Raw genomic sequence first — 112,706 nt, 5'->3', positions numbered from 1 at the left:
TCGCCACCTGCGGCAGCGCCTGGTGTACGTCAAAATGGGTGTCATTATGGAAAATGGCGCGCAGCACGCGCTCGGTGGTGTCCGCTTCGGTGGCGCGGTGGAACTTGTTATTCAGGTTCGCGACCGTCAAATGGACTTTGCCATCCAGCGTATCGGCTGACGGCGCGACGGTTGCCGCATTTGCCACCCACATCGAAGAGGCGGAGCTGGCCGCAGAGAGCAGGTATGGCGTCTGGGTGCCCGCTTTTTCAACCACCTGCTCGTCACTGCCGCTGAAACCAAGCTGACGCAGGACGGCCACGTTTGGCCGCTCCTGAGGGGGGATCACCGCCTGCGGAAAACCCGCATCCGAGAGGGCTTTCATTTTCAGCAGCCCCTGCTTCGCCGCCAGTTTCGGGTTAGAGACCTGAAAACGGTGCTTCGTCGAGGCTTCATTACCAAACGACAGGCCAGCATAGTGGTGCGTCAGCCCCACCAGCCCGTCAAAGTTCACTTCACGCGCTTTCATGGCTATCCCCCTGGGTAAAATCCAGACCCGGATTCAGCGTCTCCGGCAGCGTCAGCGCGGGTGTTTCCAGGCTTGCCATTGGCCATGCGCAGTAATCTGCCGCATACCATGCGCTGGCGCGATGGTTGCCCGACGCCCCCACGCCGCCAAACGGGGCGGTGCTCGCTGCGCCGGTAAGCGGTTTGTTCCAGTTCACAATCCCCGCGCGTGCCTCGAGCAGCAGCTGATCAAACTTCTCGCGATGAGGTGAAATCAAACCGCTCGACAAACCGTAGCGGGTGTTATTCGCCATCCTGATGGCACTGTCAAAATCGTCATAGCGCCAGACACACAGTAATGGGCCGAAGACCTCTTCATCCGGCACGTTGCTCGTGCCGCTCATCTCAACAATGCCCGGTGTCAGCAGCGACGTACCTGGCTGAACCTGCTTCGGCTCCAGCAAGGTTTTCGCGCCCCGCGCCACATGAGCCTGCCAGGCTTTCAACACGTTCTCTGCCGCCTGCGCTGAAATCAGCCCGCCGATAAACGGCTGGGGGTCTGCATCCCACTTAGCAGGCATCAGACGTGCGCTCACTTCGACCAGACGTTTCAGGAACGCATCGCCCTGTGCGCCACGCTTCACCAGCAACCGACGGGCACAGGTGCAGCGCTGTCCGGCGGTAATAAAGGCTGACTGGATCGTCAGATGCACAGCGGCATCAATATCGTCGGGATCTTCCACAATCAGCGGATTATTACCGCCCATTTCCAGGGCAAGGATTTTCTCCGGCTGTCCCGCCAGCTGGCGGTGCAGTTGATAGCCCGTACCGGCGCTGCCGGTGAACAGCAGGCCGTCAATGTCATTTAGCGCACTCAGCGCCTGGCCGGTTTCACGCCCGCCCTGCACCAGGTTGAGTACGCCTGGCGGTAAACCCGCCTGCTCCCAGAGTTTCACCACCGCCTCACCGGTTAACGGCGTTAACTCACTCGGTTTGAAAATGACGGTATTGCCCGCCAGCAACGCAGGCACAATATGGCCGTTTGGCAGATGGCCCGGGAAGTTATACGGGCCAAATACCGCGAGCACGCCGTGCGGACGGTGGCGCAGCGTGGCCGCCCCGTCGGGCATTTCAGTGTGTTGTTCACCGGTACGGGTATGGTATGCCTTCACCGAAATGGCGATTTTGTTAATCATCGCCGTCACTTCGGTTGTGGCTTCCCAGCGAGGCTTACTGGTTTCGGAAGCAATAATTCGCGTCAGTTCAGCCTTATTCGCCTCAAGCAGTGCGGCAAATTTTTCAACAATCGTCTGACGCGCGGAGAAAGGCTGTTTCGCCCACGCCGGGAACGCACGACGCGCGGCGTGACAGGCTTGTTCCACCTGCGCGGTGCTGGCATCATTTCCCTTCCAGAGCACCTCTTGCCCCACCGGGTTCGTTTTCACGCGATGTTCGCCCTCGCCCGTCACCCAGTCGCCGTTAATCCATAAAGTCATGCTGTTTTCTCCTCAGGGCAGAGTCGCACCAGGCGCACCGTGTCGCCGGCATTACATTTCAGGGCATCAAGCTGCGCGGCGGTCAGCACCAGACGTTCACATTTCGGATCGGTGCGTATCAGCATGGCGCGGAAATTATCATAATGTTCGTTAGACACCAGGCACGCCGGCCATTCACCCGGCGCAGGCTGGCCTTCAGACACTGTCACCAGGCGGCTTTTACGGATCGCACGCACGCGGTCAATATCGCACTCAAGCGTAGGCCCGCCGTCAAAGATGTCGACGTAATTGCGGTAGCGGAAGCCTTCTTTCTCCAGCACCGCGCGGGCAGGGGCCGTTTGCGGATGCACTTCACCGATCACCGCCTGCGCTTCCGGGCTTAAGAAATGGGTATAAATAGGATGTTTCGGCATCAGCTCGGCGATAAACGCTTTCTGCCCGGTACCGCAGAGATAGTCCGCGCGGCTAAACTCCATTGAAAAGAAGCGTTCGCCCAGGCTTTCCCAGAACGGGGAATAGCCTTTGTCGTCGATCACACCGCGCATCTCAGCAACCACTTTTTCGTTGAAGCGGTCGCGGAACGCCGCCATAAACATAAAGCGCGACTTGGAGAGTAAATAACCGTTGCCCTCCTTGCGCCACGCCGGATCGAGAAACAGCGTGCAGAGCTCGCTGGCACCGGTGTGGTCATTACAGAGAAACAGCGTTGGCAGTGCGTTATAGACGTTCAGCTCTTTCGAGGCGTGAACCATCGTACCAACCCGGTAGTTGTACCACGGGTCATTTAGCCCCACGGCCACTTCGATGGCGCAAATCCCGGCGACTGCGCCCGTTTCAGTATCTTCCAGCACGAACACATAGCCCTGTTCGCTTTTCGGCAACGTCCCTTGCCAGGTTTGCAGGGCGCGCTCAATGCGCGCCGACAGCGTTTTTTCATCGGCAGGAAGCGAGGTCAGCCCGCCTCCTGTCTTACCGGCAAGCAGCATAAGCCCGGCGAGATCGCCGCGCTCAACGGGACGGATGACCATCATGATGACACCCCGGACTTCACATGTTCACAGGCCAGCGCAAAACGATCTAACCCGGTTTTCACCTCTTCTTCACTGACAACCAGCGCAGGGGCAAACCGCACCACGTTGGCACCGGCAATCAGCACCATCACGCCCATTTTTGCTGCTTCCTGTGAAATAAGTTTAGCTTTTCCGGCAAACTCAGGCGTGAGTTCACAGCCAATTAACAGCCCCAGACCACGGATCTCTTTAAACAGGCCGGTTTTGCTGTTGATGGCATTCAGGCGTTCAACAAACCAGTCGTGACGCTGTTTCACGCCGTTCAGCACTTCCGGGGTGTTGATGATATCCAGTACCTGCCCGGCCACGGCGGATGCCAGCGGGTTACCGCCGTAGGTGGTACCGTGAGTACCAACGGTCATCACGCTGGCGAATTTATCCGTTGTCAGCATCGCCCCCACCGGGAAACCGCCGCCCAGCGCTTTAGCGGTAGAGAGAACGTCCGGCGTAACGCCATAGTGCATATAGGCATACAGCTCACCGGTGCGGCCCACGCCCGTCTGCACTTCGTCAAAAATCAGCACTGCGTTATGACGATCGCACAGCTCGCGCAGCCCCTGCAGGAATGCTTTCTGCGCCGGAAGCACACCGCCTTCACCCTGCATTGGCTCGACAATCACCGCACAGGTGGTATCGCTGATAAGCTCGCTGGCCGACGCCAGATCGTTATAAATGCCGTGACGGATATCTGGCGGCAGCGGCGCAAAATCCTGGGAGTAGGACGGTTGACCACCCGCGCTCACGGTAAAGAGCGTGCGGCCGTGGAAAGCATTTTTAAACGCGACAATTCCGCTCTTATGCACGCCAAATTTATCGTGCGCATATTTACGCGCCAGCTTCAGCGCGGCTTCGTTCGCTTCCGCACCCGAGTTACAGAAAAAGACTTTTTCCGCAAAGGTGGCGTCGATCAGTTTTTTCGCCAGACGCAGTGCTGGCTCGTTGGTGTAGCCATTGCCGGTATGCCAGAACTTTGCCGCCTGATCGTTCAGCGCCTGACGCAGTGCCGGGTGCGCATGACCCAGCGCATTGACCGCAATCCCACCCGCAAAGTCGATATACTCTTTGCCCTGCTGATCCCACAGGCGTGAGCCTTCCCCACGTACCGGAATAAAAGCCGCCGGGGCGTAAACCGGCATCATCCATTCATCAAAATTTTCACGCGTAATTGACAGAGACATAGCGACCTCATCCGGTAAATAAAAGGTTGTTTAAATGTTAAATAATTGAGTGTTTGCCCTGTGAATGTAGATTGCAGAGTTCGTGCCAGCCAGCGATAAAAATGCATAAACGGGATGGAGTGACAGAATATCAATAGCTTACGATATGAAATTATTCACTGTTATTGCATAAAAAGTGAATATTTTTACGGTAAGCGGCGCTTTTCCGCATGAAAACAAGAAAGAGTATGCACAGGCCAAATATAATTCTGGAATTGTGATCGCTCGCGAAATTTATTGACTATTTACGCCCTGTAACAGGGCGAGACGCGTCAGAATGGTGCAAATATTGCACCGTTGACATTATCTGTTGCAGTTATTGGTCAATCCCCGTAACAGATGAAAGAAATTCTGCTACCATCCATGCACTATTCACCTTGCATTGGCAGCGACTATGAAATTTGTCTCTTTTAATATCAACGGCCTGCGTGCCCGCCCTCACCAGCTTGAAGCGATTGTTGAGCAACATCAGCCAGATGTGATCGGCCTGCAGGAGACAAAAGTTCACGACGATATGTTCCCCCTCGAAGAGGTGGCAAAACTGGGCTACAACGTCTTTTATCACGGGCAGAAAGGCCACTACGGTGTGGCGCTGCTGACTAAAGAAACGCCGGTTTCCGTACGTCGCGGTTTCCCGGGCGATGACGAAGAAGCCCAGCGCCGCATCATCATGGCCGAAGTGCCTTCTGCACTCGGAAATATCACGGTGATCAACGGCTATTTCCCACAAGGTGAGAGCCGTGACCATGAGACCAAATTCCCGGCTAAAGCCAGGTTTTACCAGGATCTGCAGGATTACCTGACAAGCGAACTGAAGAAAGAGAACCCGGTGCTGATCATGGGCGACATGAATATCAGCCCGAGCGATCTGGATATTGGTATTGGGGAAGAGAACCGTAAACGCTGGCTGCGCACCGGTAAATGCTCTTTCCTGCCGGAAGAACGCGAGTGGATGCAGCGTCTGCTGGGCTGGGGTCTGGTTGACACCTTCCGCACGGCTAACCCGGAAACGCAGGATCGCTTCTCATGGTTCGATTACCGCTCAAAAGGTTTTGATGACAACCGTGGCCTGCGTATAGACCTGCTTCTGGCCAGCTCGCCGCTGGCAGAACGCTGCATTGAAACCGGTATTGATTACGATATCCGCAGCATGGAAAAACCGTCTGACCACGCGCCAGTATGGGCGAAATTCAAACTGTAACCCCGTGTGAACATTCAAAAATTACTCTTCCTGTGCGCCCTTTTGGGCGCATTTATTCTGGCGTTTGTGTTTCTTCCACCAGAGATGCTCTCCCTGGACGCCATCAAAACACACCAGCAAACGTTGCTCGCACAGGTGGCACATTCACCACTGCAAAGCGCCCTGCTCTATTTTGCGGTGTATGTCGCGATTTCGGCACTGTCGATCCCCGGAGCAGCAATCCTGACGCTGCTGGGAGGAGCCCTTTTCAGCCTGTGGGAAGGGACACTGCTGGTCTCGTTTGCCTCTACGCTGGGGGCGACGCTTGCCATGCTCGCCAGCCGCTATCTGCTGTGCGACTGGGTACAACAGCGCTTTGCTGCGCAGATGAAAACGGTCAATGCCGGAATGTCTCGCGACGGCGCGCGCTACCTTTTCGCCCTGCGCCTGATGCCTCTGTTTCCCTTTTTTCTGGTGAACCTGCTGATGGGTCTTACCCGTATTAGCGTGCGACGCTACTGGTGGGTGAGCCAGCTCGCCATGCTGCCCGCAACGGTTGTTTTTCTTAACGCCGGGCGAGAGCTGGGAAAACTGACATCGCTGCGCGATATTCTGTCGCCAGGTCTGGTATTCGCCTTTACACTACTGGGGTTATTGCCCCTGGCCACCCGGTGGCTGTTTTCTCATTGCACCCTTTCTTCGTTTAAAAAGTGAGGCATTATGCGCCGTGTGCGTTTTTGCGCGTTTCTGACAGGTCTGCTGCTGGCTGCCCCTGCATTTGCAGCAGACAGCTGGCAATCCATTCAACAACAAGCTAAAGGCCAGACCGTCTGGTTTAACGCCTGGGGTGGCGATCAGGCGGTAAACCGCTACCTGGACTGGGTCAGCGGCGAGATGAAAACGCACTACGCCATAAACCTCAAAATTGTCCACCTGGCCGATGCCGCCGATGCCGTAAAACGCATTCAGACAGAGCATGATGCAGGACGAAACCACGACGGTTCAGTCGACTTGCTTTGGGTCAACGGGGAAAATTTCCGCACGCTGAAAGAGGCGAATCTGTTGCAAACCCAGTGGGCACAGACCCTGCCGAACTGGCGGTACGTCGATACCCACAAACCGGTCACGGAAGATTTTGCCATCGCGACCGATGGCGCGGAATCTCCGTGGGGCGGCGCTCAGCTCACCTTTATCGCCCGCAAGGGAAGCATGTCAACGCCGCCGGATAATCCTCAGGCCTTGCTGGCCTGGGCGCAGCAACATCCGGGTAAAGTGAGCTACCCTCGCCCACCGGATTTTACCGGCACTGCGTTTCTGGAACAGTTACTCCTGAACCTCACCACCCAGCCTGAGGCGCTAAAACGCGCACCTGATAACACATTTGCGCAAGTGACAGCCCCACTCTGGGACTACCTCGACAAACTGCACCCGCTGCTGTGGCGCGAAGGGAAAGACTTCCCCCCTTCGCCTGCACGCATGGATACCCTGCTTGCCGCTGGAAACCTGGATCTGTCACTGACGTTTAACCCCGCACATGTGCAGCAAAAAGTGGTCAGCGGCGAGTTGCCTGCCGACAGCTACAGTTTCGGTTTTCGTGGCGGGATGATCGGTAACGTCCATTTTGTTGCCATTCCGGCCAATGCCAGTGCGAGCGCAGGTGCGAAAGTGGTCGCCAATTTCCTGCTTTCACCGCAGGCGCAGATCCGCAAAGCCAATCCGGCCATCTGGGGTGACCCAACCGTACTCGATCCCAAAACGCTGCCCGCCGTCGAGGCCAGGCAACTTAGCACACATGCACCGGAAGGTTTACCGGTTGTTCTGCCGGAACCGCATGCCACCTGGGTTAACGCGCTGGAGCAGGAATGGTTTCGTCGTTACGGCACCCACTAAGCGTGCTCGTCTGGCTGGCGATGGCGGTCATTTATATACCGCTACTCCCCGCCGGAGCCATGCTGGTAACACCGGCATTGTCGCAGGCGAACTGGCAGTCGCTGGCTGACGATCCGCAGTTACCCCAGGCGCTCGCCGCCACGCTGGTGTCCGCGATAATTGCCACTCTGGGCGCACTCGTTATCGCCCTGTTTTTTATCACCGCGCTATGGCCTGGTGAACGCTGGCGTCGCCTGTGCAGCCATTTGCCCTGGTTACTGGCCGTTCCCCATGTTGCTTTCGCCACCAGCGTCTTGCTGACGTTTGCGGAGGGCGGCCTGTTTTATCAGGTCTGTACATTCTGCTCACCGCAGCTCGATCGTTACGGTATCGGGTTAGGGCTGACGCTTGCCGTCAAGGAGGGGGCTTTCGTGTTGTGGGCGATTTACGCCGTATTGCCTGAAACACGGCTGGCACAGCAAAATGTGGTTTTGCAGACTCTGGGCTACGGCCGCATTCAGAGGCTGTGCTGGCTGGTGCTTCCCACCATCGCCCCTGCGCTGGGTGCGGTCATGCTGGCAGTGCTCGCCTGGTCGCTTTCTGTTGTGGATATGGCCATTATCCTCGGGCCGGGAAATCCCCCCACGCTGGCGGTGCTGGCCTGGCAGTGGCTCAGCCAGGGAGATGCGCAGCAGCAGGCCAAAGGTATGCTGTTGTGTCTGGTTTTGCTCACACTCCTGGCCCTGCTGGCGGCGCTGGGTTATGGCGTCTGGAAAGCCTGGCGGCGTACGCTACCCGGTCTTTCCGGGATCCGCCACAGTTCAGCCCTCGTGGTGCCTGAAAAGACGCTGTCCTGGCTGCTCCCGGGTTGTGGGATCCTCTGTGCCATCGTGCTGCTCTTCCTGGCAAGGCATGAGGATGTCGCCCGTTCCTTCATCGCCACCAGCCTCGCGTTTGGTCTGCTCTCCAGCCTGCTGGCCCTTGCGCTGATCGTTATCTGGCTCGAATGGGGGCCACAGCGCGGTGCGCAGTGGGTCTGGCTGCCGCTCGCACTGCCTGCACTGCCGCTAGTCTCCGGGCAATATGTTGTCGCATTAACGCTTGGCATTGACGGGCACTTCACCGCCGTACTCTGGAGCCACCTGCTGTGGGTTGTACCGTGGATGTTGCTGGTACTGCAACCGGCATGGCGCAGGCTCGATCCCCGGCTGATCCTCACCGCCAGAACGTTGGGCTGGCGGCGCGCGAAGATCTTCTGGTTGCTGAAATGCCCCTTACTGGTACGCCCGGCGCTGCTGGCCTTTGCAACCGGATTTTCCGTCAGTATGGCGCAATACATGCCCACGCTCTGGCTGGGTGCGGGGCGGTTTGCCACACTGAACACCGAAACCGTGGCGCTCAGTAGCGGGGGCAGCATCCCGGTTCTGGCTCAGCGTGCGCTGGGGCTATTGCTCGTAACGGGTATCATTTTTGGCATTGCTGCGCTGTTGTCCCGGCTTGCGGGCCGTTACCGACGAGGATTACGTTAATGCTGAAGGTAAAAGATCTCACCATTGAGCCGCTGTTCCGGCAGGTCAATTTTTGTGTGCCACGCGGGGAAATTGTGACCCTGATGGGGCCTTCCGGCAGCGGAAAATCTACCCTTTTTTCCTGGATGGTCGGGGCGCTGTCTGCCGACTTTCAGGCGCATGGCGAACTGTGGATTGACGATCGGCGCTGCGATGGTCTCCCCGTGGAACAGCGCGGCTTAGGTATTCTCTTTCAGGACGCCCTGCTGTTCGATCATTTCAGCGTCGGGCAGAACCTGATGCTCGCCCTCCCGCCGCAGATTGCCGGGCGCTTTCGCCGGGAAACGGTGGAACAGGCGTTATACTCTGCCGGGCTGGCAAACCACTATGCCAGCGATCCTGCGACGCTTTCCGGCGGGGAGCGCGCCCGGGTAAGCCTGCTGCGCGCCCTGCTTGCAGAGCCGCAGGCGTTATTGCTGGATGAACCCTTCAGCCGTCTGGATAAAGCGCTACGCGCGTCGTTTCGGGAATGGGTGTTTGAGGCAGTGCGCGCACGCCCTGTTCCGGTGGTGCTGGTTACCCATGACGACGAAGATATTCCGCCAGGTGGAGAGATGATTGAGCTTTCTCGCTGGCAATAATGTGCTAACGCAATGTTTTCTGTCTCAGGAGAGACGACAATGCCCGCCTCACTCACTGACGTCAGGTTTTTCGATGAAACGTGTTTCTCAACTGACCGCGCTGGCCATGCTCTGCGGCCTCGCCTCTTTTTCCTCTCTGGCGGCTGATATGCCCCATTCCCTTACGCTGGCTCAACTCCAGGAACAGCACGGTGCGACGATAGACACCCGTGCCAGTGCGTTTTATAACGGCTGGCCGCAAACGCTCAACGGGACATCCGGGCATGAGCCAGCCGCGCTCAACCTTTCCGCCTCATGGCTTGCCGCAATGAGCGATGACCAGATTAGCGCCTGGGCAAAGCAGCATCAGCTTACACCTGCAATGACGATCGCCCTCTACGGCAGCGAAGCCGATAATCAGGCCGTTAAATCACGTCTGGAAAAAGCCGGGTATGCCCACGTTTCGGTTCTCAGCGATGCGCTGCAAACCCCTGCGCGTTTACAGCGCCTGCCGCACTTTGAGCAACTCGTCTACCCGCAGTGGCTCCATCAGTTACAGCAAGGTAAACCGGTGAATGCCGCTCCGGCTGGCGACTGGAAAGTCATTGAAGCCGCCTGGGGGGCACCAAAGTTCTACCTGCTGAACCACATTCCCGGCGCAGACTATATCGATACCAATGAAGTAGAAAGCGAGCCGCTGTGGAATAAAGTCTCCGACGACAAGCTGAAAGCGATGCTGGCGAAGCACGGTATCCGTCATGACACCACCGTCATTTTGTATGGTCGTGACGTCTATGCCGCCGCCCGTGTGGCGCAGATCATGCTCTACGCCGGAGTGAAAGATGTCCGCATTCTCGATGGCGGCTGGAAAGCATGGTCAGACGCAAGCCTGCCGGTTGAACGCGGCACGCCAGGAAACGTGAAACCCGCCCCTGATTTTGGTGCGCCGATCCCTGGACAGCCGCAGTTGATGGTGGATATGGAACAGGCTCGTGGGATGCTGCATCGCCAGGATGCCTCACTGGTCAGCATCCGCTCATGGCCGGAATTCATTGGTGAAACCAGCGGCTATAGCTACATCAAGCCAAAAGGAGAGATTGCCGGTGCCCGCTGGGGTCACGCGGGCAGCGATGCCACCCACATGGAAGATTTCCATAACCCGGATGGCACCATGCGCAGTGCCGACGATATTGCCGCCATGTGGAAAACGTGGAACATTCTGCCGGAGCAGCACGTTGCGTTCTACTGTGGTACCGGCTGGCGTGCGTCAGAAACCTTTATGTACGCGCGTGCAATGGGCTGGAAAAACGTCGCCGTCTATGACGGTGGCTGGTACGAATGGAGCAGTCACCCGCAAAACCCGGTCTCCACCGGTGAACGCGGGCCAGACAGTTCTCACTGACGGGTAAGTGACTTCAGCGTCACATAACCGCTCCAGATGCGCGTTGTGGTGGTCAGCCAGCACAACGCGCCAAATAGCCACGCAAACAGCGTGAAGTGTGCCGGAAACAGACAGCACAACACAAACAGCGCGATCGTCTCCGTCCCCTCCGTTAACCCGCCGATGTAATAAAACGACTTGTGCGCATAGCCCGGGTTATCAATATTGTGCTTCGCGGCCAGCGCGGCAAAGGCCAGAAAGCTGCTGCCGGTACCGATAAACGCGCACAACAGCCAGGCGGCGGCCAGCGCATTCTCCGCAGGAGCGGCCAGAGCAAAACCAAACGGCACCAGGGCATAGAACAGAAAATCGAGCGCGATATCAAGAAATCCTCCGGCGTCCGTTAACCCTCTGCGTCGCGCCAGCGCACCGTCCAGACCATCCAGCACACGGTTCAACACAATGGCCGCCAGCGCAGCCGGATACCAGCCAAGCGCCAGAAACGGCAGCGCCAGCACGCCGATGATAAACCCGGTGAGCGTGAGTTTATCGGGTGAAATCGCGGGTTTGTCCAGTAAGGCTGCCAGCCGGTTAAGCATGGGTTTCACGCGCGGATGCAGATGTCGGTCAAGCATGTGGTTTCTCATTAAACGTGGCGCACAACCCCTGAGCAGGAATGTCCAGAGCGGCATTAAAGCGGGCGGAAAGGTTCTGAAACGCAATCAACGCCGTCATTTCGGTAATGGCTTCATCGGTGAAATGGCGCTTAATCTCCATTTTGACCGTTGCATCCACCTGTGGCGGTGTGGCGGTGACGGCCTCGGCATACGCCAGCGCAGCCCGCTCCTCCTCACTGAATAACCCGGAATCACGCCAGCCACTGACGGCCTGCACCTTATCCAGCGCCCCTGAGCGCTCGGCAAGGCGCAAGCTGTTGGCATCAATACAGAATGCACAGTGACAAATCTGCGATACCCGGGTCATCAGCAGCGAGCGTAGCACCGGCGTGAGGCGCGCATTACGCCGCTCCAGGAAACCAACGAACAGCGCCACCAGCCAGAAAAGACGCGGCATACGTCCCCACCAGCGCGTGGGATTAAGCACTGCACCAAAGTGTTTTTTCTGCATAACGGCAATCGGCTTTAAACTGGCCGGGAGGGTTTTAAGGGGGGCTACCCAGGTGGATGTCTCTTTCACTTGCTTCTCCTGATGACTGGACTCCTGGAAAGGGCAAGATACTATGTTGTTTTTCATTATCACTTATTGACGACCATGCTGAAAACACTCGATGTCGTTGCGGCAATCATCGAAAAAGACGACAAAATTTTACTGGCACAGCGCCCTGAGCATGCCGATCAACCCGGTATGTGGGAATTTCCGGGTGGAAAAGTCGAAGCGGGAGAAACTCAGCCCGACGCGCTCAGACGCGAGCTACAGGAGGAGCTGGGCATCTGCGCCCGGCCTGAGCGCTACGTCGCAAGCCACCAGCGGGAAGTGTCGCAGCGGCTTATTCATCTGCACGCCTGGCTCGTACCCACGTTTAGCGGAGAGCTGACGGCGCACTACCACCGTGCGCTGGTGTGGTGTACGCCCGAAGAGGCGTTTACCTACGACTTAGCCCCGGCGGATATTCCGCTGCTGGAAGCGTTTATTCTTTTACGCGACGCCAGACCAGCGGATTAGTGCTAATGGCATGTTCATCGCGCTGGCACTGTAACAAGACGCCGTCCGCTTTTACCACGGCACCTTCCGAATAGTTCTGATCCTGATAAATACAGCACTGGTTGCAGGGCTGTGTATTTTGCCCGCCGGAGCTAAACACCTCCGGCGGCACATTCACTTCCACACCCGGTCGAATGCGGTCAGCCTGAGCGCCTGCAGTAAACATCAAACATAACGCGGTCATCACGTAACGGTTCATAGAGTTATCTTCCTGTTGTCTCCTGATAATGAATATAACGGTAAACCGGGGCGGAACCTTTAATTTATCTCGTCATCGCTTTTTGTTATGACACAAGCCGTGAGATGAATTTCCCTTTCGGCACACATTTTTGCTTGCTTCACAAAGCAGTACGGGTGGTATAGTCAAAAAAACAACACAAATCGCATAAACAACATCCCAACATAATTATAAGAGGTTCTTATATCTATGGATCAGACACGCTCTCTGGAAAGTTTCCTTACTCACGTTCAACAGCGCGATCCGCATCAAAGCGAGTTTGCGCAGGCCGTTCGTGAAGTCATGACCACCCTGTGGCCTTTTCTTGAAGAAAACCCGCGTTATCGTCAAATGTCACTCCTTGAGCGCCTGGTTGAGCCTGAACGCGTGATCCAGTTCCGCGTGGCATGGGTAGACGATAGCAACCAGGTACAGGTAAACCGCGCGTGGCGCGTGCAGTTTAACTCCGCCATTGGTCCGTTTAAGGGCGGTATGCGTTTTCACCCTTCCGTGAACCTGTCGATCCTGAAATTCCTCGGTTTTGAGCAGACGTTTAAAAATGCGCTCACTACCCTGCCAATGGGCGGCGGTAAAGGCGGCAGCGACTTCGATCCGAAAGGGAAAAGTGAAGGCGAAGTCATGCGCTTCTGCCAGGCGCTGGTCACCGAACTGTATCGCCACCTCGGGCCGGACACCGATGTCCCTGCAGGGGATATCGGCGTTGGCGGTCGTGAAGTGGGCTTTATGGCCGGGATGATGAAAAAACTCTCCAACAACAGCGCCTGCGTCTTTACTGGCAAAGGGCTTTCCTTCGGCGGGAGCCTGATTCGCCCGGAAGCGACGGGTTATGGTCTGGTTTATTTCACTGAAGCCATGCTCAAACGTCACGGATTAGGTTTCGAAGGAATGCGCGTGGCGGTGTCAGGTTCCGGCAATGTGGCGCAATACGCCATTGAGAAAGCGATGCAGTTTGGCGCGCGCGTGGTCACCGCCTCTGACTCCAGCGGCACGGTAGTGGACGAAGCAGGCTTTACGGTGGAGAAACTGGCACGTCTGTGCGAAATCAAAGCCAGCCGGGATGGTCGCGTCGCAGATTATGCCCGCGAGTTCGGGCTGACTTATCTGGAAGGCAAACAGCCGTGGTCGGTACCGGTAGATATCGCCCTGCCGTGCGCCACCCAGAACGAACTGAACGTGGACGCTGCCCGAACCCTTATTGCCAACGGCGTGAAGGCGGTGGCGGAAGGCGCAAACATGCCGACGACCATTGAAGCAACCGATCTGTTCCTGGAAGCAGGCGTGCTATTTGCACCGGGTAAAGCGGCAAATGCAGGCGGCGTGGCAACATCGGGGCTGGAGATGGCGCAAAACGCCGCGCGTCTTGGCTGGAAGGCGGAGAAAGTGGATGCACGCCTGCACCATATCATGCTGGATATTCACCATTCCTGCGTGGAGTATGGCGGTGAAGCGTCGCAGACCAACTATGTACTCGGTGCGAATATCGCCGGGTTCGTGAAGGTGGCAGATGCCATGATTGGGCAAGGGGTGATTTAGAGTAATGGCCGTGCGGCCGGGTGCCCTCACCCACAGGGCTGAGGGTTCCCCACAAATTACAGGTTGGCACAGAATCTCCCTCTCCCTTGAGGGAGAGGGAGAAAACCGGGCGGATCAGGCCGCGCTCTTTTTCTTTTTGAACGGTTTCTTCGCACCGCCACCCGGTGCAACCATCCCTCTGAACTGCTTCACCGGCGTACTGCGCGCCTGGTTAATCAGCTCATACAACGTTCCCACCAGCGGCTGCATAAAGTCCTGATAGCGGCACTGTTTTTCACTGATTTGCGTCAGCACCGATTCCCAGTGCGCCGTCATGTCCGGCCTTGCGGCCAGTTCTGGCAGCGAGTGAATTAATGCCCGGCCCGGCTCCGTCGAGTGGATATAGCGCCCTTTTTTCTCCAGAAAACCGCGCTTAAACAGTAATTCGATGATCCCCGCACGCGTCGCTTCGGTGCCCAGCCCGTCCGTTGCACGCAGGATCTTCTTCAGATCTTTATCCTGCACAAAACGGGCGATCCCGGTCATGGCCGAGAGCAGCGTCGCATCGGTGAAATGGCGCGGCGGCTGGGTCTGACGCTCCACCACTTCACCTTTTTCACACAGCAGTTCGTCATCTTTGGCAACCACCGGCAACGGTGTACCGTCGTTCTCTTCGTCACGCTCTTTGTTGCCAAGCAGTGTGCGCCAGCCCGCTTCTGCGAGGAAACGTGCTTTGGCGACAAACTTGCCCTTAGCGATTTCCAGCTCAATGACACACTTGCGGAACACTGCATCGGGGCAGAACTGCATCAGATACTGACGGGCAACGAGGTTGTAAACCTTTGATTCGTTCTCGGTCAGGTTGACGTTGCTGGTGCGCGCCGTCGGGATGATGGCATGGTGGGCATCCACCTTTTTATCGTCCCAGCAGCGGTTATGGGTGTCAGGGTTTACGGCAGGCTGCGGCAGCAGATCCGGCGCGTGTACGCCGATGGCGTTCATTACCGCGTGGCGTCCGGCAAAATGCTCTTCCGGCAGATAACGGCTATCCGAACGCGGATAGGTAATCAGCTTATGGGTTTCATAGAGCTTCTGGCAAATGTCCAGCACGTTCTGCGCACTCAGACCAAAGCGTTTGGCGGCCTCAATCTGCAACGCGGAAAGGGAAAACGGCAGCGGTGCGGGTTCTGATTCCCGTTTATCGTTATAGCTGGTGACAATAGCGGGCTGGCCGGTGATCCGGTTGACCACGTGCTCCGCCAGCGGGCGGTGCAGCAGTCGCCCCTCTTCATCCTGGTACGATTCACAGGCATCGCTCGGCTGCCAGACGGCGGTAAAGCGTTCGCCTTTTAGCGTGACGATATGCGCTTTAACTTCGAAGAAATCTTTGGCGACGAAATTCTCAATCTCTTCGTCACGACGCACCACCAGCCCCAGTACCGGGGTCTGTACGCGCCCAACGGAGAGCACACCCTGATACCCCGCATTGCGCCCCAGAATAGTGTAGGCACGGGTCATGTTGATGCCGTACAGCCAGTCAGCCCTGGCACGCGCCAGCGCGGAGACGCACAGCGGGATAAACTCGCTGTTGGCGCGCAGGCGGGAAATTGCGCGCTCGACGGCCTGCGGATTGAGGTCGTTAATCAGACAGCGCTGAACCTGCTGGCGCTTTTCAGGTGCCAGTTCCAGATAATCCAGCACTTCATCAACCAACAACTGCCCTTCTCTGTCCGGGTCACCCGCGTGGATGACTTCCGACGCCTCATGCAGGAAGCGCTTAATGACGTTGAGCTGTTTGGTGACGGAGGGCCGGGGCTGCAAGCGCCACTTTTCCGGCACGATGGGCAAATCGTTCAGGTTCCAGCGGGCATAGCGGCTGTCATAGACATCCGGCTGTGCCTGCTCAAGCAGGTGACCAATACACCAGGTGACCACCTGCCCGTTACCGCATTCGATAAAGCCGTCACCCTTGCGATGCGGTTTAGGCAGTACATCGGCGATAGCACGGGCCAGGCTTGGCTTTTCGGCAATAAACAACCGCATCGAATTAACGGATCTCAATCATCGGGCGACCACCGCGTGCGGTTACCAGCTCACCGATGGCCGTCAGGGTGATGCCGAATTCAGCGGCAGTCGCCTGAACCTCTGCTTCTGACTCTGGCGTTACTGCCAGCAGCAGACCGCCGGAGGTTTGCGGGTCACAAAGCAGGTTGCGCCACGCTTCCGGCATATCGCCCATCAGGTGACCATAGCTGGCAAAGTTACGCTGGGTGCCACCCGGTACCGCGCCCTGGGTAATGTACTCTTCCACACCAGGCAGTTTTGGCACGTCCTGATACCAGACCTGCGCCTGCACGCCAGCCCCCTGACATACCTCGCTCAGGTGGCCCAGCAGACCAAAGCCAGTCACGTCGGTCATCGCCTTCACGCCGTCAATATTGGCGAAAGCGGCTCCGGCCAGGTTCATCTGGCACATCACCTCTGTCGCCAGACCAACGTGTTCTGGCTTGAGCAGCGATTTCTTTTCTGCGGTGGTGAGGACACCAATGCCCAGCGGCTTGGTGAGGAACAGTTTGCAGCCTGCCTGGGCGGTGCTGTTACGCTTCACTCGCTCGGTTGGCACGATGCCCGTCACGGCCAGGCCGAAGATCGGTTCCGGCGCATCGATAGAGTGACCACCAGCCAGTGCAATCCCCGCCTGCTGGCAGGCAAAGCGGCCGCCTTCAATCACGTCGCGGGCAATTTCCGGTGGAATGGTGTTGATCGGCCAGCCCAGAATGGCAATCGCCATGATTGGCTTGCCACCCATCGCGAAAATATCGCTGATGGCGTTAGTCGCCGCAATGCGCCCGAAATCAAACGGGTTGTCGACAATCGGCATAAAGAAGTCAGTGGTACTGATAATGCTGGTGCCGTTACCTAAGTCATAAACCGCTGCATCGTCACGCGTTTCATTACCGACAAGCAGGTTCGGGTCGACAAACTTCGCCTGTTCACTGTGCAGGATGGTTTCCAGCACTTTCGGGGAAATTTTACAACCGCAACCGGCTCCGTGGCTGTATTGCGTTAAACGAATGGTTTGCTCGCTCATGGACATCTCCTGTCATTGCAATCGCGCTATGGTAGCGCTCATTCCATAAAGAGGTAAGTATGACTGTCTGAATTCTGCGGCAGATGCTCAGAATCCAGACAGTTTAGCGCGCGTTATCAGAAACGGCTGACGAAAGGGGTAATATCCGGCACATTTATCGTGCTGGAGGCTTTAAGCTGAGGGGTGCCAAGATAGAGGAAACCGACGATTTTGTCGTGTTCACCGCAAGAGAAGCCATCGCGAACAACCGGGCTTTCGGTCAGCGCGCCTGTACGCCAGATACCGTTAAAGCCCTGTGCAACAGCGGCCATTTGCATCGCCATTACCGCACAGCCTGCGGACATCTCCTGTTCCCAGACCGGTACTTTGTGTTCAGCCTGACACTTTGCCACCACAGCAATGATCATCGGCGCACGAAATGGCGCGCTGCGGGCTTTCTCAATGCCCTTCTCATCCTGACCCGCGGCAACCGCACCTTCCGCCAGCAAGTGACTGAAGCGATCGCGGCCTTCGCCTTCAATAATAAAGAAATGCCACGGCTGAAGCGTGCCATGATCCGGTGCGCGCATACCGGCACGCACAATGTTTTCCAGCTGCTCGCCCGCAGGTGCAGGATCGACCAGACGTGAAGCGCTACGGCGGTTAACAAGCAGTGTAAGAGCGTCCATTAATTAACTCCTGTCTTGAAATTTGCTCACAAAATTAACACGACGGCAGATTTTGTTACAGCGCGGCAGGCGATTCCTGCTGACAAGTGACGGTTGGGTCATTACGATAACCCCACATTACCGTCCAGTGGCGACGGAAACAGTCATTTTCTGGTTAGGGAGAATACATGCGAACCCTTTGGCGAATCTTTGCCGGTTTCTTTAAATGGACGTGGCGGTTGCTCAACTTCGTTCGTGAACTGGTGATGAATTTGTTTTTCATCTTCCTGGTTCTGGTTTGCGCAGGTCTCTGGATGCACCTCAGCAGCACAAACCAGGCGCAGCATTCGACGCGCGGGGCTCTGTTACTCGATATTACCGGGGTCATCGTCGATAAGCCGTCCACCAGCAATCGTCTGGGGGTGATTGGCCGCCAGCTGTTTGGTGCAACCTCAGACCGCCTGCAGGAAAACTCCCTGTTCGATATCGTCGATACCATTCGTCAGGCAAAAGATGACCGTAACATTACGGGTATCGTGCTGGATCTGAAAAATTTTGCCGGGGGTGACCAGCCTTCAATGCAGTACATTGGTAAAGCGCTGCGCGAATTCCGCGACAGCGGTAAACCGGTGATTGCGGTAGGTGATAGCTACAGCCAGGGTCAATATTATCTGGCCAGCTTTGCCAATAAAATCTGGCTTTCCCCACAGGGTGAAGTCGATCTGCATGGTTTTGCGACGAACGGGCTTTACTATAAATCCCTGCTCGACAAGCTGAAAGTCACCACCCACGTTTTCCGCGTCGGTACCTATAAATCCGCCGTTGAACCGTTTATCCGTGATGATATGTCCCCTGCCGCCCGTGAAGCAGACAGCCGCTGGATTGGTGAGCTGTGGCAGAACTATCTGGGCACGGTCGCTGCTAACCGTCAAATCACCGCTGAACAGGTCTTCCCAGGTGCACAGGGCATGCTGGATGGCCTGCGCAAGGTTGACGGTGATACGGCGAAATATGCCCTCGATAACAAACTGGTCGATGCGCTGGGTTCGAGTGCAGATATCGAGAAATCCCTGACGAAACAGTTTGGCTGGAGCAAAGAGGATAAAAATTACAGCGCCATCAGCATGTACGATTACACGACGAAAAAACCGGATAACAGTGGTGACAGCGTCGCGGTGGTTATTGCTAATGGAGCCATCATGGACGGTCAGGAGACACCAGGGAACGTTGGCGGTGATACCACCGCATCGCAAATCCGTGATGCCCGCCTTGATCCGAAAGTGAAAGCGATTGTCCTGCGCGTGAACAGCCCTGGTGGCAGCGTCAGCGCCTCCGAGGTGATCCGTGCAGAGCTAGCCGCCGCGCGCGCCGCAGGTAAGCCGGTGGTCGTGTCGATGGGCGGAATGGCTGCATCCGGGGGGTACTGGATCTCTACCCCTGCAAACTACATTGTGGCGAACCCAAGTACCCTGACCGGCTCGATTGGTATCTTCGGGGTGATCAACACCGTGGAAAACAGCCTTGATTACCTGGGCGTGCATACCGATGGCGTTTCCACCTCACCGCTGGCCGATATCTCTGTGACGAAATCTCTGCCACCGGAAGTGTCGGAAATGATGCAGCTCAGTATCGAGAACGGCTATAAGCGCTTCATCACGCTGGTTGCGGACTCCCGTAAAAAAACGCCGCAACAGATCGATGAAATTGCTCAGGGTCACGTCTGGACCGGGCAGGATGCGAAGAACAACGGTCTGGTGGACAGCCTGGGTGACTTTGATGACGCGGTGAAGAAAGCCGCCGAACTGGCGAAACTCAAGCAGTGGCATGTGGACTATTACCAGGATGAACCGTCGTTCTTTGACCTGGTGATAGACAGCATGTCCGGCTCTGCTCGCGCCATGTTGCCGGAGGCACTGCAGGCCTATCTGCCTGCGCCTGTCGCCACGGCGGCAAAAGCGATAAAAGCGGAAAGTGACAAGCTCGCCGCGTTTAACGACCCGCAAAACCGTTACGCGTTTTGTCTGACCTGCGGCTCCGTCCGTTAAAATCCGTCCCCTCTTCCCGTGAAGAGGGGATTTTTTTCTTTGAAGCACAAGAACTCACTATCATGCAGAAGAAATCGATTTATGTCGCGTATACCGGCGGTACCATCGGTATGCAGCGTTCTGAGAATGGTTATATTCCTGTCTCCGGCCACCTGCAGCGTCAGCTTGCGCTGATGCCTGAATTCCATCGTCAGGAAATGCCTGACTTTACGATCCACGAATATGAGCCGCTGATGGACTCCTCCGACATGACGCCAGAAGACTGGCAGCATATCGCGGATGATATTAAAGCCCATTATGACCAGTACGACGGTTTCGTTATCCTGCACGGCACCGACACGATGGCGTTTACCGCCTCAGCGCTCTCGTTCATGCTGGAAAATCTGAGTAAACCCGTCATCGTGACTGGCTCACAAATTCCGCTGGCAGAGCTGCGCTCTGATGGGCAGATCAATCTGCTTAACTCCCTGTATGTGGCCGCGAATTACCCGATTAACGAAGTGTCGCTGTTCTTCAACAATCGTCTGTATCGCGGTAACCGTACCACCAAAGCCCACGCCGATGGTTTTGACGCCTTTGCCTCGCCAAACCTCCAGCCACTGCTGGAAGCGGGGATCCATATTCGTCGTCTGGGCACACCTCCTGCACCAAACAGTGCAGGCGAGCTGATTGTTCACCCGATCACCCCGCAGCCAATTGGTGTCGTGACGATTTACCCGGGGATCTCTGCCGATGTCGTACGTAACTTCCTGCGCCAGCCGGTAAAAGCGCTGATCCTGCGCTCCTACGGTGTGGGCAATGCCCCGCAGAACGGTGAATTCCTGAAAGAGCTGCAGGAAGCAAGCGAACGTGGGATCGTGGTGGTTAACCTGACCCAGTGTATGTCGGGCAAGGTTAATATGGGCGGTTATGCCACCGGTAACGCGCTGGCACATGCGGGTGTTATCAGCGGCTTCGATATGACCGTCGAGGCAACGCTGACTAAACTTCATTATTTACTGAGTCAGAACCTGGACATCCAGTCCATTCGCAGCGCAATGATGCAAAACCTGCGCGGTGAACTGACCCCGGACGAATAAGGAGACCTCATGAAGCAACGCGCTCTGTTACTGGTCGATTTGCAAAATGATTTCTGTGCAGGCGGCGCGCTGGCCGTGGCGGAAGGCGATAGCACCATTGATGTGGCTAATTCGCTAATCGCCTGGTGTAAAACGCGTGGTGACGCCGTTGTGGCAAGCCAGGACTGGCACCCCGCCAGCCACGGTAGCTTTGCCAGCCAGCACGGCGTTAAACCCTACAGCCAGGGGGAGCTCGATGGTCTGGCGCAAACCTTCTGGCCCGATCACTGCATACAGCAGACCGAAGGCGCAGAGCTGCATCCGCTGCTGAATCAGAAGGCCATTGACGCGGTGTTTCACAAGGGGGAAAACCCGGCTATCGACAGCTACAGCGCGTTTTTTGATAACGGACATCGTCAAAAAACGGCGCTGGACGCGTGGTTACGCCATCACGAAATCACCGAACTGATTGTGCTGGGGCTGGCAACGGACTATTGCGTGAAATTCACCGTGCTGGATGCACTTCAGCTTGGTTACAACGTAAATGTCATCACCGACGGCTGCCGTGGTGTGAATATTCACCCCCAGGACAGTGCTCAGGCGTTTATGGATATGGCCGCAGAGGGTGCGACACTGTATACGCTGGAAGACTGGCTGGAGACACAACCGTAAGCCTTTTCGCCGGGGGCAGCAACGCCTGCCCCGGTAAAACCCTCCCCCCTCGATCTCCCATAAAGTGAACTCCCTCGCATCACCAGCGAAGCGGCAATGCTATTCTTTTCTGGCTGTTTTTTTGGCCACGCCTTTTCCGTGGCGTGGTTAATTTTATTAAGTCAAAGAGGAAGTTATATGAAACGTTTGCCATTGCTGGCAGCATTACCCTTGCTTTGCGCGTCAGTTGCCTCCGCCAGCTCCATGATGTCTGTGGGCTACTTTAACGGAGGTGGCGATGTCACTGCGGGGCCTGGTGGTGACATCAATAAACTCGACGTTCGCCAGATTACCCACCTGAACTACTCATTTGGTCTGGTCTATAACAATGAGAAAGACGAAACCAACGCCGCGCTGAAAGATCCGGCAAAACTGCATCAAATCTGGCTATCGCCAAAAGTCACGTCCGACCTCGCGTTAATCCCTGCCCTGCGTAAACAAAATCCGAACCTCAAAGTGCTGCTTTCCGTTGGTGGCTGGGGGGCACGTGGTTTCTCCGGTGCAGCGGCCAGCAAAGAGACGCGCGCGGTGTTTATCCGCTCTGCGCAGGAGATCGTCGATAAATACGGCCTGGACGGAATCGATCTCGACTGGGAGTATCCGGTGAATGGCGCATGGGGGCTTGTCGCAAGCCAGCCTGCCGATCGGGATAATTTCACCGCACTGCTGAAGGAGATGCGCGATGCATTCGGGCATAAAAAGCTGGTCACCATTGCGGTGGGGGCAAATGCGGAAAGTCCGAAAAGCTGGGTGGATGTAAAGGCGATCGCCCCGCTGCTCGACTATATCAACCTGATGACCTACGACATGGCCTACGGTACCCAGTACTTCAACGCCAACCTGTATGACTCCAGCGCCTGGCCAACGGTCGCCGCCGCCGATAAATACAGTGTCGACTTTGTGGTTAACAACTACCTGGCCGCCGGGCTGAAGCCACAGCAGATGAACCTTGGGATCGGTTTCTATGGCCGCGTCCCGAAACGCTCCGTGGAGCCAGGGGTTGACTGGTCGAAACCGGATGCGCAAAAAAATCCAGTGACGCAGCCCTACTTCGGCCCTCAGGAGACAGGTTTGTTCAAATCACTCGGCTATGACCTGACCAAAGATACCTACGTGAAGTACAACGATATCGTGAAGAAGCTACTGAACGATCCGCAGAAGCGCTTTACCGAACACTGGGACGATCAGGCGAAAGTGCCGTGGTTGTCGGTGAATTCCGCAGACGGTAAGGCGTTGTTTGCCCTTTCCTACGAAAACCCACGTTCCGTTGCCATCAAAGCGGACTATATCAAGGAGAAAGGTCTCGCCGGGGCGATGTTCTGGGAGTACGGCGCGGATGACGAAAACCAGCTAGCGAAACAGCTGGCAGAATCGCTGGGGATTAAACACTAGAGCATATTGTGCCGGGTAGCGACTGCGCTTACCCGGCCTACTCACGCGACCGCTATTTGAAGGTCACAATTGGCTTTGGCGTAATACCAAAATCTTCTTTTAGCTCGCGCTTACTCTTCATCACCATCTGACCTTGAGTGTCGATAGTCATGTGCTGGGCATCCGTGTTGTGACGGGCCTGCCACAGCATCACCAGTTGCAGGCTGTTCTCTTTTTGCTCCGGGGTGAGTGCCACGCCATCCGGCCATTTTCCCAGTTCAACCGCCGTCACCAGACGCTGATAAATCTCCGGTGTCATACCGCTAACCATGTCATCAATATTCATGATTTCTCCCTTTCAAAGGAATAATTTGCTGAATCGTTTTTTCAGCCTTTGGTCTGATCGCCATTTTCATCATCAGTGAAGCTCATTGATGCTGAATTCACGCAGAAACGCTCCCCTGTTGGCTGTGGGCCATCCGGGAATACATGCCCGAGATGCGCGTCACAGTTACCACAGCGGATTTCAGTGCGCTGCATACCGTGCGACATGTCACTCAGATAGCGGATCGCGTCATCGCTCACCGGCTCATAAAAGCTCGGCCAGCCACAGCCAGAATCATACTTTGTCTGCGAATTGAACAGCGGTGCATCACACACCAGACAGTGATAGACGCCGTCTCGCTTATTGTGCAGCAAACGCCCGGTAAATGGCGGTTCAGTACCGTGATTCTGCGTCACATAAAACTGCATTTCTGTGAGGTTTTTTTTCAGATCGTCGGGGTTACGTTGGTTCGACATATACTTACATCTCGCAGTAGAAACAGACAACTTTCGCCCAGATTCTAACAAAACATTAACACCACCGCGTGCACTTTTGTTCTAAACTTATGTGTCGCGAAAAGGCGGTCAGGCAATTGTGATCTGCTTCACATTTTTATCCTGAGAGGCCTTTAAAATTCCGGGCGCAGCCCCCATGTGGTTGCTAGCTCAAAGGGAAAGTGAGGCGAGTCAGTCGCACAAACGTTAGTCACAGGATTGATTTGTCGCAATGATTGACACGATTCCGCTTGACGCTGCGTAAGGTTTTTGTAATTTTACAGGCAACCTTTTATTCACTAACAAATAGCTGGTGGAATATATGACTATCAAAGTAGGTATCAACGGTTTTGGCCGTATTGGCCGTATTGTTTTCCGTGCTGCTCAGAAACGTTCTGACATCGAAATCGTTGGTATCAACGATCTCCTGGACGCTGAATACATGGCGTACATGCTGAAGTACGACTCAACTCACGGTCGTTTCGACGGCACCGTTGAAGTGAAAGACGGCCACCTGGTTGTTAACGGCAAAACCATCCGCGTTACTGCTGAAAAAGACCCAGCTAACCTGAAATGGAACGAAATCGGTGTTGACGTTGTTGCTGAAGCAACCGGTATCTTCCTGACCGACGAAACTGCACGTAAACACATCACTGCGGGTGCGAAGAAAGTTGTTCTGACTGGTCCTTCCAAAGACAACACCCCAATGTTCGTTCGTGGTGCAAACTTCGAAACTTACGCTGGCCAGGACATCGTTTCTAACGCATCCTGCACCACCAACTGCCTGGCACCGCTGGCTAAAGTTATCAACGACAACTTCGGCATCATCGAAGGTCTGATGACTACCGTTCACGCGACCACCGCTACTCAGAAAACCGTTGACGGCCCGTCTCACAAAGACTGGCGTGGCGGCCGTGGCGCGGCTCAGAACATCATCCCATCCTCTACCGGTGCTGCTAAAGCAGTAGGTAAAGTACTGCCAGAACTGAATGGCAAACTGACTGGTATGGCGTTCCGCGTTCCAACTCCTAACGTATCCGTTGTTGACCTGACCGTTCGTCTGGAAAAAGCTGCTTCTTATGAAGAAATTAAGAAAGCAATCAAAGCTGCTTCCGAAGGCGCAATGAAAGGCGTTCTGGGCTACACCGAAGACGACGTTGTTTCTACCGATTTCAACGGCGAAATCTGCACTTCCGTGTTCGATGCTAAAGCTGGTATCGCACTGAACGACAACTTCGTTAAACTGGTTTCCTGGTACGACAACGAAACCGGCTACTCTAACAAAGTACTGGACCTGATCGCTCACATCTCCAAATAAGTTGAGATGAGATTCTGATCCAAAAAGGCGACTTCGGTCGCCTTTTTTATTTTCTAAGACAGAGGATTGCTTAATGATTAATAAAATTTTTGCACTTCCGGTAGTCGAACAACTTACCCCTGTGCTCTCCCTCCGTCAGATTGACGGTGCCGACATTGTCGTCGTTGACCATCCACGCGTAAAAGCCTCCGTGGCCCTGAATGGCGCTCACCTGCTCTCATGGAAACCAGAAGGTGAAAAGGAAGGTCTGTGGTTGAGTAATGCCACCTCCTTCAAAAAAGGCGCAGCAATCCGCGGTGGTGTACCGATCTGCTGGCCGTGGTTCGGCCCGGCAGCACAACAGGGTCTGCCTGCTCACGGGTTTGCCCGTAACCAGCAGTGGACGCTGAAAGCACATAATGAAGACGATCACAACGTGGTGCTGACCTTCGAGCTTCAGGCCAATGATGACACCCGTAAACTCTGGCCGCACGATTTCACCCTGTATGCCCGCTTCAAGCTGGGCAAGACCTGTGAAATTGAACTGGAAGCGCACGGTGAGTTTGAAACCACGTCTGCCCTGCACACCTATTTCAACGTGGGTGATATCAACGCGGTAAAAGTGAGCGGTCTTGGTGATACCTTTATCGACAAAGTGGATAACGCAAAAGAAGGGAAACTGAGCGACGGCGTACAGACCTTCCCTGACCGCACCGACCGCGTTTATCTGCACCCGGAAGCGTGCAGCGTGATCCACGACAGTGCCCTGAACCGTGGTATCGAAGTGGTTCACCATCACCACAGCAACGTGGTGGGCTGGAACCCTGGCCCTGCGCTCTCCATCAGCATGGCTGACGTCCCAGATGACGGTTACAAGACGTTTGTCTGTGTGGAAACCGCGTGTGTCAGTACACCGCAGAAAGCGAGCGCTGAGAAGCCGTCTCGCTTAGGACAGACGATTAGCATTGTTAAACGCTGATCGCATTTCCCTCTCCCGTTTTGGGTGGGAGGAAAAGAACTGCGCAACCAGGCACCAACATAAAGCAAACGGGGCGTAAACGCCCCGTTATGATGCACGGATTGCACTACAAGAGTGCGCAATCAGAATTTGTAGGTCACACCCACTGAGAAGATCCCCGACCAGGACTTATCGACCATCGGGCTATCTTTTACTTCATCACTCACGCGAACATAACGACCTGTGCCGTATACGCTCCAGTCGGTGAGGAAGTTGTAGCTTGCGGTCAACTCCAGGTACGGATCCCAGCTATCATCGGCGCTATAGCTTTTCAGACCACTGCGGCGGGATTCGTTTTTAGACACGCCATAATAGTAGTCGTTGTAGTTCTCACTGCTGTACTGCACACCGATACCTGGCGTCAGGGTCACCGCACCATTGGTATAGCGATAGAGCCAGGCCAGATCCCAGATAAAACCGTTGCTGTTATCCAGAGTATCGCCCGCCAGCGCGGTACGCAGGAAGCCATACTGGGTGTTATGAACGTAAGAGAGCCCTGCCATCATCGAGCTTTTACGCTTGTCGAGCTGGCGAAGCGCGTGGTTATCACTGTCACCTGGCTTGAAGTGCATCGGATCGTAATAGGCCATGATGGAGAGCTTATCGGCCGTATCGTTCCACAGATAATAGCCGCCACCCAGACCGCGGAACCAGAAGTTATCGCCTTCATAGGTGACAACCGGAACGGCATAGACATCACGGTCATACTGTTTGTACGGGCTGTTAATGACGCCAACACCCGCACCAGCAGTCCACTGACTCTCCGCCTGTGCGGTGCTCATTGCGGTAGCGGCAAGTACGCCCAATGCCAGAAGTTTGAGTTTGGTCACAATCCATTCTTTCCTGTAGTCAAATAATCAGCGGGTGAAGTGTAACCGCCATTTCCGTACATCCCAAAACTTTTTGCCCACTAATGTCTTTGCTTAACCTGTTATTTTTAACTTTTCAGATGACAGGCCGCTTTCATTTATGTGACCACTGAATAAAAAACGTACTTTCACGCTATAACGGCAGTGGAAATTTTTGGATGAGTTATTGATATGTCATTGAAATTAGAATTTATCTGCATGCAAGTTTTGCAAATGCCATCTACGCTTTAATTTAAGAAGAGTTTTTCTGGACACCTGCGGTTCTTAGCGCCAGACCTGGCACACAGGTTGCTGCTCTGGCAGTGAGGTGCGAGAAATTCTCTTCCGGGAGCCTCCACTACTCATACGAACGGCTCTTAATCCTGTGCTAAAAAAACGAAAGGACGGCATGCCATGAATATATTCGATCACTATCGCCAGCGCTATGAAGCTGCCAAGGACGAAGAGTTCACACTGCAGGAGTTTCTTACCATTTGTCGGCAAGATCGCAGTGCCTATGCCAATGCGGCAGAAAGGCTATTAATGGCTATTGGTGAGCCAAACATGGTTGATACTGCCCTGGAGCCACGGCTCTCCCGTCTCTTTTCGAATCGGGTCGTCGCCCGATACCCGGCATTTGAAGAGTTCTATGGTATGGAAGATGCCATTGAACAGATTGTCGCCTATCTGAAGCACGCCGCCCAGGGTCTGGAAGAGAAGAAACAGATCCTCTATTTACTGGGGCCTGTAGGTGGGGGTAAATCATCGCTGGCTGAACGACTGAAATCATTGATGCAGCGTGTGCCCATCTATGTGCTGAGTGCAAACGGTGAGCGCAGCCCGGTGAATGACCACCCGCTGTGCCTGTTTAATCCGCAGGAAGATGCGCAGATTCTGGATAAAGAGTTTGGTATCCCACACCGCTATCTCGGCACCATCATGTCGCCGTGGGCCGCGAAACGTCTGTATGAATTTGGTGGGGATATCACCAAATTCCGCGTCGTCAAAGTGTGGCCGTCCATCCTGGAACAGATCGCCATCGCCAAAACAGAGCCGGGTGATGAGAACAACCAGGATATTTCGGCCCTGGTCGGTAAAGTCGATATCCGTAAGCTGGAACACTTCGCGCAAAACGACCCGGATGCCTACGGCTATTCCGGTGCGCTGTGCCGGGCGAACCAGGGGATTATGGAATTCGTTGAGATGTTTAAAGCACCGATTAAAGTGCTGCATCCGCTGCTGACCGCGACCCAGGAAGGGAACTACAACGGGACAGAAGGTATTTCCGCCCTGCCGTTTAACGGGATTATCCTCGCCCACTCGAACGAATCGGAATGGGTTCAGTTCCGTAACAACAAAAATAACGAGGCCTTCCTTGACCGTGTATACATTGTCAAAGTGCCTTATTGCCTGCGGATCTCCGAAGAGATCAAAATTTACGAGAAGCTGCTTAACCATAGTGAGCTGGTGCATGCGCCTTGCGCCCCGGGCACGCTGGAAACACTGTCGCGCTTCTCCATTCTGTCGCGCCTGAAAGAGCCGGAAAACTCCAGCATCTACTCAAAAATGCGCGTGTATGACGGTGAAAGCCTGAAAGATACCGACCCGAAAGCGAAGTCTTACCAGGAGTACCGCGACTACGCCGGTGTTGACGAGGGGATGAACGGTCTGTCCACGCGTTTCGCGTTTAAGATCCTCTCCCGGGTCTTTAACTTCGACCATGCGGAAGTGGCGGCTAACCCGGTTCACCTGTTCTATGTACTGGAACAGCAGATCGAACGTGAACAGTTCCCACAAGAGCTGGCTGAACGTTACCTTGAGTTCCTGAAAGGCTATCTGATCCCGAAATATGCCGAGTTTATTGGCAAAGAGATCCAGACCGCCTACCTGGAATCCTATTCGGAATACGGACAGAACATTTTCGACCGTTACGTCACGTATGCTGACTTCTGGATCCAGGATCAGGAGTACCGCGACCCGGATACCGGCCAGCTGTTTGACCGCGAATCCCTGAACGCTGAACTGGAGAAAATTGAGAAGCCTGCCGGGATCAGCAACCCGAAAGACTTCCGTAATGAGATTGTGAACTTCGTGCTGCGCGCCAGAGCACACAACAGTGGACGGAACCCGAACTGGACGAGCTACGAAAAACTGCGCACGGTTATTGAGAAGAAAATGTTCTCCAATACCGAAGAGCTGTTGCCGGTCATTTCGTTTAACGCCAAAACCTCAACCGACGAGCAGAAAAAGCACGACGATTTTGTCGACCGTATGATGGAGAAAGGCTATACCCGCAAACAGGTTCGCCTGCTCTGCGAATGGTATCTGCGTGTACGTAAATCGTCTTAACACAAGTGCCCGGTAGCGCTAGCGCTACCGGGCCGACAAAAATGTCCGGCACTTACGGACACTGCTCGTTGGCAAATGCAGTACGGGGGGTATATGACCTGGTTTATTGACCGGCGTCTTAACGGCAAAAACAAGAGCACGGTGAATCGCCAGCGCTTCTTGCGTCGTTATAAAGCGCAAATTAAACAGTCGATCTCCGAAGCCATCAACAAACGCTCGGTGACCGACGTCGACAGCGGCGAATCTGTCTCCATCCCCACAGATGACATCAGCGAACCGATGTTTCATCAGGGGCGTGGCGGCCTGCGCCATCGCGTACACCCAGGTAATGACCACTTCGTTCAGAACGACAGAATCGAGCGTCCACAAGGCGGTGGCGGTGGTTCAGGAAGCGGTCAGGGACAGGCCAGCCAGGACGGTGAAGGTCAGGATGAGTTTGTCTTCCAGATCTCAAAAGATGAATATCTCGACCTGCTCTTTGAAGATCTGGCGCTGCCAAATCTGAAAAAGAACCAGCACCGTCAGCTTAACGAGTACAAAACCCACCGTGCGGGTTATACCGCGAACGGTGTACCTGCCAATATCAGCGTTGTGCGTTCGCTACAAAACTCACTGGCTCGACGCACAGCAATGACGGCAGGTAAACGGCGTGAACTGCGCGAGCTGGAAAGCAGTCTGAAAGTCGTGGAAAACACCGAGCCGGCACAACTGCTGGAAGAGGAGCGCCTGCGTAAAGAGATTGCCGAGCTACGGGCGAAGATCGATCGGGTACCTTTTATCGACACCTTCGACCTGCGCTATAAGAACTACGAAAAACGTCCTGAGCCATCCAGCCAGGCGGTGATGTTCTGCCTGATGGACGTTTCGGGTTCGATGGATCAGGCCACCAAGGACATGGCGAAGCGTTTTTATATTCTGCTCTACCTGTTCCTGAGCAGAACCTATAAGAACGTGGAAGTGGTCTACATTCGCCACCATACTCAGGCAAAAGAGGTCGATGAGCATGAGTTCTTCTACTCGCAAGAGACCGGTGGCACCATCGTGTCGAGCGCCCTGAAGCTGATGGATGAAGTGGTCAAAGATCGCTACGACCCGGCGCAATGGAATATCTACGCTGCGCAGGCATCCGATGGCGATAACTGGGCGGACGACTCGCCGTTGTGTCACGAAATTCTGGCGAAGAAAATTCTGCCAGTAGTACGTTACTACAGCTACATCGAGATTACGCGGCGTGCGCATCAGACGCTGTGGCGCGAATATGAACATCTGCAATCCATGTTCGATAACTTTGCGATGCAGCACATTCGCGACCAGGATGATATCTATCCGGTGTTCCGTGAGCTGTTCCATAAACAGGGTTCGACAACAACAAGTTAATCAATATAAATCAGCCAGTTAAGATACTTTTACTGGCTGATTTATCATTCATTTATTTCTTCATTTTTGCCCTGTTTTTCATTAAATCCGTTTTAATTTTTGGGAATGTTTTTTGTAGGTTGCAATTGCAATACCTTTCAGGACTTGCACTTTTTTCAAGCTAATTTCATACCCGTCGTATTCTTAAGAAAGAAATATGTTTGCCGCCATCGAACCGCTGAGCCCATTTACGCGATAAATTTCAACACGAACACCGGGTCTTAACGATTGGTCTTCGCTGTTATTTAATCCGGAGATATCTAGAAAAACATCTTTTTGGCCAATTGCCATTTCTTGATATCGGGTTCCCGGTATCGGCTCACATTAACACTGACCCTCAGGGGGTGTTGTAACGCAAAAAAGGTTATTCATTTTCAATAAAAAATTCGGCGGACAACCCTATCCTTCTGTTCTGATTGAGTATGGGACCTCTATGCGCATAGCCACTTTATTACTTTTCATGGTATTGACAACTTACAATGTCACTTACTATACGGTATTGATACACAAGGATATTTACAGCCTGGCATGGGCACCAAACGTGTTTTTGATCAGCTGGCTACTGCTCTTAGCAGAATCTAAACATTCTCTTAAGTCCAGGCTAGTAAGCGCATTTTCAGTCTGCATCATCGCCCTCCCAGGAGGAAACCTCTTCTTTTCATGGATATTTACTCGCACCTTATCAGGAATTGATGGTTACCTTGTTAATGACATTTTATTTGTCACTATAAGTTTTGGCACGCTCCTTATTCTTAAGAATCTCAATCAAGACTCATTAACTAGCGTAAAGACCCATACGCAATATCTGTTGACCTATATTAAGTTAATTTCAGCCGGTATCTCGGTTACATTTTTGAGTGCAATTCCCGCCGGAGTCATTGGCCAGCTATCAGGAAAAGAGTTACAACAGCTATTCCTGGGAGGACTATTGGCATTTTTCTTGTATGGTGTTCCTGTCTTTTTTTCGTGGATGAACCGCTTTAATTTTCATTTGCGTTTGTATCAGGGACAAGCCATTCTTTCAACACTAATGGTTTTAAGTGTATTTATTTTACCCGATATCAGTACCAATACCTTCAACTGGTTCCTGTGGGGAGGTATGTTTTTGACCCTTCTCTGGCGTTCAGCATGGTGTCAGGTTATTGTTTTTGGTCTGTGGGGCCCGTTAATCACACAGGAATTCGCACTTAAAGATAAATCACTAACGGATTACGGTTCGATGCTGTTAGTTATTATATCGACCCAGATTCTATGGCTATTGTTCTTGCATGGTGATTTATTATACGAGAGTCTAAAAAGGAAAATAGAGAAACAAGATAAGGCACTGAATACTGACCCCCTTACTGATTGTTTAAACCGCCGTGGTTTTTTTAACATGTGCAACGCCTTGTTGCAGAAGGGGCAAGAGTTAAGTATAGGAATACTGGACATTAATCGATTTAAAGCGATTAATGATAGTCTGGGACATGAAGCGGGTGACGTAGTCCTCCAGATTGTAGCGAACAGACTGGCCGGGTGTATGGGAGGAAAGGAACGAATATCACGCATAGGAGGAGATGAATTTGCATTTGTAGTATCCGGCAGCGAAGCGTTAATGCGTCAAAAATGTCAACTTTTTTTCTCCCAACTTAGTGAACGTCCAATCATTATTTCAGGTCAGATCCTTTATATTGGAGTCTCTTTGGGATATAGCTGCTCACCTCGTGATGGTATATTACCTGAACATTTACTTCATCGCGCGGATATTGCTATGTACATAGCGAAGCGTCAGAGGTTGCAGGAAAGCGTAACTTATGAACCGTCAATGAATATTACAACAACGGAGGTTTCTGGCACAGCATTTTCCCCCATATCCCGGCAAGTGTAATACCTGAGTGCTACGCTTTTTTCCAGCCCGTTTATAATGTACAAGAAAAACGGATGCACTCAAACACTTATACGACATTCTCAGATAAGCACAAGCGAACTTGTAACCTGGGCTGAACAAAGTGGAAGACTTGATCAGATGTTTGAGCATATGTTGACACTGTCACTCCCGGTTATCAGGAAGTTAGCCCTTCCCGTATCCCTGAATGTTTCACCAACACCTGGGATGGCTTATGTTCAATGGTTGAAAAAGAAAATAAAGATATTTTCAACCATATTAAAGGGAAGGCTGCAGTAGAAACAGTCATGCTATTGCACACTGTCATTTTCAATGTGAAATCGATGTAATATACGGTGAGCAATTGGGGCCAAAACAACACCCAATGTAGTCATAAAAACCAGACTGGTAAACATACCATATATAGCAAAAAATATTTTTCCTGATATACCCTGCGGTACAATGTAAGGACCAATTCCATTGGCTATAAATGCACTATTCAATGCTGCATCATGCCATTTTATGCTATTATCAAAAATCATATGTCCAACAGTTCCTATTATCAACGTAATGATAATCAAGAGACTTGCAATGCCAAAATGTGACAGCATGCGTTTTAAAAATGCACAAAATGGGATTAATGGCATATCTTTCGACTCATACATTTTATAAATCTCCTTAGACTGCATAGAAAAAATACAACCACCAAAAAAAACAATAAGCCACTTAACAATCAGTAACTTAAGAAACTACAGTGCGGACATTATCGAACAATAATGGTCATTTTATCGCCCCAAATCATGCCCCCAGCACGATTTTGCCCCCCAAATTTTCTTTCACTGTAGCCCTTACATCTTCCAAATTCAATTTGATTACTTATCCATTGACCATATCTCCGATCCTATCGACTGTATACACACAGTAAAAAGGGATTGTTTTATGGCAAATAAAAAAGAATCGAATGCAGGCGCGATACCGGAGTTAACTCACTTTGCGATAAGTTACTGCGCGCGAGTGAAATAGAGATGTGCTACTGTAGACATCTGATGTCATTTGCTACAGGTCATTCACGCATGTCTGAAGAAATAAAAGGCACTACCACCCACCGGCAATTAATTTCGCTGTTATCTGACCAGGGGGCAAAATACCGCGTTGTGGAGCACGAGGCCGTAGGGAAATGCGAGGCGGTGAGTGAAATTCGCGGTACCGATCTGGGGCAAGGTGCAAAAGCACTGGTGTGCAAAGTGAAGGGAAATGGCGTAAAAAAACACGTTCTGGCGATCCTCGCCGCCGATCAACAGGCCGAGTTAAACCAGCTTGCCAGCCATTTCGGTGGGCTCAAAGCCTCTCTCGCAAGCCCGGCTGAAGTTGATACCCTGACCGCCTGCGTCTTTGGTGCTATTCCACCGTTTAGCTTCCACCCCGATCTCACGCTGGTTGCCGACCCGCTGCTGTTTGAGCGCTTTGACGAAATTGCGTTTAACGCCGGTCTGCTGGAAAAATCCGTCATTATGGACACCCAGGATTATCTGCGTATTGCTCGTCCTGAACTGGTGATGTTCCGTAAAGGGTAGCGCTGATGGCTGGCGCGACTGTCAGCCGTTTTTTTCCAGAAAAAGAATCGATGCCACGAGAATAACGGCAATAGCGAAAAACGATGAGGAGATAATCAGCGTTTCAACAAACATTTGATCGTTCATGATGTAACCCCTTTTGCCCCGTTTAGCCTTTTTTACCCCCGCATAATGACAGTGAAATGACAGCTTCAGGTCAGCCAGATGAATATTGCTGGCGTTGACGGGCCACTAAAAATGTCGCCGACTCATGCATGAACAGATGAGTCGGGTGCTCAGGTACCCCCCCAAAAAATAGCGTTTTTTTTATAAAAATCTGTTTGCTTGCGCGTAAAGTAGGTAGGCTTACTTTTTTTGGCAAGGACTCCTCATGCTTGACCCGACTCTGCTCATCCTTCTGGCACTGGCCGCACTCGGCTTTATCAGCCATAACACCACCGTCGCCATCTCTATTCTGGTGCTCATCATTGTGCGCGTGACCCCGTTAAACAACCTCTTCCCGTGGATAGAAAAACAAGGCCTCACCATCGGGATTATTATTTTGACCATTGGGGTAATGGCCCCTATTGCCAGCGGAACCCTCCCGGCCTCGACGCTGCTGCACTCGTTCGTGAACTGGAAATCACTGATCGCTATCGCAGTGGGTATTTTTGTATCGTGGCTGGGCGGACGCGGCGTCACGCTGATGAGCAGCCAGCCCTCGCTGGTGGCTGGCCTGCTGGTGGGAACCGTGCTCGGCGTGGCGCTTTTTCGCGGCGTGCCGGTTGGCCCGCTGATTGCCGCCGGGCTGGTCTCGCTGTTTATTGGGAAGTCGTAGTCAGGCTGGTGATATAGCGCGCTGGCGTCTGCCCTAACCCTTTCTTAAACATGGTGATAAACGCGGTGGTAGAGTCATACCCCAGTGACTGTGCCACCTGTTGTACTGACTTCCCGCCAATCAATAGCTGCAGGGCCACAATCAGCTGCAGCTGGTGTCGCCAGCGACGAAAGCTTAGCCCCGTCTCTTTCACCACCAGCCGCGCCAGATTGCGTTCGCTCATGGCAAAATGACTCGCCCACTGTCCCAGCGTCTGCCACGCAGCAGGCTCTTCTGCCATCTTCTCGCTCATCAGCCGAATTTTGGGATGAGGAGAGACAGGCAACTGTAAATGCTCCTGGCGCTGCAGCGGCAATTCATCAAAAAGGACATCGACCAGGCGTGATGTGGCGGCAAGTGGCAATTGCTCACGCGATTTATCTGCCAGAGACAAAATGAGCTCTCGCACCAGCGGCGATATTTTCAGCGTACAGCAACGTTCGGGCAAACCGACAGCACCGGGTTCAATAAACAAAAAGCAAAGCTGCGCACCCGGCGTGGCTTTATTGCTGTGTGGCATCTGCCCCGGGATCCACACCGCATACTGTGGCGGCACCATCAGCATGGCATTTTCCACTTCGCAGGTGATTGCACCACCCAGCGCCAGAATCAGCTGACCTTTGCGGTGCTGATGCCGGGGTATGTGCTGTTCTTGCGCCACTACGCGGATGCGAAACGCTACTGCCGCATCGTGCTGGCTATCGGGGTCGTAGCCATCCAGTCCCAGACCGATCATCAGGTTGTCCGATATTAGCGATAAACTGTCATTTTAGCCTGATTTCAACCGCTGTAAAAATCGGTATCGTGTGCGCTCGCTTGAACGTAAGAGAACACAATGACTACTGCTATTCGAACTTCAGGGAAGCAAGGCGCGTTGCTGATTGCAGGCATCCTGATGATTGCCACTACGCTGCGCGTAACTTTTACCGGAGCGGCCCCGCTGCTCGACACCATCCGTCAGGATTATGGCTTAAGTACCGCGCAAACCGGTCTGCTCACGACTCTGCCTCTGCTGGCTTTCGCACTTATCTCCCCGCTCGCTGCGGGTGTGGCCCGACGTATTGGCATGGAGCGTAGCCTGTTTATCGCCCTGCTGCTGATTTGCGTCGGGATTGGTATTCGTTCCCTGCCTTCTGCAACCCTTCTGTTCACGGGTACGGCGACGATCGGCTGCGGCATTGCGCTGGGAAATGTTCTGCTACCCGGGTTAATCAAACGAGACTTCCCGGGACAGGTCGCCAGACTTACAGGGGCGTACTCCCTGACGATGGGCGCATCTGCCGCGTTAGGCTCGGCGCTGATTGTTCCGCTGGCGCTGGGCTCTGCTGGCTGGCACGGTGCATTGCTGATGCTGATGGCCTTTCCGCTGGCAGCATTACTGCTCTGGCTACCACAGTGGCGTCAGACCCCTGTCGCCACGCTGACTGGCGCGGGTGCGCTACACAATCGCGCCATCTGGCGCTCTGCGCTTGCCTGGCAGGTGACGCTCTTTCTGGGCCTTAACTCGCTGATTTACTATGTCATCATCGGCTGGCTACCGGCTATTTTGCTCAGCCACGGCTACAGCGAAACACAGGCAGGCTCCATGCACGGCCTGTTGCAGCTGGCTACTGCCGTACCGGGCCTCGCCGTTCCGCTGCTCCTCCACCGGCTGAAAGATCAGCGGGGGATCGCCGGCGCTATGGCCCTGATGTGTGCAGCCAGTGCCGCGGGATTTTGGTTTGTGCCTGACATGGCCGTGGTGTGGACGCTGGTGTTTGGTTTTGGGTCCGGGGCAACCATGATCCTCGGCCTGACGTTTATCGGTCTGCGCGCCAGCTCAGCTCATCAGGCTGCGGCACTGTCCGGTATGGCGCAGTCAATTGGTTATCTGCTGGCCGCCTGCGGGCCGCCGCTGATGGGGAAAATTCACGATACGGCCGGAGACTGGCGGATACCGCTTATAGCCTGTGCGCTGGCCTCCGTGGCGATGGCCGTTTGCGGCGTGCTTGCCGGGCGTAATCGGGAGATCACGCCCCGCTAAACACAATGGCAGACCCGGCGGTCTGCCTTTTTTATCCGCGCGCCGCGCGCAGCATCGCCTGCGCCAGCACCACAGGACGACCATCCAGCGCAGCACGCTCGTGCTGGAATAGTGTGATCACAAAGAACGGATGCGTAACCAGTTCTGCCGCGCGGACTTCTCCCTGCTCGTCCCAGCCTGTTACACGCATATCGCCCTTTTCAAGCTCCTGCGCAAATTCCGGTGACACGCCATAGTTGCAGTGATATCCCTCTTCAATTTCCGGCTTGCCATAGGCTTTCGCAATAAGTGTATTGCTGCGCAGTTCAATCGAATCGGTTTTTTCCACCAGCGAGCAGGTCAGCGGTGCGATAACCATCGTGCCTTCGGTGTCCGTTTCAGCATGTGCCGCATCGCTCCATCCCAGCACATTACGGGCGTACTCAATCAACGCATGCTGAAACCCGCCGCACGTGCCAAGGAAAGGAATGCTGTTTTCACGCGCATAACGTGCAGCAATAAATGCCGCCTCGGGGTTCTTGTACGGGCTTGCCGGAACCAGCCAGATTGCGTCGTAACCGACCAGATCTTCGGGGCTGGTCAGTTCCGTCGTGGCGAGCCAGTCGTAATCAGCGGTGAGTTCAAGTACAGCAGCAGCATCGTCAATGGCGAGTGGGATGGCCTGGTGCGCAATGACATTGGGGTTGTAATCGCCAACCAGCGCAATACGCAGCGTGGTTTTAACCGGAAGGTGTTCCATGAGGGGGTCCTTATGCCAGAGTATTATCAGATAACATAAGGAACCTCAGACTACCGATCTTTTGCAATTATCACAATACCTTAAATTGGGAGGGTAAAGACAAAGTGATATAGTTAACGTGCTGAACGTATCGCCTGAGTTGAGGAGAAAACATGATTCAATGCAAACGCGTATATGAACAGGCCAGCCCTGAGGACGGTTACCGGGTTCTGGTCGACAGGCTGTGGCCACGTGGGGTGAAAAAAACCGATCTCATGTTCGACGAATGGTGTAAAACCCTGACGCCGTCCAGCGAGCTGCGTAAAGCCTTTCACAGCGACATGATTGATTTTACCGCCTTCAGCAAAGCCTATCAGGACGAACTGGCACAACATCAGGATGAGGGGTTGCGCCTGGCGCAGCGGGCAAACAAACAGACCGTAACGCTACTTTACGGCGCGAAAGATACCGAACAAAATCACGCCCTGGTGTTAGCCGACTGGCTGCGCCAGCTGTAATCAACTGATCATCAGCTCGTCAAGCGTTTGCGGTGCGTCATCCGGGGTGAGCGGCATCAGATGCTCTGCGCGAACAAATGCAAAGCCCTGTTGATTATCAAACGCGTAGACATCTCCCGTCACCAGCCACAATGCGCGGTCTGCCGTGGCGGGAAGTTGCGTCATTACGCCATTAACAGGGTTAACAAAACGCAGGCCAGGCTGGCACAGACCAAACAACTCCACAGATTTACCAATATTGCGACGGCCAGATGCCGTGCGGGCACCCACAATCATGGCCAGGCTACCCGGTTTAAGCTGAAACATACTTCTCTCGCGGTAAGTGCGCCAGTTACTGGCTAAGAAAAATCCTAAAGAGAAGTGTATCCCAATCACAGTACCCCTGTCACCTGGCGGGCTGAGGGTGATCGCGACGGTAGAGATCCCATTCATCAATCACTTCTCCCCCCGGTAATTTGCACTCAGTACGAACGCCCTGCGGACTTTGAACGGGGATCTGCACTCCCCCCTTCTCCAGACAGTAGACTGAAGCCGGGTTCGCCATGCCTATAATCTGCGGGGGTTTCGGGGCATCGGGGGGCGTTTTCGCCGTGGTACATGCGGTTAGTGGTAATGCCAGTGCCAGTAACAGATATCTCATCTTGTTGATCCTTTTAGAATTCCTGAAACGTAAAGGTAACGAGTCGACGATGAATTCTCCATTATTTCTTCATCTTAACTGCACTTTTCAACACTATAGTGCGCTTGTTCTCGTTATGACCAGAGAACATCATTCCGTAATCAAGATGTCTTTGCCCCGGTCTCAACAACGGGGCTTTTTTTTCTCCCCGCGTTTTCTTCCTGAATATAATCAAATTTTTATATTCATCAACAGCACATTACGCGCCGCTGGTCTCGCGATATATCAGAAAAAAGCAAAACCCGCTTTCTCACCAGGAATTAACCTCGTACACTCTACGGTATGGTGTAAACCCAAAACAGGTGATGGCATGAGAATAGGAATCCTCTTCCCGGTCGTTATTTTTATAACGGCGGTTGTTTTTTTGACATGGTTTTTTGTCGGTGGTTACGCGGCACCTGGGGCATAGATGAGAAAAACAACCCTCATTATGTTGCTTGTGGCTATCGTGGCGGTTGCTGGTACACAGTTTGGCTGGTGGTAACCCTGCGAAGTAAAAAGGCCGCCATCAGGCAGCCTTTTTCAACATATGGCAAACTTAGCTTTTGAGTTTTCTGTAGATAAACAGAACAACCAGCGCACCAATCACCGCAACGGCAAAGCTGCCGAAGTTGAACCCATCGACCTTGCCAAAACCGAGTTGCGTACTGATCCAGCCGCCGACTACCGCGCCAACAATCCCCAGTACTACGGTGATGATAAACCCACCGCCATCTTTGCCTGGCATGATCCACTTCGCAAGGATCCCCGCAATCAGCCCAAAGATAATCCAGGATATAATTCCCATAGCTTTCCTCTCTGTATGGTTTTTGTCATTAAATCAACGACACGGACAAGGATAGCACAGGATGAGCGAAAGGAAATTTGCGACAGGCATCACAGATTAGACTACCCTGCCTACGGGCCTGACATTCATCTCTGATGATCCATCCTGACCTCCTCCCGGGGCTTAGACAATATCACCTTAATAAACTCGATGTAGGAGACCGGTTTCCCAAAATAATACCCCTGCAGCAAAGTGATCGCATTACGGTTGAGGTAATCCCGTTGTTCCTTCGTTTCAACCCCCTCGGCAACAATGTGTAAAGAGAGCTTTTTAGCCAGCTCAATAACACAGTCCAGCAGTATCGTTGAGTCTTTCTGCTCTGATACCCGGTTCACAAAGCTCTTATCAATTTTGATGTAATCAATGGCTAGCGCGTGAAGGCAGGATAGTCCGGAGTAGCCAGTACCAAAATCATCCAGGGCAATCACGAAGCCGGCTTGATGTAATGCATTAAGGTTTTCCACCAGGTGGGGATGTTCAAGCAACGGTTCTCGCTCGGTCACTTCGAGAACCAGTTTGACTTTTTTGCCATTGAACCCTTTTTCAAAAGCAGAGCAGTCGCTAATAAAGGACGGCGCATTAATATGCCTGGCGCTGATGTTTATCCCAATATGAAATCCATCCGGTAATTTAGGTAAAAGTGGCTTTAACTGACTAACCACTTTTGCCATCAGCCCTTTGGTCAGAGGAATAATTAAACCGCTACGCTCCGCAATCGGAATAAAAACATCTGGCGGAATAAAGCCAGATTTAGGGTGTTTCCATCTTGCCAGTACTTCAACACCATACAGTCCTCCGGTATCGCCATTCACGATTGGCTGGTAATAAGGAATAATTTCCCCTCTCAGAATGGCCTTACGCAGATCGTCTTCAAATGTGGTGCTTTTTCCCCTGTACCGACGAATAAGAATCCCCCCGGCGACGGACAGCACGAAGATCAATAACACCAGGCTCCACCCCTGCTGCATCAGGCGCGACATACTAAAGAAAGCAGGAGTCTGCCATGCCATGCTGAAAGGGAAATGCGCTGATTGCGTCAGCGTGGCCGACCCCGTCGCCGGTGGATATGCACTTACGTCACCCTGGCGGGTAAGCATACGTTTACCGACGACCAGCGCCAGGCCTGCACTATCCGAAGCCCCCGCGATAACATCACGCAAATGTGCGTCGCTGACACTGACGATAACCCGCCCTTCAGGGATCGGCACCTGGAAAATGAGCACTGGCACCCCATTCACGAGCTGGTTGCCAGCTAGCAGCATCAGTTTTTCAGTGGGTAATGCTTCAGGATGAACAATCAATACCCCATTCCCCGGGAGAGAAGTGCAGATGATTTTATCCTGTTGCTGGATCATGATGGCGCGCAGATGGGGTTTTAGCGCAGCTTCCGTTCCCAATTCTTGCTGTCCGGTGCTGGAGCACCCTTCTGCCGCAACATCCTTCGCTTTTTTTGCCGCGCTCACGGCTTCAGCGAGAATATCATCTATTTTCAGGGTGCTGGTACTGGCGGTCCCGGCATTGTTCAACGTCGCCATATTCCACAGCTGCCAGTTGATGATCAGCATTCCGGCCAGAAAAAGCAGTAAGGCACTTAAGAAGGGAACCATAACGTTGCGCACGATTTTTCCTTAAAAGAAAAAACAAGCATTTAAGTCATGTTGAATTAGAAATTCAGACTAACTCAGCGCCATTTACCTTGATAAATAAAGCTTAGCTGAGATTTATCTTAAAAACCTGGTACTCCGGTACTAACCGTGAGCCGTAATGTGAAATTCGCGGCGCGCTTGTCAGACTGGAGGAACTTACCTACCGTTATTATCAGGCTTGTACCTTCATCTGTCTGTGTTAGGATCGATGAAAACAGGGATCAGAGGAACAACAGGAAAATGAAGAAGATCATTGCCGTTGCTATCGTTTCAACGCTTCTGGTCATCCTGTCTCTTTATGTGGTTAATGCTGTTATCGTTGGGCAGCAGAAGAACAAACAGTTTGAAATCTCCCACACGCTTTTGCATTATTCCGAAGAGGTATCTCAAAGTGTGGCGGGCACACTCAAAAGTATTACCACACAGGGATGCGATGAAACCAGTATTGATAGCTACAGAAAAATAAAACTCAGTAACCTCTATTTTGGTGATGTTGGCTTTATTAAAAATGGGAAAATAGTCTGCACCGCCTTTTGGGGGAAACTGGAAACGCCTGTCGCACTTCCCGCTGCGCTACATAAAACACCAAATGGTTTTGTTTTAGCACAATTTCATCTGAAGGGCTTTTTCACAGGCAATGCGGCAATCTATAACAACGTGATTATTTTCACTTCCCGGTATGTTTACGATAAATTTTCCCCGATTACGGCAAACTATTCACTCACCGCCACCACAAAAGATTTCGACAGGACATTTTTCTCCATCGACCCTGAAAAAAAACAGAACTGGCTGCATTCAAGATTGTTTACGTTAGACATGACCCTATGCAGTACCAAATGGGATTTGTGTGTCATTGTAAAACATCATGATGCGGGGCTGGCTTCGTTATCAATCGTGGTATTTGTTCTTCTCTCAGCAATTCTGTATTTCATCTGGATATCGCTTACGCTGTTCTTCATTCGCCTCCATGAAGACCGTTTCTCGCTGGAGCGGGCGCTGGTCAATGCGGTGACGGCAAAGACCTTCAGCGTCAACTATCAGCCTGTTGTACGCATCCACGATAAAAAAATTGTAGGTGTTGAAGTTCTGTCGAGATGGCGTGATTATAACCACGCAGAAGTCTCTCCTGAACTCTTCATCCCGTTAATTACAAAGCTGGGCATGTATAAAAAATACTATATCAATATTATTGAAAAATCCTTGTCAGAAGTCGCATCGCTTGCCGTTGAAAACCAGATGATGATTTCATTAAACGTTGGCAGAACGGAGATCGAAGATAAACAGTTTATCCACGTTTTGCGCCGTGAATGCTCGCTTAATAACATTCCCTTGTCATTGATTAAAGTCGAGCTATCTGAGAAAGCAGTGGCCAGCGCGGATATTCTCGAAGAGTTCTGCCTGGAGCTAAAATCTATTGGTGTCAAAATATCAATAGATGATTTTGGTGTCCAGAACTCTAATCTGGCCAGGCTTTCGAACCTGGAATACGATGAAATCAAAATCGATAAATCACTGGTCGATGGTATCAGTGAACACTATAAACAGGACATCTTCGTCATTTTTAGTGATGCTCTTGTCAAACTGAATAAAACACTTGTTTTTGAAGGTGTGGAGAATGAAATACAATACAATTTTATCGCCAACAGATACCCCAATGCCCTGATTCAGGGCTGGTATTTTTCAAAATCGCTGACCTGCAGTGAGCTGGCGCAGCAGCTCGAAGGTTCTGCCCGTTGACCTCACGGTCACCGGGCTGCCATTGACGATATATTGTCCGATGGTAACGTATGTATGAATGGCTGCATTTTTTTAATGCAGACCGTTTCCATTTTTCTTCCAGGAAAATACAGTCGTCACAATCAGAGTGTAGATTGCTCTGAAACAGTCTCTTATATGGTCAAAAACGTGAAAATTTCTTTAGTGCTGCCCCTGATACTCTTTTTCCTGGTCTTTGTTTTCGCCCTGTTCATGGATAACCCCTCATCACATGCACTGCGGAAAAAATGCATGTGGTCTGATAACGTGATGTTGAGCTGTATGGCAAAACATCAGAACAAAGGGTTCTGAGGCAGATAACGCGGCGTATTCCGGGTTACTCGTTACCCCACTGGTTCAGGAAGTTCGCAATATCATCAATGCGACGCACAGGGATCCCTGCTTCATCAGCCATCTCTTGCTGCGCGTTTTCACTGATTTCCTCGTTATTCATTAAACGGGTGATCAGCAGCTGGAAATAGTACGCCAGAGGATCGCGCTCTGGTTCACTCACCGGCTCTGCGGCTTCCGTCGAATACTCATCAACGATGTCATAAAATTTAAGCGGGATTTCGTTGTTCATCAGTGGTCTCTTGTCTGCGCTTTAGTGGGTAACGTGCCCAGTATATCTGGATGGTCACCCTGAACCAAAATTTTGAGGCCGCTCGTGGTGAACCATCAACGGCTCAGCAGCGCTATCAATGCCGCCAGGGCCGGAATAGCCTGAACATACAGTATCTTCCGACTGGCCGTCATTGCGCCAAACACTCCGGCGATAAGCACACAAGCCAGGAAGAAGACGGTTACCTGAATACCATTTTCCCCAAGCCAGAGTCCCCAAAGTAAACCCGCAGCCAGAAAACCGTTGTACAGACCTTGATTAGCAGCCAGCACCCGGGTTTCACGTGCAAAATCAGCACTGAGATTAAATGCCTTGCGGCCCGTTTTTGTGTTCCACAGGAACATTTCCAGAACAAGAATGTAGATATGTATTAAAGCAACAACGGTAACAAGGGTAGTGGCTAACACGGCAGTCCTTAATGAATGAGGAAGAATGAAATGGAGTATAGGTATTCAGACGAAACAAGACGCAAAAACATTTCACGAGGCAATGGGTTAAAACCGTTCAAAATACATCGACACACGGTTGACCAACCTTGTTAAGGGCATTTATCAGCCGCGACCGGAGCTCAGCCAATGCCTTTTCTTTCTCTTCAAGCTGTTCAAGCTTGCGGTGAAGAGAGTATCCACGCCTGGGCACTCAAAATGATTCAAAACCGCGGAGCCAAACCATACTTCGGGGTTTTGATATTTGAGGCCCAGACCTTAATATCGTTTTGCAGTAGCAGAGTGAAATCGGAATTCAGGTGGTGCACCATATCATTGACGCTGTCAGCATCATTCACGGCAAAATGTTCAATCCTGTTTTGCCCTATCGTAATACATCGATACGTCGCAGGCACATCTTTGCCATTTACATTCAACGTTTGCTCACCCTCTCCGCAACTCCCTTCAGATATATAGGAAACCAGCATATTTGCTGAACGACGACCCGACTGAGAGAAACTTAACATGACAGGCATCCCTTCAGAAGTTTGCGTCATATCATAGAGAACGGCGTTTTTTGCATACCAGGTATTGTATTCCCGCTCCTGGAATGCTGAATGTGAAGACGTAGAGAAAACCACCAGCGCAGCGAGTGTAATAGATTGAATATTCATAGGATGTTGTCTTTATTTGTTGTTGTACTCATTATTCAGATCGTGCTAAAAACAGCAACCACTTAAGATTATTCCTACTACTATTGGCAGTTCTGAAGTAACCTACGCTCCTCTCTAATACCCTCACATCACGAATATAAAAAGAATAAAAAAGTCATATTTTGCATTAATTTAAGGAATTTATTTCATGGAAAAAATAAAGATTAGCAATAACATCTCGATTTTTTATCAATTTTCGAGATCATCCTCTGTTTATCTTGCCAGTTTGTTTGATGCGAACACAGGGGACTATATCTCGTCGGTGATGTCGAACAACAAAGAGTCGCTGATTAAACAAGTTGAGGCCTATGCGCAGCTTGATGAAAACGAACAAGCTCAGCTACGGAAGCTCATTATTTAATGGGTAGAGTGTTGACTTCTTTCACCGATTCATTTGGCAGCAGATATTTTAATGTATTTATTCTTATCCATTAACTCTGCCCTATATTGGATAACGAATGACATAAACCCGGAACGGGTTGATTGAATTTTGGGGCGTGATCTTTTATAGCATAAAAAAACGGGAGCCTTACGGCTCCCGTTCTCATTTAACCCAGAATCTGGATTACATATTCGCGATAATCGCGTCGCCAAACTCTGAACATTTCAGCAGCTTAGCGCCTTCCATCAGACGTTCGAAGTCATAGGTCACGGTCTTGGCAGCAATTGCGCCTTCCATGCCTTTGACGATCAGGTCTGCGGCTTCGAACCATTCCATATGACGCAGCATCATCTCTGCGGACAGGATGATAGAACCCGGGTTCACTTTGTCCTGGCCTGCATATTTTGGTGCAGTACCGTGGGTCGCTTCGAACAGTGCACACTCGTCACCGATGTTCGCGCCTGGGGCAATACCGATACCACCAACCTGTGCAGCCAGAGCATCGGAGATGTAGTCACCGTTCAGGTTCATACAGGCGATCACGTCGTATTCAGCAGGACGCAGCAGGATCTGCTGCAGGAACGCATCGGCGATCACATCTTTAATGATGATCTCTTTACCGGTGTTAGGGTTCTTGATCTTCTGCCACGGGCCACCGTCGATCAGCTCACCACCAAACTCTTCCGTCGCCAGCTGGTAACCCCAGTCTTTGAACGCGCCTTCGGTGAACTTCATGATGTTGCCTTTGTGAACCAGGGTCACAGAGTCACGGTCGTTGGTGATAGCATATTCGATTGCCGCACGTACCAGACGTTTGGTGCCTTCTTCGGAGCACGGCTTGATGCCGATACCGCAATGCTCAGGGAAGCGAATTTTCTTCACGCCCATCTCTTCGCGCAGGAATTTAATCACTTTTTCTGCATCAGCAGAGTCTGCTTTCCATTCGATACCCGCGTAGATGTCTTCTGCGTTTTCGCGGAAGATAACCATGTCGGTCAGTTCAGGGTGCTTAACCGGGCTTGGGGTGCCCTGGTAGTAACGAACCGGACGCAGACACACGTACAGATCCAGCTCCTGACGCAGCGCCACGTTCAGGGAACGAATACCGCCGCCAACTGGCGTGGTCAGAGGGCCTTTAATAGCAACACGGTAGTCGCGAATCAGGTCCAGCGTTTCAGCTGGCAGCCAAACGTCCTGGCCATAAACTTGAGTAGATTTTTCACCGGTGTAAATTTCCATCCAGGAAATTTTACGCTCGCCTTTGTAGGCTTTCTCAACAGCGGCATCAACCACTTTCAGCATTGCCGGGGTAACGTCTACACCGATACCGTCACCTTCAATGAACGGGATAATCGGGTTGTGAGGAACGTTAATCTTGCCGTTTTGCAGGGTGATCTTTTTACCTTCCGCCGGAACAACTACTTTGCTTTCCATTAACCTCTCCTTCGAGCGCTTCTGGTTGTTACTGATCTTATGTTAATAAATTGTAATGAGCCTTTCGATAGTACCTGATTGTCCGACGCCATGAAAGGTCTTCGTTATTAGGCTATAATGCGGCAATTGATAGAGCCTGAAAATACCATGAAGAAAACTTCTTTTAGAAATCACCGGGTTGAGCGATTCAGCTCGCGACAAGCTACCAAAAGATCGCCGGAAAACCAGCAAAAGCGGGTTATTTTGTTCAATAAACCCTACGATGTTTTGCCGCAGTTTACCGATGAAGCCGGGCGCAGCACGCTGAAGGATTACATTCCTGTTCAGGGAGTATACGCAGCCGGCCGTCTGGATCGGGACAGCGAAGGGCTACTGGTGTTAACGAACGATGGCGCGTTACAGGCGAAGCTCACCCAGCCAGGCAAACGCACCGGGAAAATCTACTTCGTACAGGTTGAAGGCGAACCTGATGAGGAGACACTGGCGAAATTACGTCATGGCGTAACCTTAAACGATGGTCCAACCTTACCTGCAGGTATCGAACGCGTTAGCGAGCCTGAATGGCTATGGCCGCGCAATCCCCCTATTCGCGAGCGCAAATCGATTCCGACAAGCTGGCTCAAAATTACCCTTTACGAAGGCCGCAACCGTCAGGTTCGCCGGATGACCGCACACGTGGGCTTCCCCACTCTGCGGCTTATCCGCTATGCCACGGGCAGCTACACGCTGGATACCCTGGCTAACGGCGAATGGCGAGACGTTGCCCTTTAAGGAGTCACTATGTTTAAACCTCATGTCACCGTCGCCTGCGTGGTTCACGCGCAGGGTAAATTCCTGGTTGTGGAAGAGAGCATCAACGGTAAGGCGCTGTGGAACCAACCAGCCGGACATCTCGAAGAGAACGAAACGCTGCTGCAGGCCGCCACGCGCGAGCTGTGGGAAGAGACGGGTATCCACGCCCGGCCTCAACACTTCATTCGCCTGCACCAGTGGATTGCACCTGACCATACCCCCTTCCTGCGCTTTTTATTTGCCGTCGAGCTTAGCGAAACGTGCGCCACTGAGCCGCAGGATAACGATATCGATCGCTGCCTGTGGGTCACTGCCGAAGAGATCCTGAATGCGCCAAACCTGCGCTCGCCGCTGGTTGCCGAAAGCATCCGCTGCTGGCAGTCTGCCGGTCGCTTACCGCTTGATGTCATCGGAGAATTTAACTGGCCGTTTACAGAGGGTGTCAATGGTGGGGGGGCGTGATAGAATACGCCGCCTTGAAGTTCAATGTCGTGAGTATTCCATGTCAGATAACAGCCAGAAAAAAGTAATCGTCGGCATGTCCGGCGGTGTCGATTCCTCCGTTTCCGCCTACCTGTTGCAACAACAGGGTTATAAGGTTGAGGGCCTGTTCATGAAGAACTGGGAGGAAGATGATGGCGAGGAATACTGTACTGCCGCAGCGGATCTCGCCGATGCGCAGGCCGTGTGCGATAAGCTCGGTATTGAACTGCACACCGTTAACTTTGCCGCAGAATACTGGGACAACGTCTTCGAGCTTTTCCTCGAAGAGTACAAAGCAGGCCGTACTCCGAACCCGGATATTCTGTGCAACAAAGAGATCAAATTTAAAGCCTTCCTGGAATTCGCCGCTGAAGATCTGGGTGCAGATTACATTGCGACCGGTCACTACGTGCGTCGTGCAGATGTGAATGGCAAAAGCCAGCTACTGCGAGGTCTGGACGGCAACAAAGATCAGAGTTACTTCCTCTATACGCTGAGCCACGAACAGATTGCCCAGAGCCTGTTCCCGGTTGGCGAGCTGGAAAAGCCAGAGGTGCGTAAAATCGCCGAAGCGTTGGATCTGATCACCGCGAAGAAAAAAGACTCCACCGGTATCTGCTTTATCGGCGAGCGCAAATTCCGCGAATTCCTTGGTCGCTACCTGCCTGCACAGCCAGGTAAAATTGTCACCGTGGATGGCGACGAAATTGGTCAGCATCAGGGGCTGATGTACCACACCCTCGGCCAGCGCAAAGGTCTGGGCATTGGTGGTACCAAAGAAGGTAGCGAAGATCCGTGGTACGTTGTCGACAAAGATGTCGAAAACAATATTCTGATTGTCGCGCAGGGTCATGACCACCCGCGTCTGATGTCCGTTGGGCTAATTGCGCAACAGCTGCACTGGGTCGATCGCGAACCGGTAAAAGGCACCCTGCGCTGCACGGTAAAAACACGCTACCGTCAGACGGATATCCCCTGCACCGTCACCGCACTGGATGACGATCGCATTGAAGTGCATTTCGACGAGCCGGTTGCCGCCGTCACCCCGGGTCAGTCCGCTGTCTTCTACAGTGGCGAAGTCTGCCTGGGTGGTGGGATCATTGAACAGCGCCTGCCGCTGCCTGCTGTTTAACACGATTGCACACATAAAGGAGAGCGTGTGGCGAAGAACTATTATGACATCACCCTGGCGCTGGCGGGAATTTGCCAGTCTGCCCGTCTGGTGCAACAGCTGGCGCATCAGGGTCATTGCGACGCTGACGCGCTGCACGTTTCACTCAACAGCGTTATCGACCTCAACCCTGGCTCGACTCTGGGTGTCTTCGGTGGGAGTGAAACCAATCTTCGCCTCGGTCTTGAAACGTTGCTTGGCGTGCTCAACGCCAGTAGCCGTCAGGGGTTAAACGCGGAGCTGACCCGCTACACGTTAAGCCTGATGGTGCTGGAGCGTAAGCTGAGCGCAGCGAAAGGCGCGCTGGATACGCTCGGTGACCGCATTGCCGGTCTGCAGCGTCAGCTCGACCATTTTGATCTACAGTCCGAAACGCTGCTGAGCGCAATGGCCGGTATTTATGTAGATGTAATTAGCCCGTTGGGGCCGCGTATTCAGGTTACCGGTTCCCCTGCCGTGCTGCAAAGTCCACAGGTCCAGGCGAAGGTTCGCGCCTCGCTGCTGGCAGGCATTCGCGCCGCAGTCCTGTGGCATCAGGTTGGCGGTGGCCGCCTGCAGTTAATGTTTTCTCGTAATCGCCTGACGACTCAGGCAAAACAAATTCTTGCTCATTGTTAACCTCCCGGAGTTGCGAATTATGGAATTATCCTCACTGACCGCCGTATCCCCTGTCGATGGACGCTACGGCGATAAAGTCAGCGCGCTGCGCGAGATCTTCAGCGAATATGGCCTGCTGAAGTTCCGTGTACAGGTAGAAGTACGCTGGCTGCAAAAGCTGGCCGCCCAGGCAGCAATCAAGGAAGTTCCTGCTTTTGACGCCCAGGCAAACGATTACCTTGATAAAATCGTTGCTGACTTTAATGAAGAAGATGCGGCACGCATTAAGACTATCGAGCGCACCACCAACCACGACGTGAAAGCGGTTGAATACTTCCTGAAAGAGAAAGTCGCGAGCGTTCCTGCGCTGCACGCGGTATCTGAATTCATTCACTTCGCCTGTACTTCAGAAGATATCAACAACCTGTCTCATGCGCTGATGCTCTCTACCGCGCGCAAAGACGTGGTGCTGCCATACTGGCGTAAAATCATTGATGCGGTGAAAGCATTGTCCGTGGAATACCGCGACATCCCTCTGCTTTCCCGTACTCACGGCCAGCCAGCGACCCCATCCACGATGGGTAAAGAGATGGCGAACGTGGCGTACCGTATGGAACGTCAGTATCGTCAGCTGGAGCAGGTTGAAATTCTGGGTAAAATCAACGGCGCGGTCGGTAACTATAACGCCCACATCGCCGCGTACCCGGAAGTGGACTGGCACCAGTTCAGCGAAGAGTTCGTGACCTCTCTGGGCATTCAGTGGAACCCTTACACCACCCAGATTGAGCCGCACGACTATATCGCAGAGCTGTTTGACTGCGTTGCACGCTTCAACACCATTCTGATCGACTTCGATCGTGACGTGTGGGGTTACATCGCGCTGAACCACTTCAAACAGAAAACCATCGCCGGTGAAATCGGCTCTTCTACCATGCCGCATAAAGTGAACCCAATTGACTTCGAAAACTCCGAAGGCAACCTGGGTCTGGCGAACGCCGTGCTGCAGCATATGGCGAGCAAACTGCCGGTTTCCCGCTGGCAGCGCGACCTGACCGACTCCACCGTACTGCGTAACCTGGGCGTTGGCATTGGTTATGCGCTGATCGCGTACCAATCCACCCTGAAAGGTGTGAGCAAACTGGAAGTGAACCGTGACCGTCTGCTGGACGAACTGGATCACAACTGGGAAGTTCTGGCAGAGCCGATCCAGACCGTAATGCGTCGTTATGGCATCGAAAAACCGTACGAAAAACTGAAAGAGCTGACCCGCGGTAAGCGCGTTGACGCCGAAGGCATGAAACAGTTTATCGACGGTCTCGAACTGCCAGAAGAAGAGAAAACGCGCCTGAAAGCGATGACGCCAGCAAACTACATTGGCCGCGCAATGACGATGGTCGACGAGCTGAAGTAATTCCCCTCCCCCCTTTCCGCCCGGAAAGGGGGTTGCTTTTCCCCGGTTTACTCAATGTTTATCCCCACAACAACATAATCAGCGTTAAACTGTATGGTAATAAACGCAGCCTATTGAAATACAATGTCTTACTTATATATCAGCCACTTAGAATAATTCTGATTCGGACATTATCGGACAATAACGGCCATTTTAGCGCCCCAAATCATGCCCCCAACACAAATTTGCCCCCAAATCCGCCCCCAAAATATACTCTTTTGCGTAGCTCCTTCAAGTTTCGCAACGTCCTACTTTACCGCCTCACTTAAACACATAATCATACCCCTGTTTCAAAATCATAAAGTTTCGATGCGCACCTGTTTTTTCCCCCAGCCCTATACTTTCAGTCTAACATCTGACTGGAGTTTTCTATGTGTGGTCGTTTTGCACAAGCTCAACCCCGTGAAGAATATCTGTCATACCTAGCCGACGAAGCTGATAGAGACATCGCATATGACCCAGAGCCAATTGGCCGTTACAACGTCGCGCCCGGAACCAAAGTTTTATTGTTGAGCGAACACGACGAATAACTGTGTAAGTATCCCGGTAAAACGACCCATTCACTTTTAGAGATCTTCCGACATACTGATTATGTCCCCTGAGGAGGTCGCTATGCGCAAGATCCGATTCACTGAACACCAGATCATCGCCGTGCTGAAGTCCGTCGAAGCCGGACGAACCGTCAAAGATGTGTGCCGGGAGGCCGCGATATCCGAAGCCAGCTATTACAACTGGAAGGCGAAATATGGCGGGATGGAAGCGGCCGATATTAAAAAAATCAAAGATCTGGAAGATGAGAATCGAAGGCTTAAACAGATGTTTGCTGATCTTAGCCTTGAGTGCCGGGCACTTAAAGACGTCATCGAAAAAAAGCTTTAAAACCAGCGATAAAGCGTGAACTCGTCAGCTATCTGACGGCGCAATTTGCCATGAGTTTACGCCAGGCCTGCAGGACGTTATCGCTGAGCAGGACAGTGTATTTTTATCGGCCCGATACCCGGCGTGATGAACCGGTGATCCATGCACTGACTGAACTGGCTGAACGCTATCCGCGCTACGGTTTTAAGAAGCTGTTCCAGCTGCTGCGCAGGCAGGGCAATACCTGGAACCATAAGCGCGTTCACCGGATTTACTGCCTGCTGAAACTGAATTTTCGTCGCAAGGGAAAACAGCGGCTGCCAGTGCGTAATCCAGCACCACTGGCGACGCCGCAAGCGCTAAACCAGAGCTGGTCCATCGATTTTATGCATGACGCGCTGCTTTGCGGCAGACGCTTCCGGACCTTCAATGTGGTGGATGATTTTAACCGTGAAGCACTGGCGATAGAAATCGACCTGAATATCCCGGCTCAGCGAGTCATCCGGGTGTTGGACAGGATCGTAGCAAATCGCGGCTACCCGCTGAAGATGCGGATGGACAACGGGCCAGAACTGGTCTCACTGGCGCTGGCACAATGGGCCGAAGAACATGGCGTGCAGCTCGAATTTATCAAGCCGGGTAAACCAACACAGAATGCTTTTATCGAACGGTTCAACCGGCTTTGTTGAATAAATCGAACTTTTGCTGAGTTGAAGGATCAGATCACGTATCTTCCCGACAACGCAGACCGTTCCGTGGCAAAGCAAAAGTTCAAAATCACCAACTGGCCCACCTACAATAAAGCCCTCATCAACCGTGGCTCCATAACTTTCTGGCTGGATGATGAAGCTATTCAGGCCTGGTATGAGTCAGCAACACCTTCTTCACGAGGCAGACCTCAGCGCTATTCTGACCTTGCCATCACGACTGTGCTGGTCATTAAACGCGTATTCAGGCTGACCCTGCGCGCTGCGCAGGGCTTTATTGATTCCATTTTTTCTCTGATGAACGTTCCGCTACGCTGCCCGGATTACAGCTGTGTCAGCAGGCGGGCAAAGTCGGTTAATGTCAGTTTCAAAACGCCCACCCGGGGTGAAATCGCACACCTGGTAATTGATTCCACCGGGCTGAAGGTCTTCGGTGAAGGCGAGTGGAAAGTCAAAAAGCATGGCCAGGAACGCCGCCGTATCTGGCGTAAGCTGCATCTCGCCGTTGACAGTAAAACACATGAAATCATCTGCGCTGACCTGTCGCTGAACAACGTTACGGACTCAGAGGCCTTCCCCGGGTTAATCCGGCAAACCCACCGGAAAATCAGGTCAGCCGCCGCCGATGGCGCTTACGATACCCGGCTATGTCACGATGAACTGCGGCGTAAGAAAATCAGCGCGCTTATCCCTCCCCGAAAAGGTGCGGGTTACTGGCCCGGTGAATATGCAGACCGTAACCGTGCAGTGGCTAATCAGCGAATGACCGGGAGTAATGCGCGGTGGAAATGGACAACAGATTACAACCGTCGCTCGATAGCGGAAACGGCGATGTACCGGGTAAAACAGCTGTTCGGGGGTTCACTGACGCTGCGTGACTACGATGGTCAGGTTGCAGAGGCTATGGCCCTGGTACGAGCGCTGAACAAAATGACGAAAGCAGGTATGCCTGAAAGCGTGCGTATTGCCTGAAAACACAACCCGCTACGGGGGAGACTTACCCGAAATCTGATTTATTCAACAAAGCCGCTCCCCACTTACTACCCACCAGCATTTTTGATTAATCGCCACAAAACCAGTATTGACGCGGGTTAGAGCGTTTTTACCCACTTTGTCTGTGTATATAGGCGTAAAGTGGGGAAAACTGAGGCACTTCCCCACCCCTCCCCACATACTACCCACTTACATACCCACTTCCCGTAATGACTGTACAGTTAACACATCACCGTTCTGAATAATCAATCCATCTTCTATCAACTTTTGAACCCAGCGGCTAAAGTGCTTAGTGTCGATACCAATCGTTTTCATATCGTCACGTATAACCGATCTTGTGCATGGCTCCCCTCTGGCTGTTCGACTGCGTACTGCTTGCCATAATGCCTGGTGGTTATCGCTAAGACGTGACACGCTTGCCAATTCAGGCTCAACCTCTTTAGCATCTCTCGGCTGATCATTTACCACCAGAGAGCACACAAGCTCACCGTCTTCATCTGTGTATAGCTCTGACGTTCTCAGGTCATATGCCTTACGCTCTGGCTCCTCAGCGTCTTTCATCTTGGTACAGGTCAGAATAAGCGCCTTTCCATCCCCTTCACGCTTAACGTTAAACTCGGTATCAAGCGCAGCACGGAAAGCACTAGAACCTCGAGCACCTTTACCCTCATCCTTCCCTGAGTGGTGGACTACCAACACTGTTGCCCCCGTTTTCTGTTTGATAACGTCACAACCCTCAATAAAGGCCCCCATATCACGAGCGTCGTTCTCGTCGTTACCACCAAAACAACGGGCCAGCGTATCGATCACCACCATGCGAACCGGTACGCCACATTCGGCTTCAATCTGCCTGGCAGCAAGAAGTACTTCGGTAACCTCTGACTCACGCACAGGGAACACCGGGCGATTGACCAGCCAGAGGTTGTCTGCCTGTATGCCATGCACCTGCTCCCATGCCCGTATACGCCGGGGAACACCCACGCCCCCCTCACCGACAACATACAGAACTGCGCCGGGAGTGACCTTTTTACCCGCCCATGAAAGGCCAGCGGCGATATGACAGGCCCACGAAACCGCGAGAAAACTCTTATACGAACCGCTGGGGCCGTAAATGCTGCACAGTGACTGTGATGGCAGGAAGTGTTTAAGGATATAGTCCTGGCGGACATTAAAGCCCTCTGAACCCCGAGTGAGCAGTAACTTTGTCCTGAACTTTGCACCAGCATCAGAGAATACCCGGTGGATGCGCTGGACATCAGACAGCAAGGCATTCATTTCCTCTTCGCCTATTTCCTCCACCAGCAGAGAACGCCGTGCAGCAACCATTTGTTTGCGGTCTGTATCGAGATACCCGGCATCACAAAGCTCCTCATACGGCATTGCTGCTATCCGGTTGAGTCGAGCCACCAGCTTCCCGTAGCGGGTGGTAGGGTCTTTATGCTGATGGAGGGCTTTATCCAAATCGCTACGGCTGTATTGTTTACCATGCGCCCACAAGTAAGAGCAGGTGAACAGGGCATCCGATACAGTTTCAACGGCAGTCAGTTGTGCAGTCATTTTGGAATGCCCCCACTCATCTGGAATTTGCCGATCAGGGGATGGAACCAGTACGCGGAGCCATATTTGCGCTTAGCACTTCGCAGCACCAGCCGCGCCGCTTCCCTGAACTTTTCATCAGGTGCAACGAACCCGCCAGATTTCAGCTTAACCAGCATTACACCCGTGTTTTTCGCCAGCTCCTCGGCTTTTTTAGTAGAGATACCGTATTCAGCAGCTAGCGTAGCTACTGGCGTCATACCCGGCGGAATTTCTCCCCCCTGACAGTCGGCGAGTGACTTAACCTGAGCCTCAAGATGCAAAATCTTCTCTACCAGCAGATCCACGCGTTTTTCCAGTTCGTTGAATTTGACGTTGCTAATCATGGTCGAACCTCCGAACAATTTTCAAAACGCTCGCGTTCTGCTTTCAGGAAGCTATTCACATTCGTGGCCAGTGACTCAAACAGCTGACCTATTGCGGTAATCTCATAGTCTTCCATTGCATTGGGATAACAGACGAGCATTGAGGCTACAATTTTCGCTTGTTCTGCACTCAGCGAGGCAACGCGTAATTCTTCTTCATGCTCTTCCAAGTTTTTAAGATCCCCGATATACAGCAGTTTTGACTTAGACATATCGAGCCTCCAGTGGAAGATTGATTTCCCCCCCCATGATTGACCAGAGAGTTGCTCGATTTGCATCAGTCCAGGTAAACGAGTAAGGACTTTCAGTGCGGATTTTTGCGGCAAAGGTAAGATGCCACTCAGGAAAGGTTGCTCGCGCATCCTCTTCCGAATCTGCATCACATCGCAGAACTACTGGTGAACATTCAGGATGTAGTTCTGGGGTGGCCAGGAATAGCCATGTGAATTTGGGGTGAGTTTGGGTATGCTGTGTTCCAGCCATAGTCGTTACTCCAGTTAACGGTTTGGTTAGAGGCCCGATAGTGTTGGCGCACTATTGGGCTTCGTTTATTTCATGGTTGCAGAAAGTCGTTACGGTACGTACCATGAGTCTTTAGCCTAACCTAGTGGTACGTACCGATGCAAGACAAAAATACAAAAGCAGCTTTTGAACGCTCTGGTAGCACCAAAAAAAATATTCGTTTTGAAGACGAATTACTCAATCAAATAGTTAATGCTGCAGGGCCAGGAAATTTTAGTTCCTGGGTAAAAGAAGCCTGCCGAGAGAAGTTGAAAAACTCCAGAGCAGGTCAAAAATAAATTAATAACATTACTTACATAAAATTCATGGCAGCGAGATATGCTGCCATAATTAACCATCTAGAATTCAAAAAGTTCGCTAAATGGCTTAGAGTACGAACTCCGCACAATGATCTTATTGTTTTTCTTTACATCATTTGTATAAAAAGTATTAACGCCAGTTATATTAAGAAGATCAATAACTTCTTGATGTGGATGCCAATCTATACCTTTCCCTTTGAAATTATCATGACTAACAATTGCAAATATCGGATTAATGAACCCCAATGTTACAGAATCTAAATTTTCCTTGGAACCATGATGCGGCACTTTCAACACCTCTGCTTTCAGATAGTTTTTATATTTACCATTCATGATTCGCGAAAATGCTTCCGTGTCAGCATCACCGGTAAAAAGCCATCCCAGGTCATGGTTAAAACAATTATATTTAAATACTATGCTTGTGTGATTTGATAATAGTTCCAGATGTTTTCTCACCTTACTTTTTATATTACTTGCTTTTGCGCCAAATACAAAAGAGGACATCGTAGTAAAAAATTTAAGCACAAATTTCCTTGCCTGTTCTCGGTATATTTCCCGATCAACATCCGGTGTAACCTCAGGGGAGTAATCAATCACTTCTCTAATATCAACATCAAAGCCAAGTTCATTTAATCTAGTTATAACAGATTCAATATCGTTGGTTTGGTTAACCGAACCATCACCCATAAGACCTTCATAAACTTGATCTGTATTTTTAGGTGGATTTAAAACTTTAAAGTTATCACACCCCGTCTGATAAACATTATCTCCTTCACCTAAAAAAGATAATTTAACACTCTTAAACGAAGGAAGCGACAAACTACTATAAGCAGCAAATTTTTGCTTAAGGATTTTATTTATCTGTAGTATTTCAGGGAGGTACCAAGGAATAAATACCTCATCAACATTACATTTAGGGTTTAAAAGAATATCCTTGAGCCCTCCCATATGATCTCTATGAGAGTGGGTTATTAAAATTGAAAAATGCTTAGATTTTAATGAAGAAGACAGCCTCCTATGCATATTGAATTTCGCACATCCTGTATCCACCAGTAATGGCATCACCTTACTAAAGCATTCTTTGTTATTAATTAAAAACGAATCGCCTTGTTTAACATTATAAACCGTAATATTCATACTACACCTTTGCATTCATATTATTGCCATTCCCCTCTTATCCATGCCTGAACTTCAGAGAGGCGATACGCCACAGCAGTAGAACCGATTTTGATTCGTTTTGGAAACTTCCCTTCCTTCTCCAGTTTCCAGCGCGTACTGTTCGCCAAGGTAGTTAGCTCCCGACATTCTTTCTCACGGATCATACGATCGATGTTAGGAATGTACTCGAGACTCTTTTTATCAACAACTGCCATTTTTTTCATGTTAACCAACCTTTTGTTTGAGGATTGTCACTTTTGACTCAACGCCTGAGATGTTATTGAGGTATGTCGTCCAGAGATCTAACGCGTCCAGTTTCTTCGCCATAAATTTACTTCGGTTATAAATGCCCGCCACACCAGGTAATGCATGGCCTAACAGCTGCTCCACGACATGAAACTCAACGCCCAAATCACTAAGATGGGTTGAAAGCGTTCGCCTGAGGTCATGTAGAGACCATTGCATTTCGTGGCCCAGCCGCTTACCAATTTTTCCACCAATTTTGCTTACGCTTTCCCTGATACGCAGACTACCCAGCACATAGCCTGAATGCTTTGTTTCCTCGTAGACATCCGTTATCCACTGCCTCAGGACTTCGGGTACTGGCCTTACAATTTCCACTCCAGTTTTTGAATGTTCTTTTGGTACGGACCATACCCAGTTTTTTCGATCCCATTCCTTCCATTCTGATAACCGGGCCTCACTCATGCGGCATCCGAAAACCGTGCAAAGAACAAACATTTTCCTGGCGTATTCGGACATCAACTTGATATCAGGTTCAACAAAGATAGCTTTCCAGAGCTGCCCTAACTCGATCTCATCAAGAACCCGATCACGCTTACCTGCCGCCTGGCCAACATCAGTCATGCGCAAGTCCTTTAGTGCATCGCAGGTTGCGTACTGGCGAACCCGGCAAAAACGAAGTGCCAGTTTTGTGTCAGAAAATACATAAGCGGCCATAACAGGTGCATTTCGTTTAATCCGGTCAAAACAGTCGAGCCATTCATAAAGATGAGTGTCATTTACAGGCAGATGCCCGATAAAGGGAAAAACATGTTTTCGAAAACGGCCCAGAGTTACAGCATGGGTTTTGCGACGAATCTTGCAGTAATTTTCGTACCAGTAACAGAGAGCGTCCTGGACAGTAACCGGCCTAAGACGCTCCTCGGACTGAATCTTTATCTGTATGCGTGGATCTCGTTTCTCTGCAAGCCACGCCCGGCACTCATCCCGCTTCTCCCTGGCTTGTTTTAGCGACATATCCGGATACTTACCTAGCGTTAACCAAACCGGGGCAGTCAGACCACCAGCTAACCTGTAGAAGAAAACAAAACTCACCCCCCCCCTTCTTACTCACACGAACGGAAAGCCCCTTCCCATCCGCTACAGTGATCTGCTTTTCTCTGGATTTTCCCAGGTATCCCTTAAGCGCCTTGTCGCTCAATTTGTTCTCACCAGCCATTTTTTGCCCCCAAAAAGCAATACAAGCTGCAATACAGAAGTGATTGCAACGCACAGAAAACGAGGAAAACCCAGTGAAAGCGCCAGAAAAACTTAACCATAATAATCAAACAATTAAGTGCAAAAACCAGCAACTACACGAAAGCCTCAGAAAGCCATGCTAAGTGCTTTGGTTTCACATACCCCGGTGTGAATTCCGATGTGCTGCCGCCACGGGAGCGGATTACTTTGCCTGAGACAATTGGCGAGACGTACAGCGCCATATTGACCATACCAGGAATTTGCGACAGGTAGACCTTCTCTGTATTGAAGGGATAGGTTTCGCGGAAAAAGATGCGCATGAAGAGCGGATCGAATTTGAATTTCTTCTCATTGACCGCCAGCAGCTGAGCAGTGGTATAAACGGACATAGATTTTTCCCGTAAAAAAAGCCGCATATGCGGCTTTTATGAATGATGATGGTTGTAAAAACGTGGATTAAACGATGCTGATAGCTGTGCCGGCGAACGCGTTACGCTTGATATTTTCGTCGGTAACCGCTGATGGCCAGAGCACATCTTCAAGGCGGAAAGAACCCGATTTATAAAATGCCAGCTCTGCACTGTTCTGGTCTGCGGCAACAGCCAGAATGCCCACGGCTGTGCCGGCGTGAGTGCCGTCCCAGATGGTCAGCTTGCCGGAGGTGGCATCCAGCATGATCGGCGTCATTGCTGGCGTAGATGCCGTCAGTTCGCCAGGACCATACGCGGTGTGCGCCGGGTCGCTGTTACCGAGCGGCTGGTTATGTGTGAAAACTTCAGTAATTGCCATGATAGCCTCTTAAACGGGGGTATTTAACAAATCGTCGCCAGCTTCAGCTGATACGCTGCCTGCTGACAACGCGCCAGGTGCAGTTTCCATCAGACGATCCAGAGCGGTATCGGTGCGCGCCTGAGCGCTTTGCGGGGCAGCAGCCAGAATGCGCTGTGCGCTCTCAACCGTCATTCCCGGCGTTTCAGCCAGTGCGCGCGCCTGGGATTCTCGTCCTTTCGCCTCTTCACAGTTCAGGATCCCCATAATGCGACCATTCTCTGCAGCGACGGCTGCTGAGACCTGAGCACTCACATCTTCAGGGGCTGTAGCGGTCGCCGTTACCACTTCAACTGTGGTGACTTGCCCGGTCGATGCGGTAGTCTGGGCAGGCTGAGTTTCAGTCGTTGTTGCTGATGGCTGAGTGGTAGCAGCGGATGCCGTGGTTTTAGTCATATTCCCTCCGGGGGTCATCATTTTTCGTTTGTTAAGTGCATCGCGCATGACATTCAGCGCGTCAGTGTTGTTAACAAGTTCATCCGCCAGCCCGTTATCCACGGACTCCTGGCCGGAGAATACAGCCGCTTCGGTGTCCAGCACGGCCTGCACGGACATGCCGGTATAAGCGGATACCTTTTCGGCAAACATCAGACGGGTGGCATCAATACGCGTCTGAAAATCAGCGCGAACGTCTGCCGGTAGCTTTGCGTAAGGGTTGCCGTCAACCTTGTGATCGCCGCTATAAATCAGCGTTACCTCAACGCCGTTAGTTTTTAGAGCGGCACCATAGTTGCTGTGCGCCATCATGACGCCAATGGATCCGGTTCTGGCCGTTTGCGTCACAAGCCGTCGCGATGCCGAGCTGGCAATAAGCTGCCCTGCACTGCAGTTCATGTCATTTGCCAGCGCCCAGATGGGTTTGATATCGCGCATACGGGCAATAATGTCGGCACAGTCAAACGCCCCGGACACCATTCCGCCCGGCGTATCCATATCAAGCAGAATACCGTCGACACCGGGGTCACTGATCGCCTGCTGCAGGCGAGCAATGATTCCGTTGTAGCCTGTCATGCCGGAATAGGGCTGCAGCGATCGGGTTTTACTGACCAGCGTGCCGGAAACAGGCAGCACCGCGATGCCGTTCGTCACCTGATAACTACGTGATGGCTGGGGGGTCATGTCTTCATCGTCGCCAAACAGCGCCAGCGGTTCAGCAATCTGCTCAGCACCAAGCGTTATGCCAGACATCGTATCTGTCAGGCGTGTAATACCCATCTGACCTGCCAGCGCGCAAAAGAAAACCCGCGCATAGGCGGGTTCAATCATCAACGGCTCATTAAAGGCCATGCTGGCAATATGCGGGAGATTACGCAGCTCGTGCGCCATCTTGCTCCTCCTCGTTTGATTTTTTTACACCTGCCTCAAAAGCGGCAGCTGCCCATGCCGGTGGTTTCAGACCCGCAGCACGACGCTCCATTGTCTCCCGGACCTGCTGGGCAAAAATCTCCTGATAATCTTCACCGCGTTTAGCACACTCTTTCTCATACGTGCTGAGGCCCGCTTCGATGAGCATGACGGCTTCCTGCACCTCTTTCAGCCCGTCAATTGCCATTCGGCCTGAGCCGATCCAGTTGGCATTGCCCCAGGCCGTTCTCGCTTCCGGGAAGCTGAATCGGGCTTTTGAAGGAAGGATGACCACGCGACGTACAATGGCCTCTTCAAGCCAGCACAGAAACATCTGGCAGGCCTGTCTGGATGCCACAAACTTTCGACGCCCCATGAAGTACGCCCAGGACTCATTAGCGCTTGCACGCGCAGTCGAGTAACTCATCTGAGAATAGTTTCGTGAAAGCTGCTCATACGACACGCCCAACCCTGCGGAAATATAACGCAGCAGGGATTGTTCGAACGTTGAATAGCCGTTGTCGGTATCCTGCGCTGACTGAAGGTTCAGGGAATCCCCTGGCATCAGGTGTGGGACTTTTGCGCCACCGAGGCGAACCGGTGCGGCGGAGTAATATGATGCCATTTCACCCAACCAGCCCGTCAGTTTGCTTTGTTGCTCTTTATTGTCAGCGCCAAGAATAAAGTCCATCGCCGTCTGGGTATCCAGTTCACTCTCGATGGTGGCTGCATACATAGCTTTCACTATCGCGCTCTGGAGCTGGGTATTTTGCAGCGTATCGAGCATTTTCATCTGCTCCATCACGCTGTAAAACACATTCGCCCCCCGGGTTTGACCATCCTCCAGTGGTTCAAAAACATGGATAAAAGAGGGTCTTCCCCCTGGCAGTTCCCGTGGTATATAGGTCCAGTTTTGTGCCATCCATCCCGGATAGCCGTCGTCACTGACGTAATACCCCAGCGCAGCACCACTATCATTGATTTTTACGCCGGCACGACAGCTACGGGAATCACCGATATTGTTTGGATTACTGATGCGTTTCGGACTGACCATTTTGAACTGGGTCCGGAAAAGCCGCGTTGAATCACTGTCCCATGTCGCCTGCATGCATAATTCGCCGTTAAACGCATGCATGGCAACACCTTCACGGATCATCATCGTAAACGTTCGCTTGCGCTCGGCATCAATCCCACAAAAATCATCCTCGGCATACTCATTCCAGGCAGCTTCCACATCCCGCGAGAACGCTCGTGAATCCTCCTCATTAATGCCAAGATAACGCCAGCTCGGTCGGTAACTGAGTCTGAAAAAAGACCCGACAATATGATCCTGATGAAGCTGAACGGCGTTTGCCGCATAGCCATTATTTCGTACCAGATCGTCAGCCCGTGCATTACCGCAAGAAAAGTTGGGCAGAAGCGCCGCATCTGCGCTTTCACTTGGCGGGTTCCATGCCCGTAACTGTCCACCAAAACCTCCACCTCCGCCATGATATCCGGCGTATTCCCGAAGGGATGTTTTACCGTCAGGCCCCACTAATGATGGTATTTTCATACATAAAACCCTGCCGGCCCCCGGCGTCGTGAAGTGGTACCGACCTGAGATTCAAGATCAGCAATGTACTTTTTAAGTTCGCTGACTGAGGTAGCCGTAAATTCTACCCTCCGACCGTCTTTTTGTACTGTTGCCACGCGCTTTCCCATCATAAGGTCATGCAGCGCAGTACGTGCAGCCTCCAGGTCAGCCTGTGTCGCCATTATTCATCTCCCGCTAATGCCCTGGCGTAATCCGCCAGAGTTTTGTTATTTTTACGACCACTGTCCTCTTCCATCAGACTGACCAGAAGAGAATCCAGATTGAGTTGCCAGCGGGAGATACTTATCCGCAGAGCCGCCAGTGCATAGACAAAGCAGTCAAGCGCCTCATTTCGGCGCTTTTTGCTGTCCCAGACGATTTTTTTCTTACCGTCTACCCACTTCTCAACCTGCTCTTCAGCAGTCAGTTGCTGAGCCTCGGCTAAATCGTAGATTTCAGGGTTATTCGGGAAGTGAACCGCACCCGCAAGGGGTTCATTACCTTCAGCCACCAGCGTGAAACGGTTATAAATCTGCTCTTTCGCAGTATCAGTACCCACTTCCGTCAGATAAACGCCGTTCTTGTTACGCTTACGAGGCATGTTCGCCACCGGCTTTCCATAAACCGATGCACCTTTGATGGGGATGACGGGGAATAGTCCGTGCTTTTTGGAACGGTTGTAGACGATAGTCGGATCAATACCGCCGATATCCCAACAGATACGGGAAATGAGCATTTCCACGCCATTCAGCCTTGAATAGGTTTTATTGATCGCATCGTCTACCCTGAGAAGCGTCGCTTCATCATCATGGCGGCCCATAATGATGATTTTGTCGATAAGCCAGCTTTCCTCACCCGGCCCCCAGCCCCAGACACGCATTTCATAACGGTCAAGCTGTGAGTCGATCCCTGCCGTAAGGTAGACCACCCGTTCTGGTAATGCAGCGCCGAAATGTTCTTTACGTTCGGCCATGACTTCCGCATCCGGCCGATCACCAATTTTCGGCTCCCAGGTCTCGCCAAGTGTGGTATTCACAAAGGTTTTACGCTTGCCGGTATCCCCTTTGGTTTTGCTCCAGTCTTTGACGATTTGTACCCAGGTAGTGAATGGACTATATGCTGTCCAGATATGAAAGGTGACGCTATCCGGGGGTTCAATTTCAGTACCGGATGATGAGAACCAGTTCAGCCCGTCCCGTGTCCAGATGCCCGTTTCTTCGCAAATATAACGGGCCTCAGAAAAATCAAGCTCCTGCTGCTTAATTACACAGGCATTATGCTCACAGAGGTAAAATACGCTGGCAGGATCCCCAGGCGTCCACTTAAACCCGAACGGGGTCTCTTTATCACCAAATTTCAGGTACTGCTCTTCCCCACAATGTGGGCAGGGAACGTGGAACCGCAAAAAGTGCTGAGATTCCTTCGCAGCACGCTCAATCTGGCAGGTTCCTCTGACTTTTGGTGTTGATCCGCGAATAGACTTGGGCCAGACAGACCCTTCAATGCGCTTATCTCCAAGAAATGTCGGGGATCCCTCTTTCTCTATATCTTCATCAAAAGCCGCCAGCTCGTCATAGCCCGCCACATCGACGGATTTCTCGCGGTAGTTTTTCGCAGCCTTTCCACCGAGGCACCAGAATCCGCGCCCATTAGAGAAACGCTTCATACTGAGCGTGTTGTCACGGTGCTTTTTGCCATACCAGGGAGCAAGGGATAGCAGCGTTGGAATATCACGGATTGTGGGTTCGACATGAGACTTCATGAAGTTTTCAGCATCGCCGTCAGTTGGTAACCAGATAAGGGAGTTGCGCTGTTTATGTTGAATGAAATACGCATACACCCCGAGCAGCATTTTTGAATAACCAACGCGGGCAGACTTCACGACATTCACTTCCCGGATATAATCGTTGCCCATCGCGTTCATTATTGCCCGCTGAAATGGCAGAGTTTCCCAGCGGCCTTCCTGGTAGGCAGACTCTTTCGGGAGATAGTAATTATCGTCTGCCCATTCAACAGCTGTTTGCGGCTCTGGCCGGTACAACGAACGGAGCCCCGCGCTAGCAGAGTGCCGCAGCCCCTTAACCTGACTGTTCGATATATTCACTCAGCAACCCCGGTATCATTTCATCCAGCGCAGCTGCTTTGTTCATGGCCTTAATGATGTCCTTCTTGAGGAAATCAATATGTCGGTTCTCCAGCTCCGGGAACCGCCGCTGGACCGACAGAGGGATCCCATCGAGAATACTGGCAATTTCTCCGGCTATCCGCGACAGCACGAACGTGCAGAATGCGGTCTCCACCACTTCAGCGGACTCTTTTGCATTTTTAAGTTCCTGAGCGTCGGCCTGTGCCCGGGTCAGGCGATGACGTTCATATTCAATCGTTCCGGGATGAAGGTCTGACTCTGAAGCAATGCGCAGATCCTCAACCTCTTTCCGCAGTTTTTCATTCTCAATCGCCGCATCACGGGCACTGTACCATTCGATCGTGGCGGCAGAATCGTAGAGAACCTCATTCCCCTTACCGCCTCCTCGAGCAACGGGCATTCCCTGATCCTGCCAGTTCTGAATAGTGCGAACACTGACACCGAAAATCTCGGATAGCCGTTTTTTGTTAACTTCCATTGCTCACTCCGGGCGAAAAACAGAGAAAGGAAACGATAAATGGAAAATTACCGTTTTTAAGGCCTAACCGTTTCCTTTCTTTTGAGGGGGTGTTTCAAGTAAAAACAGAGAGATAACAGGAAGAAGAACGGAAACGGCAAAAACCAGAAAATTTTCATAAATAGCAAGAATCTGCGCGGACGCCGCCCCGTGGCAGGCCACCCCGCCGGGAGGACCCATCAAATAACATTGATTATCATTAGTATTTGATTAGGAGTGTTATGTGAAGCGTGCATAAAAAAGCCACCAGCGAATGCCAGTGGCTCAGGATATGATGTTCGGCTATTGACTGGTTCAGGATATAAAGTCGTCACTCCCCAGTTTGTGGGAGCCATACCGCGCTTCATAGCCATCGCCCAACATCCCTGCTTTTGTCTCTGCAACGTCTTTCGTCGCATAAACACCTGCAAGGTGCCAAGGGGCATTACGAACTACACCCCAGCCTTTAACCCAACCGTCATTATCAATATCAGGTTTCAATCCTTCTGCAACAAACATATATGCCTCCTTTGGGTACCCAGAGGCATACTATTCAAAGCAGGCAACAAAATAAATATTAGCTCTCAAGGCTTGCGGTAATACTTAGATAATGAAGGTCTGGCCGGCTGTGTTCAATAACAATATCGCCCGTCCCTTTCTCCACAACATAGCTTCGACTATAAGAGGAAGAGCACTTGCCCGACACTGTATCTTCAACCAGCACCATCCCTGACTGAATAGCCCTAAAAGTTACTTCCGTTCCGTAAACAATTCCATCTTTCCACTCCTCAAGGCGCTTCAGCGTTACAGTTAGCTTTGCCATAATCCCTCCCATGTTGAGCATTATCACAGGCACTCAGTGAATGCCTGCTGTAATGCCCATGGTGATGACAACAAAAAAAACCGCCCTGAGGCGGTTACATTCAGCAGTTCAGAATATTATCGATGAATGACAAACAATGATTTACATCGAGGACAGAGCAAGGGCTGTTCCTGGCGTACCTTTGTTGTCGGATGATTAGAGTTATGTCCGCATATCGGACAAGTCACTGTTGTTTTGGTCGCTGCTTCAACACGTTTAAGTGCATAATCGAAGAATGACATAATATACCCCCTCTAAGAATAAGGGTTATCATACCACGATCGGTTACTTTTTAACCGGAAAGACCTTCATCAAAGCACTAAATCACTTAGCCCATAAACAGCTCGCAGCATCAAAATAATCGCAATAAAAATCAATTCAGTGAACACTTTTTTGAAAATTAAAGCCCACTATTGCGAGCTTCCGTTTTGTTTTTGGCAGTTCGCCTGCCGCGCTTTGTTATGCGCCAGGATGTCTTTCTGCGTCTGACCGTTCATAACGTCGATGTCGTGATCAGTCAGGTAGATTGATTTTACCCAGTCACATCATCGATAACCACCATCAGTGCACCGGCAGGTGCATGCTTCTGATGCTGTTCCAGCGCGCACTAGAACGTCGGTCCGGTTTGGGTTGTGATTACAATCCGTGACGCTGAAGCGCAGACAGGCACAAACGGGACACCATCAATAGTGACCTGCATATAAACTCCGTAACTTAATACCTTTACAATAGAGCAGCCTATGGTAAAGGAAATAAAAAAACCGCCCGAAGGCGGTTGGGAGGAGTTAATCGTTATGTGTGTAGCTTTTCAGCATTATTGACTGAAAATCATCCAGCGACATTTCGTCTATATACTTACCTGTAATGATGATTTTCATTCGCCCCATCACATCCAACCCGCCAATGATACGAATTTCGGCTGGATACTTCGTACTGCTCCTGATGTAATCAATAAGGCTATTTATGAACTCTTCCTTACCATACACCGCGAAGCAGGGCGTTCCACTGTGCATAGTCTCCAACCTTCCCTCAAGCATTGTGTTGCTCCACAGGAAATAGGTAACGTTGAGTCTATGTCGTAAAGTAAAATAAGCCTACTGTTATTAGGTCATTTCAGTCCTGCGGTTTAGCTCAATTCATGCTTCTAATCCTTAATCGAGATAGAAATCGTCATTCAGACGACGACGGTTCGCGCTGCTGGCGTTGTGTGGGCAGGTGTTAGAATTGTGACCAGTTGCGCCGCAGTAACTACAGCGCAGATTTACCCGGCGAGCGCTGCCACTCCATGTATGGGGGCAATTATCACGGGTATGTAAACCAGAACCGCAGAAAGAACATCGCGTGTAACTCATCGGCTCACCTTCTGGCAGTTCGCCTACCACGCTTTGTTATGCGCCAGAATGTCTTTCTTCGTCTGGCGGTCCATAACATCAATGTCGTGATCAGTAAGGTAGATTGGTTTACCCTGTCGCCCCATCCCCTCTATCGTTACTGCACCGAGCATAACGAAACCGTCTGCCAGCTCAGGCTAACGTCGAGCCATCTTGCCCGTGAAGGTTTCACCTGTTTGGGTGGTTAACGTGATTTGGTAGATGTCGGACATTGTGTTGCCTTTTGGTTACACCATTACGATGGGTCTGCCCACAGTCATGTCACTAGATGATTATGTTTCAACCTGTCTGCCATATTGAATGGCGGGGTTCGGTTTTTATTGGCACATGAAGTTTATTTCTTTAACTTGCTGTTCGGGGTAATGAAAGCAGTGTGAGGGCACTGCAAGATACTTCACCCTTAAACAGGTTCACTTTACAAACTACCGAGGAACAAGAATGGCTATTAAACTTATTGGAAATAAATCATATGGAAACGCTGGCGATGGAATAAGAATCCAAGTGAGTGGTGACGTTGAAGTGACGCTTGAAGATAACGTCACGCACGACAATGGTGGCCAAGGGCTACACATCATCGAAAATTTAACTCCATTGTACGAAGCAGGAATCAACGCTTCGACACCTTTTGAAGAAATTCAAAAGGCCCATGAAGAACTGCTTAAGTCAAAACCGACCTCAGATCAGCAAATAATAAAGATTTTAGAGGAAATTGGATTCTCTAAATGGATTCAGCATGGCGCTAACATCGCAACGATAGGCTCGCTGATCCTCCAGATATTCTCAAAGTAGTCATTTAAGGCATTGATGATTGATGTACTCCTGTAACCCATCAATCATCTTGTCGCTTATTTCGATTCGCTCTCTGAGGGTGAAATAATCCCGTTGAGAGGAGTCAGTAAGTCTGGGGCTGGTTGCATCATCCACGCTGGCGGTGCCGGTGGTTTTACGCACGCCTGGACAGGTAGCTGAGACGCGCAGCCGTTTAGCGCCAGAATCGACATCCCGACGCAGATCGCTAATGGTGTTTTTCGCATCAGCCAGCTCCTTCGTGTATTTTGCATCCAGATCCGCAACATCTTGCTGCCTAGCCTGCATGTCGGTGATTGTGGCATTGGCCACGCTGAGATTCTTTGTGGCTTTATCACGCTGGTCTTTGTAGGTGATGGCGTTGTCGCGATAGCGATTAACCTGCCACGACAGCACAGCAATTACAGCCAGGATGACAGTAGGCAGCCAAAACTTTTTCACCAATGAGATGATAACCGCGTTCATGATGCAGGCTCGTTAACTTTACCGCCGGCAGCCTTGAACTTAGCAATCAGCGCATCGGCTTTATGTTCGAACTGGCCATAACCCGCACCGGGAAGAGAAGCCCAAATATTGCTGCAGCGGTCTATAGCCTGCCGGATGTCTCCGCAGTCGATTAATGGTAGCGCGCCACGCTCTTTAATTTGCTGAAGGGCTACGGCGTCCTGGTTGGCTGGTGAGAAGTCTTTTAGCCCAAGCTGCGTACGGTATGCATCCCACCATTTGGACAACAGTTGGTAGCGGCCTGCAGCTGTTGATTTCAGTGTCGGGTTCAGCGTAACCAGTTTTCTGGGATGGTCAGAGTAGTCAGTAAACAGGGAACCACCGACAATAACATCGTATCCGTGGTTATTAGTCTTCTGCCTGCTGTTGTCGGTGCCTTCAGACCAGGCCAGCATGTCGAGAAATGCTTTTCGCTGTGGGTTAGTTTCTTGCATTTTTCATCCCCGTAATTCTTTCCCAGAAAAAGCTGAGCGCCACGCTACCCATCGTTCCGGACATACCAGCCACGACAAGTACGTAATAGATGCTCAGGCCTGACTCTATGCTGATCAGTCCACCGATCAATCCGGCAAAACCAGAAACGGCAACCTGGGCGAATGCAGCAACCCAACTCCATGCAGTTTTATTTGTTTTGGTATCGATGATGTACTTAACGAATCCGCCATAGATAGACATGGCAGCAATAAGAACCCATACGAGCAACCCATATGAGCCAGGGTCTTTGTTAGGCATACGCATATCTCTCACCTCGCGTAGTTAGCGGGTGCTGTGTGTTTAAAAGGGGTCAGGCCCTCGGGACGATTTAACAAGTAGGCGTGTCGATGATGGTTCCCGGAGCCTGAAATAAGAAACCCGGCGACAGGCCGGGAAGATAAGGGTGTAGCAATATCGGCACTGCAATCGAAGGAGCCCATTTTCATGGGGCTAAATGAAGACAATCTCTCTTCAGCAGGGTTGTTTAATGCATAAAAATAATTAACCATTTACATAGTTGCAAAGTGTTACTACTTAAATTAAATTACCGCCACTTTTTTTGTGGATATAAAACAGATAAGCGGACAAGCATTAAAATCATTCGTGCGGAGAGGATTGGTGTCGTTCTCCGTACTTTTTTTGAAGTGTAATAATTTGGTGAAATGATTTTGAATGAGCGCTGAGCCCAAAGGTCAGTATTTTCACACAGCAATTTTGCGAAAAGCAGCGCCCATTCAAAATGCGGGTGCTTTTCAGTCACTCCGGGAACCCCATCATTGCAGACCGAAAAGCTTTAACTGGAGCGGGCAGCGGGAATCGAACCCGCATCATCAGCTTGGAAGGCTGAGGTAATAGCCATTATACGATGCCCGCATATGGTGCCGACTACCGGAATCGAACTGGTGACCTACTGATTACAAGTCAGTTGCTCTACCTACTGAGCTAAGTCGGCATTGGTCCGCCACCGGGGCCTCGAACCTCGTACTACAACATTACGTTGTTGCTCTTCCCGATGAGCTAGTGGCGGACTGGTGGTCCTTGTTGGGTTTGAACCAACGACCGGGCGATTATGAGTCGCACGCTCTAACCACTGAGCTAAAGGGCCGGTAGCGGGATGATACATAAGTCAAACTAACCACGCAATATACATGGTTTCTTATTTGTATCATGGTCTTATTGAGATCGACGATATGACAGGGGTACTGGTGCAATGCACCTTCGCGAATACCCCTGTCGTATCGCCGGATAACAAAAAACCCCGACAGGCGGGGTTTAGAGTTTTTTCAAATTGTCGCTTTACATCGCTGCCATCGTGGCGCAGCTCTGCCAAGCCTGAAAAGATTATCTGATTTTCTGGCCCGTTTTCAACATCATTCAAATTAAATAGCACTTTTTGCTAAATCAATTTTGATCATGAACTTTCTTTCAGGCTGTTCCGCGCTGACAAAAAAACCTTCGCCCTGAAGATTTCCAGACACCAGCGCACCCGCTTTCTGGCCTCAGAATCAGTTAGCCACGGAGCCAGGCTTTGCAGTTCTCTGGTGATGTCTGATATTTTTTTCCTGGTGGTGTAATACTGTCGGCCAACGATGTAAACCGGATCCTTCAAATCGAACGCCTGCAGCACTACGCACTCCATAAATTCAGCGTCATCACTGCTAATAGCCTCGTCAATAATGCTGGCCGGCGGTTCAGGCCAAAGAATTGCGCGCGCCCGTTTCATTGCCAGCTCACCACGAAATCCTTCTTCTCTCGCCTGGTTCAATGCTGCAGTAAACCGCTCAAGCGCTTTATCTGACCAGTTCTTTCCTCTGATTACGTTCCAGCAGGAGTGCCCGCATGGTTTCGCCGGTGCTGTGCCACCGCGGACGCATTCCCCCCACACCGTAAGCAGTGATTTTATCCAACCGGACTGAACATCATTCAGGAGAATACTTTTTCCCAGCCAGCTCTTCCGTGGTGCCATTGCGGTTTTTCCAAGCCCTTCAAAATACTGGCGTTTCTGGCGTGGTGTCATTTCATGTCCTCGATAATTATCATTCCAGTTTCACCCCATAGTTTTGATGTCCGGGCGTCCCAAATGTGGGAATCATCCTCAAACAAAGCGTCCAGCAGCGATTTTGTTAAGTTGTCCAGATCGGGTTTGGTCTGATGCGGTTGGCCGTTCATTGCTGCGCGCTTTTTCTTGCTCCAGCTCTGCGGCATAGGCAAAACAAAAGTGATATGAGCGCCGCTCTCAGGCACACGAATATCGTGCAGGCGGGCTTCATCGCAAAACATGCGGTAGCGCATCACTGGCGGCCGCTGCTTCCATTTATCAGCACGAGTCATGCGGGGTTTGCCGATGGGGGTAATGACATATTTAGCCATGCAGCGCCCCCTGAATGCGTGAACCAATCCAGCGCATGACCGGTACCGCCATGCTGTTGCCGATCGCCTTATAGCGCGGACCATCTGGACAGTCTGATAATTTTTTTTCGCGCCACTGAGTAAGGGTGTAATTATCCGTAAACCCCATCTGCCTTTCATTCTCAAGCGGCATCAAGTGCCTGATTCGGCGATCTGGCGTAACAATGTAAGTTTCTCTGTCGTCGAGAGAGCCCGCTCCTCTGGCAGTAAGACAAACAGGCACGGGCGTCTTTCTTGTCGGGGGATTAACCCTGCGCAGGCCGTCGCACTCAAATAGTATTTTGGCGGGATCGATATCGGTTCGAGCACTTGCGACAACGAAGACACGGCGGCGTCGTTGGGCCACTCCGAAAAATTGAGCGTCGAGCACTCGCCAGGCAATAACTCTTTCTGGTCCCAGCACATAACCAGCGTTTGCCCATCGCTTCCCTGGTGATTCCAGCGCGCAGCTTTCGCCGGCAAGCCCTGCAAGAAAACATCCGAAAGCGTTATCTTTGCTGCTGAACACGCCGGGTACGTTTTCCCAGACGACGATAACGGGTGATTTTCCCTGTTCTCTTCGTTTTTCATCAATCGCGTTTACCAGTTCCACAAAAGCCAAAGTTAACTGGCCGCGTTCGTCAGCCAGCCCATTACGTAAACCCGCAACGCTGAACGCCTGGCAAGGGGTTCCCCCCGCCAGCACATCGGGCGCTTCTATTTTTCCAGCACGAATTGCCGGGGCGAGTTTTGTCATATCCCCCAGATTAGTGATGTCCGGCCAGCGATACGCCAGGACGGCAGATGGGAATTTTTCTATCTCTGCAAACCATGCTGGCTGCCAACCCAGACAATGCCATGCCACGCTGGCGGCCTCGATGCCGCTGCAGACCGAACCGTAGCGAATTGGATTACGCATCGGCTGGTTCTCCCAGCAGATAGAGCACCTGCTCCAGCAGCTGCAACTCGGTACCGAAGTTTTTCTCCCATTGCTTACGGCCAGCATGAATCGCCACACCATAACCGCCGTTGCGATGGTGTGGATGGCAAAGGGGAATTGATTTTCGATGGTCAGCACGCAGCCCTACACCCTGCCCTGTCCGGATATGGTGAATTTCGGCTGGCGTTTCGCCCAGATTCAGATTCCTGCACACGATACAGCCCAGTCCGGCCACGCGTGAAAGATGGATGCGATCTGCTTTTTTCATGCTGGGTCACCAGCATAAGCAGAAACACCGCGCACGAACGGGCGGTGTGAATGATTTTGGGTAATGCTCTGCGCCATTTTGATTCCTCAGGTTGGCGCAGTAATCAGTGGGTGTTCAGCCCGTTTGATTATTATAAATCAACACTTACGGCTTGAGAACCTTAAGTGCTTCTGGCAGGGAATTAAGGTTGATTATCCGCTCATCATCGCTGAGGATCCGCGCGGAAATTCTATTTCCTTCCCGGCGTATCAGCGTGCGTAAAGCATTATTGGTGACGACGTAGTCAGTTATTTCGCCATCGGACAGATTTAAAACAAGCAATCCGTCTTTTGTTAAACCCGCGGCAAATTCATTTAATTTCATGGGCACATCCCTAAATATGGTTTCCCCTCCCGGGGGCGGTCCTTTATCTCCCTGCGCACTGATTCAATTAAAGGCTCCGCTAACCAGACGTCTTATAGGTTAGACAGAGCAATTCGGCGAAATTGTTCTGTCTAACCGATCGGCTTTAGACCTAGGAATCAGATCAGGTCTTTTAAATCACAGGCCGATTGTCAGTATCGGTCACTCGATTCAGGAGGTGCGTTACCACTCCCATTACGTTTGCATCATCCAGCGCATCCCCCTCAATAGCTTCTCCATCCTGAGTGATCAGCGCTTTGCCCTGGACTTTTGCAAAGTCCAGACTGCCGCAGAACGAGACCAGGACTGTGTCACCCACTTCCGGCTTTCTGGCGACGTTTATGATCGCGTAACCGGCGGATGTTTCGATGGTGCGGCAGTTGCCGTCATAGCCGCAAAGGCTGGTGATAGTTAGCGTCTGCTCTGCGTAGTCTGCTGCTGGCGATGGAAAACCCATGATAACCACCCCTGATAATTAACTGTATATTTATACAGTACACTCAGGAGTGAGATTGATCAACGGCTTAACAGCACGAATTGTTAAAGAGTTTTAAGTTATTGGACATAAAAAAACCCGCCGAAGCGGGTTTTGTATTATGATTTTTTACGCTGCTTTCTTAGAAGAGCAATTGCAAAGTGGAATAGGAAAAGGTCTTCCCTTCTTTGCATGACGCACCACTCCATCAACACAGACAGTGTAGCGGAAGATGATTTCGCATGAATTTCCACATTTGCGACAGGTTCCCATAGCCATAGCAATGTTTTCCCTGCATACCTGTAAACCCATACAGATTGCAATTGGCCAGGAGAACAACTACACTTCGCTCGTCAAAGGTATGTGTAGTTATTGGATTGCCTCCATACACTACGGAATGTGTTAGCGCACTTCCGCCCCGAAAAGCCCTGTTAGCGCAGGGCTTTTTACATATAAAAATCGAGAGACATCTGGCTCGTTCGGACCCCAATGGTTTCCAGCACAATCTCAGCGAAAGTATCGGCCTGCCATTCAGCATCTTCTGCACGAGTGGGTTCCTTGCTGGAAAAATGAAGCACTGGTTTATGCCCAAGTAGTAAATGTCCAAGTTCATGAAAAATTACCGCAAGAGCATGCTCTTCCCCCAAACAAGCATTTTCGTAAATCTTGTTTGGTACTGTGATTGTTAGAGACGCAGGGTCACAATGGCCGATGGTTAGATCATAGGTTAAAGATTCCCACTGCTTGTCGTCCATAACGCTCAGAGTGATTCCGTAACTTGACAGTTTTTCGAAAAGGTCATCGTATCGCTTTCGTTTACGCTTGGTGGCCGATATCCCAAATGCGTTACAAAAGTTAATCGCCTTATAGGCTATTTCTTCTTCCTGCATAGGGGATACACGGTTGCCTCTCATCTGATACATAATTAAACCTCATTATTGTTTATCTTTTGTAACAGTTCAGCGAAGCTCTTAAGTTGCTCTGGTGTGAATTGCGACTTGGCAAATCCAGCCACAAGCATCTGCTGCTGTTGTGAAAGCCCATCAATTGGAACGACTTCATTAGCAACAGCTGCAAGCTCTTCTAAACCTTCAAGTTGAACCCCTTTTGAACTGAAATAGGAGTCAATTTTTTTTACCCACTTTTGTGGGATTTTTTTACTGCCGGTTTCTAAACCACTCAAAAAAGCAGGGGTGGTTTCCAACTCCTGAGACATGGTTAACAGCGTGCTACCAGTATCTATCCTCGCTTTTCTGACGGCCTTACCGAATTCAGTGAGTGCCATAGTTAATTCCTCAGTATGTGTGGATGACAGGTCATAACCTGTAGGTTACTTCATTGCAATAATGAGAAGGTTAGCGGTCACATGAAAAAAAATCAACCTTTTTGGTAAATTTTTTATCAGTAACACAGAAAGCATTCAACCGTTGAGTTTAACTGATCATAAAACGCTCAACGTTTGTTAGCAACAGTGGGTTGTTCATTGCTCAATGCCCTTCACACACGCATTGGTTGTAAATGGGGAAAAATTAAGGCTGGTTGCCAATGCTCAAGTGATCTATGTTCAGGATATGTTAAGCATTTTGAAAAAAACATACAGTTTTTCAGATAATTTCCTATATCTTATTTCTTGCCCCCTGTTCATAGGAATTTTCGGTAGCCCTGAGAGCCCGAAAAGGAGATAAAATGGAAAATCATGACGTTTATATTTATACCGGCGATATTCATCGGGATGGTTACCAAGACCTTACTAATGGAATAAAGAAACGAAAAACTAAACACGGCCTTCGAAAAAATGTTATCTTCTGCGTCGCCACGTACGGTGGGGACCCTAATGCGGGATACCGAATAGGCAGAGCATTGCAACACAACTATGATAAGGTAACCTTGTTAGTGGTTGGTCCTTGCAAAAGTGCTGGCACATTGATTGCTATAGCTGCCGATAAGCTTGTTATTGGAGACATGGGTGAGCTCGGCCCACTTGACATACAGCTCAAAAAAAATGATGAGATTGGGGAGATGAGCTCAGGCTTAGCGATCATGACAGCTTTGGATGCGCTAAAAGATCGCTCTATTTCAGCGTTTAACTCGCATCTAGTTAAGATAAGATACGAAAATCAGATAAGTACTAAGATGTCTGCTGATATTGCGACTAGACTTACTGAAGCTCTTGTATCGCCTATGGCTGCTCAGATTGATCCAATCAAGTTGGGTGAGCACCAAAGGGCTATGAGTATTGCCATCACCTATGGGCAACGACTGACAGCTAAGTCGAACAGCCTCAAAGAAGGTGCATTGGTCAAATTGATAGCTTCTTATCCATCACATGGTTTTGTGATCGATCGTAAAGAAGCGAAGGAACTATTCAAATGCGTAGAGAGTCCTAGCGGTCTAACCGAAATGCTCTACGAATTATTTTGCGATAAAATTCATGATGGTGACATAGCTACTTATGGGAAACCAAGAGTAGTAGATTTTACCCATGATCCAGATGATAAAGGGGAAGATACCGATGCCAAAGAATCTGCAGCCGGAAATGGAAATACTCAACAAGATGTTGGAAAACCAGATCCAGGAAAGTCAAGATCTGGCAAGAGAAGCAGAGCAAAACCTAAACGCGATCAAGCGCCAGTTGGAGCCATACCAATTCAACAACCTGATGGACAACAACCTGAAGCGTGAGCTATTTGCCCTCTAAACGTATCCCTCAACCCGGCGATTAGCCGGGTTTTCTATATCTTTCAGTCGCTTTCAATCAGGTAAGCTTCAATACATCTAGCCCGCCAAGTTGTCGCAATTTCAGACAGCTCATTTTTTAGCCTGCCTTTGATGATAACTGTTCCGATATGGGTTTAAAGCTTGCCTATGCTACCACCTAACTATTTCAAATTGTTTCAGGTCAAAATCGATGATTGCGCGTTGGACGCGGAAAATGCCGCAACGACCCTGACGAACTTGGCCGCCCTGTTCTACAACGGTGCGGAGTTATTTGTCAGCGGTTGTGCGGTGCAGGTCGAACATCGCAACGATATCCTTCGTCGTGATGCGGCCCTGCTCTTTCACCAGTTCGATAATCCGGTTAATCATCACAGTGCGCTCTTCATGAGTTTTTGGTCGTGGCATCGTTGAGTCCCCTCACAAGCTCTTTCCATTTTTCCTGAAGCAACTGCCGGGCCGCTGCCTCACCACTAGGCGGGAACGAAAATCCCGCGCGGATGCCAGGGCAACCGTTCGAACAGCGGACCTCTGCCGACCCCCAGTTCATTCCCCGGCTGCGGACCCTCACTGACGGCGGCATTCCGCATTTCGGACACTTAGGTAAACTACTCATCGCTAATTCCTGCCAAGAGGTGCTTATGGCGGCGCAGCTCCCGAACGGCACCCTGAAGACGCTGCAGGTTTGACAGCTTCGCTTTTGTCCGGCGGATTTCACTGGAGATATAACGGGATGACGGAATAATCAGGTCATCCGGACGGGAAGCAAATGCCGGGATAGTCTCAATAATTTCTGCAGTTGTTTTTTCTGGCTGCGCAGCTTCGGCTGTAACGTCTGCGGCCTCACCGGCTACAGGCAGAGACCATGTCACGCCCTTCCCCTTCCCATTTTTGATAACCACGCCCTGGCGCTCAAAAGACAGCATTACTGAGACCATGCCGCGGGCATTACGATTTACAGCTGCAGCCAGCGCCGCGGTGGTCATAGCGCCGCTCTTTCCAAGCAACTGGCAGATAGCCACAGCATCAACCGGTGCTGGTTCATCACCTTTCAGGCGGGGAGCCTGATGTGCTGGCGCCGCTGCCTGCGGTTTGGTCGGCTGCTTGGCCTGCTCTTTCACGGTACCGAGAGACCATGCCCCATCGTAAAAATCACATAAACCCTGTTCTTTCTGCTCGCGCAGCATGTTCAGCGCTTCAACGGGCTCGATATCCAGACGGGCAGCAACCTCGCGATATGTCGCTTTTTTCATGGCTTTCAGTGCATCAAGTACGGTTTCCATAAATTTTCTCCTGTTCACATACGTTTTGATTTGGCTGCCTCTGCCTGCGCTTTAAGTAACTGCGCGGGGGTCGGCCCTGGCGCATGGCGTGGTGCGGCAATTTGTTTTCTAACCGGCGGGATTTGATGTCCGTCCGCCACATGTTTTTCCCACTTAGCCAGCTGCATAGCGGCCAGTGCTTCCAGTTCGCCCTGAGTCATTTGCCGCTCTACACCGGTGCGGCGCATTTCGGTGCAAATCTGATACAAAACCGGATGGCGCCATGGAAACTGTTCAGAGCTGTCATAGCGGTAAGACTCGTTACGCCAGCGCCTGTATTCCACCATCACGTCGGCAGTTCTCAGCCCCAGAGCATTACCACCGGTGTCCACCACCAGCGTTACGAATTCAGCAAGGTCTGGCGGCCAAGAATTTCCCGCTTTACAGCGCGCAACCATGGCATTACAAACGCTCGTCGTCTGGGCGCTGGTCAAACTCCCAATCTGCGCAATCCATAGGCCCGACGGGGCCGAGCCGTTTTTGGTCTCCCAGCGAGTGGAGTAAATTTCCAGCATGAGCTCCCAGAATTTCCACGCCTTCTCCTCGAGCTCGTAATTGTTCTGCACGTGCTGCACGCGCTCGTTGTACAGCGGCGTTAGCTGTGGAGTTTGGGTCCAGTCCTGCATGAGAATTACCTCGCGGTTTTGTTGGCTTTGTGTTCTGCAGGTGGAGAGCAAATTTTTGCTCCCACTGCGTCTGGTTGAATGCCTTGCCCTCAGGGATCCAGTAATCAACAAAGCAGGCATGGGCGGCACGTAAGTCTTCGGGAGTCAGGTTCGTAGGGACGGGGCGACCCCAGAGGTTTGCCTGCCTGCGAAAGTCAGCAGATGGTTTCCACTCCTTGCTCATAGGAAATTTCCCCAGCAACTGTGAGGCTGGGAAAAAAGTCCCTGCCTGACCAGGGTATTCCGGAACAGGTCGTTCACTCGGTGATCCAACCAGTTCCCCTCGTGCGTTATGTGTGGGGTTTAGATCTTTAGATTCCTCTGGGGGATTCCGTATCCCGTTTTTGGGATCGTTTGATGGAAAAAACGGGATCGTTTGGTTGTTTTTAACAGCTCCGTTTTTGGGTTCCTTTCCAATAACAGACCCGTTTTCGGTATTCTTTGAACAATCCCGTTTTTGGTAATGTTCCCGTTTTTGGGTGCGTTCGGCATCGATGATGCTTTCTTCCACTCCAATGAGTTTGTACACAGGAATCTGCTTAGTACGTCCACGGCGCTCCCCAGTATCCTGGATGAACCCCATAGCAATCAGATGCTGCAGGCTTGCCTGGACTGTCTTTTTATCCAGCTCGGTAGCCTCAGACAACGCGGCTATTGACGGATAAGTGGTAAGATCTGAACCGCACATGTCAGCGAGCCAGGTCAGTACCGACTTTGCAGACGATCTCCCGGTTTTAACCTTTTTAGCCCAGCGCATGGCATCAAGACTCACTTTTCACCTCGGTAAACTTCAGAATAAATTCACGGCGCCCTGTTTCACTGACGCCCGTGCTCCCTTCCCGGCGATATGACACTCGGAGCTGGGATGCACGTAAAACTGTCACCATGCGCCCACGTTCATCGCGGTATTGCTTCCCTGGAATGATTTCACCGCGGCGATCTACCGGCTCCTGAGCGGGCCGGTTCTTCATCGAGTTTTTCATGCGCTCAGCCAGAGCGTTGGCTAATTCCTGAGAAGTACGCATAGTTGCCTCCAGACCGTTAAGCCGCGCGATGGCAGTTCATTATTTGGACTTTCACGCCAGCCAGCTGCGCCAGTGCATCGATCGCTTCCAGAGTCTCTCGCCTGATTACCGGTTGCGGTTTGCCGGTGAATACCGCGTTGGTGGCTTCGATACACTCTTTGTTAACCCTGGCAGCCCGGTAGAGCATGCAGTCCTTCTGCTCCAGCTCGTTATCAATGGCGGTGCGGATGGCATAGCTCAGCGCTTGCGCCTGCTTGAGATAATTCGGCGTATCGTTACGGAACGCGCGCTGGATAATCTGCTTGTTGTTGTGCAGCCGGCGGGCGTACTCTTCAGGATCCGTTACGTTATCCAGCGGCTGAAGCAGATCACCGAAGTGATGCGGGGTTATCAGCTGCGTGACCGTCTTCCAGCCCTTTTCCTGTGCCCATGACTCCAGCTCACATGCCAGTTTTTTGATTTCCATCAGTCAGTATCCTCCTGAGCTGTTGTGTTATTTTTTGGCTTGTAATCAGGCCAAATTTCAGCCCAATCGCTTGGACGCATGTCAGAACGAGAAACCTTTCCATCAGTAAAGGTTTCTATAACGATGCATCGACTTGGCGAAATAGCAGCCCGCCCCGTTGCAAGTTGGGAGAGGTAAGATTTCGATATCCCAAGGTGTTGCTCCAGCGCCTTACGGATCTTTGGCCCACCGTCTTTCAAAAAGTCATTGAGTTGCATAATTGCTCCTGTGTGTTGAGTTGTAAGTTTATAAACTACTAAACATTAATGTCAAGTTTTTGCTTGTTTAGAAATTACTAATCAAAATGACTGCATGGACACAAAAGAAATCAGGCGTAAGCGCCTAGCGGCATGGTTTTCCAACAGAACCCTGCCGGAGAAAGAGAAGAGCTACCTTTCACAGCTGATCAACGGCAAAGCGTCGTTCGGCGAGAGAGCTGCGCGCCGTATTGAACGAGATTACGGCATGGCTCCTGGTTATCTTGATGAAGAACCTATGGGTGAAGAGATAAGATCCCCTCGCCCATTTGACGCGCGCCATGAAGAATTGCTAGACCTTTTCGACAGCCTTGCTGAATGGGAAAAAGAGCAGCACATGGTAAACCTCAGGGCCCAAGTTAACTCCATAGACAATGAGCTCAAGGAAAGGCTGAAAGGCAAGAGCAAACAAGAAATCCTTCAGATGCTAAAAGACCTCGAAATAGACTAACTCCCCTAAAGACCGCCTGTTGCGGTCTTTTTTTTCTCCAAATTCAATCACATCCAATTTTTCACGCCTTTTTGTTTACTATTAACTTTACATATTAGTTTATTTGCCTATAAACTTAGACCAACAAAACACGCAGTAATCAGTAAACGTTCCGCCTACCCGGCGATAAGGGTGATTAGCCAAGCAAAGCAGCAAACAGGGGTTCGAGATGGAAAAAGCATACGAAGAGTATTTCAACAGTCTGGCGGAGGGTGAAGAAGCACTGAGCTTTGCCGAGTTCGTCCAGGCAGTTTCTTGAATGTGGCGTAAGCCAAAGGCTTGAAGGCGGTTTTCTCAGGTTGCGCGCTAAAGCATAGCGGGGAGAGCCAGGGGCGGAGAGCAAACCCCTCGATGCAGGACTTGAAATACCTGCACAGACCAATAAGTCGACTGGCAGCGTAACTGCCCTTTACATCTGCCCTGGCGAGGTGGTGCCGCCGGACCAGGGCAGATGAATCGCCCACAACATGTAAGCGCATTCCTCTTTTCACTGATGGGGATCGGTTTGTTAACTGGCGGAATGCGCTTCCAGTTGTGGGCAATCGCACCATGAGGCTGTGTTTAGTTCTTGGTGGTATATGCGTTTCCCGTGGTCCATGCATATACCACCCTTTTTAAAGCTGGTTTCATAGTGGAGTGTTCATATATGGATAAGACCCAATTAACTCCGGAACAACAAATTGCCTGGGCACAGGGAAAACTCGTCACTTCAGTATTTCTTCGAGATATTGCCGGATGTCATGCCGCATGGAAAGTATTACGGAAATACAGAAATTTCGTTGTGCATCGCCAACCTCATCAGGAATGGCGAAATAGCTTAAAAGTAATTTAATTTTACCAACTTAAAATCCATGCCTTAAACGGCAGGAATTTTCACACCCTGAACAATGGAGTTCGAAATGAAAGCAAGCGTTACAACTGTTGAACTAAATATTGCTGTCGTAAATAAAGAAATTGCCACTTTTAATATTAACGGTGCCATTTCAGGTGTGGTGCATTTGCCATCCTCAGGCCCTGTTACCGTTGTGCTTGACGGTGGCTACGTGCTCGGTGAGTTTCATTGCCCGGTTTGCGCTGTAAAGCACATTGGCTTGCTGTCTGTGAACTTCGCAGAAGCGCAGAACGCTTGTGGCATGTCTTATTACGATCACAAACGCCAACAACTTAACTGATATGGATGACATCATTTGTCATTGCGCTGTTTGCTGCCACGAATATAAAAAATCGGAAATGCATGAAAGGAAAACAGACATATACCCCTTTAAGCGCACGATTTATTTATGTGAGCAATGCAATGAAAAAAGAGAAAGACGTAACGCGTTAAAAAATATTAAGCGTGTTACTCGCAAAACATTTCGTTCAAATTCATTTTCCAAATATTAATCGAGGTCCTTATGTCTGTTGAATTGAAAGTTTTTGGCGGTGCTTATTTCCCAAAAGATAAAGCATTGAAAAAACATCCAGATTTAAAGCCACTTGCTACTGCAGTAAACTCTGCCACAAAAGCAATTGCTGAAGCCGTTATTTTCGGCAAGCTGGCAGCAGAACACCCAGAACACATTGATGATTTCTTCAAAGTAAAGATCTGGGAACACCGCGAAGGTTTGCCGTGCCCTGAGCTTGATGTGTTCTCACCTGATTTTTTCGACACTGTGGCTATCTGGAATGTGAATACAGGTGAACCAGCAGCGGCACCACAGCCTGAATATGAAGAAAAGACGGAATGGGACGACAACAAGGCAGTGGAAGAAATTAAAACTGTTGCACGGCTCGACCAGGCATCCCGCGCAGCATGTCTGGCACTGTTCGGCCCGGTCCCTGGAATCACTACGGCGCAGTACGGCCAGATCGTAGACCTGATTAACGATGATGCAAGCAGTTTTACCCGAGAACTGGCAGATGCACTGGCGAAAGAGACCCGCGCGCTGGCGCTGGCGCCGGAACGGCAGGAGCAGCTGCTCGCATGGGTACGTGAGAATACAAAAGATTCTGCACAGTGGCCGGATATCAAAAAGCAGATCGCTAAATGGATCGATACGCCGATTGAAAAGCGACCTCAGTCTGTTAGCACTGCCACCGAAGAAAACCGCACAGACACTGGCTCCACTCTGGGTGGAGGAAACAAGACAGACCGCAGCCCGGATCTGGTACACAACCTCTCTACGCTCAAGATAGAGGTTGCTGTTGCAATTCTGGGCATGTACGACGAGATCGACATTTACTGGATCCCGAACAGATTATTGATTCCGGCGAAAGCCATGGCCGAAGCAGAACAGGATCCCCGCTTTACTGCATGGTGGAAAAAACTGCGCGGTACCCCCGGTATTTTGGATTATTCCCGTGCAGCCATCATCGCCTTGATTAAATCAGCTCCGGAAGAACTTTGGATAGATCCTGTCGCATTGCGCGAGTACATCAATCGCGAGTTAGTTGAATGTAACCACGCGCACCCAGATCAGAAAACGGTTGATATGGCTTGTCGTCCAAAATCTCGCGCCAACCATGAGGGAAACGAACATGATGAAGCCAAACCGCCTGTACCTGGCGAAACTCAGCCACCAGCAGTTTGCCCTGCCAAAGCTGCGCAGCTCGACAAAGAACTCAATGAGGCATTCGCTCAGACCTCTGCGCCAGTGCAGCAGCCCACGGACCAGCCGAAAGTGGAGAACCTGGGAGGAGGCGTCTTTTCTGTCGATGCACTGATAAATACCGCCCCCTCAAATGAAGTCGAAAAACAGGAAGTGCCACCAGCGCTAAGTGTTCGCGAGATTGAAATTGCCCATGCATTAAACGAGCTGATGTCCGGGCTCACAAACATCGGTGACCAGGATGATATCGAAAATCTCATCACCACCACGGGTAAAGACATCGAGCATATTTTCCCGTTACTGATTGCAGATATCACCACGACTGAATTCTGTCTGTCGCCTGATTTCAGTGATGAAGAAGTACAGGACGTTGCTACTACGATTCTTGAACAGTGGTCTGACGATATCAGCGTTCGTCAGAAAATAGCTCTTGATGCGATCGTGGAATACCGACGTCCGGAACCACCAAAATCTGTCGTGCTCGATCCGCCGGCAGTTACTGCAAAGCCGAAAGCAGAGCCCGAACCAGCACCTGAAACAAACGCTCCGCTTTCTTCTGTTACCTACCTGCAGCAGCTGACCATTGCAGCGCTGCAGGGCTTATGTTCCAACCCGGCATATTGCAATCAGTATGACGAATTACCGGCTATGGCCGCCGGGCTTGCACACAGCGTTATCAACCATCAGGAAGGCTCCTGTGCGTCTGATTAACCGTAGCAAGGGAGACAGCATCGGCGGACCAGCATGCGCCGCCGCGCTCAAATGTCATCTTGAGAAATATGGCGAGCATGGCCGCAGTGACAAACAGACTTTTTACACCATCAAGCTCCAAGGGAGAAAAATTACGGTCGAGGTTGTTAACAGGCCACGCAGCTATGTGGCCACGGCAATGACCAGGGCCAGACATCTGCAATGCCTCCCTGGGCTTGGTCGGTGATTTTTGACAATCAATATACTATCTACCGCTGCGGTATCGTGGCGGCGTCATGGAGTTAAGCATGGCGCAAATCATTTTCGATGAAGAGTGGATGGTGGCGGGAAAGCTAACTGAGAAAACGGGGCTGGATGACAGGCAAATAAAAGCTTATCGCCTCGGATGCTGGATTGAAGGGGTTCATTTTAAGCGAGTACCCGCGGTACCCGGTGGAGAAAGCAAACGCGCTTTGGTCTGGTACAACTTTCCGCTGATTAATAGATTTATTCAGGAAGCATGATGAACTTTCCAACCGGCGTTGAACTTCATAACGGAAAAATCAGGATCACGTTTACCTATCACGGCATTCGCTGCCGCGAAGTTCTCCGTGGCTGGGTGGTTAACAGCAGTAACATCAAGAAGGCAGGAAACCTTCGCGCCGTCATCGTGAGTGAGATCCAGTTCGGCCAGTTCGACTACGCGGCGCGGTTCCCTGAATCAAAGGCTCTTAAAAAATTCTCATCAATAAAGCGGATCACGACATTTAAAGAGCTGAGCGATTTTTTCATTGATACAAAGGCACTGGAGGTGTCAGGGGCTACGCTGCATTCACTCACATCTGCCGTTAACACACTGAAACGTGTTGTGGGAGAAAATACTCCCCTGGCTGATATTCAGCACGCCGATATTCTGAATTACCGCAAAGAGCTGCTGACCGGCAGCGTATTAAACCCTTCAATGCCTAACCTGGTTAAAAAGGGACGCGCGCCCTCAACAGTCAATAAACAGATGGCGGTTTTATCAGAAATGCTGAAGCTTGCGAATCGAAGTCAGTTTATATTACACGCTCCTTATGAGGGCGTATCCCGGCTCAAGCTATCTAAGGCAGACCCCGATCCGCTTCTACTTCATGAGTACCAGGCACTGATTGCCGCCCTTCCCCGAAAACTGGCTTTGATCATCATTGTAGCCGTCCACACGGGAATGAGGCCCGGCGAGATCTGTGCCCTGGCGTGGGAGGATATCGATCTGAGAAAAGGTGAAATTCACGTATCAAGAAGCCTGACGAACAAGCGGGTGTTTGTGCCGCCGAAAACAGATGCTGGTATACGAACGATCACCCTGCTTAAGCCTGCACATGATGCGCTGCTGGAGCAGTTCGACATCACAGGCAATAACCCAAGGCAGCAGATCATTTTCCATCACCGGGAAATCGGCAAAACAGAGCCACAAAATCTGCGTTTTGTGTTTTCTCCTGAAAAGAAATCGTCAGTGAATGAGAGCTTTTTTTCGAAAAACTCGATTTCGTATGGATGGAAACGGGGCACTAAACTTTCGGGAATACGTGAGAGAAATCCTTATCAGTCCCGACACACATACGCATGCTGGACGCTTATGGCCGGTGCTAACCCTTCCTTTATCGCCAGCCAGATGGGCCATGAGGATGCGCGTATGGTGTACGAGGTGTATTCGAAGTGGATCGGAGATATGAACCAGGATCAGGTCAACATGCTGAACAATCAGATGCCGACAGCTTTGCCCCCAGGACGCCCCCAAGGTATTGGGAACATTAAAAAAGTCATTTAATTTCATGGCGCTGGTTTCAAACTACATAATCAGCGTTAAACTATTCATACCATTCATATAGGGAGAAAAGATGATGCGCGTACTGGTTGTTGAGGATAACGCATTGCTACGACATCACCTGAAGGTTCAGCTTCAGGAGATGGGACATCAGGTAGACGATGCCGAAGATGCAAAAGAAGCCGACTATTATCTCAATGAACACATACCGGATATCGCCATCGTCGACTTAGGGTTACCTGATGAAGATGGCCTGTCGTTGATTCGTCGCTGGCGCAACCATGACGTCTCTCTTCCGGTGCTGGTGTTGACCGCCCGTGAAGGCTGGCAGGACAAAGTTGAAGTGCTGAGCGCGGGTGCGGATGATTACGTCACCAAACCATTCCACATTGAAGAGGTGGCCGCACGCATGCAGGCACTGTTGCGCCGCAACAGCGGGCTGGCTTCACAGGTTATCTCCATCCCACCTTTCCAGGTTGACCTCTCCCGTCGAGAGTTCTCGATTAACGATGAAGCAATCAAACTGACGGCGTTCGAATACACCATCATGGAAACGCTGATCCGCAACAGCGGTAAAGTGGTGAGCAAAGACTCCCTGATGCTCCAGCTTTACCCGGATGCCGAGCTGCGTGAAAGTCACACTATTGATGTGCTGATGGGTCGCCTGCGTAAGAAAATCCAGGCGCAGTATCCACAGGATGTGATCACGACCGTGCGTGGTCAGGGTTACCTGTTTGAATTACGCTAAATGAAACGGATTTTTCGCCACATTCTGCCCCTTTCGCTGCGGGTTCGCTTTTTACTGGCGACGGCCGCCGTTGTGCTGGTGCTGTCTCTCTCTTATGGCATGGTGGCACTGGTTGGCTACAGCGTCAGTTTTGATAAAACGACCTTTCGCCTGCTGCGTGGTGAAAGCAACCTGTTTTATACCCTGGCGAAGTGGGAAAATAACCACATCACCGTCGATATGCCGGAAAACCTGAACCAGCAAAGTCCGACGCTGGCGCTTATCTACGATGAAAAGGGAACGCTACTCTGGACACAGCGTAACGTTCCGTGGCTGGTAAAAAGCATCCAACCGGAATGGCTCAAAACCAACGGATTCCATGAAATTGAAGCCGATCTCAACACCACCAGTACACTGATACGTGAGGATCGCTCTCTCCAGCAAAAACTGAATGAGATCCGCGCTGATAACGCCGACATGGAGATGACGCACTCCGTCGCGATCAACATATACCCGGCGACGATGGGCATGCCACAGTTGACTATCGTGGTGGTCGATACCATACCGGTCGAGCTTAAACGTTCTTACATGGTCTGGAACTGGTTCGTGTACGTTCTGGCCGCTAACCTGCTGCTGGTGATCCCGCTATTGTGGGTCGCAGCGTGGTGGAGTTTGCGTCCGATTGAATCGCTGGCGAAAGAGGTTCGCGAGCTGGAGGAACATCACCGCGAGAAGCTCAATCCGGAAACAACGCGCGAACTGACCAGTCTGGTACGTAACCTTAACCGTCTGCTGAAAAGCGAGCGCGAGCGCTATGATAAGTACCGCACTACCCTTACCGACCTTACTCACAGCCTGAAAACGCCCCTTGCAGTGATGCAAAGCACCCTGCGTTCAATGCGCAGTTCAAAGCTTAGCGTCGACGATGCAGAGCCGGTGATGCTGGAGCAAATCAGCCGTATCTCACAGCAAATTGGCTATTATCTGCACCGTGCCAGTATGCGTTCCGGTAGTGCCCTGTTAAGCCGTGAACTACATCCGGTGGCACCTTTACTGGATAGCCTCACCTCTGCACTCAATAAGGTTTACCAGCGTAAAGGGGTGAATATCAGTCTCGATATCTCGCCGGAAATCAGCTTTGTCGGTGAAAAAAATGATTTCATGGAAGTGATGGGTAATCTGCTCGACAACGCCTGTAAATACTGTCTGGAGTTTGTGGAAGTCACCGCGCGTCAGACGGATAACGAGTTACATATTATCGTTGAGGATGATGGCCCCGGTATTCCGCACAACAAACGTGATGTCGTGTTCGATCGCGGTCAGCGCGCGGATACGTTGCGCCCCGGCCAGGGCGTTGGGTTATCCGTCGCCCGTGAGATTGTCGATCAATACGACGGTAACATAGACGCCGGTGAAAGCTTGCTGGGCGGAGCCAGAATGGAGGTCATTTTTGGTCGTCAGCAGCCCACATCGAACGATAGTTAACCCATTATGTGAAAAATGCGAGGATCTCGCACCCAGGCTCCTGAGCTTCCGTTATAATCCGACTCAGTAAGAGCCTGCGGAATAAAAAAGATGGATTATCACTTAACACTTAACTGGCCCGACTTTATTGAACGTTACTGGCAGAAACGCCCGGTCGTTCTGAAACGCGGATTCAGCAATTTTGTCGACCCTATCTCCCCTGATGAGCTGGCGGGTCTGGCAATGGAAAATGAAGTGGACAGCCGCCTGGTCAGCCACCAGGACGGGAAGTGGCAGGTCAGCCACGGTCCTTTCGAAAGCTACGATCACTTGGGTGAAAACAACTGGTCTTTACTGGTTCAGGCGGTCAACCACTGGCACGAACCAACCGCTGCCTTGATGCGCCCATTCCGCGCCCTGCCTGACTGGCGAATGGACGATCTGATGATCTCCTTCTCCGTGCCTGGCGGTGGCGTTGGCCCGCATCTGGATCAGTATGACGTGTTTATCATTCAGGGTACCGGACGCCGCCGCTGGCGCGTGGGTGAAAAAGTGCCGATGAAACAACACTGCCCGCATCCTGACCTGCTTCAGGTTGATCCGTTTGAAGGCATTATCGACGAAGAGCTGGAGCCGGGTGATATTCTCTATATTCCACCAGGCTTCCCGCATGAAGGCTATTCGCTGGAAAATTCCCTGAACTATTCTGTCGGGTTCCGCGCACCAAGCGGGCGAGAGATGATCAGTGGCTTTGCCGACTACGTTCTGCAACGCGAGCTGGGCAGCCATCGTTACAGCGATCCGGATGTGCCTGCCCGCGAGCACCCGGCAGACATTCTGCCAGAGGAGCTGGATAAGCTGCGCGGCATGATGCTGGATCTGATCAACGAACCTGAGCATTTCAGACAGTGGTTTGGTGAATTTGTCAGCCAGTCGCGCCACGAGCTGGACGTCGCGCCACCAGAGCCACCGTATCAGGCCGATGAGATTTATGATGCACTGCAGCAGGGCGATAAACTGATTCGTCTGGGCGGGTTACGCGTACTGCGTATTGGTGAGGACGTCTTCGTCAACGGCGAGAAGCTTGATTCTCCGCACCGTCCGGCGCTGGATGCCATCGCCAGCCATCTGACGTTGACTGCCGATATCTTTGGTGATGCGCTGGAAGATCCGTCATTCCTCGCCATGTTAGCCGCACTGGTGAACAGCGGGTACTGGTTCTTCGAGGACTAAATCACCTGATCTTGCCCGGTGGCGCTACGCCACCGGGCGTTTTATCATCGATTCGCCGTCAACTCTGCGATCCGCACGATCACCTTCACCGCTTTTTCCATCCCCTCCAGCGTCACGAACTCATGCTTGCCGTGGTAGTTATAACCGCCGGTAAACAGGTTCGGGCATGGCAGCCCCATAAACGACAGCTGCGAACCATCGGTGCCGCCGCGAATGGGTTTCAGTAACGGTTCGATGTCGCAATCCCGCATCGCCTGCTGTGCGATATCGAGGATATGCGGGTGCTCCATCACTTTATCGCGCATATTGTAATAGCTGTCTTCGATAATCAGCTCAATGTAGCAATCCGGGTGCAGCCCCTTGCCGACCTTCTTCGCAATTTCCATCATCTTGCGCTTGCGCGCCTCAAAGGCTTTGCGATCAAAATCGCGCACGATGTAGTGCATCTGCGCACTGTCCACCGTGCCCTTGATGCTGGTCAGATGATAGAAACCTTCGTACCCTTCAGTCAGCTCCGGGCTCTCTTCTGCTGGCACTTCCGCATGAATGCGGGAAGCCAGCGACAGCGCGTTCACCATCACCCCTTTTGCAGAACCGGGATGGACATTGTTTCCCACAATCTTGATGGTAACCGACGCCGCGTTGAAGTTTTCATACTCCAGCTCCCCCACACCGCCACCGTCAACGGTATAGGCCCACTTCGCATCAAAGGCTTCAACGTCGAAGTGCTTCGCGCCCTTGCCTACCTCTTCATCCGGCGTAAACGCCACACGAATGTCACCATGCGGAATATTTTTGCCTTTTAGCACCGCCAGTGCGGTCATGATCTCGGCAATACCCGCTTTATCATCAGCCCCCAGCAACGTTTTACCATCGGTGGTGATCAGCGTCTGGCCAAGCAACTGGTGCAGAACCGGGAACATCACCGGTGACAGCACTTCATCACCAATCCCCAGGGCAATGTCTCCACCGCGATAATTTTCAACAATCTGTGGGTTCACATGCTTACCGCTAAAATCCGGTGAGGTGTCAACATGAGAGATAAAGCCGATCGCCGGGATATCCCCGGAGACATTTGCCGGCAGCGTTCCCATCACAGTGCCTTTCTCGCTTAGCGTGACGTTGACCAGCCCTTGTGCTTCAAGCTGCTCTTTGAGCAGGTTTAATAACTTCCACTGGCCTTCGGTGCTCGGCACCTGTCGGACACCCGGTTTAGATTGGGTATCCAGCGAAACGTACTGTAAAAAACGCTCAAGTAATTTATCCATGCAGTCACCCTCACTTTTCGTGACAACATTATCAATAACCATCAAAACGCAAATATTGCGTCAGGTCACTTTTATCCCGCAAACGAGAACTTTTTACGTTTATATCTTTATGCGTTAATAAATGTAGCTTATAGATCAGTGACAAGGATTGGCGATTGCAGGGGATTGCCGTAGAATGTCCGCCCTCATTACGCGTCACCAGGGTGGTTACGGTTACACACAAACCCCGCTTCAGTCTGCTGCCTGAGGCGTTTATATGGGACAGCACAAAAATTGAATACACAACGCCGTTCACGTTCACCGCTGGTGCAACTGGAACGAATTTGTAAAAGTTTTGATGGTAAAGCAGTGATCTCCGATCTCAGCCTGACCATCAATGATGGTGAGTTTCTCACGCTACTTGGCCCTTCTGGCTGCGGTAAGACAACTGTACTGCGCCTTATCGCCGGGCTGGAAAACGTTGATAACGGCCTTATCCATCTTGAAAACCAGGACATTACCCAGGTTCCCGCCGAAAATCGCCACGTTAATACCGTCTTTCAAAGTTATGCGTTGTTCCCGCACATGACCGTGTTTGAGAACGTAGCGTTTGGCCTGCGGATGCAAAAAACACCGGCAAAAGACATTCCCGCGCGCGTTACCGAAGCACTGCGTATGGTTCAGCTGGAGGAGTTTGCTCAGCGTAACCCCCACCAGCTTTCCGGCGGCCAGCAACAGCGTGTGGCCATCGCGCGTGCAGTGGTCAATAAACCGCGCTTGCTGCTGCTGGATGAATCGCTTTCCGCACTGGATTACAAACTGCGCAAGCAGATGCAGAACGAACTGAAAGCCTTACAGCGCAAACTGGGTATCACCTTTGTCTTTGTCACCCACGATCAAGAAGAAGCGCTGACCATGTCAGACCGCATCGTCGTGATGCGTGACGGCAAAATCGAGCAGGACGGTACCCCTCGCGAAATCTATGAAGAGCCGAAAAACCTGTTTGTGGCGAGCTTCATTGGCGAAATCAATATCTTCAATGCTACAGTCATTGAACGTCTGGATGAAGAGCGCGTTCGAGCCCGTGTCGAAGGCCACGAGTGCAATATCACCGTTAACTTTGCCGTTGAAAAGGGGCAAAAGCTCAACGTTCTGCTGCGCCCGGAAGACCTGCGTGTTGATGAAATTCACGGCAGTGACGATGCCGACGGTCTTATCGGCTATATCCGCGAGCGGAACTATAAGGGGATGACGCTGGAGTCCGTCGTCGAACTGGAAAACGGTAAGATGGTTCTCGTCAGCGAATTCTTTAACGAAGATGACCCGGACTTTGACCACTCTCTTGATCAAAAAATGGTCATCAACTGGGTAGAAAGCTGGGAGGTTGTACTGGCTGATGAAGAACACAAGTAAATTCCAGAATGTGGTGATTGCCACTATCGTCGGTTGGCTTGTGTTGTTCGTCTTTTTACCCAACCTGATGATCATCGCGACCAGCTTCCTGACCCGCGACGATACCCGTTTCGTTCAGTTGGTCTTTACGCTGGAGAACTACTCGCGCCTGCTCGACCCGCTCTATTTTGACGTGCTCCTGCACTCGCTCAGTATGGCGCTGATAGCCACCGTTGCCTGTCTGGTGCTGGGTTATCCTTTCGCGTGGTTCCTCGCGCGTCTGCCAAAAAAGATACGCCCACTGCTGTTATTTTTACTGATTGTGCCTTTCTGGACCAACTCGTTAATCCGCATCTACGGCCTGAAAATCTTCCTCAGCACGAAGGGATATCTGAACGAGTTCCTGCTGTGGCTGGGGGTGATTGATACACCAATCCGCATCATGTTCACCCCGGGAGCGGTGATTATCGGTCTGGTCTATATTCTGCTGCCGTTTATGGTGATGCCGCTCTACTCCAGCATCGAAAAACTCGATAAGCCGCTGCTGGAAGCAGCGAAAGATCTGGGTGCCAGTAAATTGCAGACCTTTATTCGTATCGTGATCCCGCTGACCATGCCCGGCATTATCGCCGGTTGTCTGCTGGTGATGCTGCCCGCAATGGGTTTGTTCTACGTTTCTGACCTGATGGGCGGGGCAAAAAACCTGCTCATCGGTAACGTGATTAAGAGCCAGTTCCTGAACATCCGTGACTGGCCATTTGGCTCCGCCACCAGCATTACGCTGACGGTGGTGATGGGTCTGATGCTGCTGGTGTACTGGCGAGCCTCGCGCTTGCTGAACAAAAGGGTGGAACTCGAATGATCGGCCGACTGCTTCGCGGCGGTTTTATGGCCGCCATTTATGCATATCTCTATATCCCGATTATCATTTTGATCGTGAACTCGTTTAACAGCTCACGCTTTGGGATCAACTGGCAAGGGTTTACCACCAACTGGTACAGCCTGCTGATGAACAATGATAGCCTGCTGCAGGCCGCTCAACACTCGCTGACGATGGCGATTTTCTCCGCCACCTTTGCCACGCTGATCGGCTCACTCACCGCCGTGGCGTTGTATCGCTATCAATTTCGTGGCAAGCCGTTCGTCAGCGGCATGCTGTTTGTCGTGATGATGTCACCCGATATTGTGATGGCGATTTCCCTGCTGGTGCTATTTATGCTGCTGGGCGTACAGCTGGGATTCTGGTCGCTGCTGTTTTCCCACATCACGTTCTGCCTGCCGTTTGTCGTGGTAACCGTTTTCGCACGCCTGAAAGGGTTCGACGTGCGAATGCTGGAGGCGGCGAAAGATCTGGGGGCCAGCGAGATGACCATCCTGCGTAAAATCATCCTGCCGCTGGCGATGCCTGCGGTGGCTGCCGGGTGGTTGCTCAGCTTTACCCTGTCGATGGATGACGTCGTGGTCTCCTCTTTCGTGACCGGGCCAGGCTATGAGATTCTGCCACTGAAGATCTATTCAATGGTCAAAGTTGGCGTTTCGCCCGAGGTGAACGCGCTGGCGACGATTCTGCTGGTGTTATCGCTGGTTATGGTGGTTGCCAGCCAGGTTATTGCGCGTGACAAAACAAAATCTCTGGGGACTTTAAAATGAAAAAAATGCTTGCCGCTGCAGCACTGGTGCTCGGTATGGGTACTGCGCATGCTGATGACAGCAAAACGCTCTATTTCTACAACTGGACTGAGTATGTGCCGCCAGGCCTGCTGGAACAGTTCACAAAAGAGACGGGTATCAAGGTTATCTATTCCACCTACGAGTCGAATGAAACCATGTACGCCAAGCTCAAAACCTACAAAAACGGCGCGTATGATCTGGTGGTTCCCTCAACCTATTTCGTCGATAAAATGCGCAAAGAGGGCATGATCCAGAAGATCGACAAAACGAAGCTGACTAACTTCAGCAACCTCGATCCGGAGATGCTCAATAAACCGTTTGATCCGAATAATGACTACTCTATTCCGTATATCTGGGGCGCGACGGCTATTGGCATCAACAGTGACGCCATCGACCCTAAAACCGTCACCCGTTGGGCCGATCTGTGGAAACCGGAATACAAAAGTAGCCTGCTGCTCACTGACGACGCCCGCGAAGTGTTCCAGATTGCACTGCGTAAGCTGGGTTACTCTGGCAACACCACGGATCCAAAAGAAATTGAAGCGGCCTATTATGAGCTGAAAAAGCTGATGCCTAACGTGGCAGCGTTTAACTCCGATAACCCGGCAAACCCGTATATGGAAGGCGAAGTGAACCTGGGTATGGTGTGGAACGGCTCCGCGTATGTTGCACGCCAGGCCGGTACACCGCTGGAAGTCGTCTGGCCGAAAGAAGGTGGGATCTTCTGGATGGACAGCCTCTCTATTCCGTCAAATGCGAAAAATGTAGAGGGTGCGCTGAAGCTGATTAACTTCCTTCTGCGCCCGGATGTGGCGAAACAGGTTGCCGAGACTATTGGCTACCCAACGCCAAACCTGGCCGCGCGTAAGCTGCTCAGCCCGGCGGTCGCGAACGATAAATCGCTTTACCCGGATGCACAAATCATCAGTAAAGGGGAGTGGCAGAACGACGTCGGTGATGCCAGTCGTCTTTACGAAGAGTATTACCAGAAGTTAAAAGCGGGCCGCTAAGCCGTGTCGCACACGTCCTCACGTCGCACAGGCGGCGTGAGGACCGATTAACTGGCTGCATTCTCCCCTGCCCAGATCGTTGCCACTCGCATGGCCCCGACAACATCCTCATCCGACAGACCCAACACGTTACACATTCTGGTCGCCTCATCCCACTCCTGCTGTTCATAGTAGCGGCAAAGCGTAACGATGTCGGCTAACAGCCCTTCCTGATGGCACAACGCATTGCTCACACTCTGTGGCACGGCAATTTGCTTCATTAACTCAGTCATCGGCAGTTCAAGGATAGTATCGAGCAACGAGAACAGGCCGCACAGGAACGCATTTTCAGCCTGCGTCGGCTCCCCCATTTTCTCGGTGATCAGTTCACAAAATTTCCCTCGCATCATACTCAGAGGGTAAAGCTCGTTAACGGTATCATTACCCGCGCTGGCCAGCACCACGACCGCAACAAATCTTCTGAGCTGGTTCTCACCGAGATACCTAAGCACTTCACTTAGCGTTAACTTACTAAAATTACAGGCACTACAGTATTTAAATGCAGTATGTTTCATATACCGCATGATTTTATAGGACAAAGTGAGGTCTGTTTTAATCAGCGACTCGATAATCCGGAAATCGGGTTTGTTGCGTCCTATTTCCATCTGCAGACGAAAAATTGCGAGCTGGTTTTGCGATAACCGCTTATATTTTATGATCTCCGGGCGGCAGAAAAAGTAACCCTGAAACAGAGAAAAACCTGCATCGCGGTATTTTTTGAATTCCTCTTTAGTCTCAACTTTTTCAGCGAGATACTTAATATGTCCGGTCAGCTTTTTACGCTGTTGCAAATAATTTTCAATTTGCTCTAAGGTATTATTTCTGACATCGAATTTCAGTATGGAAATATAGGGTAAAAAAACATCCCATTCAGGTGCAAGGGTGAAATCATCCAGCGCAAAGCGATATCCGTGGGCATTCATCTCTTTCACGGCCTGCAATAATTCGTCTCCCGGGACAGCATCCTCGAGGATCTCAACAACCACGTTATCTTTATCCAGCGCTTCTCCGCTGCGATCGATTACCATTCGGGAAGGGAAATTGATAAACGATGTGTGTGTCCCAGCAATCTGCTGAGACGGGACACATAAAAACTGGTCAGAAATCATCCTGGATGTTGCATATTCCGCCGACACATCCGGAAAACGGTTTGTCATCCCATCCCTGAAAAGCAGCTCATACGCCACTGTATTCATATCCGTGTTAAAAATGGGTTGTCTCGCGATAAATGCGTACATATCCCATCCTCCTCATCGTTTTTATATTTATTAGCATCTTCTTTTTACACGAGTATAACGAGCATTATCGAGCGCTATTTTGATTTATTGCACAAAACATTAGCAACCACACTAATCAAAAGGAATTGCATTCTCAAAATTTAAATTAAATTTATCCCGCACTCTACAGAAAAATGGAGATATATCCGATAAATGATCTGTACATGCCCGGTATGTGCGACATTCCTGGAGAAAAGAGTGAAGAACGCTATGATCCAAAAACGAAAATTAAGTGTCAAAACATTGATGCTGTTATCTATTTTTATCACCGTGACGGTAGGCTTTACGGCAACGATCGGTTTTATGATGTGGCAATGGATGGCTCAGCAAGAGGTTCTGGCCAAAAAGCACATCCAGCAAATTGCGCAAGTTCAGTCTTTACAGGTCAGTAAGCAGATGGATTCAGCCCTGACAGCCGCCCGGGATATCGGCAACAGCGCCCTTGCGTTGCGTGACGCGGGAATGGCTGACCGACAGGGGTTAAACCAGCTGCTCACGCATTATCTCACCGCGCACGGCAATTTTTTGTCCATGTCGATGGCGTTTGAACCCAACGCCTTCGATGGCAAAGATGCCACTTTTGCCGGTCAGAGCGGTGAAGATCCGGCAGGACGTTACGCCCGCTACGTCGACCGCGATACCACGGGAAAACCCGCGTTACACCTGCTGACTGATATAGAAACGCCGGGCAGCGGTGATTACTATCTGTTGCCGAAGCAGCGACAAAAAGACGTCATCATCGAGCCCTATATTTACCCCTACAACGGCGTTGACGTGATGCTCACGTCGATTGCTGCACCCATCATGCACGATGGTCAGTTCCTGGGGTCAGTAACATCCGACTTCTCACTGGCCACGCTGCAGACGATGATCGGTGCGATTAAACCCTGGAACAACACAGGCTATGCCCTGCTCCTCTCAGCAGGCAACACCGTGGTTTCCAGCCCGGATAAACGGGCCGTGGGTAAGCCTTATGCAGGTAAAATTGCCGGTAACGACGTCATCCGCGTTCCCGATCCTCTTCTGAAGGAAGAGGTGTTTATTACCTGGCAATCCATCACTATCGGCAACAGTGAAACGCCGTGGAAGCTGGCCATCGTCACACCGGTCAGCGAAGTGATGGCCGAGGCAAGGCAGTTTTTGCTGAAAGCCATCATCCTGATGGTGTTAAGTATCGTGGTGGTTAGCCTGGTGATGGCACAGATCTTTACCCGCAAAGTTGACCGCCCGGTTGGTGGTGAGCCGGCTGATGCCGCCGGTATTGCGCTGGCCGTTGCACGGGGTGATTTAAATAACGTTATCCCGGTTCGGGCTGGCGATACCCGCAGCATTTTCTACGCCCTGCATACCATGCAGATGCAGCTCAGACGCATCGTCGACAACATCAACGAGGCCAGTCACACTGTCCACGGCGGCACCAGCGAAATTTCGGCGGGTAACCTTGATCTGGCCTCGCGTACCGAAGAACAGGCGGCGGCGATTGTTGAGACAGCAGCCAGCATGGAAGAAATTTCAGCCACGGTGAAAAATAACGCCGACAATGCCCACAAGGCGACACGTCTGACCGACCATGCGGCCACGATCGCCGGTCGGGGTGAAACGCTGGTGAACGAGGTCGTGGACGTGATTGCCGAAATAGACGAGAGCGCCCGTAAAATCGGCGAGATCAACAGTATTGTGGACGGTATTGCCTTCCAGACCAATATTCTGGCACTGAACGCTGCCGTGGAAGCAGCCCGGGCGGGCGAACAGGGACGCGGGTTTGCCGTGGTGGCTGGTGAAGTCCGCAATCTTGCCCAGCGGAGCGCCAACGCGGCCAAAGAGATCTCACATCTGATTGCGGAGTCGTCGAGCCGCGTCAGCAAAGGCGTTGAACTGGTTAATGAAACCGGTGGCATGATGAAGCAGGTCATCGAGGCCGTGTCGCATGTGCACCTGGTGATTAACGAAATTGTTCAGGCGCTGGACGAGCAGAACCGGGGGATTAGTCAGGTCAGCACCGCCGTCAATCAGATGGACAGCACCACTCAGCAGAATGCGTCACTGGTGCAGCAGATTTCAGCCGCAGCACTGTCGCTGGACGAGCAGGCGAAATCACTGGAGAAAACGCTGGCATTCTTTAATTCATAACGACAAAGGCACCCGGTAAAACGGGTGCCTTTTTACGGTTACAGCCCTTTCAGCAGCTTATCGACAAATTCCGGTACCACTTGACTTGCCAGGCCATAGTGCTTCTCTTCAAACTCGCTCCCAACCTGGCTCGGCTCAAGATTAAGTTCTACCGTGTGAGCACCATGTAGCCGCGCTTCGTGTACAAAACCTGCTGCCGGATAGACATGGCCTGAGGTGCCAATAGCAATAAACACGTCCGCCATTGCCAGCGCACTGTAGATATCATCCATCCCCAGCGGCATTTCACCAAACCAGACCACGTGTGGGCGCAGGCGCGAAGGGAACTGACAGCAATGGCACCGGTCTTCCTCCAGCACATCCTCCTTCCAGTCCAGCACCTGACCGCTCCAGGCGCAGCGCACCTTCAGCAGTTCACCGTGCATATGGATGATGTTCCGGTTACCCGCTCGCTCATGCAGGTTGTCGATATTCTGCGTGATCAGCAGAAAACGATCCCCCAGCGCCTCTTCCAGTTGCGCAAGTGCCAGATGCGCCGCATTCGGCGCAACCTCCGGTTGCTGAAGCTGACGACGACGGGCGTTATAAAACGCCTGCACCAGTTCCGGATCGCGGGCGAAGCCTTCCGGCGTCGCCACATCCTCGACACGATGCTCTTCCCACAGCCCATCCGTCGCACGGAAGGTACGAATACCAGATTCGGCAGAGATCCCCGCACCGGTCAGGACCACCACTCTGGGTTTATCCATCGCTTCCGGCATCATTCTGTCCCTGAAAAAAATCCGCTGGCGCAAGCGCTCACGTAAGCGGCGTTTATTTTTGCGAAAACGGCTGAGTCGACCTAACCGACGCGACAGCATAGTAACCTCGTAAACTAATCGGTGAGATGAAGGAATGCGGCTCCGCGCATGCCTCCTGCGTCCCCGTGCCGCGCGCGTTCAATACGCGGCACGTGGGCGACCGGCAATAAATGTCGGGGCAAACGCCCGGACAACTGTTCCGTAATCGCTGTAAAGTTTGAAAGCCCACCCCCAATCACCAGCAGATCCGGGTCGACAATAGTCAGAATATTCCCCAGACACACCGCCAGCAAATCAAGATAGCGTTCGACGTGTTCACGCGCCTGCGCATCCCCTTGCTCCCACAAGGTAATGATTTGGATGGCTTCAAGTTTCTGATGATAGAAGTGTTCATAAAGCCATGCAAACCCACGGCCTGAAAGATAGTTTTCAATGCAGCCGCGCTGACCACAGCCGCAGCGCGTCAGCGGGAAATCGCGCCCCACCACCTCCAGCGCATCCACCGGCAGGCGGATATGGCCGAATTCACCCGTGATGTAACTGTGCCCGGTAATCGGTTTACCGTTGATGACGATCCCGCCTCCGACGCCCGTACCGAGGATCAGCCCCATCACCAGCGGATATTGGCGGAACTCGTCGTCCCAGGCTTCCGAGAGAGCAAAACAGTTGGCATCGTTATCTAAACGCACGTCGCGTTCAAGGAGAACAGAGAGATCGGCGCGCAGCGGTTTACCGCTGGCCGCAGGAACGTTGGCGGCATACAGCGTGCCATCCTCCGTTTCGGGCATTCCCGGAATACCAATGCCGACGCTGCCTTTTACACCAAAACGAGCGTCGGCTTGCGCCACCAGCGCGGCAATGGCCGTTAAAAATTCATCGTAGCTTTCACGCGGGGTGGGAACACGAGTTTCCCACTGCAGTTTGAGGTTTTCATCAAACACGCCCAGCGCAATTTTAGTGCCGCCAATATCAAATCCATAATACATAATGCATTCCTCTTTTGATTCAGCGGCCATACACTTCATCCTTCAAACTGCCTCTGCGTTGGCTTCGTCTGTTCACCCCAGTCACCTACTTAAGTAAGCTTCTGGGGATTCTCAGACTTGCCGCCTTGATCCAGCTTGAATGATTTTGTGTATAAGACAATGAATCATGACGTAATTACTGGCCACTTAATACCCTCGCCGGATCAATTCGGCTTGCGCGACGCGCCGGATACCAGCTTGCCAGCAGACTCAGTAAAAGTGCTGTAACCAGCACATAAATAACGTCCAGCCAGTGCAATTCAGACGGCAGGAAGTCAATAAAATAGATATCACCTGACAGGAACTGGTGGCCAATTAGCTTTTCAATCCCGTTAATGATTGGCGTCAGCTGAAGTGAAACCACCACGCCAATCACCACACCGCACAGGCTGCCAAACAGCCCCGCCAGCAAACCGTACCAGACAAAGATGGCGCGAATAAGACCGTCTTTTGCCCCCAAGGTACGCAGCACAGCAATGTCACCGCTCTTGTCTTTGACCGCCATCACCAGCGTCGAGACGATATTAAAACACGCCACACCAATCACCAGCACCATCGCCAGGTACATAATGGCGCGGATCATCTGGATATCGCGGTACATATACCCGTAAGTGCCAATCCAGCTCTTGATGTAGACATAGTTGTTGGTCACACCACCTGCATCGCGCACCAGTTTGTTGGCGTTAAAGACGTCGTTAACCTTAATGGCAATCCCCGTCACGCTGTCGCCCATGTCCAGGTACTGACGCGCATCGTCCATCGGTACCATCGCGAAACTGTGATCGAGCTGGCCGCTCAGTTGAAGAATACCGGTCACGTGCAGACGCACGCGTTTAGGCTGCTGCAGTTTATGGTCGGCGCTGGCGTTCGGGATCATGATGGATACCCAGTCGCCCTGCTTCACCTTGAGCGCATCGGCCACGCCTTTGCCCATGATGATTTGCTGCTCACCGGCCTTAAAACTGGACCACGCGCCATTCTGTACATATTTCGGCAACGCGCTCAGTCGCTCTTCCTGCACCGGGTTTACCCCTTTTACCTGAATGGCGCGCAGGTTAACGCCGCTTTCCACCAGCCCGGTAAAGTTAATATAGGGCGCAGCCGCAGCAATACCCGGCACTTTCTCTACTTTGCTGAGCGCATCGCTCCAGTTTGTCCACGGCTGGTTAACCGGTTCAATTTCACCGTGCGGTACTACCGCCAGAATGCGATTGTTCAGCTCACGCTCAAAACCGTTCATGGCGCTTAAGCCCACAATCAGCACCGCCACGCCAAGCGCAATCCCGATGGTGGAAATGACCGAAATGAGCGACACCATACCGCCGCGACGGCGGCCACGGCTAAAACGCAACCCGATAAGTAACGATAACGGTGAAGCCATTACTCCGCTCCCATCAGGGTCAGTTCAGCATTCAGATGACCATCACGCATTTCAAGCTGGCGTCCCATACGTTTTGCCAGCTGCAGATCGTGGGTCACGACCAGAAACGCGGTCCCCTGGGAGGCATTCAGTTCACCCAGAAGCTGGAAAATACTGTCCGCATTGCGCGCATCCAGGTTCCCCGTCGGTTCGTCTGCCAGTACCAGGCGTGGGTTATTGACCAGCGCACGGGCAATTGCCACACGCTGACGCTCGCCGCCGGACAGCTCGGACGGACGGTGATTACCGCGATGCCCCAACCCCACGGCTTTCAGCATCTCGCTGGCACGGGTGTTAATTTCTGCGGGTTTCTTCCTGCCAATCAGCAGTGGCATCGCCACGTTTTCCAGCGCAGTGAAATCCGGCAGCAGGTGGTGGAACTGGTAGATAAAGCCCAGCTCACGGTTACGCAGTTCCGCTTTTGCCGCAGAAGACATTTTGCTCATCGGCTGGCCGGAGAAAATCACATCACCTGCCGTTGGGGTATCCAGCCCACCCAGCAGGTGCAACAGGGTACTTTTGCCGGAGCCAGAGCTCCCCACAATCGCCATCATCTCGCCTTCGCCTACGCTGAAGCTCACATTGTGCAGCACGTCGGTCTGCACAGCGCCTTCCTGATAGCGTTTGGACAGGTTGTCGCATTGCAACAGGATCTTATTCATAACGTAAAGCCTCAGCGGGTTGAGTGGCGGCAGCGCGCCAGGAAGGATAAAGCGTAGAAAGCAGCGCAATGGCCATCGCAGCCAGCGCAATACCGATCACCTGCAGCGGTTCGATAGCCACTGGCAGTGCCGCACCATCAAGCAACGCACCGATGATTGGCATTAAGTTGTTAAGCTGGCTGGCAAGCAGCGCCCCCAGCACCGCACCAAGCAGCGCACCGATAATCCCGGCGCTGGCTCCCTGCACTATAAACACGGCCATGATCTGGCGCGGCGTCAGCCCCTGGGTTTGCAGAATGGCGACTTCGCCCTGCTTTTCCATCACCATCAGCCCCAGCGAGGTGATGATGTTAAACGCCGCCACCGCCACAATGAGACTCAACAGCAGCCCCATCATGTTCTTTTCCATGCGCACGGCCTGGAACAGCTCGCCCTTACGCTCGCGCCAGTCCTGCCATTTTGTCCCGTCCGGTAATTTTTGCTGGCTGAGGGTATCGACCTTCAGCGGCGCATCAAGCCACAGACGCCAGCCGCTGATGTTCCCTGCGGGGTAACGCATCAGGCGAGAAGCATCCTGAATGTTAACCAGCATCTGATAACCATCGACTTCGCTGTTGGCGGCAAACGTACCAATCACGTTGAACAGACGCTGGCTCGGCAGACGTCCCATCGGTGTAAACTGGCTCGCAGACGGCACCATCACGCGCAGCTGGTCGCCACGGTTGACGCCGAGCTGCCCGGCAAGCTGCTCACCAAGGATCACGTTATATTTACCGGCTTCCAGGTCAGTCTGTTTAACGTTGACCAGGTACGGCGTCAGCGGATCGTTTTGCGCCGGGTCAATACCCAGCATCACGCCTACTGCCACGCTACGTGCGCTTTGCAGCACGACATCGCCCGTCGTGAGCGGAGCCACGCGCGTGACGCCCTGTAACTTCGCCGCGCTTTCCGGCAGCTGTTGCGGATTAATAGAACCGTTAGTTGATGAGAGAACGGCCTGCGGCATTAGCCCCAGGATGTTGTTTTGCAGCTCGCGCTCAAAGCCATTCATGACGGACAGTACCGTCACTAAAGCCATCACGCCAAGCGTAATGCCAATAGTCGAAAGCCAGGAGACAAAGCGACCGAAACGGTCCGCGGCGCGCCCACGCATGTAACGTAAGCCTATAAAGAGTGCGACAGGTTGGTACATGAAATCCGTCTGTTTGCTGATAGCAGACCCACGAGTATATAAGCGAATCCGTTAAGCGTAAATGACTGAAACCGTAAGCTTTGGTAATCATTATTCCTAAAAATTCAGATAAATCATTGGGCTACTCTTTTAACCTCCCTACAGAAGCCCTCACCTTTTCCGAAAAACGTCCCGATACAGACTGTTACTGATGACCTCCCTCACCTCCTGGGGACGAATCCCTCCCGTGCGGTTCCAGTTTGCTTATGCAAAACGATCGAGGATAATAAAGACATTGCGTATCAGTGATATGCCCCAATACTGTTGGTATATCCATAAGAGACTCTGACATAGCCATGGCTGAACACTATCGTTATTCCTTGCCCGTCAAAGCGGGCGACCAGCGCCAGCTGGGCGAACTCACGGGCGCGGCGTGTGCCACGCTGGTGGCAGAAATCGCTGAGCGCCATCCTGGCCCGGTGGTGCTGGTTGCCCCGGACATGCAAAATGCCCTGCGTCTGCACGACGAAATTCGGCAGTTCACCGATAACCTGGTGTCCAGCCTGGCCGACTGGGAAACGCTGCCCTATGACAGCTTCTCCCCGCATCAGGAGATCATCTCCTCACGTCTGTCGACACTTTATCAATTACCGACCATGCAGCGCGGCGTATTAATCGTCCCGGTGAACACGCTGATGCAGCGCGTTTGCCCACACAGTTATCTGCATGGCCATGCCCTGGTGATGAAAAAAGGCCAGCGCCTGTCGCGCGATGCCCTGCGCGCGCAGCTGGATAGCGCTGGTTATCGCCACGTCGATCAGGTGATGGAGCACGGTGAATACGCCACGCGCGGCGCGCTGCTGGATCTCTATCCGATGGGTAGCGACCAGCCTTATCGCCTGGATTTCTTCGATGATGAAATCGACAGCCTGCGCGTGTTCGATGCTGACACCCAGCGTACGCTGGAAGAAGTGGACTCCATTAACTTGCTGCCCGCCCATGAATTCCCGACGGACAAAACCGCCATCGAGCTGTTCCGCAGCCAGTGGCGTGACAAGTTTGATGTGAAGCGTGACGCCGAACATATTTATCAGCAGGTCAGCAAAGGCACGCTGCCGGCGGGGATCGAATACTGGCAGCCGTTGTTCTTTAACGAACCACTGCCCGCACTGTTTAGCTACTTCCCGGCAAACACGCTGATTGTGAATACCGGTGATGTCGACGCCAGTGCCAGTCGTTTTGAAAGTGAAACGCGCGCCCGCTTTGAAAGTCGGGGCGTGGATCCGATGCGTCCGCTACTGCCGCCGGAAACGCTGTGGCTACGCACTGATGAGCTAAACGCCGAGCTGAAGCGCTGGCCGCGTATGCAGCTCAAAACGGAATCGCTTGCCGACAAAGCGGCCAATACTAATCTGGCGTTCCAGAAATTGCCCGAGCTGGCCGTTCAGGCGCAGCAAAAATCACCGCTGGATAATCTGCGCAAGTTCCTCGAATCCTTTACCGGGCCGGTGGTCTTCTCGGTTGAGAGTGAAGGACGCCGGGAAGCCCTGGGTGAACTGCTCGGGCGGATTAAAGTTGCGCCGAAGCGCATTCTGCGGCTGAGCGAAGCCAGCGGTAATGGGCGTTACCTGATGATCGGTGCCGCCGAGCACGGGTTTATCGATACGCTCAACAACCTGGCGCTGATTTGCGAAAGCGACCTGCTGGGGGAACGCGTGGCGCGTCGCCGTCAGGACAGCCGTCGCACCATCAACCCGGACACGCTGATCCGCAACCTGGCGGAGCTGCACACGGGCCAGCCGATTGTTCACCTCGAACACGGCGTTGGGCGCTATCAGGGGATGACCACGCTTGAAGCGGGTGGCATCAAAGGCGAGTACCTGATGCTGACCTACGCTAACGACGCCAAACTCTATGTCCCGGTATCTTCCCTGCACCTGATCAGCCGCTACGCCGGTGGCGCAGAGGACAATGCACCGCTGCACAAACTGGGCGGTGATGCCTGGGCGCGAGCGCGTCAGAAGGCCGCCGAAAAAGTGCGCGATGTGGCGGCAGAACTGCTGGATATCTACGCCCAGCGCGCAGCCAAAGAAGGCTATGCCTTTAAGCACGATAAAGAACAATATCAGCTGTTCTGCGACAGCTTCCCGTTTGAAACCACGCCGGACCAGGCACAGGCTATTAATGCCGTACTGAGCGACATGTGTCAGCCGCTGGCGATGGACAGGCTGGTGTGTGGCGACGTTGGCTTCGGGAAAACCGAAGTGGCGATGCGCGCCGCCTTCCTGGCCGTAGAGAACAACAAGCAGGTTGCGGTGCTGGTGCCGACCACCCTTCTCGCCCAACAGCACTTTGACAACTTCCGCGACCGTTTTGCCAACTGGCCGGTACGCATTGAGATGTTGTCACGTTTTCGCAGTGCCAAAGAGCAAACACACATTCTGGAGCAGGCCAGTGAAGGCAAGATCGATATTTTGATCGGCACCCACAAGCTACTGCAGAGCGATGTGAAATGGAAAGATCTGGGGCTGTTGATTGTGGATGAAGAGCACCGCTTCGGGGTGCGTCATAAAGAGCGCATTAAAGCAATGCGCGCCGATGTCGACATTCTGACCCTGACCGCCACGCCAATTCCGCGTACGCTGAACATGGCGATGAGCGGCATGCGCGATCTGTCGATTATCGCCACCCCGCCAGCGCGCCGTCTGGCGGTGAAGACCTTTGTTCGCGAGTACGACAATCTGGTGGTACGTGAGGCCATTCTGCGTGAAGTGCTGCGTGGTGGGCAGGTTTATTACCTGTACAACGACGTGGAAAATATCCAGAAAGCGGCGGACAGGCTGGCCGAGCTGGTGCCGGAAGCACGCATTGCCATCGGTCATGGGCAGATGCGCGAACGTGAGCTGGAACGGGTGATGAACGACTTCCACCACCAGCGTTTTAACGTGCTGGTGTGTACCACCATCATCGAAACCGGGATCGACATTCCGACAGCGAACACCATCATCATTGAACGCGCGGATCACTTTGGTCTGGCACAGCTACACCAGCTGCGCGGTCGTGTCGGACGTTCACACCACCAGGCGTACGCCTGGCTGCTGACGCCGCATCCGAAAGCAATGACGACCGACGCGCAAAAACGTCTGGAAGCGATCGCCTCGCTGGAAGATCTGGGTGCCGGTTTCGCGCTGGCGACGCACGATCTCGAGATCCGCGGTGCCGGTGAACTACTGGGTGAAGACCAGAGCGGCTCAATGGAAACCATCGGCTTCTCGCTGTATATGGAGCTGCTGGAAAATGCTGTCGATGCTCTGAAGGCCGGGCGTGAACCGTCGCTGGAAGATCTCACCAGCCAGCAAACGGAAGTGGAACTGCGTATGCCTTCCCTGCTGCCGGATGATTTTATCCCGGATGTGAATACCCGCCTGTCGTTCTACAAACGTATTGCCAGTGCGAAAAAAGAAACCGAACTGGAAGAAATTAAGGTCGAGTTGATCGACCGTTTTGGGCTTCTGCCAGATGCCGCGAGAACTCTGCTGGATATTGCGCGGCTGCGGCAACAGGCGCAGAAACTGGGCATTCGCAAGTTCGAAAGCAATGAAAAAGGCGGCATTATTGAGTTCGCCGAGAAAAACCATGTCGACCCGATGTGGCTGATTGGTTTGCTGCAAAAACAGCCGCAGCACTTCCGTCTTGATGGCCCAACGCGCCTCCGCTTTGTTCAGGCGCTGGCGGAGCGTAAAACCCGCATGGACTGGGTGCGTAATTTTATGCGCCAGCTGGAAGAAAACGCTATCGCGTAACGGGCTCTCAATCCCCCCGGTAACACCTGCTGCCGGGGGACTATTTACAAACTCTTTGCACTTCCCCCGATCTTCCCGACATACTCATTCATCATAATTATCATTAACGCCTTATAAAACAATAACCTTATCATTTATATGGATTATGGTAATGATGACCTCTTCGCGTTTTACTCGCTGGATAACCCTGTTTGCGCTGGCCGCAACGGTGGCTATTGCGCTTCCTGCTCGCGCAAACACCTGGCCGCTTCCGCCTGCTGGCAGTAAGGTTGTGGGGGAAAACCGCTTTCATGTGGTTGAAAATAATGGTGGTTCGCTGGAAGCGATTGCCAAAAAATATAACGTCGGCTTTCTGGCACTGCTGCAGGCTAATCCTGGCGTTGACCCTTACGTACCGCGTGCTGGCAGCGTACTGACCATCCCACTACAAACTATTTTGCCGGATGCACCGCGCGAGGGGATCGTAATAAATCTTGCCGAGCTGCGTCTTTACTACTATCCGCCGGGCAAAAACGTCGTCACCGTCTACCCTATCGGCATTGGTCAACTGGGCGGCGATACCCTTACACCAACGATGATCACCACCGTGTCGGACAAACGCGCGAACCCGACCTGGACACCAACGGCCAACATCCGTGCCCGCTATAAAGCGCAGGGGATTGACCTGCCAACTGTTGTACCGGCAGGCCCGGATAACCCAATGGGACACCATGCAATCCGCCTCGCGGCATACGGTGGTGTTTATCTGCTGCACGGAACGAATGCTGATTTTGGCATCGGCATGCGCGTCAGTTCCGGTTGTATTCGTCTGCGCGATGATGATATCAAAACGCTTTACAGCGTGATCGCACCAGGCACCAAAGTGAATATTATCAATACACCGATTAAGGTCTCCGGGGAGCCGGGCGGCATACGCCTGGTCGAAATCCACCAGCCGTTATCGAAGAATATTGGTGATGATCCGCAGACACTGCCAATCAACCTGAATGCGGCAATGATGAGCTTCAAGGCTAATGCCGGCACCGATGGCATCGTGATGGAACGCGCGATGGAAGCGCGTTCCGGTATGCCGACAAATGTCACGCGGTATCACGATACCACTCAACAGTCTATGTAACGCACAACGAAAAACGCCCTGCTCATGCAGGGCGTTTTTGATTGCAGTGGCATAACTGCAGGTTTTGTCGAGCTTATTTATAGATTACAGCAGTACCGTGCAGGGTGTTAGGGCCGGTGACTGAAGTGATACGGAAAGATTTTGCCCCCATTTCGTCAGCTTTTTGCGCCAGCTGATCTTCCAGAGAACTCAGATTTGTACCTGCGTTTGCGGAGATAGTGCCCACTTTATGCTGATCAGCAGGGGTGGATTGCACTTCAACAGCAGCGAAGCTTGCGAAAGAAAGTGAACTCAGGACAGCAGCAGCGAGCAGGGTTTTTACGTTTTTCATGATTGTTACCTTTAGGCAGATGAATATGAAGGTCGTTAGTTATTTACTTAACGATCGATAGGTAAATGATAGATGTGATCCAGATCACGCGTCAATATGTTTTTTATAACAACCGTTAAATTAATTTAAATTCTCTTATTAATCATATTGATATGATTAATTTATTTTTCAGCAATCAGCACTGGTGGTGGCACACGTTTATTTTTATAATGACTATTCAACAAACCAACAGAGGACCAACGGCAAATGACAACCGATGTCACGAGTTGCGCAAAGAAAAGCCGTGGCCGACCAAAAGTGTTCGACAGGGATGCAGCGCTTGATAAGGCCATGACACTCTTCTGGCAACATGGGTATGAAGCGACGTCGCTTTCCGATCTGGTGGAGGCCACCGGAGCTAAAGCGCCAACGCTGTATGCGGAATTCACGAATAAAGAGGGGCTGTTCAGAGCAGTGCTGGACAGATACATCTCGCGTTTTGCTGCCAAACACGAAGCGCAGCTTTTCTGTGAAGAAAAAAGTGTTGAGCAAGCATTACTGGACTATTTCACCACCGTCGCCACCTGCTTCACCAGCAAAGATACGCCTGCGGGCTGTTTTATGATTAACACCTCCGCCACCCTTGCGGCGTCTTCCAGAGAGATAGCCAACACGGTGAAATCGCGTCATGCCATGCAGGAAGAGACGTTGAGCACATTTCTGGCCCAGCGCCAGCAGCGCGGTGAAATACCCGCGCATTGCCATCCACAGGCGCTGGCACAATTTCTGAGCTGCATTTTGCAGGGCATGTCGATCAGCGCCCGTGAAGGCGCAACGCTGGAAAAACTGCAAAGTATTACCCAGACCACACTGCGCCTGTGGCCTGAACTCCTCAAAGCCTGAGCAAAAAAAAAGCTCCTCAGCCTGAGCGCTTGAGGAGCTAAATTCAGAGAACATCTTTTTTACACTTTGTTATTCAGTACCAACTGACCGTTTCCGTCCAGGGGGATCTGGGAACCAGGATCTTTATCCATCCGAATTTTGCCCTGCTGGTCGCCAATTTTGTACGTTACGTCATAGCCCAGCATTTTTTCCGACTTGTCGTAGACAGTTTTACAGCGCTGCTGAGTCGTGGTGTATGTATCGTTGTCCTGCATTGCCCCCTGCACCTGGTTACCGGCGTAGCCGCCACCCAGTGCGCCGACGACGGTTGCGACATCCCTGCCACGTCCACCACCGAACTGATGGCCAATCACGCCACCGGCTACCGCACCCAGCACAGAACCGGCGATACGGTTTTCATCCTGCACCGGACGACGATGAGTCACGGCAACGTTACGACACTCCTGACGAGGTGTTTTAACGGTTTCTTTAATCGGGGTAGCGGAAACTACCTGAGCATACTGCGGGCCGCGATCAAGCACATTGAGACTGGCAACGGCAGCCACACCTAACGCAGCAGCGACGCCAATCCCTATACCCGCCAACATGGATTTATTCACGGGACTTCCTCCTTTGTTGCTATTAGTAACAATTTTGCAATTAACGGCAGATTTAGCCAATCGGAAAAAGGCGTAAAAGTGTGGGGATATCGACAGAATGACCGCGTTTCGGAGAACTCCTAAGCGATCAGAGGGAGATTACCAGCATGATATGCTAAAAAATCCCTCCGGAAGCCCGGAGGGAAGAGAGGATTAGTGCAGCTTGAGACGCGGACGAATAACGCGGTTGATTCTGCCTACCAGCATCATCAGGCCCGTTTTGAAGTAGCCGTGCAGCGCGATCTGGTGCATACGGTACAGGGAGATATACACAAAGCGTGCAATGCGCCCTTCCACCATCATGGACCCCCGCATCAGGTTACCCATCAGGCTACCGACGGTAGAGAAGTTAGACAGCGACACCAGTGAACCGTGATCTTTGTAGGTGTACGCCTTCATCGGTTTGCCTTTAGCCTGCGCCAGAATGTTGTGCAGAACCAGGCTTGCCATCTGGTGTGCTGCCTGGGCTCGCGGAGGAACAAACCCGCCTTCCGGACGCGCACAGGACGCACAGTCACCGATCGCATAGATTTCCGGGTCACGTGTGGTTTGCAGCGTTGGCTCTGTCACCAGTTGGTTAATGCGGTTGGTTTCCAGCCCGCCGATATCTTTCATAAAGTCAGGTGCTTTGATACCCGCCGCCCAGACCATCAGATCGGCTTTGATGTACTCGCCATCTTTGGTATGCAGGCCGCCTGCATCCGCGCTGGTGACCATTGTCTGGGTCAGTACGCGTACGCCCAGTTTGGTCAGTTCGCTATGCGCCGCACCGGAGATACGTGGAGGCAGCGCAGGCAGAATACGTTCGCCGGCTTCCACCAGCGTCACGTTCAGCGCGTCGTTGGTCAGCCCTTTATAACCGTAGCTGTGCAGCTGTTTCACCGCGTTGTGCAGTTCAGCGGAGAGCTCAACACCCGTCGCACCACCGCCAACAATGGCGATATTAACCTTACCATTCGCACCCATGCTATTGGTGTACTTCAGGAACAGGTTCAACATTTCCTGATGGAAACGGCGTGCCTGGTGCGGGTTATCCAGGAAGATACAGTGCTCTTTCACACCTGGCGTGTTGAAGTCGTTAGAGGTACTGCCCAACGCCATCACCAGCGTGTCATACGCCAGTTTGCGCTCAGGTACCAGCAGCTCACCCTTTTCGTCGCGTAGCTCTGCCAGGGTAATGGTTTTGCTTTCACGGTTGATGTCCACCACGGAACCCAGCTGGAACTGGAAATGATGATTGCGTGCGTGCGCCAGATAGCTCAGTGCATCCACACCTTCATCCAGCGAACCGGTCGCCACCTCGTGCAGCAACGGCTTCCACAGGTGACTGTGGTTACGATCCACCAGCGTAATTTTGGCTTTTTTGCCGCGACCCAGCTTCTTGCCCAACTGTGTTGCCAGCTCCAGCCCGCCAGCACCACCGCCTACAATCACTATCTTTTTCAATGGCGTAGTCAACGTGACCCCCTCAAATTATTAACCAATTGTTAATTAAAAGTTATTGAAATAACTCTTAGTTAACAACAAGTTACAGCACTGAAACCATTCAGGTGCATTGAGAATAACACGTCAGGCGCATTGGTCATACCAAAATTGATATGCATCAAGTTTTGATGGCGTAAATTTGTACAAATTTAGCAAAAAAGAAGGCCCGGCACGCTGTCACGGCCAGGCCTGGTGAGTAAGATGATGGTGCTCAGCCCAGTGTTTTAAAGGCTTTGATGCGTTGTAAATGCGGAGAGATATTCTTGAACTTGTGGGTCTGATCCTCGTCCCAGACTATTTCATAGTAATGATGCAGCAGCTCTGCAGCCCGGTGGCTGCTCAGGGCCTCATCATTGCGCGAGAGGATCACCAGACAGCGGTCGCGGTTTTTCTCGCGGAAGTTACTGACGCACTTGGTGGCAATATCGACGTACTCTTCAGGGCGATCGATTTTGCCTTCCATGTTTTCATTCGGGAACAGGTTAGGATTGAACACCACCTGGCGAATGTCGCACAGGAACCCAATCCGCTCTGCCCAGTAGCCCCCCAACCCGACACCACAAATGAGCGGGCGCTCATCAACATTGAGTTGCAACATCTTGTCCACTTCTTTGAGTAAATGCTGCATATCATGCTTCGGATGGCGCGTACTGTAGCTGATCAACCGTACATCTGGATCGATAAACTGCAGCTGCAGCACCTTCTCATGATTACCTGGACTGTTTGAGTCAAAACCGTGT

General features: G+C 51.8%; 121 protein-coding genes, 3 tRNA genes and 6 pseudogenes (2 of these 130 cut by a window edge). 54 read left to right on the top strand and 76 right to left on the bottom strand.

Annotation, left to right across the window (positions count from 1 at the left end; all coding sequences use genetic code 11):
• The 4 genes in view from astB to astC are tightly spaced (each overlapping or abutting the next) and all read right to left on the bottom strand, a layout consistent with a single transcriptional unit that may run on beyond the window.
• Positions 1 to 508: the beginning of an N-succinylarginine dihydrolase gene (gene astB, locus HV318_RS00945; RefSeq protein WP_182271139.1), read on the bottom strand. 818 nt of this gene lie to the left of the window's left edge; 508 of the gene's 1,326 nt are visible here — the first part of the coding sequence; the start codon lies at positions 506 to 508; its stop codon lies off the left edge, out of view.
• Positions 495 to 1,982: a succinylglutamate-semialdehyde dehydrogenase gene (gene astD, locus HV318_RS00940; RefSeq protein ID WP_182271138.1), complete on the bottom strand. Its 1,488-nt coding sequence runs from the start codon at positions 1,980 to 1,982 to the stop codon at positions 495 to 497. Before astD ends, astB begins: the two co-directional genes overlap by 14 nt.
• Entirely contained in the window at positions 1,979 to 3,013 is a 1,035-nt protein-coding gene (gene astA / locus HV318_RS00935) for an arginine N-succinyltransferase (RefSeq protein WP_182271137.1), read from the bottom strand. The genes astD and astA overlap by 4 nt, the downstream gene beginning before the upstream one ends.
• Positions 3,010 to 4,230, bottom strand: a complete 1,221-nt coding sequence (gene astC / locus HV318_RS00930; protein WP_182271136.1) for a succinylornithine/acetylornithine transaminase — start codon at positions 4,228 to 4,230, stop codon at positions 3,010 to 3,012. Before astC ends, astA begins: the two co-directional genes overlap by 4 nt.
• Positions 4,231 to 4,663: 433 nt before the next feature.
• Here astC and xthA point away from each other — a divergent pair, with 433 nt between their 5' ends.
• The 6 genes from xthA to HV318_RS00900 all read left to right on the top strand — a co-directional run bounded on the left by xthA (position 4,664) and on the right by HV318_RS00900 (position 10,848).
• Positions 4,664 to 5,470: an exodeoxyribonuclease III gene (xthA, locus tag HV318_RS00925; protein ID WP_182271135.1), complete on the top strand. Its 807-nt coding sequence runs from the start codon at positions 4,664 to 4,666 to the stop codon at positions 5,468 to 5,470.
• A 6-nt stretch (positions 5,471 to 5,476) separates the two neighbouring features.
• Positions 5,477 to 6,163 carry a TVP38/TMEM64 family protein gene (locus tag HV318_RS00920; protein WP_182271134.1) on the top strand — a complete coding sequence of 229 codons (687 nt, stop codon included), beginning with the start codon at positions 5,477 to 5,479 and terminating at the stop codon, positions 6,161 to 6,163.
• A 15-nt stretch (positions 6,164 to 6,178) separates the two neighbouring features.
• A complete protein-coding gene (locus tag HV318_RS00915) occupies positions 6,179 to 7,339 on the top strand; it encodes an ABC transporter substrate-binding protein (protein ID WP_182274499.1) in 1,161 nt (386 codons plus the stop codon).
• Positions 7,312 to 8,847 carry an ABC transporter permease family protein gene (locus tag HV318_RS00910; RefSeq protein WP_182271133.1) on the top strand — a complete coding sequence of 512 codons (1,536 nt, stop codon included), beginning with the start codon at positions 7,312 to 7,314 and terminating at the stop codon, positions 8,845 to 8,847. The genes HV318_RS00915 and HV318_RS00910 overlap by 28 nt, the downstream gene beginning before the upstream one ends.
• Positions 8,847 to 9,467: an ABC transporter ATP-binding protein gene (locus HV318_RS00905; protein WP_182271132.1), complete on the top strand. Its 621-nt coding sequence runs from the start codon at positions 8,847 to 8,849 to the stop codon at positions 9,465 to 9,467. Before HV318_RS00910 ends, HV318_RS00905 begins: the two co-directional genes overlap by 1 nt.
• A 73-nt stretch (positions 9,468 to 9,540) precedes the next feature.
• Complete coding sequence (locus tag HV318_RS00900; protein ID WP_182271131.1) at positions 9,541 to 10,848, top strand: sulfurtransferase; 1,308 nt, start codon at positions 9,541 to 9,543, stop codon at positions 10,846 to 10,848.
• Here the strand turns inward: HV318_RS00900 and HV318_RS00895 are convergent.
• Complete coding sequence (locus tag HV318_RS00895) at positions 10,842 to 11,462, bottom strand: CDP-alcohol phosphatidyltransferase family protein (protein WP_182271130.1); 621 nt, start codon at positions 11,460 to 11,462, stop codon at positions 10,842 to 10,844. The genes HV318_RS00900 and HV318_RS00895 overlap by 7 nt on opposite strands.
• Positions 11,455 to 12,024: a carboxymuconolactone decarboxylase family protein gene (locus tag HV318_RS00890; RefSeq protein ID WP_182271129.1), complete on the bottom strand. Its 570-nt coding sequence runs from the start codon at positions 12,022 to 12,024 to the stop codon at positions 11,455 to 11,457. The genes HV318_RS00895 and HV318_RS00890 overlap by 8 nt, the downstream gene beginning before the upstream one ends.
• Positions 12,025 to 12,099: 75 nt before the next feature.
• Here HV318_RS00890 and HV318_RS00885 point away from each other — a divergent pair, with 75 nt between their 5' ends.
• Complete coding sequence (locus HV318_RS00885) at positions 12,100 to 12,510, top strand: pyrimidine (deoxy)nucleoside triphosphate diphosphatase (protein ID WP_269475507.1); 411 nt, start codon at positions 12,100 to 12,102, stop codon at positions 12,508 to 12,510.
• Here HV318_RS00885 and HV318_RS00880 read toward each other — a convergent pair.
• Complete coding sequence (locus HV318_RS00880; RefSeq protein WP_182271128.1) at positions 12,476 to 12,748, bottom strand: YnjH family protein; 273 nt, start codon at positions 12,746 to 12,748, stop codon at positions 12,476 to 12,478. The two genes, HV318_RS00885 and HV318_RS00880, sit on opposite strands and share 35 nt — an antisense overlap.
• Positions 12,749 to 12,976: 228 nt before the next feature.
• Between HV318_RS00880 and gdhA the strand changes: the two genes are divergently transcribed.
• Positions 12,977 to 14,320, top strand: a complete 1,344-nt coding sequence (gene gdhA, locus HV318_RS00875; protein ID WP_182271127.1) for an NADP-specific glutamate dehydrogenase — start codon at positions 12,977 to 12,979, stop codon at positions 14,318 to 14,320.
• 114 nt (positions 14,321 to 14,434) lie between these two features.
• On the opposite strand, the gene topB is transcribed toward gdhA, so the two are convergent.
• From topB to HV318_RS00860, 3 genes are all read right to left on the bottom strand, one after another.
• A complete protein-coding gene (gene topB / locus HV318_RS00870) occupies positions 14,435 to 16,342 on the bottom strand; it encodes a DNA topoisomerase III (protein ID WP_182274497.1) in 1,908 nt (635 codons plus the stop codon).
• A gap of 4 nt (positions 16,343 to 16,346) precedes the next feature.
• The gene (gene selD / locus HV318_RS00865; RefSeq protein ID WP_182271126.1) at positions 16,347 to 17,390 is read right to left on the bottom strand and encodes a selenide, water dikinase SelD; all 1,044 of its coding nucleotides are present in this window, start codon (positions 17,388 to 17,390) and stop codon (positions 16,347 to 16,349) included.
• Positions 17,391 to 17,506: 116 nt separating this feature from the next.
• Positions 17,507 to 18,058 (bottom strand): NAD(P)H nitroreductase, encoded by a 552-nt coding sequence (locus tag HV318_RS00860; RefSeq protein WP_182271125.1) that lies wholly within the window; start codon positions 18,056 to 18,058, stop codon positions 17,507 to 17,509.
• Between the two features lie 167 nt (positions 18,059 to 18,225).
• Here HV318_RS00860 and sppA point away from each other — a divergent pair, with 167 nt between their 5' ends.
• The 4 genes from sppA (at position 18,226) to chiD (ending at position 23,243) form a co-directional block, all read left to right on the top strand.
• Positions 18,226 to 20,082: a signal peptide peptidase SppA gene (gene sppA, locus HV318_RS00855; RefSeq protein WP_182271124.1), complete on the top strand. Its 1,857-nt coding sequence runs from the start codon at positions 18,226 to 18,228 to the stop codon at positions 20,080 to 20,082.
• A gap of 62 nt (positions 20,083 to 20,144) precedes the next feature.
• The gene (ansA, locus tag HV318_RS00850) at positions 20,145 to 21,161 is read left to right on the top strand and encodes an asparaginase (protein ID WP_182271123.1); all 1,017 of its coding nucleotides are present in this window, start codon (positions 20,145 to 20,147) and stop codon (positions 21,159 to 21,161) included.
• A 9-nt stretch (positions 21,162 to 21,170) separates the two neighbouring features.
• A complete protein-coding gene (pncA, locus tag HV318_RS00845; RefSeq protein ID WP_182271122.1) occupies positions 21,171 to 21,812 on the top strand; it encodes a bifunctional nicotinamidase/pyrazinamidase in 642 nt (213 codons plus the stop codon).
• 177 nt (positions 21,813 to 21,989) lie between these two features.
• The gene (chiD, locus tag HV318_RS00840; RefSeq protein WP_182271121.1) at positions 21,990 to 23,243 is read left to right on the top strand and encodes a chitinase ChiD; all 1,254 of its coding nucleotides are present in this window, start codon (positions 21,990 to 21,992) and stop codon (positions 23,241 to 23,243) included.
• 52 nt (positions 23,244 to 23,295) lie between these two features.
• Here the strand turns inward: chiD and HV318_RS00835 are convergent, their stop codons facing one another.
• Positions 23,296 to 23,568, bottom strand: a complete 273-nt coding sequence (locus HV318_RS00835) for a YeaC family protein (protein ID WP_182271120.1) — start codon at positions 23,566 to 23,568, stop codon at positions 23,296 to 23,298.
• 41 nt (positions 23,569 to 23,609) lie between these two features.
• Positions 23,610 to 24,023: a peptide-methionine (R)-S-oxide reductase MsrB gene (gene msrB, locus HV318_RS00830; RefSeq protein ID WP_182271119.1), complete on the bottom strand. Its 414-nt coding sequence runs from the start codon at positions 24,021 to 24,023 to the stop codon at positions 23,610 to 23,612.
• A 340-nt stretch (positions 24,024 to 24,363) separates the two neighbouring features.
• Here msrB and gapA point away from each other — a divergent pair, with 340 nt between their 5' ends.
• Both gapA and HV318_RS00820 read left to right on the top strand, forming a co-directional pair.
• Positions 24,364 to 25,359 (top strand): glyceraldehyde-3-phosphate dehydrogenase, encoded by a 996-nt coding sequence (gene gapA, locus HV318_RS00825; protein ID WP_023311257.1) that lies wholly within the window; start codon positions 24,364 to 24,366, stop codon positions 25,357 to 25,359.
• A 73-nt stretch (positions 25,360 to 25,432) separates the two neighbouring features.
• Complete coding sequence (locus HV318_RS00820) at positions 25,433 to 26,317, top strand: D-hexose-6-phosphate mutarotase (protein WP_182271118.1); 885 nt, start codon at positions 25,433 to 25,435, stop codon at positions 26,315 to 26,317.
• A 122-nt stretch (positions 26,318 to 26,439) separates the two neighbouring features.
• Here the strand turns inward: HV318_RS00820 and HV318_RS00815 are convergent, their stop codons facing one another.
• Entirely contained in the window at positions 26,440 to 27,186 is a 747-nt protein-coding gene (locus HV318_RS00815; RefSeq protein WP_182271117.1) for a MipA/OmpV family protein, read from the bottom strand.
• Positions 27,187 to 27,618: 432 nt separating this feature from the next.
• On the opposite strand from HV318_RS00815, the gene yeaG reads away from it, so the two are divergent.
• The 3 genes from yeaG (at position 27,619) to HV318_RS00795 (ending at position 32,836) form a co-directional block, all read left to right on the top strand.
• Positions 27,619 to 29,553 (top strand): protein kinase YeaG, encoded by a 1,935-nt coding sequence (gene yeaG / locus HV318_RS00810; protein WP_182271116.1) that lies wholly within the window; start codon positions 27,619 to 27,621, stop codon positions 29,551 to 29,553.
• A 93-nt stretch (positions 29,554 to 29,646) separates the two neighbouring features.
• Entirely contained in the window at positions 29,647 to 30,930 is a 1,284-nt protein-coding gene (locus HV318_RS00805) for a YeaH/YhbH family protein (RefSeq protein WP_182271115.1), read from the top strand.
• Between the two features lie 472 nt (positions 30,931 to 31,402).
• The gene (locus HV318_RS00795) at positions 31,403 to 32,836 is read left to right on the top strand and encodes a GGDEF domain-containing protein (protein ID WP_182271113.1); all 1,434 of its coding nucleotides are present in this window, start codon (positions 31,403 to 31,405) and stop codon (positions 32,834 to 32,836) included.
• A gap of 308 nt (positions 32,837 to 33,144) precedes the next feature.
• Here the strand turns inward: HV318_RS00795 and HV318_RS00790 are convergent, their stop codons facing one another.
• Complete coding sequence (locus HV318_RS00790; protein ID WP_182271112.1) at positions 33,145 to 33,498, bottom strand: two pore domain potassium channel family protein; 354 nt, start codon at positions 33,496 to 33,498, stop codon at positions 33,145 to 33,147.
• Positions 33,499 to 33,906: 408 nt separating this feature from the next.
• Between HV318_RS00790 and HV318_RS00785 the strand changes: the two genes are divergently transcribed.
• Positions 33,907 to 34,407 carry a YbaK/prolyl-tRNA synthetase associated domain-containing protein gene (locus HV318_RS00785; protein ID WP_182271111.1) on the top strand — a complete coding sequence of 167 codons (501 nt, stop codon included), beginning with the start codon at positions 33,907 to 33,909 and terminating at the stop codon, positions 34,405 to 34,407.
• A gap of 21 nt (positions 34,408 to 34,428) precedes the next feature.
• Here the strand turns inward: HV318_RS00785 and yoaI are convergent, their stop codons facing one another.
• Positions 34,429 to 34,533 (bottom strand): small membrane protein YoaI, encoded by a 105-nt coding sequence (yoaI, locus tag HV318_RS00780; protein WP_182271110.1) that lies wholly within the window; start codon positions 34,531 to 34,533, stop codon positions 34,429 to 34,431.
• Between the two features lie 244 nt (positions 34,534 to 34,777).
• Here yoaI and HV318_RS00775 point away from each other — a divergent pair, with 244 nt between their 5' ends.
• Entirely contained in the window at positions 34,778 to 35,224 is a 447-nt protein-coding gene (locus HV318_RS00775; protein WP_182271109.1) for a DUF441 domain-containing protein, read from the top strand.
• Here the strand turns inward: HV318_RS00775 and HV318_RS00770 are convergent.
• On the bottom strand, positions 35,208 to 35,999 hold the full coding sequence (locus tag HV318_RS00770; RefSeq protein WP_269475508.1) for an AraC family transcriptional regulator: 792 nt from the start codon (positions 35,997 to 35,999) through the stop codon (positions 35,208 to 35,210). The two genes, HV318_RS00775 and HV318_RS00770, sit on opposite strands and share 17 nt — an antisense overlap.
• Positions 36,000 to 36,098: 99 nt before the next feature.
• Here HV318_RS00770 and HV318_RS00765 point away from each other — a divergent pair, with 99 nt between their 5' ends.
• On the top strand, positions 36,099 to 37,286 hold the full coding sequence (locus tag HV318_RS00765) for a CynX/NimT family MFS transporter (protein WP_182271108.1): 1,188 nt from the start codon (positions 36,099 to 36,101) through the stop codon (positions 37,284 to 37,286).
• A gap of 31 nt (positions 37,287 to 37,317) precedes the next feature.
• Here HV318_RS00765 and HV318_RS00760 read toward each other — a convergent pair whose 3' ends face one another.
• Complete coding sequence (locus tag HV318_RS00760) at positions 37,318 to 38,025, bottom strand: CTP synthase C-terminal region-related (seleno)protein (RefSeq protein WP_182271107.1); 708 nt, start codon at positions 38,023 to 38,025, stop codon at positions 37,318 to 37,320.
• 152 nt (positions 38,026 to 38,177) lie between these two features.
• Here HV318_RS00760 and HV318_RS00755 point away from each other — a divergent pair, with 152 nt between their 5' ends.
• Positions 38,178 to 38,522 carry a DUF488 domain-containing protein gene (locus HV318_RS00755; protein ID WP_182271106.1) on the top strand — a complete coding sequence of 115 codons (345 nt, stop codon included), beginning with the start codon at positions 38,178 to 38,180 and terminating at the stop codon, positions 38,520 to 38,522.
• On the opposite strand, the gene HV318_RS00750 is transcribed toward HV318_RS00755, so the two are convergent.
• On the bottom strand, positions 38,523 to 38,828 hold the full coding sequence (locus tag HV318_RS00750; protein ID WP_182271105.1) for a nuclear transport factor 2 family protein: 306 nt from the start codon (positions 38,826 to 38,828) through the stop codon (positions 38,523 to 38,525).
• Positions 38,829 to 38,907: 79 nt separating this feature from the next.
• Positions 38,908 to 39,162: a putative hemolysin gene (locus tag HV318_RS00745; protein WP_182271104.1), complete on the bottom strand. Its 255-nt coding sequence runs from the start codon at positions 39,160 to 39,162 to the stop codon at positions 38,908 to 38,910.
• A gap of 349 nt (positions 39,163 to 39,511) precedes the next feature.
• Here HV318_RS00745 and HV318_RS00740 point away from each other — a divergent pair, with 349 nt between their 5' ends.
• A complete protein-coding gene (locus HV318_RS00740; RefSeq protein ID WP_049003319.1) occupies positions 39,512 to 39,610 on the top strand; it encodes a YoaK family small membrane protein in 99 nt (32 codons plus the stop codon).
• On the top strand, positions 39,611 to 39,685 hold the full coding sequence (gene yoaJ, locus HV318_RS24420; RefSeq protein ID WP_071830143.1) for a protein YoaJ: 75 nt from the start codon (positions 39,611 to 39,613) through the stop codon (positions 39,683 to 39,685).
• 54 nt (positions 39,686 to 39,739) lie between these two features.
• Here yoaJ and HV318_RS00730 read toward each other — a convergent pair whose 3' ends face one another.
• Together HV318_RS00730 and pdeG are read right to left on the bottom strand one after the other, a co-directional pair.
• Entirely contained in the window at positions 39,740 to 39,988 is a 249-nt protein-coding gene (locus HV318_RS00730; RefSeq protein ID WP_182271103.1) for a GlsB/YeaQ/YmgE family stress response membrane protein, read from the bottom strand.
• Between the two features lie 125 nt (positions 39,989 to 40,113).
• The gene (gene pdeG, locus HV318_RS00725) at positions 40,114 to 41,646 is read right to left on the bottom strand and encodes a cyclic di-3',5'-guanosine monophosphate phosphodiesterase PdeG (RefSeq protein ID WP_182271102.1); all 1,533 of its coding nucleotides are present in this window, start codon (positions 41,644 to 41,646) and stop codon (positions 40,114 to 40,116) included.
• A 267-nt stretch (positions 41,647 to 41,913) separates the two neighbouring features.
• Here pdeG and HV318_RS00720 point away from each other — a divergent pair, with 267 nt between their 5' ends.
• Positions 41,914 to 43,410, top strand: coding sequence for an EAL domain-containing protein (locus HV318_RS00720; protein WP_182271101.1), 1,497 nt, complete (start codon positions 41,914 to 41,916; stop codon positions 43,408 to 43,410).
• Positions 43,411 to 43,765: 355 nt separating this feature from the next.
• On the opposite strand, the gene HV318_RS00715 is transcribed toward HV318_RS00720, so the two are convergent.
• The 3 genes from HV318_RS00715 to HV318_RS00705 form a co-directional block, all read right to left on the bottom strand.
• Entirely contained in the window at positions 43,766 to 44,011 is a 246-nt protein-coding gene (locus HV318_RS00715) for a YmjA family protein (RefSeq protein ID WP_182271100.1), read from the bottom strand.
• A 95-nt stretch (positions 44,012 to 44,106) separates the two neighbouring features.
• Complete coding sequence (locus HV318_RS00710; protein WP_182271099.1) at positions 44,107 to 44,457, bottom strand: DUF1304 domain-containing protein; 351 nt, start codon at positions 44,455 to 44,457, stop codon at positions 44,107 to 44,109.
• 242 nt (positions 44,458 to 44,699) lie between these two features.
• Positions 44,700 to 45,149 (bottom strand): hypothetical protein, encoded by a 450-nt coding sequence (locus HV318_RS00705; RefSeq protein WP_182271098.1) that lies wholly within the window; start codon positions 45,147 to 45,149, stop codon positions 44,700 to 44,702.
• A 187-nt stretch (positions 45,150 to 45,336) separates the two neighbouring features.
• Here HV318_RS00705 and HV318_RS00700 point away from each other — a divergent pair, with 187 nt between their 5' ends.
• On the top strand, positions 45,337 to 45,549 hold the full coding sequence (locus HV318_RS00700; RefSeq protein WP_182271097.1) for a hypothetical protein: 213 nt from the start codon (positions 45,337 to 45,339) through the stop codon (positions 45,547 to 45,549).
• A gap of 204 nt (positions 45,550 to 45,753) precedes the next feature.
• Here the strand turns inward: HV318_RS00700 and icd are convergent, their stop codons facing one another.
• Entirely contained in the window at positions 45,754 to 47,004 is a 1,251-nt protein-coding gene (icd, locus tag HV318_RS00695) for an NADP-dependent isocitrate dehydrogenase (RefSeq protein WP_182271096.1), read from the bottom strand.
• A gap of 117 nt (positions 47,005 to 47,121) precedes the next feature.
• Between icd and rluE the strand changes: the two genes are divergently transcribed.
• The 8 genes and pseudogenes from rluE to HV318_RS00655 all read left to right on the top strand — a co-directional run bounded on the left by rluE (position 47,122) and on the right by HV318_RS00655 (position 54,034).
• The gene (gene rluE, locus HV318_RS00690) at positions 47,122 to 47,775 is read left to right on the top strand and encodes a 23S rRNA pseudouridine(2457) synthase RluE (protein WP_182271095.1); all 654 of its coding nucleotides are present in this window, start codon (positions 47,122 to 47,124) and stop codon (positions 47,773 to 47,775) included.
• Positions 47,776 to 47,784: 9 nt separating this feature from the next.
• Positions 47,785 to 48,258, top strand: a complete 474-nt coding sequence (locus HV318_RS00685; protein WP_182271094.1) for an NUDIX hydrolase — start codon at positions 47,785 to 47,787, stop codon at positions 48,256 to 48,258.
• Positions 48,259 to 48,298: 40 nt separating this feature from the next.
• Positions 48,299 to 49,411, top strand: a complete 1,113-nt coding sequence (gene mnmA / locus HV318_RS00680; protein ID WP_182271093.1) for a tRNA 2-thiouridine(34) synthase MnmA — start codon at positions 48,299 to 48,301, stop codon at positions 49,409 to 49,411.
• Between the two features lie 27 nt (positions 49,412 to 49,438).
• On the top strand, positions 49,439 to 50,068 hold the full coding sequence (hflD, locus tag HV318_RS00675) for a high frequency lysogenization protein HflD (RefSeq protein WP_014169611.1): 630 nt from the start codon (positions 49,439 to 49,441) through the stop codon (positions 50,066 to 50,068).
• 19 nt (positions 50,069 to 50,087) lie between these two features.
• Positions 50,088 to 51,458, top strand: coding sequence for an adenylosuccinate lyase (gene purB, locus HV318_RS00670; RefSeq protein ID WP_182271092.1), 1,371 nt, complete (start codon positions 50,088 to 50,090; stop codon positions 51,456 to 51,458).
• 410 nt (positions 51,459 to 51,868) lie between these two features.
• A pseudogene (locus HV318_RS00665) lies at positions 51,869 to 52,024 on the top strand (SOS response-associated peptidase); the annotation flags it as partial.
• An 85-nt stretch (positions 52,025 to 52,109) separates the two neighbouring features.
• A pseudogene (locus HV318_RS00660) lies at positions 52,110 to 53,035 on the top strand (IS3 family transposase); the annotation flags it as partial.
• Between the two features lie 30 nt (positions 53,036 to 53,065).
• Positions 53,066 to 54,034 (top strand): IS5-like element IS903B family transposase, encoded by a 969-nt coding sequence (locus HV318_RS00655; RefSeq protein ID WP_000654812.1) that lies wholly within the window; start codon positions 53,066 to 53,068, stop codon positions 54,032 to 54,034.
• A 210-nt stretch (positions 54,035 to 54,244) separates the two neighbouring features.
• Here the strand turns inward: HV318_RS00655 and HV318_RS00650 are convergent, their stop codons facing one another.
• The 4 genes and pseudogenes from HV318_RS00650 to HV318_RS24410 all read right to left on the bottom strand — a co-directional run.
• Positions 54,245 to 55,612 (bottom strand): helicase RepA family protein, encoded by a 1,368-nt coding sequence (locus HV318_RS00650; RefSeq protein WP_182271091.1) that lies wholly within the window; start codon positions 55,610 to 55,612, stop codon positions 54,245 to 54,247.
• Positions 55,609 to 55,977: a hypothetical protein gene (locus HV318_RS00645; protein WP_182271090.1), complete on the bottom strand. Its 369-nt coding sequence runs from the start codon at positions 55,975 to 55,977 to the stop codon at positions 55,609 to 55,611. The genes HV318_RS00650 and HV318_RS00645 overlap by 4 nt, the downstream gene beginning before the upstream one ends.
• On the bottom strand, positions 55,974 to 56,378 hold the full coding sequence (locus HV318_RS24415; protein WP_524537216.1) for a hypothetical protein: 405 nt from the start codon (positions 56,376 to 56,378) through the stop codon (positions 55,974 to 55,976). Before HV318_RS24415 ends, HV318_RS00645 begins: the two co-directional genes overlap by 4 nt.
• 4 nt (positions 56,379 to 56,382) lie before the next feature.
• Positions 56,383 to 56,499, bottom strand: a pseudogene (locus tag HV318_RS24410) (host cell division inhibitor Icd-like protein); the annotation flags it as partial.
• Positions 56,500 to 56,636: 137 nt separating this feature from the next.
• On the opposite strand from HV318_RS24410, the gene HV318_RS00630 reads away from it, so the two are divergent.
• The gene (locus HV318_RS00630; RefSeq protein ID WP_182271087.1) at positions 56,637 to 56,816 is read left to right on the top strand and encodes a YlcI/YnfO family protein; all 180 of its coding nucleotides are present in this window, start codon (positions 56,637 to 56,639) and stop codon (positions 56,814 to 56,816) included.
• Between the two features lie 60 nt (positions 56,817 to 56,876).
• On the opposite strand, the gene HV318_RS00625 is transcribed toward HV318_RS00630, so the two are convergent.
• The 15 genes and pseudogenes from HV318_RS00625 to HV318_RS24315 form a co-directional block, all read right to left on the bottom strand.
• Positions 56,877 to 57,974 carry a ComEC/Rec2 family competence protein gene (locus tag HV318_RS00625; protein ID WP_182271086.1) on the bottom strand — a complete coding sequence of 366 codons (1,098 nt, stop codon included), beginning with the start codon at positions 57,972 to 57,974 and terminating at the stop codon, positions 56,877 to 56,879.
• Between the two features lie 20 nt (positions 57,975 to 57,994).
• A complete protein-coding gene (locus HV318_RS00620) occupies positions 57,995 to 58,219 on the bottom strand; it encodes a helix-turn-helix transcriptional regulator (RefSeq protein ID WP_182271085.1) in 225 nt (74 codons plus the stop codon).
• Position 58,220: 1 nt separating this feature from the next.
• Positions 58,221 to 59,457 (bottom strand): annotated as a pseudogene (locus tag HV318_RS00615) (tyrosine-type recombinase/integrase).
• A gap of 163 nt (positions 59,458 to 59,620) precedes the next feature.
• Positions 59,621 to 59,866: pseudogene (locus HV318_RS00610) on the bottom strand (major capsid protein); the annotation flags it as partial.
• Between the two features lie 67 nt (positions 59,867 to 59,933).
• Entirely contained in the window at positions 59,934 to 60,266 is a 333-nt protein-coding gene (locus HV318_RS00605; protein ID WP_182271084.1) for a head decoration protein, read from the bottom strand.
• A 9-nt stretch (positions 60,267 to 60,275) separates the two neighbouring features.
• Positions 60,276 to 61,631: a S49 family peptidase gene (locus HV318_RS00600; protein WP_182271083.1), complete on the bottom strand. Its 1,356-nt coding sequence runs from the start codon at positions 61,629 to 61,631 to the stop codon at positions 60,276 to 60,278.
• Positions 61,612 to 63,204: a phage portal protein gene (locus HV318_RS00595; protein ID WP_182271082.1), complete on the bottom strand. Its 1,593-nt coding sequence runs from the start codon at positions 63,202 to 63,204 to the stop codon at positions 61,612 to 61,614. Before HV318_RS00595 ends, HV318_RS00600 begins: the two co-directional genes overlap by 20 nt.
• Complete coding sequence (locus tag HV318_RS00590) at positions 63,201 to 63,407, bottom strand: phage head-tail joining protein (protein ID WP_182271081.1); 207 nt, start codon at positions 63,405 to 63,407, stop codon at positions 63,201 to 63,203. Before HV318_RS00590 ends, HV318_RS00595 begins: the two co-directional genes overlap by 4 nt.
• Positions 63,407 to 65,329 (bottom strand): phage terminase large subunit family protein, encoded by a 1,923-nt coding sequence (locus tag HV318_RS00585; protein ID WP_182271080.1) that lies wholly within the window; start codon positions 65,327 to 65,329, stop codon positions 63,407 to 63,409. The genes HV318_RS00590 and HV318_RS00585 overlap by 1 nt, the downstream gene beginning before the upstream one ends.
• Complete coding sequence (locus tag HV318_RS00580; RefSeq protein WP_182271079.1) at positions 65,304 to 65,849, bottom strand: terminase small subunit; 546 nt, start codon at positions 65,847 to 65,849, stop codon at positions 65,304 to 65,306. Before HV318_RS00580 ends, HV318_RS00585 begins: the two co-directional genes overlap by 26 nt.
• 333 nt (positions 65,850 to 66,182) lie before the next feature.
• A complete protein-coding gene (locus HV318_RS00575; RefSeq protein WP_182271078.1) occupies positions 66,183 to 66,386 on the bottom strand; it encodes a hypothetical protein in 204 nt (67 codons plus the stop codon).
• Positions 66,387 to 66,444: 58 nt separating this feature from the next.
• Complete coding sequence (locus HV318_RS00570) at positions 66,445 to 66,690, bottom strand: hypothetical protein (protein ID WP_182271077.1); 246 nt, start codon at positions 66,688 to 66,690, stop codon at positions 66,445 to 66,447.
• Positions 66,691 to 66,806: 116 nt separating this feature from the next.
• Positions 66,807 to 66,971: a YnfU family zinc-binding protein gene (locus HV318_RS24075; protein ID WP_220471148.1), complete on the bottom strand. Its 165-nt coding sequence runs from the start codon at positions 66,969 to 66,971 to the stop codon at positions 66,807 to 66,809.
• Between the two features lie 543 nt (positions 66,972 to 67,514).
• A complete protein-coding gene (locus tag HV318_RS00565) occupies positions 67,515 to 67,742 on the bottom strand; it encodes a hypothetical protein (protein WP_182271076.1) in 228 nt (75 codons plus the stop codon).
• Positions 67,743 to 68,104: 362 nt separating this feature from the next.
• A complete protein-coding gene (locus HV318_RS24315; protein WP_275943690.1) occupies positions 68,105 to 68,233 on the bottom strand; it encodes a hypothetical protein in 129 nt (42 codons plus the stop codon).
• Between the two features lie 325 nt (positions 68,234 to 68,558).
• Between HV318_RS24315 and HV318_RS00560 the strand changes: the two genes are divergently transcribed.
• The gene (locus tag HV318_RS00560) at positions 68,559 to 68,909 is read left to right on the top strand and encodes a hypothetical protein (protein WP_182271075.1); all 351 of its coding nucleotides are present in this window, start codon (positions 68,559 to 68,561) and stop codon (positions 68,907 to 68,909) included.
• Here HV318_RS00560 and HV318_RS24405 read toward each other — a convergent pair whose 3' ends face one another.
• From HV318_RS24405 to HV318_RS00490, 14 genes are all read right to left on the bottom strand, one after another.
• The gene (locus HV318_RS24405; protein ID WP_182271074.1) at positions 68,910 to 69,392 is read right to left on the bottom strand and encodes a lysis protein; all 483 of its coding nucleotides are present in this window, start codon (positions 69,390 to 69,392) and stop codon (positions 68,910 to 68,912) included. It abuts the gene before it with no gap.
• Positions 69,389 to 69,865: a glycoside hydrolase family 24 protein gene (locus HV318_RS00550; RefSeq protein ID WP_182271073.1), complete on the bottom strand. Its 477-nt coding sequence runs from the start codon at positions 69,863 to 69,865 to the stop codon at positions 69,389 to 69,391. Before HV318_RS00550 ends, HV318_RS24405 begins: the two co-directional genes overlap by 4 nt.
• The gene (locus HV318_RS00545) at positions 69,852 to 70,169 is read right to left on the bottom strand and encodes a phage holin family protein (protein WP_182271072.1); all 318 of its coding nucleotides are present in this window, start codon (positions 70,167 to 70,169) and stop codon (positions 69,852 to 69,854) included. The genes HV318_RS00550 and HV318_RS00545 overlap by 14 nt, the downstream gene beginning before the upstream one ends.
• A 534-nt stretch (positions 70,170 to 70,703) precedes the next feature.
• Positions 70,704 to 70,778: transfer RNA gene (locus HV318_RS00540), tRNA-Gly, on the bottom strand.
• Between the two features lie 3 nt (positions 70,779 to 70,781).
• Positions 70,782 to 70,857 (bottom strand) — tRNA-Thr (locus HV318_RS00535).
• 77 nt (positions 70,858 to 70,934) lie between these two features.
• Positions 70,935 to 71,010: transfer RNA gene (locus HV318_RS00530), tRNA-Ile, on the bottom strand.
• 306 nt (positions 71,011 to 71,316) lie between these two features.
• The gene (locus HV318_RS00525) at positions 71,317 to 71,922 is read right to left on the bottom strand and encodes a hypothetical protein (RefSeq protein ID WP_182271071.1); all 606 of its coding nucleotides are present in this window, start codon (positions 71,920 to 71,922) and stop codon (positions 71,317 to 71,319) included.
• Positions 71,919 to 72,275: a RusA family crossover junction endodeoxyribonuclease gene (locus HV318_RS00520; RefSeq protein ID WP_182271070.1), complete on the bottom strand. Its 357-nt coding sequence runs from the start codon at positions 72,273 to 72,275 to the stop codon at positions 71,919 to 71,921. Before HV318_RS00520 ends, HV318_RS00525 begins: the two co-directional genes overlap by 4 nt.
• A complete protein-coding gene (locus HV318_RS00515) occupies positions 72,268 to 73,212 on the bottom strand; it encodes a DNA cytosine methyltransferase (RefSeq protein ID WP_182271069.1) in 945 nt (314 codons plus the stop codon). Before HV318_RS00515 ends, HV318_RS00520 begins: the two co-directional genes overlap by 8 nt.
• On the bottom strand, positions 73,205 to 73,501 hold the full coding sequence (locus tag HV318_RS00510) for a Ref family recombination enhancement nuclease (RefSeq protein ID WP_182271068.1): 297 nt from the start codon (positions 73,499 to 73,501) through the stop codon (positions 73,205 to 73,207). Before HV318_RS00510 ends, HV318_RS00515 begins: the two co-directional genes overlap by 8 nt.
• A 144-nt stretch (positions 73,502 to 73,645) precedes the next feature.
• Positions 73,646 to 73,864 (bottom strand): hypothetical protein, encoded by a 219-nt coding sequence (locus HV318_RS00505; RefSeq protein WP_096151513.1) that lies wholly within the window; start codon positions 73,862 to 73,864, stop codon positions 73,646 to 73,648.
• A gap of 172 nt (positions 73,865 to 74,036) precedes the next feature.
• Positions 74,037 to 74,360: a S24/S26 family peptidase gene (locus HV318_RS00500; protein ID WP_182271067.1), complete on the bottom strand. Its 324-nt coding sequence runs from the start codon at positions 74,358 to 74,360 to the stop codon at positions 74,037 to 74,039.
• 464 nt (positions 74,361 to 74,824) lie between these two features.
• Positions 74,825 to 75,301, bottom strand: coding sequence for an ImmA/IrrE family metallo-endopeptidase (locus HV318_RS00495; protein ID WP_048219623.1), 477 nt, complete (start codon positions 75,299 to 75,301; stop codon positions 74,825 to 74,827).
• A gap of 2 nt (positions 75,302 to 75,303) precedes the next feature.
• Positions 75,304 to 75,663, bottom strand: coding sequence for a helix-turn-helix domain-containing protein (locus HV318_RS00490; RefSeq protein ID WP_048219621.1), 360 nt, complete (start codon positions 75,661 to 75,663; stop codon positions 75,304 to 75,306).
• A gap of 401 nt (positions 75,664 to 76,064) precedes the next feature.
• On the opposite strand from HV318_RS00490, the gene HV318_RS00485 reads away from it, so the two are divergent.
• Positions 76,065 to 77,060, top strand: a complete 996-nt coding sequence (locus HV318_RS00485) for an SDH family Clp fold serine proteinase (RefSeq protein ID WP_105602796.1) — start codon at positions 76,065 to 76,067, stop codon at positions 77,058 to 77,060.
• 204 nt (positions 77,061 to 77,264) lie between these two features.
• On the opposite strand, the pseudogene HV318_RS00480 reads toward HV318_RS00485, so the two are convergent.
• From HV318_RS00480 to HV318_RS00450, 7 genes and pseudogenes are all read right to left on the bottom strand, one after another.
• A pseudogene (locus tag HV318_RS00480) lies at positions 77,265 to 77,501 on the bottom strand (DUF977 family protein); the annotation flags it as partial.
• Between the two features lie 200 nt (positions 77,502 to 77,701).
• On the bottom strand, positions 77,702 to 78,376 hold the full coding sequence (locus HV318_RS00475) for a DUF1627 domain-containing protein (RefSeq protein WP_182271066.1): 675 nt from the start codon (positions 78,374 to 78,376) through the stop codon (positions 77,702 to 77,704).
• 14 nt (positions 78,377 to 78,390) lie between these two features.
• On the bottom strand, positions 78,391 to 78,813 hold the full coding sequence (locus HV318_RS00470) for a replication protein P (RefSeq protein ID WP_249421779.1): 423 nt from the start codon (positions 78,811 to 78,813) through the stop codon (positions 78,391 to 78,393).
• Between the two features lie 4 nt (positions 78,814 to 78,817).
• The gene (locus HV318_RS00465) at positions 78,818 to 79,852 is read right to left on the bottom strand and encodes a DnaT-like ssDNA-binding domain-containing protein (RefSeq protein ID WP_249421778.1); all 1,035 of its coding nucleotides are present in this window, start codon (positions 79,850 to 79,852) and stop codon (positions 78,818 to 78,820) included.
• Positions 79,842 to 80,105, bottom strand: coding sequence for a DUF4222 domain-containing protein (locus HV318_RS00460; RefSeq protein WP_182271064.1), 264 nt, complete (start codon positions 80,103 to 80,105; stop codon positions 79,842 to 79,844). Before HV318_RS00460 ends, HV318_RS00465 begins: the two co-directional genes overlap by 11 nt.
• A 16-nt stretch (positions 80,106 to 80,121) precedes the next feature.
• Entirely contained in the window at positions 80,122 to 80,571 is a 450-nt protein-coding gene (locus HV318_RS00455) for a toxin YdaT family protein (RefSeq protein ID WP_182271063.1), read from the bottom strand.
• Complete coding sequence (locus HV318_RS00450; RefSeq protein WP_182271062.1) at positions 80,571 to 80,828, bottom strand: transcriptional regulator; 258 nt, start codon at positions 80,826 to 80,828, stop codon at positions 80,571 to 80,573. Before HV318_RS00450 ends, HV318_RS00455 begins: the two co-directional genes overlap by 1 nt.
• 94 nt (positions 80,829 to 80,922) lie before the next feature.
• On the opposite strand from HV318_RS00450, the gene HV318_RS24130 reads away from it, so the two are divergent.
• From HV318_RS24130 to HV318_RS00400, 10 genes are all read left to right on the top strand, one after another.
• Positions 80,923 to 81,318, top strand: a complete 396-nt coding sequence (locus tag HV318_RS24130; RefSeq protein ID WP_182274655.1) for a hypothetical protein — start codon at positions 80,923 to 80,925, stop codon at positions 81,316 to 81,318.
• Positions 81,319 to 82,003: 685 nt separating this feature from the next.
• The gene (locus HV318_RS00440; RefSeq protein ID WP_182271061.1) at positions 82,004 to 82,189 is read left to right on the top strand and encodes a hypothetical protein; all 186 of its coding nucleotides are present in this window, start codon (positions 82,004 to 82,006) and stop codon (positions 82,187 to 82,189) included.
• Positions 82,190 to 82,256: 67 nt separating this feature from the next.
• Positions 82,257 to 82,529, top strand: a complete 273-nt coding sequence (locus HV318_RS00435) for a hypothetical protein (RefSeq protein WP_182271060.1) — start codon at positions 82,257 to 82,259, stop codon at positions 82,527 to 82,529.
• A 222-nt stretch (positions 82,530 to 82,751) separates the two neighbouring features.
• Positions 82,752 to 84,656 carry a RecE-related exodeoxyribonuclease gene (locus tag HV318_RS00430; protein WP_182271059.1) on the top strand — a complete coding sequence of 635 codons (1,905 nt, stop codon included), beginning with the start codon at positions 82,752 to 82,754 and terminating at the stop codon, positions 84,654 to 84,656.
• Complete coding sequence (locus HV318_RS00425; protein ID WP_157188947.1) at positions 84,643 to 84,882, top strand: DUF4060 family protein; 240 nt, start codon at positions 84,643 to 84,645, stop codon at positions 84,880 to 84,882. Before HV318_RS00430 ends, HV318_RS00425 begins: the two co-directional genes overlap by 14 nt.
• A 61-nt stretch (positions 84,883 to 84,943) precedes the next feature.
• Complete coding sequence (xisR, locus tag HV318_RS00420; protein ID WP_010429804.1) at positions 84,944 to 85,159, top strand: excisionase family protein; 216 nt, start codon at positions 84,944 to 84,946, stop codon at positions 85,157 to 85,159.
• Complete coding sequence (locus HV318_RS00415) at positions 85,159 to 86,445, top strand: site-specific integrase (RefSeq protein WP_182274494.1); 1,287 nt, start codon at positions 85,159 to 85,161, stop codon at positions 86,443 to 86,445. Before xisR ends, HV318_RS00415 begins: the two co-directional genes overlap by 1 nt.
• Before the next feature lie 73 nt (positions 86,446 to 86,518).
• Complete coding sequence (phoP, locus tag HV318_RS00410) at positions 86,519 to 87,190, top strand: two-component system response regulator PhoP (protein ID WP_182274493.1); 672 nt, start codon at positions 86,519 to 86,521, stop codon at positions 87,188 to 87,190.
• Positions 87,191 to 88,654 carry a two-component system sensor histidine kinase PhoQ gene (phoQ, locus tag HV318_RS00405; protein ID WP_182271058.1) on the top strand — a complete coding sequence of 488 codons (1,464 nt, stop codon included), beginning with the start codon at positions 87,191 to 87,193 and terminating at the stop codon, positions 88,652 to 88,654.
• Between the two features lie 90 nt (positions 88,655 to 88,744).
• A complete protein-coding gene (locus HV318_RS00400; RefSeq protein WP_182271057.1) occupies positions 88,745 to 89,866 on the top strand; it encodes a ribosomal protein uL16 3-hydroxylase in 1,122 nt (373 codons plus the stop codon).
• 44 nt (positions 89,867 to 89,910) lie between these two features.
• Here HV318_RS00400 and pepT read toward each other — a convergent pair whose 3' ends face one another.
• Positions 89,911 to 91,134 (bottom strand): peptidase T, encoded by a 1,224-nt coding sequence (gene pepT / locus HV318_RS00395; RefSeq protein WP_182271056.1) that lies wholly within the window; start codon positions 91,132 to 91,134, stop codon positions 89,911 to 89,913.
• A gap of 243 nt (positions 91,135 to 91,377) precedes the next feature.
• On the opposite strand from pepT, the gene potA reads away from it, so the two are divergent.
• Genes potA through potD form a run of 4 tightly spaced genes read left to right on the top strand, consistent with a single transcriptional unit; the run spans position 91,378 to position 95,186 of the window.
• Positions 91,378 to 92,526: a spermidine/putrescine ABC transporter ATP-binding protein PotA gene (gene potA, locus HV318_RS00390; RefSeq protein WP_182274492.1), complete on the top strand. Its 1,149-nt coding sequence runs from the start codon at positions 91,378 to 91,380 to the stop codon at positions 92,524 to 92,526.
• Positions 92,510 to 93,367, top strand: a complete 858-nt coding sequence (gene potB / locus HV318_RS00385) for a spermidine/putrescine ABC transporter permease PotB (RefSeq protein ID WP_182271055.1) — start codon at positions 92,510 to 92,512, stop codon at positions 93,365 to 93,367. Before potA ends, potB begins: the two co-directional genes overlap by 17 nt.
• Complete coding sequence (potC, locus tag HV318_RS00380) at positions 93,364 to 94,155, top strand: spermidine/putrescine ABC transporter permease PotC (RefSeq protein ID WP_182271054.1); 792 nt, start codon at positions 93,364 to 93,366, stop codon at positions 94,153 to 94,155. Before potB ends, potC begins: the two co-directional genes overlap by 4 nt.
• On the top strand, positions 94,152 to 95,186 hold the full coding sequence (gene potD, locus HV318_RS00375; protein WP_182271053.1) for a spermidine/putrescine ABC transporter substrate-binding protein PotD: 1,035 nt from the start codon (positions 94,152 to 94,154) through the stop codon (positions 95,184 to 95,186). The genes potC and potD overlap by 4 nt, the downstream gene beginning before the upstream one ends.
• 47 nt (positions 95,187 to 95,233) lie before the next feature.
• On the opposite strand, the gene HV318_RS00370 is transcribed toward potD, so the two are convergent.
• Entirely contained in the window at positions 95,234 to 96,463 is a 1,230-nt protein-coding gene (locus HV318_RS00370; protein WP_182271052.1) for an EAL and HDOD domain-containing protein, read from the bottom strand.
• Between the two features lie 249 nt (positions 96,464 to 96,712).
• Between HV318_RS00370 and HV318_RS00365 the strand changes: the two genes are divergently transcribed.
• The gene (locus tag HV318_RS00365; RefSeq protein ID WP_230857857.1) at positions 96,713 to 98,632 is read left to right on the top strand and encodes a methyl-accepting chemotaxis protein; all 1,920 of its coding nucleotides are present in this window, start codon (positions 96,713 to 96,715) and stop codon (positions 98,630 to 98,632) included.
• A 38-nt stretch (positions 98,633 to 98,670) separates the two neighbouring features.
• Here the strand turns inward: HV318_RS00365 and cobB are convergent, their stop codons facing one another.
• The 5 genes from cobB to lolC form a co-directional block, all read right to left on the bottom strand.
• The gene (gene cobB, locus HV318_RS00360; RefSeq protein WP_182271050.1) at positions 98,671 to 99,492 is read right to left on the bottom strand and encodes a Sir2 family NAD+-dependent deacetylase; all 822 of its coding nucleotides are present in this window, start codon (positions 99,490 to 99,492) and stop codon (positions 98,671 to 98,673) included.
• Positions 99,493 to 99,506: 14 nt separating this feature from the next.
• Positions 99,507 to 100,418 carry an N-acetylglucosamine kinase gene (gene nagK / locus HV318_RS00355; RefSeq protein WP_182271049.1) on the bottom strand — a complete coding sequence of 304 codons (912 nt, stop codon included), beginning with the start codon at positions 100,416 to 100,418 and terminating at the stop codon, positions 99,507 to 99,509.
• Between the two features lie 175 nt (positions 100,419 to 100,593).
• Entirely contained in the window at positions 100,594 to 101,838 is a 1,245-nt protein-coding gene (lolE, locus tag HV318_RS00350) for a lipoprotein-releasing ABC transporter permease subunit LolE (RefSeq protein ID WP_182271048.1), read from the bottom strand.
• Positions 101,838 to 102,539 carry a lipoprotein-releasing ABC transporter ATP-binding protein LolD gene (gene lolD / locus HV318_RS00345; protein ID WP_182271047.1) on the bottom strand — a complete coding sequence of 234 codons (702 nt, stop codon included), beginning with the start codon at positions 102,537 to 102,539 and terminating at the stop codon, positions 101,838 to 101,840. The genes lolE and lolD overlap by 1 nt, the downstream gene beginning before the upstream one ends.
• Complete coding sequence (lolC, locus tag HV318_RS00340; protein ID WP_182271046.1) at positions 102,532 to 103,731, bottom strand: lipoprotein-releasing ABC transporter permease subunit LolC; 1,200 nt, start codon at positions 103,729 to 103,731, stop codon at positions 102,532 to 102,534. Before lolC ends, lolD begins: the two co-directional genes overlap by 8 nt.
• A gap of 335 nt (positions 103,732 to 104,066) precedes the next feature.
• Between lolC and mfd the strand changes: the two genes are divergently transcribed.
• The gene (gene mfd, locus HV318_RS00335) at positions 104,067 to 107,513 is read left to right on the top strand and encodes a transcription-repair coupling factor (RefSeq protein WP_182271045.1); all 3,447 of its coding nucleotides are present in this window, start codon (positions 104,067 to 104,069) and stop codon (positions 107,511 to 107,513) included.
• 151 nt (positions 107,514 to 107,664) lie between these two features.
• Positions 107,665 to 108,630: a L,D-transpeptidase LdtC gene (gene ldtC, locus HV318_RS00330; RefSeq protein ID WP_182271044.1), complete on the top strand. Its 966-nt coding sequence runs from the start codon at positions 107,665 to 107,667 to the stop codon at positions 108,628 to 108,630.
• A gap of 73 nt (positions 108,631 to 108,703) precedes the next feature.
• Here ldtC and bhsA read toward each other — a convergent pair whose 3' ends face one another.
• Positions 108,704 to 108,961 carry a multiple stress resistance protein BhsA gene (gene bhsA, locus HV318_RS00325; RefSeq protein WP_182271043.1) on the bottom strand — a complete coding sequence of 86 codons (258 nt, stop codon included), beginning with the start codon at positions 108,959 to 108,961 and terminating at the stop codon, positions 108,704 to 108,706.
• Positions 108,962 to 109,207: 246 nt separating this feature from the next.
• On the opposite strand from bhsA, the gene comR reads away from it, so the two are divergent.
• Positions 109,208 to 109,843 (top strand): TetR family copper-responsive transcriptional repressor ComR, encoded by a 636-nt coding sequence (gene comR / locus HV318_RS00320; protein ID WP_182271042.1) that lies wholly within the window; start codon positions 109,208 to 109,210, stop codon positions 109,841 to 109,843.
• Between the two features lie 59 nt (positions 109,844 to 109,902).
• Here the strand turns inward: comR and HV318_RS00315 are convergent, their stop codons facing one another.
• The 3 genes from HV318_RS00315 to ycfP form a co-directional block, all read right to left on the bottom strand.
• Positions 109,903 to 110,442, bottom strand: coding sequence for a glycine zipper 2TM domain-containing protein (locus HV318_RS00315; protein WP_182271041.1), 540 nt, complete (start codon positions 110,440 to 110,442; stop codon positions 109,903 to 109,905).
• A gap of 192 nt (positions 110,443 to 110,634) precedes the next feature.
• Complete coding sequence (locus HV318_RS00310; RefSeq protein WP_182271040.1) at positions 110,635 to 111,939, bottom strand: NAD(P)/FAD-dependent oxidoreductase; 1,305 nt, start codon at positions 111,937 to 111,939, stop codon at positions 110,635 to 110,637.
• Positions 111,940 to 112,177: 238 nt separating this feature from the next.
• Positions 112,178 to 112,706 carry the 3' portion of an alpha/beta hydrolase YcfP gene (gene ycfP / locus HV318_RS00305; RefSeq protein ID WP_182271039.1) on the bottom strand. It continues 14 nt past the right edge of the window, so 529 of the gene's 543 nt are visible here — the last part of the coding sequence; its start codon lies beyond the right edge, outside the window; its stop codon occupies positions 112,178 to 112,180.

This window comes from Enterobacter sp. RHBSTW-00901 (assembly GCF_014103115.1).
Taxonomy (GTDB): Bacteria; Pseudomonadota; Gammaproteobacteria; order Enterobacterales; family Enterobacteriaceae; genus Enterobacter; species Enterobacter cloacae_P.
This window is presented reverse-complemented; position numbering and strand designations above follow the sequence as displayed.

Coding starts and splice junctions, on each gene's coding strand:
- astD (WP_182271138.1), bottom strand. CDS start 1,982: ATGACTTTATGGATTAACGGCGACTGGGTGACGGGCGAGGGCGAACAT.
- astA (WP_182271137.1), bottom strand. CDS start 3,013: ATGATGGTCATCCGTCCCGTTGAGCGCGGCGATCTCGCCGGGCTTATG.
- astC (WP_182271136.1), bottom strand. CDS start 4,230: ATGTCTCTGTCAATTACGCGTGAAAATTTTGATGAATGGATGATGCCG.
- xthA (WP_182271135.1), top strand. CDS start 4,664: ATGAAATTTGTCTCTTTTAATATCAACGGCCTGCGTGCCCGCCCTCAC.
- HV318_RS00910 (WP_182271133.1), top strand. CDS start 7,312: ATGGTTTCGTCGTTACGGCACCCACTAAGCGTGCTCGTCTGGCTGGCG.
- HV318_RS00905 (WP_182271132.1), top strand. CDS start 8,847: ATGCTGAAGGTAAAAGATCTCACCATTGAGCCGCTGTTCCGGCAGGTC.
- HV318_RS00900 (WP_182271131.1), top strand. CDS start 9,541: ATGAAACGTGTTTCTCAACTGACCGCGCTGGCCATGCTCTGCGGCCTC.
- HV318_RS00895 (WP_182271130.1), bottom strand. CDS start 11,462: ATGCTTGACCGACATCTGCATCCGCGCGTGAAACCCATGCTTAACCGG.
- HV318_RS00885 (WP_269475507.1), top strand. CDS start 12,100: ATGCTGAAAACACTCGATGTCGTTGCGGCAATCATCGAAAAAGACGAC.
- HV318_RS00880 (WP_182271128.1), bottom strand. CDS start 12,748: ATGAACCGTTACGTGATGACCGCGTTATGTTTGATGTTTACTGCAGGC.
- gdhA (WP_182271127.1), top strand. CDS start 12,977: ATGGATCAGACACGCTCTCTGGAAAGTTTCCTTACTCACGTTCAACAG.
- topB (WP_182274497.1), bottom strand. CDS start 16,342: ATGCGGTTGTTTATTGCCGAAAAGCCAAGCCTGGCCCGTGCTATCGCC.
- selD (WP_182271126.1), bottom strand. CDS start 17,390: ATGAGCGAGCAAACCATTCGTTTAACGCAATACAGCCACGGAGCCGGT.
- HV318_RS00860 (WP_182271125.1), bottom strand. CDS start 18,058: ATGGACGCTCTTACACTGCTTGTTAACCGCCGTAGCGCTTCACGTCTG.
- sppA (WP_182271124.1), top strand. CDS start 18,226: ATGCGAACCCTTTGGCGAATCTTTGCCGGTTTCTTTAAATGGACGTGG.
- ansA (WP_182271123.1), top strand. CDS start 20,145: ATGCAGAAGAAATCGATTTATGTCGCGTATACCGGCGGTACCATCGGT.
- pncA (WP_182271122.1), top strand. CDS start 21,171: ATGAAGCAACGCGCTCTGTTACTGGTCGATTTGCAAAATGATTTCTGT.
- chiD (WP_182271121.1), top strand. CDS start 21,990: ATGAAACGTTTGCCATTGCTGGCAGCATTACCCTTGCTTTGCGCGTCA.
- HV318_RS00835 (WP_182271120.1), bottom strand. CDS start 23,568: ATGAATATTGATGACATGGTTAGCGGTATGACACCGGAGATTTATCAG.
- msrB (WP_182271119.1), bottom strand. CDS start 24,023: ATGTCGAACCAACGTAACCCCGACGATCTGAAAAAAAACCTCACAGAA.
- gapA (WP_023311257.1), top strand. CDS start 24,364: ATGACTATCAAAGTAGGTATCAACGGTTTTGGCCGTATTGGCCGTATT.
- HV318_RS00820 (WP_182271118.1), top strand. CDS start 25,433: ATGATTAATAAAATTTTTGCACTTCCGGTAGTCGAACAACTTACCCCT.
- yeaG (WP_182271116.1), top strand. CDS start 27,619: ATGAATATATTCGATCACTATCGCCAGCGCTATGAAGCTGCCAAGGAC.
- HV318_RS00805 (WP_182271115.1), top strand. CDS start 29,647: ATGACCTGGTTTATTGACCGGCGTCTTAACGGCAAAAACAAGAGCACG.
- HV318_RS00795 (WP_182271113.1), top strand. CDS start 31,403: ATGCGCATAGCCACTTTATTACTTTTCATGGTATTGACAACTTACAAT.
- HV318_RS00790 (WP_182271112.1), bottom strand. CDS start 33,498: ATGTATGAGTCGAAAGATATGCCATTAATCCCATTTTGTGCATTTTTA.
- HV318_RS00785 (WP_182271111.1), top strand. CDS start 33,907: ATGTCTGAAGAAATAAAAGGCACTACCACCCACCGGCAATTAATTTCG.
- yoaI (WP_182271110.1), bottom strand. CDS start 34,533: ATGAACGATCAAATGTTTGTTGAAACGCTGATTATCTCCTCATCGTTT.
- HV318_RS00775 (WP_182271109.1), top strand. CDS start 34,778: ATGCTTGACCCGACTCTGCTCATCCTTCTGGCACTGGCCGCACTCGGC.
- HV318_RS00770 (WP_269475508.1), bottom strand. CDS start 35,999: ATGATCGGTCTGGGACTGGATGGCTACGACCCCGATAGCCAGCACGAT.
- HV318_RS00765 (WP_182271108.1), top strand. CDS start 36,099: ATGACTACTGCTATTCGAACTTCAGGGAAGCAAGGCGCGTTGCTGATT.
- HV318_RS00760 (WP_182271107.1), bottom strand. CDS start 38,025: ATGGAACACCTTCCGGTTAAAACCACGCTGCGTATTGCGCTGGTTGGC.
- HV318_RS00755 (WP_182271106.1), top strand. CDS start 38,178: ATGATTCAATGCAAACGCGTATATGAACAGGCCAGCCCTGAGGACGGT.
- HV318_RS00750 (WP_182271105.1), bottom strand. CDS start 38,828: ATGTTTCAGCTTAAACCGGGTAGCCTGGCCATGATTGTGGGTGCCCGC.
- HV318_RS00745 (WP_182271104.1), bottom strand. CDS start 39,162: ATGAGATATCTGTTACTGGCACTGGCATTACCACTAACCGCATGTACC.
- HV318_RS00740 (WP_049003319.1), top strand. CDS start 39,512: ATGAGAATAGGAATCCTCTTCCCGGTCGTTATTTTTATAACGGCGGTT.
- HV318_RS00730 (WP_182271103.1), bottom strand. CDS start 39,988: ATGGGAATTATATCCTGGATTATCTTTGGGCTGATTGCGGGGATCCTT.
- HV318_RS00720 (WP_182271101.1), top strand. CDS start 41,914: ATGAAGAAGATCATTGCCGTTGCTATCGTTTCAACGCTTCTGGTCATC.
- HV318_RS00715 (WP_182271100.1), bottom strand. CDS start 44,011: ATGAACAACGAAATCCCGCTTAAATTTTATGACATCGTTGATGAGTAT.
- HV318_RS00705 (WP_182271098.1), bottom strand. CDS start 45,149: ATGAATATTCAATCTATTACACTCGCTGCGCTGGTGGTTTTCTCTACG.
- HV318_RS00700 (WP_182271097.1), top strand. CDS start 45,337: ATGGAAAAAATAAAGATTAGCAATAACATCTCGATTTTTTATCAATTT.
- icd (WP_182271096.1), bottom strand. CDS start 47,004: ATGGAAAGCAAAGTAGTTGTTCCGGCGGAAGGTAAAAAGATCACCCTG.
- rluE (WP_182271095.1), top strand. CDS start 47,122: ATGCGGCAATTGATAGAGCCTGAAAATACCATGAAGAAAACTTCTTTT.
- HV318_RS00685 (WP_182271094.1), top strand. CDS start 47,785: ATGTTTAAACCTCATGTCACCGTCGCCTGCGTGGTTCACGCGCAGGGT.
- mnmA (WP_182271093.1), top strand. CDS start 48,299: ATGTCAGATAACAGCCAGAAAAAAGTAATCGTCGGCATGTCCGGCGGT.
- purB (WP_182271092.1), top strand. CDS start 50,088: ATGGAATTATCCTCACTGACCGCCGTATCCCCTGTCGATGGACGCTAC.
- HV318_RS00650 (WP_182271091.1), bottom strand. CDS start 55,612: ATGACTGCACAACTGACTGCCGTTGAAACTGTATCGGATGCCCTGTTC.
- HV318_RS00645 (WP_182271090.1), bottom strand. CDS start 55,977: ATGATTAGCAACGTCAAATTCAACGAACTGGAAAAACGCGTGGATCTG.
- HV318_RS24415 (WP_524537216.1), bottom strand. CDS start 56,378: ATGCGCGAGCAACCTTTCCTGAGTGGCATCTTACCTTTGCCGCAAAAA.
- HV318_RS00630 (WP_182271087.1), top strand. CDS start 56,637: ATGCAAGACAAAAATACAAAAGCAGCTTTTGAACGCTCTGGTAGCACC.
- HV318_RS00625 (WP_182271086.1), bottom strand. CDS start 57,974: ATGAATATTACGGTTTATAATGTTAAACAAGGCGATTCGTTTTTAATT.
- HV318_RS00620 (WP_182271085.1), bottom strand. CDS start 58,219: ATGAAAAAAATGGCAGTTGTTGATAAAAAGAGTCTCGAGTACATTCCT.
- HV318_RS00605 (WP_182271084.1), bottom strand. CDS start 60,266: ATGGCAATTACTGAAGTTTTCACACATAACCAGCCGCTCGGTAACAGC.
- HV318_RS00600 (WP_182271083.1), bottom strand. CDS start 61,631: ATGGCGCACGAGCTGCGTAATCTCCCGCATATTGCCAGCATGGCCTTT.
- HV318_RS00595 (WP_182271082.1), bottom strand. CDS start 63,204: ATGAAAATACCATCATTAGTGGGGCCTGACGGTAAAACATCCCTTCGG.
- HV318_RS00590 (WP_182271081.1), bottom strand. CDS start 63,407: ATGGCGACACAGGCTGACCTGGAGGCTGCACGTACTGCGCTGCATGAC.
- HV318_RS00580 (WP_182271079.1), bottom strand. CDS start 65,849: ATGGAAGTTAACAAAAAACGGCTATCCGAGATTTTCGGTGTCAGTGTT.
- HV318_RS00575 (WP_182271078.1), bottom strand. CDS start 66,386: ATGTTTGTTGCAGAAGGATTGAAACCTGATATTGATAATGACGGTTGG.
- HV318_RS00570 (WP_182271077.1), bottom strand. CDS start 66,690: ATGGCAAAGCTAACTGTAACGCTGAAGCGCCTTGAGGAGTGGAAAGAT.
- HV318_RS24075 (WP_220471148.1), bottom strand. CDS start 66,971: ATGTCATTCTTCGATTATGCACTTAAACGTGTTGAAGCAGCGACCAAA.
- HV318_RS00565 (WP_182271076.1), bottom strand. CDS start 67,742: ATGCACAGTGGAACGCCCTGCTTCGCGGTGTATGGTAAGGAAGAGTTC.
- HV318_RS24315 (WP_275943690.1), bottom strand. CDS start 68,233: ATGCTCGGTGCAGTAACGATAGAGGGGATGGGGCGACAGGGTAAACCA.
- HV318_RS00560 (WP_182271075.1), top strand. CDS start 68,559: ATGGCTATTAAACTTATTGGAAATAAATCATATGGAAACGCTGGCGAT.
- HV318_RS24405 (WP_182271074.1), bottom strand. CDS start 69,392: ATGAACGCGGTTATCATCTCATTGGTGAAAAAGTTTTGGCTGCCTACT.
- HV318_RS00550 (WP_182271073.1), bottom strand. CDS start 69,865: ATGCAAGAAACTAACCCACAGCGAAAAGCATTTCTCGACATGCTGGCC.
- HV318_RS00545 (WP_182271072.1), bottom strand. CDS start 70,169: ATGCGTATGCCTAACAAAGACCCTGGCTCATATGGGTTGCTCGTATGG.
- HV318_RS00525 (WP_182271071.1), bottom strand. CDS start 71,922: ATGACACCACGCCAGAAACGCCAGTATTTTGAAGGGCTTGGAAAAACC.
- HV318_RS00520 (WP_182271070.1), bottom strand. CDS start 72,275: ATGGCTAAATATGTCATTACCCCCATCGGCAAACCCCGCATGACTCGT.
- HV318_RS00515 (WP_182271069.1), bottom strand. CDS start 73,212: ATGCGTAATCCAATTCGCTACGGTTCGGTCTGCAGCGGCATCGAGGCC.
- HV318_RS00510 (WP_182271068.1), bottom strand. CDS start 73,501: ATGAAAAAAGCAGATCGCATCCATCTTTCACGCGTGGCCGGACTGGGC.
- HV318_RS00505 (WP_096151513.1), bottom strand. CDS start 73,864: ATGAAATTAAATGAATTTGCCGCGGGTTTAACAAAAGACGGATTGCTT.
- HV318_RS00500 (WP_182271067.1), bottom strand. CDS start 74,360: ATGGGTTTTCCATCGCCAGCAGCAGACTACGCAGAGCAGACGCTAACT.
- HV318_RS00495 (WP_048219623.1), bottom strand. CDS start 75,301: ATGTATCAGATGAGAGGCAACCGTGTATCCCCTATGCAGGAAGAAGAA.
- HV318_RS00490 (WP_048219621.1), bottom strand. CDS start 75,663: ATGGCACTCACTGAATTCGGTAAGGCCGTCAGAAAAGCGAGGATAGAT.
- HV318_RS00485 (WP_105602796.1), top strand. CDS start 76,065: ATGGAAAATCATGACGTTTATATTTATACCGGCGATATTCATCGGGAT.
- HV318_RS00475 (WP_182271066.1), bottom strand. CDS start 78,376: ATGGAAACCGTACTTGATGCACTGAAAGCCATGAAAAAAGCGACATAT.
- HV318_RS00470 (WP_249421779.1), bottom strand. CDS start 78,813: ATGGTTGCGCGCTGTAAAGCGGGAAATTCTTGGCCGCCAGACCTTGCT.
- HV318_RS00460 (WP_182271064.1), bottom strand. CDS start 80,105: ATGCGTACTTCTCAGGAATTAGCCAACGCTCTGGCTGAGCGCATGAAA.
- HV318_RS00455 (WP_182271063.1), bottom strand. CDS start 80,571: ATGGAAATCAAAAAACTGGCATGTGAGCTGGAGTCATGGGCACAGGAA.
- HV318_RS00450 (WP_182271062.1), bottom strand. CDS start 80,828: ATGCAACTCAATGACTTTTTGAAAGACGGTGGGCCAAAGATCCGTAAG.
- HV318_RS24130 (WP_182274655.1), top strand. CDS start 80,923: ATGGACACAAAAGAAATCAGGCGTAAGCGCCTAGCGGCATGGTTTTCC.
- HV318_RS00440 (WP_182271061.1), top strand. CDS start 82,004: ATGGATAAGACCCAATTAACTCCGGAACAACAAATTGCCTGGGCACAG.
- HV318_RS00435 (WP_182271060.1), top strand. CDS start 82,257: ATGAAAGCAAGCGTTACAACTGTTGAACTAAATATTGCTGTCGTAAAT.
- HV318_RS00430 (WP_182271059.1), top strand. CDS start 82,752: ATGTCTGTTGAATTGAAAGTTTTTGGCGGTGCTTATTTCCCAAAAGAT.
- xisR (WP_010429804.1), top strand. CDS start 84,944: ATGGCGCAAATCATTTTCGATGAAGAGTGGATGGTGGCGGGAAAGCTA.
- HV318_RS00415 (WP_182274494.1), top strand. CDS start 85,159: ATGAACTTTCCAACCGGCGTTGAACTTCATAACGGAAAAATCAGGATC.
- phoP (WP_182274493.1), top strand. CDS start 86,519: ATGCGCGTACTGGTTGTTGAGGATAACGCATTGCTACGACATCACCTG.
- phoQ (WP_182271058.1), top strand. CDS start 87,191: ATGAAACGGATTTTTCGCCACATTCTGCCCCTTTCGCTGCGGGTTCGC.
- HV318_RS00400 (WP_182271057.1), top strand. CDS start 88,745: ATGGATTATCACTTAACACTTAACTGGCCCGACTTTATTGAACGTTAC.
- pepT (WP_182271056.1), bottom strand. CDS start 91,134: ATGGATAAATTACTTGAGCGTTTTTTACAGTACGTTTCGCTGGATACC.
- potB (WP_182271055.1), top strand. CDS start 92,510: ATGAAGAACACAAGTAAATTCCAGAATGTGGTGATTGCCACTATCGTC.
- potC (WP_182271054.1), top strand. CDS start 93,364: ATGATCGGCCGACTGCTTCGCGGCGGTTTTATGGCCGCCATTTATGCA.
- potD (WP_182271053.1), top strand. CDS start 94,152: ATGAAAAAAATGCTTGCCGCTGCAGCACTGGTGCTCGGTATGGGTACT.
- HV318_RS00370 (WP_182271052.1), bottom strand. CDS start 96,463: ATGTACGCATTTATCGCGAGACAACCCATTTTTAACACGGATATGAAT.
- HV318_RS00365 (WP_230857857.1), top strand. CDS start 96,713: ATGATCCAAAAACGAAAATTAAGTGTCAAAACATTGATGCTGTTATCT.
- cobB (WP_182271050.1), bottom strand. CDS start 99,492: ATGCTGTCGCGTCGGTTAGGTCGACTCAGCCGTTTTCGCAAAAATAAA.
- nagK (WP_182271049.1), bottom strand. CDS start 100,418: ATGTATTATGGATTTGATATTGGCGGCACTAAAATTGCGCTGGGCGTG.
- lolE (WP_182271048.1), bottom strand. CDS start 101,838: ATGGCTTCACCGTTATCGTTACTTATCGGGTTGCGTTTTAGCCGTGGC.
- lolD (WP_182271047.1), bottom strand. CDS start 102,539: ATGAATAAGATCCTGTTGCAATGCGACAACCTGTCCAAACGCTATCAG.
- lolC (WP_182271046.1), bottom strand. CDS start 103,731: ATGTACCAACCTGTCGCACTCTTTATAGGCTTACGTTACATGCGTGGG.
- mfd (WP_182271045.1), top strand. CDS start 104,067: ATGGCTGAACACTATCGTTATTCCTTGCCCGTCAAAGCGGGCGACCAG.
- ldtC (WP_182271044.1), top strand. CDS start 107,665: ATGATGACCTCTTCGCGTTTTACTCGCTGGATAACCCTGTTTGCGCTG.
- bhsA (WP_182271043.1), bottom strand. CDS start 108,961: ATGAAAAACGTAAAAACCCTGCTCGCTGCTGCTGTCCTGAGTTCACTT.
- comR (WP_182271042.1), top strand. CDS start 109,208: ATGACAACCGATGTCACGAGTTGCGCAAAGAAAAGCCGTGGCCGACCA.